This window comes from Dehalobacter sp. TeCB1 (assembly GCF_001707455.1).
In the GTDB taxonomy this organism is placed as follows: domain Bacteria; phylum Bacillota; class Desulfitobacteriia; order Desulfitobacteriales; family Syntrophobotulaceae; genus Dehalobacter; species Dehalobacter restrictus.
Genome location: NZ_MCHF01000002.1, coordinates 1 through 115,343 on the forward strand (window position 1 = coordinate 1; position 115,343 = coordinate 115,343).

At 45.9% G+C, this 115,343-nt stretch carries 111 protein-coding genes (1 of these 111 running past the window's edge); 89 read left to right on the forward strand and 22 right to left on the reverse strand.

What is annotated here, in order from left to right; translation table 11 throughout:
* Positions 1-98 precede the first annotated feature (98 nt).
* Together A7D23_RS00010 and A7D23_RS00015 are read right to left on the reverse strand one after the other, a co-directional pair.
* A complete protein-coding gene (locus A7D23_RS00010; protein WP_025205357.1) occupies positions 99-812 on the reverse strand; it encodes a hypothetical protein in 714 nt (237 codons plus the stop codon).
* A 118-nt stretch (positions 813-930) separates the two neighbouring features.
* The gene (locus A7D23_RS00015; protein ID WP_019226376.1) at positions 931-1,125 is read right to left on the reverse strand and encodes a hypothetical protein; all 195 of its coding nucleotides are present in this window, start codon (positions 1,123-1,125) and stop codon (positions 931-933) included.
* 660 nt (positions 1,126-1,785) lie between these two features.
* On the opposite strand from A7D23_RS00015, the gene aroF reads away from it, so the two are divergent.
* The 6 genes from aroF (at position 1,786) to A7D23_RS00050 (ending at position 7,746) form a co-directional block, all read left to right on the forward strand.
* Positions 1,786-2,799, forward strand: coding sequence for a 3-deoxy-7-phosphoheptulonate synthase (gene aroF, locus A7D23_RS00025; RefSeq protein WP_019226378.1), 1,014 nt, complete (start codon positions 1,786-1,788; stop codon positions 2,797-2,799).
* Positions 2,800-2,820: 21 nt separating this feature from the next.
* Positions 2,821-3,684 carry a prephenate dehydrogenase gene (locus A7D23_RS00030; protein WP_242837038.1) on the forward strand — a complete coding sequence of 288 codons (864 nt, stop codon included), beginning with the start codon at positions 2,821-2,823 and terminating at the stop codon, positions 3,682-3,684.
* Positions 3,685-3,696: 12 nt separating this feature from the next.
* Complete coding sequence (gene aroA / locus A7D23_RS00035; RefSeq protein ID WP_019226380.1) at positions 3,697-4,992, forward strand: 3-phosphoshikimate 1-carboxyvinyltransferase; 1,296 nt, start codon at positions 3,697-3,699, stop codon at positions 4,990-4,992.
* Positions 4,973-6,073 (forward strand): chorismate synthase, encoded by a 1,101-nt coding sequence (gene aroC, locus A7D23_RS00040; protein WP_019226381.1) that lies wholly within the window; start codon positions 4,973-4,975, stop codon positions 6,071-6,073. Before aroA ends, aroC begins: the two co-directional genes overlap by 20 nt.
* The gene (gene pheA / locus A7D23_RS00045) at positions 6,061-7,248 is read left to right on the forward strand and encodes a prephenate dehydratase (protein WP_019226382.1); all 1,188 of its coding nucleotides are present in this window, start codon (positions 6,061-6,063) and stop codon (positions 7,246-7,248) included. Before aroC ends, pheA begins: the two co-directional genes overlap by 13 nt.
* A gap of 150 nt (positions 7,249-7,398) precedes the next feature.
* Positions 7,399-7,746, forward strand: coding sequence for a cupin domain-containing protein (locus A7D23_RS00050; RefSeq protein ID WP_019226383.1), 348 nt, complete (start codon positions 7,399-7,401; stop codon positions 7,744-7,746).
* 273 nt (positions 7,747-8,019) lie between these two features.
* Here A7D23_RS00050 and A7D23_RS00055 read toward each other — a convergent pair whose 3' ends face one another.
* Positions 8,020-8,838: a lytic transglycosylase domain-containing protein gene (locus tag A7D23_RS00055; RefSeq protein WP_019226384.1), complete on the reverse strand. Its 819-nt coding sequence runs from the start codon at positions 8,836-8,838 to the stop codon at positions 8,020-8,022.
* 190 nt (positions 8,839-9,028) lie between these two features.
* On the opposite strand from A7D23_RS00055, the gene A7D23_RS00060 reads away from it, so the two are divergent.
* Positions 9,029-9,355: a hypothetical protein gene (locus A7D23_RS00060; RefSeq protein ID WP_019226385.1), complete on the forward strand. Its 327-nt coding sequence runs from the start codon at positions 9,029-9,031 to the stop codon at positions 9,353-9,355.
* Between the two features lie 53 nt (positions 9,356-9,408).
* Here the strand turns inward: A7D23_RS00060 and A7D23_RS00065 are convergent, their stop codons facing one another.
* Positions 9,409-11,568: a PepSY domain-containing protein gene (locus tag A7D23_RS00065; protein WP_019226386.1), complete on the reverse strand. Its 2,160-nt coding sequence runs from the start codon at positions 11,566-11,568 to the stop codon at positions 9,409-9,411.
* Between the two features lie 295 nt (positions 11,569-11,863).
* Between A7D23_RS00065 and A7D23_RS00070 the strand changes: the two genes are divergently transcribed.
* Positions 11,864-12,292, forward strand: coding sequence for a thioesterase family protein (locus A7D23_RS00070; protein ID WP_019226387.1), 429 nt, complete (start codon positions 11,864-11,866; stop codon positions 12,290-12,292).
* Positions 12,293-12,434: 142 nt separating this feature from the next.
* Entirely contained in the window at positions 12,435-13,145 is a 711-nt protein-coding gene (locus A7D23_RS00075; protein WP_025205359.1) for a 4Fe-4S binding protein, read from the forward strand.
* 34 nt (positions 13,146-13,179) lie between these two features.
* Here the strand turns inward: A7D23_RS00075 and A7D23_RS00080 are convergent, their stop codons facing one another.
* From A7D23_RS00080 to A7D23_RS00095, 4 genes are all read right to left on the reverse strand, one after another.
* Positions 13,180-14,580 carry a Sapep family Mn(2+)-dependent dipeptidase gene (locus A7D23_RS00080; protein ID WP_019226389.1) on the reverse strand — a complete coding sequence of 467 codons (1,401 nt, stop codon included), beginning with the start codon at positions 14,578-14,580 and terminating at the stop codon, positions 13,180-13,182.
* Positions 14,581-14,795: 215 nt separating this feature from the next.
* A complete protein-coding gene (locus tag A7D23_RS00085) occupies positions 14,796-16,178 on the reverse strand; it encodes a reductive dehalogenase (RefSeq protein WP_019226390.1) in 1,383 nt (460 codons plus the stop codon).
* Positions 16,179-16,192: 14 nt separating this feature from the next.
* Positions 16,193-16,501, reverse strand: a complete 309-nt coding sequence (locus A7D23_RS00090) for a hypothetical protein (protein WP_019226391.1) — start codon at positions 16,499-16,501, stop codon at positions 16,193-16,195.
* A 147-nt stretch (positions 16,502-16,648) separates the two neighbouring features.
* Entirely contained in the window at positions 16,649-17,341 is a 693-nt protein-coding gene (locus tag A7D23_RS00095; protein WP_019226392.1) for a Crp/Fnr family transcriptional regulator, read from the reverse strand.
* 327 nt (positions 17,342-17,668) lie between these two features.
* Between A7D23_RS00095 and A7D23_RS00100 the strand changes: the two genes are divergently transcribed.
* The 29 genes from A7D23_RS00100 to A7D23_RS00240 all read left to right on the forward strand — a co-directional run bounded on the left by A7D23_RS00100 (position 17,669) and on the right by A7D23_RS00240 (position 49,433).
* A complete protein-coding gene (locus A7D23_RS00100) occupies positions 17,669-18,037 on the forward strand; it encodes a GntR family transcriptional regulator (RefSeq protein WP_019226393.1) in 369 nt (122 codons plus the stop codon).
* The gene (locus A7D23_RS00105) at positions 18,034-18,732 is read left to right on the forward strand and encodes an ABC transporter ATP-binding protein (protein WP_019226394.1); all 699 of its coding nucleotides are present in this window, start codon (positions 18,034-18,036) and stop codon (positions 18,730-18,732) included. The genes A7D23_RS00100 and A7D23_RS00105 overlap by 4 nt, the downstream gene beginning before the upstream one ends.
* Positions 18,725-19,510: an ABC transporter ATP-binding protein gene (locus A7D23_RS00110; RefSeq protein ID WP_019226395.1), complete on the forward strand. Its 786-nt coding sequence runs from the start codon at positions 18,725-18,727 to the stop codon at positions 19,508-19,510. The genes A7D23_RS00105 and A7D23_RS00110 overlap by 8 nt, the downstream gene beginning before the upstream one ends.
* Before the next feature lie 304 nt (positions 19,511-19,814).
* Entirely contained in the window at positions 19,815-20,882 is a 1,068-nt protein-coding gene (locus A7D23_RS00115) for an HD-GYP domain-containing protein (RefSeq protein ID WP_019226396.1), read from the forward strand.
* Between the two features lie 294 nt (positions 20,883-21,176).
* Complete coding sequence (gene purE / locus A7D23_RS00120; protein WP_019226397.1) at positions 21,177-21,671, forward strand: 5-(carboxyamino)imidazole ribonucleotide mutase; 495 nt, start codon at positions 21,177-21,179, stop codon at positions 21,669-21,671.
* Between the two features lie 27 nt (positions 21,672-21,698).
* Positions 21,699-22,997 (forward strand): adenylosuccinate lyase, encoded by a 1,299-nt coding sequence (gene purB, locus A7D23_RS00125; protein ID WP_019226398.1) that lies wholly within the window; start codon positions 21,699-21,701, stop codon positions 22,995-22,997.
* 137 nt (positions 22,998-23,134) lie between these two features.
* Positions 23,135-23,854, forward strand: a complete 720-nt coding sequence (purC, locus tag A7D23_RS00130; protein WP_019226399.1) for a phosphoribosylaminoimidazolesuccinocarboxamide synthase — start codon at positions 23,135-23,137, stop codon at positions 23,852-23,854.
* Between the two features lie 85 nt (positions 23,855-23,939).
* Positions 23,940-25,340, forward strand: coding sequence for an amidophosphoribosyltransferase (gene purF, locus A7D23_RS00135; RefSeq protein ID WP_019226400.1), 1,401 nt, complete (start codon positions 23,940-23,942; stop codon positions 25,338-25,340).
* 23 nt (positions 25,341-25,363) lie between these two features.
* On the forward strand, positions 25,364-26,380 hold the full coding sequence (gene purM / locus A7D23_RS00140) for a phosphoribosylformylglycinamidine cyclo-ligase (RefSeq protein WP_019226401.1): 1,017 nt from the start codon (positions 25,364-25,366) through the stop codon (positions 26,378-26,380).
* Positions 26,377-26,985 carry a phosphoribosylglycinamide formyltransferase gene (purN, locus tag A7D23_RS00145; RefSeq protein WP_019226402.1) on the forward strand — a complete coding sequence of 203 codons (609 nt, stop codon included), beginning with the start codon at positions 26,377-26,379 and terminating at the stop codon, positions 26,983-26,985. Before purM ends, purN begins: the two co-directional genes overlap by 4 nt.
* A 194-nt stretch (positions 26,986-27,179) precedes the next feature.
* The gene (gene purH, locus A7D23_RS00150) at positions 27,180-28,721 is read left to right on the forward strand and encodes a bifunctional phosphoribosylaminoimidazolecarboxamide formyltransferase/IMP cyclohydrolase (RefSeq protein ID WP_025205360.1); all 1,542 of its coding nucleotides are present in this window, start codon (positions 27,180-27,182) and stop codon (positions 28,719-28,721) included.
* A gap of 32 nt (positions 28,722-28,753) precedes the next feature.
* Positions 28,754-30,040, forward strand: a complete 1,287-nt coding sequence (gene purD / locus A7D23_RS00155) for a phosphoribosylamine--glycine ligase (RefSeq protein WP_019226404.1) — start codon at positions 28,754-28,756, stop codon at positions 30,038-30,040.
* Positions 30,041-30,116: 76 nt separating this feature from the next.
* Positions 30,117-31,025: a methylenetetrahydrofolate reductase [NAD(P)H] gene (gene metF, locus A7D23_RS00160; protein WP_068882884.1), complete on the forward strand. Its 909-nt coding sequence runs from the start codon at positions 30,117-30,119 to the stop codon at positions 31,023-31,025.
* 23 nt (positions 31,026-31,048) lie between these two features.
* Positions 31,049-33,016 carry an N-6 DNA methylase gene (locus A7D23_RS00165; protein ID WP_025205361.1) on the forward strand — a complete coding sequence of 656 codons (1,968 nt, stop codon included), beginning with the start codon at positions 31,049-31,051 and terminating at the stop codon, positions 33,014-33,016.
* A 70-nt stretch (positions 33,017-33,086) separates the two neighbouring features.
* On the forward strand, positions 33,087-35,408 hold the full coding sequence (gene priA, locus A7D23_RS00170) for a primosomal protein N' (protein ID WP_019226407.1): 2,322 nt from the start codon (positions 33,087-33,089) through the stop codon (positions 35,406-35,408).
* Between the two features lie 181 nt (positions 35,409-35,589).
* Positions 35,590-36,042: a peptide deformylase gene (gene def / locus A7D23_RS00175; RefSeq protein WP_019226408.1), complete on the forward strand. Its 453-nt coding sequence runs from the start codon at positions 35,590-35,592 to the stop codon at positions 36,040-36,042.
* A 143-nt stretch (positions 36,043-36,185) separates the two neighbouring features.
* Complete coding sequence (gene fmt, locus A7D23_RS00180; protein WP_019226409.1) at positions 36,186-37,133, forward strand: methionyl-tRNA formyltransferase; 948 nt, start codon at positions 36,186-36,188, stop codon at positions 37,131-37,133.
* A 158-nt stretch (positions 37,134-37,291) separates the two neighbouring features.
* On the forward strand, positions 37,292-37,981 hold the full coding sequence (locus A7D23_RS00185; RefSeq protein ID WP_015044227.1) for a zinc metallopeptidase: 690 nt from the start codon (positions 37,292-37,294) through the stop codon (positions 37,979-37,981).
* A gap of 38 nt (positions 37,982-38,019) precedes the next feature.
* Positions 38,020-39,435 (forward strand): 16S rRNA (cytosine(967)-C(5))-methyltransferase RsmB, encoded by a 1,416-nt coding sequence (rsmB, locus tag A7D23_RS00190; RefSeq protein ID WP_015044226.1) that lies wholly within the window; start codon positions 38,020-38,022, stop codon positions 39,433-39,435.
* Positions 39,436-39,558: 123 nt separating this feature from the next.
* Entirely contained in the window at positions 39,559-40,650 is a 1,092-nt protein-coding gene (rlmN, locus tag A7D23_RS00195) for a 23S rRNA (adenine(2503)-C(2))-methyltransferase RlmN (protein ID WP_176714374.1), read from the forward strand.
* Entirely contained in the window at positions 40,628-41,413 is a 786-nt protein-coding gene (locus A7D23_RS00200) for an FhaA domain-containing protein (protein ID WP_015044224.1), read from the forward strand. Before rlmN ends, A7D23_RS00200 begins: the two co-directional genes overlap by 23 nt.
* 13 nt (positions 41,414-41,426) lie before the next feature.
* Complete coding sequence (locus A7D23_RS00205) at positions 41,427-41,870, forward strand: FHA domain-containing protein (protein WP_015044223.1); 444 nt, start codon at positions 41,427-41,429, stop codon at positions 41,868-41,870.
* Positions 41,857-42,579, forward strand: coding sequence for a Stp1/IreP family PP2C-type Ser/Thr phosphatase (locus tag A7D23_RS00210; RefSeq protein WP_015044222.1), 723 nt, complete (start codon positions 41,857-41,859; stop codon positions 42,577-42,579). The genes A7D23_RS00205 and A7D23_RS00210 overlap by 14 nt, the downstream gene beginning before the upstream one ends.
* A 4-nt stretch (positions 42,580-42,583) precedes the next feature.
* Positions 42,584-43,870: an FtsW/RodA/SpoVE family cell cycle protein gene (locus tag A7D23_RS00215; RefSeq protein WP_034378917.1), complete on the forward strand. Its 1,287-nt coding sequence runs from the start codon at positions 42,584-42,586 to the stop codon at positions 43,868-43,870.
* On the forward strand, positions 43,867-45,282 hold the full coding sequence (locus A7D23_RS00220; RefSeq protein ID WP_015044220.1) for a penicillin-binding transpeptidase domain-containing protein: 1,416 nt from the start codon (positions 43,867-43,869) through the stop codon (positions 45,280-45,282). Before A7D23_RS00215 ends, A7D23_RS00220 begins: the two co-directional genes overlap by 4 nt.
* Entirely contained in the window at positions 45,282-46,958 is a 1,677-nt protein-coding gene (gene pknB / locus A7D23_RS00225; protein ID WP_015044219.1) for a Stk1 family PASTA domain-containing Ser/Thr kinase, read from the forward strand. The genes A7D23_RS00220 and pknB overlap by 1 nt, the downstream gene beginning before the upstream one ends.
* A 90-nt stretch (positions 46,959-47,048) precedes the next feature.
* Positions 47,049-47,918 carry a ribosome small subunit-dependent GTPase A gene (rsgA, locus tag A7D23_RS00230; RefSeq protein WP_015044218.1) on the forward strand — a complete coding sequence of 290 codons (870 nt, stop codon included), beginning with the start codon at positions 47,049-47,051 and terminating at the stop codon, positions 47,916-47,918.
* 151 nt (positions 47,919-48,069) lie between these two features.
* Complete coding sequence (gene rpe, locus A7D23_RS00235) at positions 48,070-48,777, forward strand: ribulose-phosphate 3-epimerase (protein ID WP_015044217.1); 708 nt, start codon at positions 48,070-48,072, stop codon at positions 48,775-48,777.
* Positions 48,774-49,433 carry a thiamine diphosphokinase gene (locus tag A7D23_RS00240; protein WP_015044216.1) on the forward strand — a complete coding sequence of 220 codons (660 nt, stop codon included), beginning with the start codon at positions 48,774-48,776 and terminating at the stop codon, positions 49,431-49,433. Before rpe ends, A7D23_RS00240 begins: the two co-directional genes overlap by 4 nt.
* Before the next feature lie 96 nt (positions 49,434-49,529).
* Here A7D23_RS00240 and rpmB read toward each other — a convergent pair whose 3' ends face one another.
* Positions 49,530-49,721 carry a 50S ribosomal protein L28 gene (gene rpmB, locus A7D23_RS15410; protein ID WP_015044215.1) on the reverse strand — a complete coding sequence of 64 codons (192 nt, stop codon included), beginning with the start codon at positions 49,719-49,721 and terminating at the stop codon, positions 49,530-49,532.
* Between the two features lie 341 nt (positions 49,722-50,062).
* Here rpmB and A7D23_RS00245 point away from each other — a divergent pair, with 341 nt between their 5' ends.
* The 6 genes from A7D23_RS00245 to A7D23_RS15415 all read left to right on the forward strand — a co-directional run bounded on the left by A7D23_RS00245 (position 50,063) and on the right by A7D23_RS15415 (position 56,717).
* A complete protein-coding gene (locus A7D23_RS00245; protein ID WP_025205365.1) occupies positions 50,063-50,419 on the forward strand; it encodes an Asp23/Gls24 family envelope stress response protein in 357 nt (118 codons plus the stop codon).
* 97 nt (positions 50,420-50,516) lie between these two features.
* Positions 50,517-52,184 (forward strand): DAK2 domain-containing protein, encoded by a 1,668-nt coding sequence (locus tag A7D23_RS00250; protein WP_051014058.1) that lies wholly within the window; start codon positions 50,517-50,519, stop codon positions 52,182-52,184.
* A 324-nt stretch (positions 52,185-52,508) separates the two neighbouring features.
* Positions 52,509-53,186: an L-serine ammonia-lyase, iron-sulfur-dependent subunit beta gene (gene sdaAB / locus A7D23_RS00255; protein WP_034378606.1), complete on the forward strand. Its 678-nt coding sequence runs from the start codon at positions 52,509-52,511 to the stop codon at positions 53,184-53,186.
* A gap of 16 nt (positions 53,187-53,202) precedes the next feature.
* Positions 53,203-54,069, forward strand: a complete 867-nt coding sequence (sdaAA, locus tag A7D23_RS00260; RefSeq protein WP_015044208.1) for an L-serine ammonia-lyase, iron-sulfur-dependent, subunit alpha — start codon at positions 53,203-53,205, stop codon at positions 54,067-54,069.
* Positions 54,070-54,073: 4 nt separating this feature from the next.
* A complete protein-coding gene (gene recG / locus A7D23_RS00265) occupies positions 54,074-56,455 on the forward strand; it encodes an ATP-dependent DNA helicase RecG (protein WP_015044207.1) in 2,382 nt (793 codons plus the stop codon).
* Between the two features lie 127 nt (positions 56,456-56,582).
* The gene (locus tag A7D23_RS15415) at positions 56,583-56,717 is read left to right on the forward strand and encodes a small, acid-soluble spore protein, alpha/beta type (RefSeq protein ID WP_015044206.1); all 135 of its coding nucleotides are present in this window, start codon (positions 56,583-56,585) and stop codon (positions 56,715-56,717) included.
* Positions 56,718-56,855: 138 nt separating this feature from the next.
* Here A7D23_RS15415 and gpr read toward each other — a convergent pair whose 3' ends face one another.
* Positions 56,856-57,851, reverse strand: a complete 996-nt coding sequence (gene gpr, locus A7D23_RS00270) for a GPR endopeptidase (RefSeq protein ID WP_015044205.1) — start codon at positions 57,849-57,851, stop codon at positions 56,856-56,858.
* A gap of 311 nt (positions 57,852-58,162) precedes the next feature.
* Here gpr and rsmD point away from each other — a divergent pair, with 311 nt between their 5' ends.
* Together rsmD and A7D23_RS00280 are read left to right on the forward strand one after the other, a co-directional pair.
* Entirely contained in the window at positions 58,163-58,747 is a 585-nt protein-coding gene (rsmD, locus tag A7D23_RS00275; RefSeq protein WP_081580532.1) for a 16S rRNA (guanine(966)-N(2))-methyltransferase RsmD, read from the forward strand.
* A gap of 5 nt (positions 58,748-58,752) precedes the next feature.
* Positions 58,753-59,241: an ATPase gene (locus tag A7D23_RS00280; RefSeq protein WP_015044203.1), complete on the forward strand. Its 489-nt coding sequence runs from the start codon at positions 58,753-58,755 to the stop codon at positions 59,239-59,241.
* A gap of 11 nt (positions 59,242-59,252) precedes the next feature.
* Here the strand turns inward: A7D23_RS00280 and ylbJ are convergent, their stop codons facing one another.
* Complete coding sequence (gene ylbJ, locus A7D23_RS00285) at positions 59,253-60,431, reverse strand: sporulation integral membrane protein YlbJ (protein ID WP_015044202.1); 1,179 nt, start codon at positions 60,429-60,431, stop codon at positions 59,253-59,255.
* A gap of 230 nt (positions 60,432-60,661) precedes the next feature.
* Here ylbJ and A7D23_RS00290 point away from each other — a divergent pair, with 230 nt between their 5' ends.
* The 11 genes from A7D23_RS00290 to A7D23_RS00340 all read left to right on the forward strand — a co-directional run bounded on the left by A7D23_RS00290 (position 60,662) and on the right by A7D23_RS00340 (position 73,205).
* Entirely contained in the window at positions 60,662-61,864 is a 1,203-nt protein-coding gene (locus A7D23_RS00290) for an acetate kinase (RefSeq protein WP_015044201.1), read from the forward strand.
* A 66-nt stretch (positions 61,865-61,930) separates the two neighbouring features.
* The gene (locus A7D23_RS00295; RefSeq protein WP_015044200.1) at positions 61,931-62,443 is read left to right on the forward strand and encodes a DUF177 domain-containing protein; all 513 of its coding nucleotides are present in this window, start codon (positions 61,931-61,933) and stop codon (positions 62,441-62,443) included.
* Between the two features lie 5 nt (positions 62,444-62,448).
* Positions 62,449-62,628: a 50S ribosomal protein L32 gene (rpmF, locus tag A7D23_RS15420; RefSeq protein WP_015044199.1), complete on the forward strand. Its 180-nt coding sequence runs from the start codon at positions 62,449-62,451 to the stop codon at positions 62,626-62,628.
* Positions 62,629-62,714: 86 nt separating this feature from the next.
* A complete protein-coding gene (plsX, locus tag A7D23_RS00305; protein WP_015044198.1) occupies positions 62,715-63,710 on the forward strand; it encodes a phosphate acyltransferase PlsX in 996 nt (331 codons plus the stop codon).
* Between the two features lie 120 nt (positions 63,711-63,830).
* Positions 63,831-64,058 carry an acyl carrier protein gene (gene acpP, locus A7D23_RS00310; RefSeq protein ID WP_015044197.1) on the forward strand — a complete coding sequence of 76 codons (228 nt, stop codon included), beginning with the start codon at positions 63,831-63,833 and terminating at the stop codon, positions 64,056-64,058.
* A gap of 71 nt (positions 64,059-64,129) precedes the next feature.
* The gene (rnc, locus tag A7D23_RS00315) at positions 64,130-64,876 is read left to right on the forward strand and encodes a ribonuclease III (protein ID WP_015044196.1); all 747 of its coding nucleotides are present in this window, start codon (positions 64,130-64,132) and stop codon (positions 64,874-64,876) included.
* Positions 64,877-64,880: 4 nt separating this feature from the next.
* Positions 64,881-68,474, forward strand: coding sequence for a chromosome segregation protein SMC (gene smc / locus A7D23_RS00320; protein WP_015044195.1), 3,594 nt, complete (start codon positions 64,881-64,883; stop codon positions 68,472-68,474).
* Positions 68,475-69,002: 528 nt separating this feature from the next.
* Positions 69,003-69,929 carry a signal recognition particle-docking protein FtsY gene (gene ftsY / locus A7D23_RS00325; RefSeq protein WP_025205370.1) on the forward strand — a complete coding sequence of 309 codons (927 nt, stop codon included), beginning with the start codon at positions 69,003-69,005 and terminating at the stop codon, positions 69,927-69,929.
* 2 nt (positions 69,930-69,931) lie between these two features.
* Positions 69,932-70,714, forward strand: coding sequence for an S-methyl-5'-thioadenosine phosphorylase (gene mtnP, locus A7D23_RS00330; RefSeq protein ID WP_019225650.1), 783 nt, complete (start codon positions 69,932-69,934; stop codon positions 70,712-70,714).
* Between the two features lie 43 nt (positions 70,715-70,757).
* Positions 70,758-71,792 carry an S-methyl-5-thioribose-1-phosphate isomerase gene (gene mtnA / locus A7D23_RS00335; RefSeq protein WP_019225649.1) on the forward strand — a complete coding sequence of 345 codons (1,035 nt, stop codon included), beginning with the start codon at positions 70,758-70,760 and terminating at the stop codon, positions 71,790-71,792.
* A 114-nt stretch (positions 71,793-71,906) separates the two neighbouring features.
* On the forward strand, positions 71,907-73,205 hold the full coding sequence (locus A7D23_RS00340) for an amidohydrolase (RefSeq protein WP_019225648.1): 1,299 nt from the start codon (positions 71,907-71,909) through the stop codon (positions 73,203-73,205).
* A 51-nt stretch (positions 73,206-73,256) separates the two neighbouring features.
* Here A7D23_RS00340 and A7D23_RS00345 read toward each other — a convergent pair whose 3' ends face one another.
* The gene (locus A7D23_RS00345; protein ID WP_019225647.1) at positions 73,257-75,668 is read right to left on the reverse strand and encodes an EAL domain-containing protein; all 2,412 of its coding nucleotides are present in this window, start codon (positions 75,666-75,668) and stop codon (positions 73,257-73,259) included.
* Positions 75,669-76,027: 359 nt separating this feature from the next.
* On the opposite strand from A7D23_RS00345, the gene ylxM reads away from it, so the two are divergent.
* From ylxM to A7D23_RS00400, 11 genes are all read left to right on the forward strand, one after another.
* Positions 76,028-76,393: a YlxM family DNA-binding protein gene (gene ylxM, locus A7D23_RS00350; protein WP_019225646.1), complete on the forward strand. Its 366-nt coding sequence runs from the start codon at positions 76,028-76,030 to the stop codon at positions 76,391-76,393.
* A gap of 43 nt (positions 76,394-76,436) precedes the next feature.
* The gene (ffh, locus tag A7D23_RS00355; RefSeq protein WP_025205371.1) at positions 76,437-77,819 is read left to right on the forward strand and encodes a signal recognition particle protein; all 1,383 of its coding nucleotides are present in this window, start codon (positions 76,437-76,439) and stop codon (positions 77,817-77,819) included.
* A 117-nt stretch (positions 77,820-77,936) separates the two neighbouring features.
* Entirely contained in the window at positions 77,937-78,200 is a 264-nt protein-coding gene (rpsP, locus tag A7D23_RS00360) for a 30S ribosomal protein S16 (protein ID WP_015044187.1), read from the forward strand.
* A 17-nt stretch (positions 78,201-78,217) separates the two neighbouring features.
* Positions 78,218-78,448 carry a KH domain-containing protein gene (locus tag A7D23_RS00365; protein ID WP_015044186.1) on the forward strand — a complete coding sequence of 77 codons (231 nt, stop codon included), beginning with the start codon at positions 78,218-78,220 and terminating at the stop codon, positions 78,446-78,448.
* Positions 78,449-78,605: 157 nt separating this feature from the next.
* Positions 78,606-79,115, forward strand: a complete 510-nt coding sequence (gene rimM, locus A7D23_RS00370) for a ribosome maturation factor RimM (protein WP_019225644.1) — start codon at positions 78,606-78,608, stop codon at positions 79,113-79,115.
* A gap of 18 nt (positions 79,116-79,133) precedes the next feature.
* Positions 79,134-79,937 carry a tRNA (guanosine(37)-N1)-methyltransferase TrmD gene (gene trmD, locus A7D23_RS00375; protein ID WP_019225643.1) on the forward strand — a complete coding sequence of 268 codons (804 nt, stop codon included), beginning with the start codon at positions 79,134-79,136 and terminating at the stop codon, positions 79,935-79,937.
* 305 nt (positions 79,938-80,242) lie between these two features.
* On the forward strand, positions 80,243-80,803 hold the full coding sequence (locus tag A7D23_RS00380) for an RNA methyltransferase (RefSeq protein ID WP_019225642.1): 561 nt from the start codon (positions 80,243-80,245) through the stop codon (positions 80,801-80,803).
* 75 nt (positions 80,804-80,878) lie between these two features.
* Positions 80,879-81,874 carry an FAD-dependent oxidoreductase gene (locus A7D23_RS00385; RefSeq protein WP_019225641.1) on the forward strand — a complete coding sequence of 332 codons (996 nt, stop codon included), beginning with the start codon at positions 80,879-80,881 and terminating at the stop codon, positions 81,872-81,874.
* A gap of 412 nt (positions 81,875-82,286) precedes the next feature.
* On the forward strand, positions 82,287-82,628 hold the full coding sequence (gene rplS / locus A7D23_RS00390) for a 50S ribosomal protein L19 (RefSeq protein ID WP_015044180.1): 342 nt from the start codon (positions 82,287-82,289) through the stop codon (positions 82,626-82,628).
* Between the two features lie 60 nt (positions 82,629-82,688).
* Positions 82,689-83,510 carry a ribosome biogenesis GTPase YlqF gene (gene ylqF / locus A7D23_RS00395; protein WP_019225639.1) on the forward strand — a complete coding sequence of 274 codons (822 nt, stop codon included), beginning with the start codon at positions 82,689-82,691 and terminating at the stop codon, positions 83,508-83,510.
* A gap of 79 nt (positions 83,511-83,589) precedes the next feature.
* Entirely contained in the window at positions 83,590-84,237 is a 648-nt protein-coding gene (locus tag A7D23_RS00400) for a ribonuclease HII (protein ID WP_019225638.1), read from the forward strand.
* A 155-nt stretch (positions 84,238-84,392) separates the two neighbouring features.
* Here A7D23_RS00400 and A7D23_RS16510 read toward each other — a convergent pair whose 3' ends face one another.
* From A7D23_RS16510 to A7D23_RS00415, 4 genes are all read right to left on the reverse strand, one after another.
* Positions 84,393-84,548, reverse strand: a complete 156-nt coding sequence (locus A7D23_RS16510; protein WP_256364967.1) for a LysM domain-containing protein — start codon at positions 84,546-84,548, stop codon at positions 84,393-84,395.
* Positions 84,549-84,668: 120 nt separating this feature from the next.
* Positions 84,669-86,195: a YifB family Mg chelatase-like AAA ATPase gene (locus A7D23_RS00405; protein ID WP_025205374.1), complete on the reverse strand. Its 1,527-nt coding sequence runs from the start codon at positions 86,193-86,195 to the stop codon at positions 84,669-84,671.
* Between the two features lie 168 nt (positions 86,196-86,363).
* Positions 86,364-86,717, reverse strand: a complete 354-nt coding sequence (locus tag A7D23_RS00410) for a YraN family protein (protein ID WP_019225636.1) — start codon at positions 86,715-86,717, stop codon at positions 86,364-86,366.
* Positions 86,718-86,926: 209 nt separating this feature from the next.
* Positions 86,927-87,877: a M15 family metallopeptidase gene (locus tag A7D23_RS00415; protein WP_019225635.1), complete on the reverse strand. Its 951-nt coding sequence runs from the start codon at positions 87,875-87,877 to the stop codon at positions 86,927-86,929.
* Positions 87,878-88,063: 186 nt separating this feature from the next.
* On the opposite strand from A7D23_RS00415, the gene A7D23_RS00420 reads away from it, so the two are divergent.
* From A7D23_RS00420 to A7D23_RS00445, 6 genes are all read left to right on the forward strand, one after another.
* On the forward strand, positions 88,064-89,005 hold the full coding sequence (locus A7D23_RS00420) for a hydrogenase small subunit (protein ID WP_025205375.1): 942 nt from the start codon (positions 88,064-88,066) through the stop codon (positions 89,003-89,005).
* Positions 89,006-89,126: 121 nt separating this feature from the next.
* Positions 89,127-90,530, forward strand: coding sequence for a nickel-dependent hydrogenase large subunit (locus A7D23_RS00425; protein ID WP_019225634.1), 1,404 nt, complete (start codon positions 89,127-89,129; stop codon positions 90,528-90,530).
* Positions 90,527-91,099 (forward strand): cytochrome b/b6 domain-containing protein, encoded by a 573-nt coding sequence (locus tag A7D23_RS00430; RefSeq protein WP_019225633.1) that lies wholly within the window; start codon positions 90,527-90,529, stop codon positions 91,097-91,099. Before A7D23_RS00425 ends, A7D23_RS00430 begins: the two co-directional genes overlap by 4 nt.
* A gap of 275 nt (positions 91,100-91,374) precedes the next feature.
* Positions 91,375-91,740 carry a metalloregulator ArsR/SmtB family transcription factor gene (locus tag A7D23_RS00435; protein WP_019225632.1) on the forward strand — a complete coding sequence of 122 codons (366 nt, stop codon included), beginning with the start codon at positions 91,375-91,377 and terminating at the stop codon, positions 91,738-91,740.
* A gap of 23 nt (positions 91,741-91,763) precedes the next feature.
* Positions 91,764-94,010 (forward strand): heavy metal translocating P-type ATPase, encoded by a 2,247-nt coding sequence (locus tag A7D23_RS00440; protein ID WP_242837042.1) that lies wholly within the window; start codon positions 91,764-91,766, stop codon positions 94,008-94,010.
* 36 nt (positions 94,011-94,046) lie between these two features.
* The gene (locus A7D23_RS00445; RefSeq protein ID WP_019225630.1) at positions 94,047-95,633 is read left to right on the forward strand and encodes a peptide chain release factor 3; all 1,587 of its coding nucleotides are present in this window, start codon (positions 94,047-94,049) and stop codon (positions 95,631-95,633) included.
* 149 nt (positions 95,634-95,782) lie between these two features.
* On the opposite strand, the gene ligD (A7D23_RS00450) is transcribed toward A7D23_RS00445, so the two are convergent.
* The 3 genes from ligD (A7D23_RS00450) to A7D23_RS00460 all read right to left on the reverse strand — a co-directional run bounded on the left by ligD (A7D23_RS00450) (position 95,783) and on the right by A7D23_RS00460 (position 98,541).
* A complete protein-coding gene (gene ligD, locus A7D23_RS00450; protein WP_019225629.1) occupies positions 95,783-96,673 on the reverse strand; it encodes a non-homologous end-joining DNA ligase in 891 nt (296 codons plus the stop codon).
* On the reverse strand, positions 96,670-97,611 hold the full coding sequence (gene ligD, locus A7D23_RS00455; protein ID WP_019225628.1) for a non-homologous end-joining DNA ligase: 942 nt from the start codon (positions 97,609-97,611) through the stop codon (positions 96,670-96,672). Before ligD (A7D23_RS00455) ends, ligD (A7D23_RS00450) begins: the two co-directional genes overlap by 4 nt.
* 72 nt (positions 97,612-97,683) lie before the next feature.
* A complete protein-coding gene (locus A7D23_RS00460; RefSeq protein ID WP_019225627.1) occupies positions 97,684-98,541 on the reverse strand; it encodes a Ku protein in 858 nt (285 codons plus the stop codon).
* A gap of 283 nt (positions 98,542-98,824) precedes the next feature.
* Here A7D23_RS00460 and A7D23_RS00465 point away from each other — a divergent pair, with 283 nt between their 5' ends.
* On the forward strand, positions 98,825-99,778 hold the full coding sequence (locus A7D23_RS00465; protein WP_019225626.1) for a nitronate monooxygenase: 954 nt from the start codon (positions 98,825-98,827) through the stop codon (positions 99,776-99,778).
* Between the two features lie 41 nt (positions 99,779-99,819).
* Here A7D23_RS00465 and A7D23_RS00470 read toward each other — a convergent pair whose 3' ends face one another.
* Complete coding sequence (locus A7D23_RS00470; RefSeq protein ID WP_025205380.1) at positions 99,820-100,044, reverse strand: alpha/beta-type small acid-soluble spore protein; 225 nt, start codon at positions 100,042-100,044, stop codon at positions 99,820-99,822.
* 370 nt (positions 100,045-100,414) lie between these two features.
* Here A7D23_RS00470 and A7D23_RS00480 point away from each other — a divergent pair, with 370 nt between their 5' ends.
* The 7 genes from A7D23_RS00480 to A7D23_RS00510 all read left to right on the forward strand — a co-directional run bounded on the left by A7D23_RS00480 (position 100,415) and on the right by A7D23_RS00510 (position 106,638).
* Positions 100,415-101,077, forward strand: a complete 663-nt coding sequence (locus A7D23_RS00480; protein WP_019225623.1) for a C40 family peptidase — start codon at positions 100,415-100,417, stop codon at positions 101,075-101,077.
* Positions 101,078-101,260: 183 nt separating this feature from the next.
* On the forward strand, positions 101,261-102,853 hold the full coding sequence (gene serA / locus A7D23_RS00485; RefSeq protein ID WP_019225622.1) for a phosphoglycerate dehydrogenase: 1,593 nt from the start codon (positions 101,261-101,263) through the stop codon (positions 102,851-102,853).
* 12 nt (positions 102,854-102,865) lie between these two features.
* On the forward strand, positions 102,866-103,705 hold the full coding sequence (locus tag A7D23_RS00490; protein ID WP_019225621.1) for a TIM barrel protein: 840 nt from the start codon (positions 102,866-102,868) through the stop codon (positions 103,703-103,705).
* Positions 103,706-104,049: 344 nt separating this feature from the next.
* A complete protein-coding gene (locus A7D23_RS00495) occupies positions 104,050-104,799 on the forward strand; it encodes a hypothetical protein (protein WP_019225620.1) in 750 nt (249 codons plus the stop codon).
* A gap of 258 nt (positions 104,800-105,057) precedes the next feature.
* Complete coding sequence (locus A7D23_RS00500; RefSeq protein ID WP_019225619.1) at positions 105,058-105,474, forward strand: hypothetical protein; 417 nt, start codon at positions 105,058-105,060, stop codon at positions 105,472-105,474.
* Between the two features lie 485 nt (positions 105,475-105,959).
* On the forward strand, positions 105,960-106,169 hold the full coding sequence (locus A7D23_RS00505; protein ID WP_019225618.1) for a helix-turn-helix transcriptional regulator: 210 nt from the start codon (positions 105,960-105,962) through the stop codon (positions 106,167-106,169).
* Positions 106,162-106,638, forward strand: a complete 477-nt coding sequence (locus A7D23_RS00510) for a DUF6773 family protein (protein WP_019225617.1) — start codon at positions 106,162-106,164, stop codon at positions 106,636-106,638. Before A7D23_RS00505 ends, A7D23_RS00510 begins: the two co-directional genes overlap by 8 nt.
* Positions 106,639-106,665: 27 nt before the next feature.
* On the opposite strand, the gene A7D23_RS00515 is transcribed toward A7D23_RS00510, so the two are convergent.
* Together A7D23_RS00515 and A7D23_RS00520 are read right to left on the reverse strand one after the other, a co-directional pair.
* Complete coding sequence (locus A7D23_RS00515; RefSeq protein WP_025205388.1) at positions 106,666-107,130, reverse strand: HicB family protein; 465 nt, start codon at positions 107,128-107,130, stop codon at positions 106,666-106,668.
* A 13-nt stretch (positions 107,131-107,143) separates the two neighbouring features.
* Positions 107,144-108,085, reverse strand: coding sequence for a DUF3102 domain-containing protein (locus A7D23_RS00520; protein WP_019225615.1), 942 nt, complete (start codon positions 108,083-108,085; stop codon positions 107,144-107,146).
* A gap of 208 nt (positions 108,086-108,293) precedes the next feature.
* On the opposite strand from A7D23_RS00520, the gene A7D23_RS00525 reads away from it, so the two are divergent.
* The 7 genes from A7D23_RS00525 to hslV form a co-directional block, all read left to right on the forward strand.
* Positions 108,294-108,518, forward strand: coding sequence for a DUF1659 domain-containing protein (locus tag A7D23_RS00525; RefSeq protein ID WP_019225614.1), 225 nt, complete (start codon positions 108,294-108,296; stop codon positions 108,516-108,518).
* A 78-nt stretch (positions 108,519-108,596) separates the two neighbouring features.
* Positions 108,597-108,845: a DUF2922 domain-containing protein gene (locus A7D23_RS00530; RefSeq protein ID WP_019225613.1), complete on the forward strand. Its 249-nt coding sequence runs from the start codon at positions 108,597-108,599 to the stop codon at positions 108,843-108,845.
* A gap of 215 nt (positions 108,846-109,060) precedes the next feature.
* Positions 109,061-110,188: a DNA-processing protein DprA gene (dprA, locus tag A7D23_RS00535; protein WP_019225612.1), complete on the forward strand. Its 1,128-nt coding sequence runs from the start codon at positions 109,061-109,063 to the stop codon at positions 110,186-110,188.
* A 199-nt stretch (positions 110,189-110,387) separates the two neighbouring features.
* Positions 110,388-112,481: a type I DNA topoisomerase gene (gene topA / locus A7D23_RS00540; RefSeq protein ID WP_019225611.1), complete on the forward strand. Its 2,094-nt coding sequence runs from the start codon at positions 110,388-110,390 to the stop codon at positions 112,479-112,481.
* A 43-nt stretch (positions 112,482-112,524) separates the two neighbouring features.
* On the forward strand, positions 112,525-113,835 hold the full coding sequence (gene trmFO / locus A7D23_RS00545; protein WP_068882886.1) for a methylenetetrahydrofolate--tRNA-(uracil(54)-C(5))-methyltransferase (FADH(2)-oxidizing) TrmFO: 1,311 nt from the start codon (positions 112,525-112,527) through the stop codon (positions 113,833-113,835).
* Between the two features lie 237 nt (positions 113,836-114,072).
* The gene (gene xerC, locus A7D23_RS00550; protein ID WP_019225609.1) at positions 114,073-114,963 is read left to right on the forward strand and encodes a tyrosine recombinase XerC; all 891 of its coding nucleotides are present in this window, start codon (positions 114,073-114,075) and stop codon (positions 114,961-114,963) included.
* A 102-nt stretch (positions 114,964-115,065) separates the two neighbouring features.
* Positions 115,066-115,343, forward strand: partial view of an ATP-dependent protease subunit HslV gene (gene hslV / locus A7D23_RS00555; protein WP_019225608.1) — the 5' portion only. The gene runs 265 nt beyond the window's last position; only the first 278 of its 543 coding nucleotides appear in the window; it begins with the start codon at positions 115,066-115,068; the stop codon falls past the right edge of the window.

Here is a 115,343-nt window from a genome sequence, read left to right on the forward strand (position 1 = left end):
ACTGGTATTATTGGGTTTGTGGTTATTCTCATTATACCAGATTTGGTGGTTTCCTTGTTGTATTTAACCATACTTTCAAAGACTTTCAAGGTTTCAACCTACCCGACAGGGTGGGAAAGTTGAGTTAGTAATATAAAAAATACTGCGGCAAGAGCGGTTACAATTTGGCAGCTTACTTTATTGATTTTATTTTCTTTATCTAACGGGAAAATCGAGAAGAAATAAATTAAAGCCACTGCGGTTAGCAAAAAAGTTATGTACTCCAATTCTTTACCTAGAAACAAACCACGGCTGGAAGCTTGAGCCAGAAGTATTGCTAAACCAAGGAAATAATTTAACCAAAATAAAGCGCGGGCCTGTACTAAAGATGGACGTTTCAACCAGGCTATAAATCCCAGGAACCAGAAAATGAACCCAAGTAAGAAATATGGAAGTATAGCTAACATCCTTTGTAAAGCAGGTGGATTTTCTATAGTAATAGTCTGTTCTGTTGTATTTTCTTTAGCAGAAAAACTAATACTGTTAGCTCCTTCGGCCCGCCCCCATTTTCTTAAGATATGATAATTTCCTGCATCCTCCGAATTGATTTTGAAGATCTGATCACCGAACCGGATACCCGATTTATACCCTTCTCCGTTCTGATTGGCAGTAACCACATACCAGTGACCGTCAGAGTTATTAATATCTAAACCAATAAAAGGGCGCTGTGAACAGGAAAAGAAGTAGACTATCCCTATAAAAATAAATATTGCACTGGCTAAATAATAAACTTTTTTTTTATAAATCTTTCCAAATAAAATATTCATATTCACGAAACACTTCCCTTATTATGTATACTACCAGGCATTTCTTTACGGTCGTGCCTGGCAGTATAGTCTATGTTTATATGAAAGACAATTTGATTTAAGCTGAAAGTGATAAGTTTAAATTTTACATCCAACTCTCCATTGGAGATGCAGTGATAAGAGCAGCGCCTCCAGAAACTCTGTAACCGGATAAAACTTTTTGTACAGCAGTGAACTCATTTGACTTAACCTTGTTACCTTGTTGGCTGTTTTGTGCCAACAACATCTTGGGATTTCTAACACAATCATGAACCAAATTAGCAATACTCTCGTAGTTCATCGAGAAAACCCCCTTTTTAAACACAAGTCATCTGCGGTGTTCTTTGTTAAGATAGTTTGACATGGGAAACTTCCAGCTTAACCAATTTTATGTAAATTTCGCCACAAAATGTATATTTCCTCCTAAAACATGTTATATATTTGAAAAAATGGATGAATTGCGAAATGCCTATAGAGAGGCGTTATTTTCTGGCTCCCTAAATAAAAAAGCAAGTTTGGCGGACTTATTTTCAATGTCCTTATTTACAAGTAAAGCTAATGCAGAAAAAGAAAGGTATACAATAACTTTTGTTTGACAGCCAAAGAATCTATACGGTATAATGAACAAAACTCAAAAGTACCTTTTGGGAGAATGAAAATGCTTAACGGTAAGAGAATGCTAGAACAAATCAATAGCTTTACGTTTAGAAGCTTTAGCCAGTGCTATTATTACTTTTATTTTAGCACCGGTTATTTTTGGTTGTTCTACAATCGAATACTTTCTCTCTTCACTAATGAGCATCCGGAAAAATGCCTTGCGGCCTGATCCCGGTCGAGAGGAACCCGAATACGAATTGCGATACCGTTAAAGAAGGCTCATTAGAAATAATGAGCCTTCTGTTTTTATTCAAGCTTGCGTAGTATCATGTAAGTAAGTAGGACAGTTTAGGAGGTAGGGAAAATGATTATTGTAATGAGGCCAAAGACGCCACCAGAGGAGATCACGAAAATGAAACAGAAGATATTGGACCTGGGATGTGAGGTTCATGAGTCTTTAGGCGTGAACTACCATATTCTTGGATTGATCGGGAATACCAGCAGCATTGACCCGGACACGCTGCATGCAAATGATTATGTTGAAAAAGTCATTCATGTTCAGGAGCCTTTTAAAAAGGTTAACCGTTTATTCCACCCGGAAGATACGGTCATCAGTGTCGGGGACAGAAAAATCGGCGGCGACACCTTTGCTGTGATTGCCGGACCATGTTCGGTAGAAAGTGAAACGCAAATCGTCGGCATTGCCGAAGCGGTCAAAAAATCCGGGGCTGCTTTTTTAAGAGGTGGCGCTTTTAAGCCGCGTTCCTCACCGTACAGCTTTCAGGGTTTAAGAGAAGATGGTCTGGAACTTCTGAAAATAGCCAGAACCAAGACAGGACTGCCGATTGTATCGGAGTTAATGTCAACCGAATATCTGGAGAGATTCGTTGAAGACGTGGATATTATTCAGATCGGCGCCCGCAATATGCAGAACTTTGAACTCTTAAAAGAAGTCGGAAAAATCCAAAAACCGGTGATCCTAAAAAGAGGGTTATCCTCGACGATTGAGGAATTATTACTCGCTGCGGAGTATATTCTGGCGCATGGCAACGAGAATGTTATTTTCTGTGAAAGAGGCATCCGTACTTTTGAAAATTACACCCGGAATACGCTTGACCTGACTGCTGTGCCGGTGATCAAGAAACTGAGTCACCTTCCGGTCATTGTTGATCCAAGCCACGCGGCAGGGCTCTGGTGGCTTGTCGAACCGATGGCTAAAGCAGCGATGGTCGTAGGTGCCGACGGTGTCATGATCGAAGTGCACAACGACCCGGCCAATGCCAAATGCGACGGGCAGCAGTCTATTAAACCGGAGAAATTTCAGGCTTTAATGGACTCGCTGAGACAGCTGGCGGTTATACAGAACAAGATTATTTAATTAATGAGATGATCCCTGGAGGTGGATTTCTTGGAAGAACCGGACTTTGGTAGCATGGAAATTACGGTGGTAGGTCTGGGACTTATTGGCGGATCATTCGCCATGGCTTTGAATAAACTAAAACCAAAGAGAATCTGGGCAGTCGATGTTAACAGCAGCGTACTGGAACAGGTAGAAAAAACGGGTGTGATCAGCAAAGGATTCACGGAGGCAAGCATTCCGCTGCAAAGCTCGGATATTGTTGTGATCTGCATCTATCCGGAGCTTGCCGTTCAGTTTGTGAAAGACAATCTGGCCTATTTTAAAAACGGTGCCCTGATTACAGATACGGCAGGACTCAAAGAACAAGTCGTTCAGGAGATTAGTTCAGTCTTAAGGGAAGATTTGAGCTTCGTCGGGGGACATCCGCTGGCTGGCAAAGAATCCAGCGGATTTGCCTATGCTTCTGAAGAGATTTTCCGGGGGGCCAACTATCTGATTACCCCAATCGACGGGACGAAGAATGAAAGCTTGAGACTGGTGGAAAGGTTGATTCTTGGTCTCGGCTGCAGACAGCCAATCCGAATGGAACCGCATAAACATGACGAAATAATTGCGCTGACAAGCCAGCTTCCTCATGTCATTGCGGCCGCCCTGATGAACAGTTCCGGCTCCGAGGATACCGGCAGCTTTGTCGGAGGCAGCTTCCGCGATGCAACACGGGTGGCGAGAATGAATGCCGAGCTCTGGAGTGAACTTTTACTTGAGAATAAAGACAATATTTTAGAACAGATTGACGTGTTCACCGAAAACGTTCGGCTGATCAGGACAGCGATCGCGGAAAAAGACCAGAATTCGCTGAAAGAAATGCTTGAGAATGCCGGCCGGGGCAGAGAAAAGTTTTAAGGAGAGATTTTCTTGACGTGCTTACGCTTGCAACCTTCAACCTTAACAGGGGAGATCAGGATACCTCCTTCTAAAAGCATCAGTCACCGGGCAGTGATATGCGCCGCGCTGGCTGAAGGAATCAGCAGCATTGACAATCTTGTCTTCTCTGAAGATATTTCTGCAACCTTGGACGGGCTGGTGTCTCTGGGTACAACCGTCGGAGAAGTCTCGGTGAACCCTGGTGAACCAGGCGCGCTTTGGCTGGAAGGGAACCCGAAGCTTCAAATCGCGCAGGAAACAATCAACTGCCGGGAATCCGGATCTACGCTGAGATTTCTGATACCGCTGGCCACACTGACAGGAGGCCCGGTGACCTTTACCGGTGCCGGCAAGCTGGTGGAGCGCCCGCTGGACGCATATTATGAGCTGTTCCAACTGCACGGAATCGAATATCAGACCCGGAACGGTTATTTGCCCTTGACGATCAAAGGGAGGTTTTCACCGGGTGAGTATAAACTGAAAGGCAATGTCAGTTCTCAATTTATTACAGGACTTATGTTTTTACTGCCGCTCTTGGACGGAGATTCCAGAATTGTCATTACAACGGAACTGGAATCCCGCGGTTATGTTGACCTGACCATCGATGCGCTGGAAAAGTCGGGAATAACCGTACAAAACAACGCATACCGGGAATTTTTTATTCCAGGAAAGCAGCGGTATAAGGCAATTAATTGCCGCATTGAAGGAGACTACTCCCAGGCCGCGTTCTGGCTGGTGGCAGGGACACTGGGGTCCGGTCTGAAATGTCTAGATATCAACGCTCAATCCTTGCAGGGGGATAGGATGATCCTCGATATTATGTTGGCGATGGGTGCCCGAATTGTTTGGACGGATGATAGTTTGGGAGTCCTGAGCGCCCAGACTGTGGGAACAGTGATCGATGCCGGGCAGTGTCCGGATCTGGTCCCTGTACTTGCAGTCCTGGCTTCTTTAAGCAAAGGAACAACCAGAATCATTAATGCCGGAAGACTCCGGATCAAAGAATCGGACAGACTCAAAGCAACGGCATCAGAGCTGAACAAACTTGGGGCCAGGATTCAGGAGCTGCAGGAAGGGCTCCTCATCGAAGGGGTAGAAACCCTGCATGGCGGAACCGTCGACAGTTGGAACGATCACCGGATCGCGATGGCCATGGCTGTGGCCTCCATCAGGTGTACAGAACCTGTGTTTCTAACCGGAGCCGAAGCCGTAAAAAAATCATATCCGCATTTCTGGCAGGATTTTTGCAAATTGGGAGGTAGAGCTGATGAGTGGAACATGGGGTGAATACCTTAAACTATCGTTGTTTGGGGAATCACACGGAAAATGCATCGGGATCGTACTTGATGGTCTACCGGCGGGACTAAAGCTTGATTTGCCCTTCATCGGCCGGGAACTGGCCAGAAGGGCACCAGGGAAGAATCCGCTTTCAACCCCGCGAAAGGAAAAAGACGAATTTGAAATCCTGAGTGGTTTCTTTAAAGGAACTACGACTGGAGCCCCACTCTGCTGTGTGATCTGGAATAAAGACCAGCACTCCGGGGATTATTCCGAATTGAAAGACACGGTGCGGCCCGGCCATGCGGATTATACCGCGATGGTAAAACACAGAGGCTTCAACGACTACCGGGGCGGAGGGCATTTTTCAGGCAGACTTACAGCGCCGCTGGTATTGGCTGGCGCGATTGCCAAGCAAGTCCTGGAGAAGAAGGGTATTATGATCGGCAGCCATATTTTAAATATTGGCGGTATAAGAGAGGATCATTTTGATAGCCTCCGAATTGATTCAGGGTTGCTTTGGAAACTGACAGAGCAGGAATTCCCGATTCTATCGGAAGAAGCGGGTATTCGGATGAAACAGGAGATTCTCCAGGCCAAAGCTAAAGAGGACTCTGTCGGCGGTGTGATTGAAACTGCCGTAGTCGGTTTGCCCGCCGGTTTGGGGTCACCATTCTTTGACTCAGCTGAAAGTAAAATTGCCCATCTGCTGTTTGCTGTTCCGGCGGTGAAGGGAGTCGAATTCGGTACTGGGTTTGCAATTACGCAGATGAAAGGATCCGAAGCCAATGATCCGTATGCTCTCGCAGATGATAAAGTAGTGACGCTTTCCAATCACAATGGCGGAATTCTTGGAGGGATCACGAATGGAATGCCTTTGCTATTCCGGGCTGCCGTGAAACCGACACCTTCGATTGGCAAAGTGCAGCAGACGGTGAATATGGCCTCCAGGGAAGAGACGCAAATTACGGTTCAGGGGAGACACGACCCTTGCATCGTCCCCCGGGCGGTTCCTGTGGTAGAAAGCGCCGCTGCACTGGCCTTATTGGACTTGATGATAGAAAAGGATGGGGTAACGTGGATGAACTAGAAAATCGGAGACTGCAGGACCTCAGGTCTAAGATAGATGAAATCGATACCGAGCTGCTTCGCCTTTTTGAAGCAAGAATGGAGACCGTCATTGAGGTAGCCGAATATAAGATTTTGAACAGCATCAATATTTTGGATGAATCCAGGGAGAATAAAGTCCTGCAAAAAATTGAGCAGGTCAAAAACAAGGATCTGGCTAAGACAGCAGAAGAATTCCTCAAAGCCGTCATGAGTATTAGCAAAGGTGTTCAGGCCGAACGCTTTTTCAGGCCAGAAACAGGTTCCTGGCAGGTCATTCCGGAAATTGAAGAGGAGTCGAAAATTGAAGAACCGGGAAAATGTGTTTCCGGAAATGTGATCGGGTTTCAAGGAATTCCGGGTTCCTATAGTGAGCAGGCGCTTAAGGAATATTTCGGGGAAGGCAAGAATACCAAGAATTATGTGAACTTTGAAGATGTGTTTCAGGCGTTGGCTGCAGAAGAGATTGATTACGGGGTTCTTCCGCTGGAGAATTCTTTTACCGGCGGTATTGCCGACGTCTACGACCTGCTTTGCCGGTTCGGCTTTTATATCGTTGGTGAAAAATGTATCCAGATCGATCATAACCTGTTGGCGGTTAAAGGAACAAAACTCGAAGATATCAGGGAAGTATGCTCCCATACCCAGGGTTTTCAGCAGTCCAGTAATTTTTTAAGAAAACATCCCGAATGGAGCCAGGCGACCTGCAGCAATACCGCGGTAAGTGCCAAGAAAGTCGCCGATGCAGGTTCGAAAGCCCTGGCATCCATTGCAAGCAGGCGAGCGGCAGAGCTCTATGGTCTGGACATTCTGGCTGAAAAAATCAATAATAACCCGGCGAACTTTACCCGGTTTATCATTATCGGCAGAAAACCTGAGCTTAGAAGTGCGTGTAACAAGATCAGTCTCGTTGTCGCCATTTCCCATGAACCCGGTTCATTGTACAGGGTTCTCAGTCATTTTGCCCGCAATGGGCTGAATATGATGAAGATTGAATCTCGTCCGATGACGGATAAGACCTGGGAATATCTCTTCTATATTGATTTCGAGGGTAATCTGAATAATCGTGTGGTCAAGAAAGCCGTTGAGGGGATCGAGAAAGAAAGCGCTTACTTCCAGATGCTCGGAAACTATCCGTTGGATAAACAAGACAGGTAAAAATAATAAAATAAATAATAAAACTGAATATCAAGTTGTTTCAGGGATCCATTAATTCTTAATTACCCCAGACTAACCCGATAAGTCGATCACCGGAGTAAACTCGATATTCAGTTAATAAAACAGAGAAATCAGATCGGAGGCGAAACGATGATCGTCGGACATGTGAACGAATTGGCAGGGGTCCCTATGCAGGGAGCAGGAATACAGGGTGCCATCAAAAAAGTACTGGTATCTCCCAAAGAAGGCTGGGAGGGCTGGACGATGCGGCTCTTTACGCTTGAACCAGGGGGCTTTACACCCAGACATACGCATGATTGGCCCCATATTAATTATATTGCTTCAGGCGAAGGTACACTGCATTTAGACGGTCATGATTATGCCCTGAAGGAAGGCGCGTATGCCTATGTTCCCGGAGGTGCGCTCCATCAATTTCAGAATGACTCCGGGAAAGAATTTTCATTCCTATGCATTGTACCCGAAGAAGGAGATAAGTAACCTTTATCTTTGCCTTGGATACTATCAATTGAGAATGTCAAGATCGCTTCATTTTTCAATTTGTTTGAATAAAGATTTAGGGGCTGCCAGAATAAGTGGCAGCCTCTTTCAATACGTTCTTTTGGTATGTTTCTTTGTTCAAATAATTGTTACCTTACCCGGACGCCGGGTTCGATGCCCCACGGTCCTCGAAGCCGAACAGTTTGGCAGGAATTGATTCCACCAAAGGTAAAGCCTGCTGATATTAGAAAAAGCTGAGATGTCCCGCTTCTCTTAGGCGCTTCTACCTGTGTAGTAACTCATAACGTTTTGAACAAAATTTCTTGTTTCGGCAGGCATTTTCACAAGATCCTCCAGCCCCTGGACGCCTCTGGCCCGGATTGTTCCTGATCCAGCATTATAGGCAGCCAGAGCCATCTCCGTAGATCCGTAACGGTCGATCAGCTGCCGTAAATAACGCGTTCCACCGTCAACATTCTGTTCAATATTAAAGGGGTCGGTTACGCCCAGCCCTGAGGCTGTTGCCGGCATCATCTGCATGAGCCCGATTGCGCCTGCTGAAGAGACCGCGTTCGGGTTAAAGGATGATTCCTGACGAATGACGGCTGAGATCAAAGATTTTTCCACACCGTATTTTTCCGAAGCTCCCGTAATCGCAGCTTTAATTGAAGCATCAATCGAAGACGCGTCGAAAGAGCTGTCTGTATTATTCGTGTTGTTCATGTTATTCATGTTGTAAGCACTGTAAGCACTGTTGTATATCTGCCCGGATGAGGGCATGTTATTTGTTCCTAGGAAGTCCCCGGTTCTGGTCAGGCTTTCGGTTCCGTCTCCTGTGTTGAGCAGTGAATTCTGCAGATTGATAAGGTTATAGAGATAGAGCATTTGCATCTGGTCAGACGTGTTGGAAGGATCCGTTTGATCCATCTGACTTGACAGATCCGATGTGACATTGCTGTCTTGCTGCATGGTCTCCAACAGCATTTTATAAACCATCTGAAAAGCTTCGGAGTTTTCAGAAGTGCCTTCCAGGGCCTGGACCATATTTTGAAGCTGCAGCTGCAGCAGTTCATTTTGAGCATCAATTTTCATACGATCACCCCGGTAAGCTTGTTTTTAGAAAGATGGAAACGTACTGTTTGTCTTAACTATTATTATGCGATGAACAGACGCTGAAAGCAAGCATGGGATTGTCTTTATTTACCTGCACAATTTCCCGCGGACTTGTTTTATAATAGATGAGTACTTATACAATACAACTGCAGCAGGTGGGATAATAAAGGTGAAACCTCTTTTTGAAAGATCGACAACCCTATTTGAGAAAGTTTTCTTAACTTTGGTTATATTGAGTTTGATAGCATTCTTAGTTGGCTGCAATGTGGATCTGGACATCCTTGTCTATGCGGGATTCGGCGCGTATGTAATCCTTGGCTTCTTTGCTTTTATGCAGCCGAAAAAAATGATGGAAGTACTGAAAAAAGAAAATGAAGATTTTTTAGTCAGAAATCAAAAAAGAATCCCGCTAATTAAAACAGGATTCAGATTTGGTGGATTCACACTGGCCGTTCTTGGGATAGCGCTCGGCTACATTTTCACTGTTTATTATTAGTCTTAGTCTTGCCTGTGGGCCTTGTAGGGATTTCCTTACAATTTTGTACGAAATTAAGATTTGAACCCGGTTTCAAACGCTCTGATCAGGGCGTAAGCTGTATCAGCGCGGGTCATAGGCTGAAGCGGATAAAATTTGTTGTTGTCCGCTTTCAGAATGCCGAGACCCGTGGCGAGTGAAGCGTATCCGCGCTCTTCAACCGGGACATCATCGAAGGAAGTCTGGAACATTGGGTTCAGCGCGGCAATCTTTTCGAGCCCGAGGAAGCGGACGATGATTTGGCTGCACAGTTCTTTGGTAACGATTTGGGACGGGGCCAGGTTATCCTGAATCCATCCTTCTTCTTTAGCTTTTTTTATGACATCGGTATCGGGAAGATTGTTCTCCGAGCCGTTTTTTATTGTGTAAAGAGCCCGCAGGAAGGCACTGGCAGTGATATTTTCGGTCGGCCGGAACTGGCTTCCGTATTCACCGAATAATCCAGCCATCCCCAGCACGGTGATTTCTTTTTCCGCAGTGTTTCCGGCAATATCTGTGAAGATATGAGTCTGAGGCTGATCTTTTAAGGAATTTCCCTGGAAATCCAAAAATGATCCGGTTCTGGCATCTATCAGGCCGGAGGTTTGACTGCTTTCTGAGGAGGGCTGATAGACAAGCCGGACTTCCTTGGCTTCTCCTTGATCGTACAACAGAACATAGGTCAATTGCATAGGTCTAGCCTGGAAGAGTATTTCCTGGACTTTGGCTGGAGACATTGCTTCCGACAATTGCGGGAAATCGAGATTCCACCAATTCAGATAATAAGAAGTGATTTTCTTCGTCTGCAAGTCAACAGTAATGCTGATGTTATTGGAAGGGAACAGAATGCCGTTGACGATCCGTTCATAGTTGAACGTGATGCTGGTGAATTCTGCTGATTTGACGAAATCAGCTGTGTTGTCCGTATTGAGTTTAACCTGCTGAGATTTGGCCGGCTGGATTTTTCTGATAAAATCCAGCGCAATGGTCTGGGCCTGTTCGCTTGTAATCGCATTCAGGCTTCCGTCGGTGTTTGCGGAAGAGGAGTAAACAGAGAAAGAGATTAATTCGCCGCTGGCTGCATTGACCCTGGAATTAATCGTTTGGGCTCCGGACCCGCTTGGGGTTCCCCATTCAAAGGACCATACCTTTCCGCCGCGTAGACTGTAGTCCTGGTAAAGATTGATGCTTTTCAACGTAACGTTCGAAGGGATTTCTACCCACTGCTTGACGGCCTCAATCGCTTTTTCCCTGGTTAAAAGCTTCGCATTTTCGGCGATTTCCTTTTGTTCCTGCGGCGTTAAAGGAACGGATTTGGCTGCGCTTTCAGCCGAGCCAAGTCCACCCAGCGCCCGGTCATTCGTAAACAGCCATTGACCGGAGTTCAGGACCAAGGGTTTTCCGGTGAATGCATCGATTGTTCCACCGTTTTTCAGGGTATAAACCAGCTGGACTTTCTCACTATTTTGTGCTGTGGTCAATGGCTTATAAGCCGGTGCCAGAAAGTATTGCAGTTCCAAAAGTTTAGCGGTATTAAAGTATTCAGTTGCTTGCCCGGCATTGATGATATTATTCACTTCAGGGATCTTAAAATCATTCCAGATGATGTTATAAGCAGTGACCTTGCCGCTCGAAGCACTCACCTGTACACTGACCAGGTTGCCCTGAAACGGGATGCCGTTTTCAAACCGCTGCCAATTGTAGCTGTAAATGGTCTCGCCATAGAGATTGATCGGAACAATCGCCTTATTCTCGAGGAATTTCAATTTGGCATATTTCGTCCCGGTTAATTTTTGGACAGTAGCTTCCGCGACTTGTCTGGCCTGTTCCGGGGTTATCCGCGGAAGTGTATAGGCCTGATTGCCCTGGACAGACTGCCAGGAATATATGGACAGAATTTCTCCGCTGACAGCGTCGACCTGGGCTGAAAAATTACCGCCGGAGCTGCCGGAAGTGTTCCAGTCCAGCGACCAAACCTGACGGGACTGATAATTGCTGAAGCTTGAAGTGAACTCGGTCAGCTCTTTAGAAATTTCAAAATTTTGTTTGACAATCTGCAGGGCTTGTTCCAGGGAGATTTTTGTTTCCGCCGAACCTGTCTGAGGCGTTACGGTATCAGCGCCCAAAAGCGGTACCGGCAGCTGGAAGATCAAAACAAAAACCAGAGGAAGTATTAACCAGCGATGACGTTTCATTTTTCCAACCATCCTTTCACAACATTTTGATCTGTATGCGTTTTCTTGCTAAAATAGACTGTAATAAGGCAGCGATTATGACGCAGCCGAAAGAAAATATTTCCTGTTTTTCCGCAAACTGATTAATCAAAAATTTTAGAGATCACCAATGCCAAGAAACCAATGCCAAGAAAGTGGAAACTAGAAAGGAATCGGATTCAAGGCGGTTGAAATGCTGGAGGCTAAAAAGAAAAGTAAATAACAGATAGCTAATGATTAGCTGTCAAATATGAAAAATTGAGAATAGGAGTAAGAAATGGAACCATATTTGATCTCGACAAAAGAAATCCAGGTAAGTTATGCCGATACCGATATGATGGGCGTAATCTACCACGCCAATTATCTGAAATGGTTTGAACTCGGAAGATGCCAGCTGGTCGAAGATGCCGGATATCATTATCTGGATATGGAAGAAGCCGGGTATTATGCTCCGGTCTATCAAGTCGAAGTAACCTATAAAAAAGCGGTACACTACGGTGATCGTGTGTTCGTGAAAACCTGGGTCGAAGAAAATCAGGGTTTATGGACGGTATACGGCTACAAGGTTGTTAATGACAGCGGTGAAGTCTGCGCCGAAGGACACACGAAACATATTCTGGTCCGGAAAGACAATTTTAAGCCTGTCCAATTCAAAAAAGCATTTCCTGAATGGTTCCGCCGCTACGAAGAAATCAAGAAAAAATAGACACAAAACATATTGCTTATTTTTTGTTTGGTATTATCAATTTTGTTCCAATGCGTCGTAACGGAGGTTACCGATTTTTCCATGATCATTGCGCTATAGTAGAGATATCAAAATGACGAAGATCAAGGAAAAGGTGATAAATATGATCAGAAAGATTATAGAAATCGATCAGGAAAAATGCAACGGCTGCGGGTTATGTGTAAACGCCTGTCATGAAGGTGCGCTGCAGCTGATTAATGGCAAAGCCATTTTGGTCAGTGATGCATATTGTGACGGGCTTGGTGACTGCCTGCCGGGATGTCCGACAGGTGCAATTCAGATTATCGAAAGAGAAGCCACAGGCTATAACGAAGAGCTGGTCAAAGCCAAGCTCGCCCAGAAAAAAGAAAAACCGGGTTGCTCTTGCCCGGGCACCATAGCCGCAATGATCAAAAAAACGCCTGCAGGGGAAAAACAGGATTCCGGAGATATCGGGGCTGAACGCCCGTCGGAACTCAGGCAATGGCCGATTCAACTGAATTTGATTAACCCGCAGGCTTCTTACCTGCAAAATGCTGATCTGCTGGTTGCGGCAGACTGTACTGCCTATGCCTATGCTTCTTTCCATGAGAAGTTCATGAAGGACAGAATCACGCTGATCGGCTGTCCCAAACTCGATGACAATGATTATTACACGGAAAAGATCGCGGAGATCATCAGAATCAATCATCCGCAGAGTATCAAGGTGGTCCGAATGGATGTACCATGTTGTTCCGGGATTGTACGGGCTGTAAAAACAGCCATGGTCCAGGCTGGCATTTCGGTGCCGTACAGTGAAGTCATCATCGATTATCGGGGAACGCTATCCTGTTAAATCGAGCTAACGGCAACGAATAAGAAGGTAACGCTTATTCGTTTCTGACAAGTGATTGAAGTGCTAGGGCGTAGATCTCAGTGCACTTGATCAGATGTTCAATCTCCATATATTCATCAGGCTGGTGCTCAACTTTAGGCATCCCGGGAAAAGTCGGACCAAAGGCAACTGCGCGTTTGAAAGCTTTGGAAAAAGTGGTTCCGCCCATTCCCAGAGGTTTTGTTTCAGTGTCTCCGGTAAAATCCTGATAGACCTGTATGAGTCTGCGAATATTGGGATCATCTTCCGGGAAACTCAAAGATTCCAGTGAATCGATGATTGTAAGGTTTCCCTGGAAAACGCTAAAGGCTCTCTCGATTTTGGGTTTGATTATGTCAAGCCGCTCCTTGGCCGGGAAACGAATATCCACCTTCAGGATAATGTTCTTCTCGTCAATCAGGATATACCCGGGGTTAACAGTAAGTTTACCAGTCAGTTGATCTTCAAGACTGAGGCCCAGGGATTCACCATAATATTCCATTGCCATGCTTTGGGCATAGGCTTGGATGAACTCCTTTTGCCCGCCTTCAAGCTCCAGCAGACTTAAAAACATAATGAGCTGGGAAATGGCATTTCGTCCTTCATTGCAGATAAAGGCATGGGCGGATTTTCCCTTGGATATAAGTTTGCAAACAGAAGCATTTTTTTCAAGAGAGATATCATATCCTGTTTGTTCTTGGAATAGCCTGAGTTCCTTTTTGATCTGTATTTTTTGGTCATCATTCAATCTGAGTGTAGCTTCGCAGTAATCAGGAACAATATTAAGGGACTGTCCTCCCCCTTGCATGGTTTCAATCGTAATCCCACTATAGCCGGAGGATTCCAGACTTAATGTTTTCTTGATTTCCAGCCAGACCAGGCCCTTCTCGGCAATTACAACCGGGAATTTCGAATCGGGAACAAAAGAAAAATCAGGTTCTTTAATTTTTTTCAATAATTTGGGCGTTGTATGCCAGATACCCTCTTCATCAATCCCAATAATAATCTGAACCTTACATTCAGAGCTAATTCCTGATCCGGAATCCTTTAAGGCTTTTAAAGCATAGAGGGCTGAGAGCGCCGGCCCTTTGTCATCGATTGCGCCCCGACCATAAATTTTTCCTTCCTGAATCAGACCTCCGAAAGGGGGGGATTTCCAGCCGCTTCCCTCAGGGACAGTATCAAGATGAACAATCATCCCGTAGGTTTTTTCCCCTTCTCCATATTCGATTACTCCACCCAGATTTTCTACGTTATGTGCCGAGAATCCCATGCTATGAGCCAGGGCAAGGTAATATTCCAAGGCTCTTTGGGTACCATCCCGATCGCTAGAGACACTTTTAATCCGAATGCAGTCTTGCACAGACTGAATCAAATCTTCTTTAAAAGAATCTATGGCATCTTTTAACCCCTTCATAAAACCTCCGTATGCTTGCATTATTGTCTGTAGATATTACTAGTATTGTTATTGGAACTTTGAAATATGATTTTTATTCTGAACTTTCGGTTCTGATGGAAAATGTTCCAAGAAAATAATATTTTGGCCAAGGTATATGTTAATAAACAAAAATTATTGCGGCGTATGAAGGAATACGTCGCAATAATTTTTATTATGCAGTTAAACTATACTTTCTAGCTTGGTATATTAATTTTATGAAGCTCTGGCCATTCCAGCCACCATTTGTATTTATCAACAATTTCAGTCCCGTAGCCGAACATATCATCAATGGCTTTCAGCATTGTTGAAGCAGTTTCTCCTTTACTGCCTATCCACAGGCCTGCTTCATGGAACCAGGAGTTTTCTTTGGAATTCCATGGACAGACTTTCATACACCTGCCGCAGTTGACGCCTTCCTCATTACTGCAACGGAATACGGCACATTTTTTGTAGTCGCTGTTCCACCGCAGGTAGCCGTTCATTTCCACTGGCTCTTTATCTGGGCTGATAGCTTTAGAAGGACATTCAACAGCACATTTCATGCAAACCCTGCAAAAATCCAACATTCCAAAATCAATGGGTTTATCGGCAACCAAAGGCAAATCGGTGGTAACCGCAGCACATTTGTTGCGGAATCCCATTCTGGGATGAGCAACACAGTCTCCGGTACGGGTATGTTCACCCAGTCCGGAAGCTATAAGTGCCGGAGGAACGGCAAGACCATAATTGCCAAAATGATGGGCTCTCGCATTATAGCCTATATTTCGAATATATCGCGCCATAATGACGGCAATATTAGCTGTGGCATGATAACAACGCATTGACTGGCTTACAGATATTCCGTCATACCCAGTCGATGCCAAATAGGTTTCCAAATGCTGTTCAACCGCGACAGTAATGACATAGGGGTACTCCGGTTCTGTATTTGGTACTTCTGCGATCGGCGTTTGTGGCGGAAGGATACCGGCAGCTATTACAGTTATGGGAGGCATACACTTCGTGCCGTAATAACCGTATGAAGGCATTTGGCCTATACCAACATCATCTGCCCTGAGATAATAAGCGAGATCTTTGATATGCTGGGACATTTGTTCGGGGTCGGGAATAGGAAGTTTATCTTTTCTCGGCGTGCCCATGACAGTCTCATCTCCACTAATCATCCCAAGAGCCTGCATTATGCCACCCGTTAAAGGACTTCTTTCGCCCTGACTAAGGAGTCCGAATCTCGCCTTATCACCCAGTAGACCTCTGGTAGCAAGCCCGAAACCCGAATTAAATTCTCCCGATTTTTTGATCGGCCCAACAATTTTGCTTGTTCCCAACCACTGATCGTTATTTTCTACAAAGTGAACCGTGGCACCACCATAATGGTTTACAGGGCGTAATTTCGACCATTGTCCTTTGGCAGGTGTATAGCTTAGGTCATGAATAGCCGCGTTTGCCACCTTGGACGGGGCTGCGATTGCCCCCATGACACTCATGGCGGCAGCAGCTGCCCCCGTTTTAAGAAAACCGCGGCGGCTCACTTGATATTGCGGCTTGGTTTCTTTTTCCCCATTTTTTGAAATCTCCGACATCAGTTCTCCTCCTTTTAAGCCTGAATTGACTCTTTTGCCTTGCTTTTTGCGCCGATAAAACCTAATATGCGGGCCAAAACAACGGCCAATATCACTGAGATTCCTCCGAACAGGAAAATCGCTGTGCTTGTTGCCTTGACATGTCCTACGCTGGCATTAATGTAAACAAATGAAATCCCCATGCATGTGATTAAAAACCAAATTACATATAATGCCCAAACCAGCGCGGTCTGCCAATTTTTCTCTTTTTTGGCACGCGGCTTGATAAAAAGGATACCGGCCAAAAAAAGAATCCCCGCTAAAAAAATTAAGAATGTACTCATCATTCTCACCTCCTTAAATTTTGCTGCCTGTTTTATAAGATTATTGTATTGGTCATTACATTATCGGTTATAAGTCCCGGATTACATTGCGTATTGGGTGGAACATTTTTTTTATGAAGAAAAAAATAAACCGCCTTTCGGCGGTATTTAATGATTCATCCAATCCTCAATCAAAGCTTTTAGTTGTGGTAAGTCATATATAATAATCTTATTCCTTGTTTTATTTAAAATGTTTTCTTTTTTTAGATATCTTAAGATTTTATTGACCGTTATAAAGTGAACCCCTGTTATTTCGGAAATTGCCCTTTGAGATATTTTCACATCGATTTCATAAACATTATCAACCAGTTTCCCTTGTGTATTGCAGAGTAAATAAAAGAATCGTAAAATCCTGACGGATGGCTTATAAAGAACCGCCTCACTAGCCTCATGCATGAAATAACAACGTTTGGATGAAAAACACGTAATATATTCTAAAAGCAATTCTTTGTTCTCATGAAGGAGCATAAGAAATTGAAATTTTTCAAAAAAACAGACGCTGCTATCTTCCTCCGAAACAACATGAACATAAGAGCTTGTAAATATGCCAAGGGCTTCATCTATGAAAGTGTACGGATCCGCATGATACATAAATTTTTGCTTTCCATTCTCATGCATGAAGCTGATACCCAATTTTCCCGAAAGTACTAAGATGATACTATCAATGGTTTCTCCAAGGAAGACGATGGATTCCCCTTTGCGATAATGACGGATGATTCCCAAATGAAGGTAATCACGCAATTTCAACATCGGATAAAAATTTTGGGGCAAAATATAATGATCATTCATCATTTTTCCCATGTTTATCTCCTCCCGAAAGAGTCTTCCAATAAGATTTTAATAAGATAGCAACTATTTATTATTATCCTAGACTTATTTTGGATCGAGGGCAAGAAATATATTTTAGTAATTACTAATTCCTCCTGTGTTTAGCTTAAATGCCTCCTGGCTGTAACCGGCAAAGTTTACTCTGTTCCCATCATGTATGGGTCGCTAGAAGTTCTGAGGAGGTTCTGGTTTGGGCAAAAACTTTGCTTTGAAAAGGGTAAATCTGATTTACTTGACTTCAACACTGTACTAGTGTACTATTTATATAGTTAACTAGTACGATGTTAAAGGGGTGACATAATGAATTTTGATAATACTGCGCCGATTTACATTCAGATTATGAATTTGATTAAGAAAGACATAATTCTAGGAAAAATGAATTTAGGCGAAAAACTGCTGTCATCAAGGGAGTATGCCCAAAACCTGAAGGTGAATCCCAATACCATGGTAAGGGTCTTCAATGAACTGGAACGGGAAGGAGTGACCTTTACCAAACGAGGAGTAGGAACTTTTATTACAGAATCGGAGGAGAAGGTGGAGATTATGAAGAAAGAAATGGCAGAGGATATCGTCAGAAACTTTATTGAAGGAATGATGGAATTGGGATTTAATTTTAACGACATGATTGCGCTGATAAAAAGCAGGCTGGATAAGGAGGCTGTTCAATGACATCTGTATTAGTTGCTGAAAATGTCAGCAAAGGATTTTTCCGGAACAAGGCACTGCACGACCTGGATCTGCAGATTGAAGAGGGCAAAGTGTACGGGCTGCTCGGTCCTAACGGCAGTGGGAAAACCACCTTTTTCAAGATTGCCGCAGGGCTTTTTAAGCCAACTTCCGGCAGAATGACGGTTATGGGTTATCCCATCGGGGCAGAAACCAAAAAACTCACGGCTTTTATGCCAACGGATGATTTTCTGTTCGGCTGGATGAAAATTGACGGGATCCTCAGTTTTTACACAGACATGTATGAGGACTTTGATCAAAATAAAGCACTGGAATATTTAACGTTCATGGAATTACAGGAAAATATGAAAGTCAGCAGTTTATCCACGGGCATGAAAGCCAGGCTCAAACTGGCCGTAACGATGGCCCGGAAGGCCAGGCTTTATCTTCTGGACGAACCGCTGAATGGGATTGACCCGATTTCCAGGGAAAAAATTGTAAAGATGATTATGGGTGCTTTCCGCGATGACTGTGCAGTGATTATTTCGAGCCATCTGGTCAGTGAATTGGAAACGATTCTGGATGAAGTAATTTTCCTGGATCGCGGAACGGTCGTCCTGGCTGGTGATGCGGAAAAATTCAGACTGGAGAAATCCTGCTCGATTGAGGCACTGTATAAGGAGGTTTACCATGGCTAATCTGATAAAATATGAATTTATCCGAAAATGGAGGGGCCTGGGCATTTTTATGGCCATCGTCCTGATCCTGAATGCATTTGTTTTGGTGAAGCTACAAATTGGTATGCATACAACCGAAGAACAGATGATCGTGCTGGGGGCATTTTTTTCGGGAATACTTGGTATCTTTTTTGTGCTGTATATTATTGATGTGATTATGATGTACAGCCGCGATCTAGATCATAAGACAGGATATATGTTTATGCTGACACCGAACAGTGGTTACAAAATCCTTGGGAGCAAGGTTATTACTGCAATATTGGAAGGATTACTGTTTCTACTGGTCTATATTCTGCTGCTTGCAGGCAATTTTATGGGGTTTTACGGAGAACCTCTTCGGGCTTTGGTCGGAAGTGATCTCTTTTCTAACATCATCAGTCAAGTCCATCTGGAAGGGATTAATCTGACTTCTTATTTTGCAGTGAGTCTGTTGATGATGTTTGTATCGATTGTGGGCTTGTTTTTAATGGTCTATGCCGCCATATCCATTCGCAAGAGTATCCTTGCTGAGAAAAAATTCGGCGGTTTGATCAGCTTCATCATCTTTATGCTGTTAGCCTGGGTTGACAGTGCCATAACAAATACGCTGACAACGGATATATTTAGTGCCAATTCGATGATCAGTCCAGGGGTGCCAAGCTATACGTTTCTTTTAATTCAAATTTTAATTCAGGTGGTGCTGGGTGCCATTTTCTTCTGTGTTTCCGCCTATTTGCTTGAGAATAAAATGGATATGTGATCAAAAAAATATCTGAATAACAAAAAAAGCTGCTGCAGACAAGGATCCGATGTCTGCAGCAGCTTTTTTCTAGGTATAGGCATTTCTTCGGCAAGTGTTGATACTACTTCCGGAGGGGACGCAACAATTAAAGAACAATTCGGATCAGAAGAGTCTGAGGACATCAGTGTCTTATATTTCTTTATAAAATTGAGGAAATGATAAAAATCGTTATAAACCGCTTAAATGCAATATAAATTATGGCATTTTAATGGTATAATTACACCAGTCAAAGTACCTTTAATCTTGATAACAAGGAGTTCACATGAGGTTAGTCAATATCAAATACGTTCAGGAAGGATCTGTGCTGGCCAGACCGATAAGAAACTCCTACGGCAGGATACTTCTCGGTAAAGGAGTCGAGCTCAATAAGAACTATTTAGCAAAGCTTAAAGATATCGGCTACGATATGGTATTCATTCAAGATGAACGGTTTCAAGATGTTGAAATCGGTTATGCCATTATGGACAAGACCAAAGAGATTGCATATAATGCGGTTCGGGGAGTTACCGATGAACTGGAGAAACATCCGGAGGCAGAGATAGATGCGGATTCAGTCCGTTTTGCGGTTCTGAATCTAGTTCAGGATTTGTTGCACAGTTTTGATATCCTTAGTAATCTGACTGATATTAACGGCTACGACGAATATACGTATCATCATTCGATCAACACCACAGTCCTGGCTTTGATGCTCGGAATCGGCAAAGGTTTTACACAAAACCAGCTTTTGGAGCTTGGGATGGGAGTTCTGATGCATGACATCGGAAAAACAAAAATATCGAAAGAAATTCTAAACAAAAAAGGTAAATTGGAAAAAGAAGAATTTGAGCAGATTAAGACCCATCCGTTGCATGGTTATGAATATATCCGCGGCAATCGCGATTTCAGCATCCTGTCTGCCCATGCTGCGCTGCAGCATCATGAGAAATGGAAGGGCGGGGGCTACCCCAGGGAACTAAGAGAGAATGAAATTCATGAATACGCTAGGATCGCCTCTGTCGCCGACGTGTATGAGGCCTTGACCAGCAAGCGCCCTTATCGCGATGCAATGCCGCCTTATCTGGCATACGAATATATCATTGTTCATTCAGGGCTGCAGTTTGACCCTGAAATTGTCCGCATTTTTGCTCAGTCTGTGGCGCCGTATCCGACAGGAACAGGTATAGAGCTTAGCAATGGTTTGCGCGGTGTTGTTATCAAACAAAACCCTATTTTGCCAACAAGACCGGTGGTCAGGGTAATCACTCAAGGCAATCAAGCCCTGGACAATCCGGACGACCTGGATTTATCCAAGCATTTATCTACGATGATCACCAGCATTGTGGATCATTGATGAAGTATTATTCCTCTACGAAAATTGGAACGAAGGCGGCAAGAATATGGATATCCAAGGCCTAAATGTATGAACCGATAAGGAGACCTTTCGTAGCTTTGCTGTGGGAGGTCTCCTTATTATTGGTCATATTCCGAACATTAGAACAAAAAAACAAAATAATGTTCGGATTCTGATTGACCCTGTATTTGTTGTCGGGTAAAATATGTTTAGAATTTATTGCAGATAATATGGTGAATTTGTGATTATTTCTGCTCACAAATAAGGAAAAGCATTTAAAGGAGGAAATAACGAATGATCTCTGTTGGTGTAATCATGGGTAGTGATTCTGATTTTTCCATCATGGAAGAAGCAGCAAAAATCCTGCAGCAATTCTCAGTACCCTTTGAAATGAAAATATCTTCTGCTCACCGTACGCTGAAAAGAACCGTGGAATGGGTGGAAAGTTTTGAGAAACAGGGAGGAAAAGTGATCATCGCCGGGGCCGGTATGGCTGCGCATCTTCCAGGTGTGATCGCCGGAGCCACGACGCTCCCTGTTATTGGTATCCCGATCAAGAGTGGTGCTTTGGAGGGTGTAGATGCGCTTTATGCGATTGTGCAAATGCCTCCCGGTATCCCGGTCGCCACGGTCGGGATCAACGGTGCCCGCAACGCAGCGCTCTTGGCTGTAGAAATGCTGGCGATCGCTGATCTGGAACTGCAGAACCAGCTGAAAGCTTTTAGACAAAAAATGGCGGCAGATGTTGAAGCCAAGGACAGTGCACTTCAGGATAAACTGAAAGCTTAGAAAATATTTAAATAAAGGAGAATTTCTGTGATAGAAAGGTACACGCTTCCCGCTATGGGGAGACTATGGCAAGATGAATACCGTCTAACGCTCTGGCTGAAGATAGAAATTGCAGCCTGCGAAGGATGGGCGAAAAAAGGAAAGATCCCGCAAGAGGCTGTCGAAGTAATCCGTCAGAAGGCCGCTTTTTCCTGGGACAGGGTCAAGGAAATTGAAGAAGTCACCCAGCACGACGTATTGGCCTTTTTGACCAATGTCGCTGAGAACGTCGGCGATGAAGCCAAATATATACATCTCGGACTGACCTCTTCCGATGTACTGGATACATCGCTCTCGCTGCAGCTGGTTGAGGCTTCCGATATCCTGCTCGAGAAGATGGATAAGCTGATTGATGTTTTGGGCAGAAAAGCCCTCGAATACAAAGATACGCTGCAAATGGGAAGATCGCACGGGATTCATGCCGAACCGATTACATTCGGCCTGAAATTCGCACTCTGGTATGACGAAATGAAACGGCAGAGGGAGCGGCTGAAATATGCGCGCGAAGAGATTCGGGTAGGCCAGATTTCGGGTGCAGTCGGCACGTTTGCGAACGTTGATCCTGCCGTGGAAGAATGGGTCTGTGAGAGCCTGGGCTTAAAGCCGGCTCCAGTGTCAACCCAGATTATCCAGAGGGACAGGCATGCATTCTATGTAGGCGTGTTGGCCGGAATCGCTTCTTCACTTGATAAGATTGCCACGGAAATTCGTAATCTGCAGCGGACGGACGTCCATGAGGTCGAAGAACCTTTTGGTAAGGGACAAAAAGGCTCTTCAGCGATGCCGCATAAGAAAAATCCGGTTATTTCGGAAAGAATTTGCGGAATGGCCCGCCTAATCCGCGGGAATGCCCAGGTCGCTTTTGAAAATGTCGCACTCTGGCATGAAAGAGATATATCCCATTCCTCAGCTGAACGCGTGATCCTTCCTGACAGCACCATTGCGCTGGATTATATGCTGCATAAGATGATTCAGACTTTGGAAGGATTAAGAGTGTCCCCGGAACAGATGATGACAAATATTGAAAAGGTCTATGGTCTGATCTTCTCCCAAAGGGTTATGCTGTCGCTGGTCGATAAGGGCATGAGCAGGGAAACATCCTACGCGCTGGTACAGAAAAATGCAATGAGAGCCTGGGATACCAAGGTGCCGTTTAAGGATTATGTGCTTCAGGATGCTGAGATCATGCAGTTCCTAACCAAAGAAGAAGTTGATGCGCTGTTTGATTATGAGTATCATACGAAAAACATTGACTATATTTTCCGCAGAGTCGGACTACTGAAATAATAAACATAATATCAACTTTTTGGAAATTACCTATTTAAATCACATTGTTATAGGTAGCCTTAAACTCGAACGGTTTATTAAACGATGAAAATTGAATATGGATGTAAATTTAGACATTATTACTGGAGGGTTATGATATGGAAAAGCTCGCAATGCTGTATGAAGGCAAAGCCAAAAAAATCTATGATACGAATGACAAAAATGTTTTCTGGGTCGAGTACAAAGATGATGCAACTGCCTTTAACGGGATAAAAAAGGGTACCATTGTTGACAAAGGGATTATCAACAACAAGATGTCCGCGATGATGTTTTCCTATCTTCAAAAGAATGGCGTCGATACACATTTTGTTGAGCTTTTAAGTGACAGGGAACAAATTGTCCGGCGCCTGCAGATGGTTCCGCTGGAAATTGTTGTCCGCAATATTGTTGCCGGCAGTCTCGTAAAGAAGGTTGGCAAAGAAGAGGGCTATTCCCTGGCTTCGCCTGTGCTTGAGCTTTATTATAAGGACGACGCGCTCGGTGATCCGATGGTCAATGAAACCCATGCGCTTGCGATGGGATGGGCAACGATCGAACAAATCAACAAAATGAAGGAAATTGCTTTGAAGGTCAATGAGCTTATGACCAAAATTGTTGCCAAGGCCGGGATTGACCTGGTTGACTATAAGCTGGAGTTCGGTCTGATTGACGGCAAAGTCATGCTCGGAGATGAGATTTCTCCGGACACTTGCCGCTTCTGGGACAAAGATACCGGAGAAAAGCTGGACAAGGACCGTTTCCGCCGGGATCTTGGCAAGATTGAAGAAGCGTATGCCGAAGTCTATACCCGTCTGAAGGACGCTCTAGAAAATGCTTAAAGCGATTGCTAAAAATACAATGCTGGAAACATAACTGCTAGAGGACAGAGACAGTATATACAGTAGATGAAAGGAGTTCTTGACTGTGGATTTGCTCTGGGATGACAAGCCCAAAGAGGAGTGTGGTCTCTTCGGAATCTTTGCTCCTGAAAAGGAAATTGCCCGTCTGACTTATTATGGCCTTTATGCGTTGCAGCACAGGGGACAGGAAAGTGCGGGGATTGCTGTTTCCGATGGAAGAAAAATCGTTGTAGAAAAAGGAATGGGCTTGGTATCTGAGGTATTCTCGCCTGATTTACTCGCAGGACTGCAAGGGAAGATGGCGATTGGACATGTCCGGTATTCAACGACGGGTTCAAGCCTGTTATCGAATGCACAGCCGCTGGTTGTTCATTTCCAGAACGGAATGATGGCGCTGGCGCATAACGGAAATCTGACGAACGCCGTAGAAATCAGACAGGAGCTTGGCAGTCAGGGAACAGTCTTTCAGACAACCATTGACAGCGAAGTGATTCTAAATATGATTGCGCGTTACCGCAGGCATAGCCTGGAAGATGCGATTATCAAAACGATGATTGATATCAAGGGAGCCTACGCACTGCTGATCATGGCTGAAGACAAAATTGTCGGGGCGAGAGATCCCCATGGCCTGAGGCCCTTGTGCATCGGACGGCTGGGAGAGCGGTACTGTTTCGCTTCCGAAAGCTGTGCGCTCGATACGATCGGTGCGGAATTTGTCAGGGACGTTAAACCAGGAGAAGTCGTGACGATCGACGACGCAGGGCTTCATACCCGTTTCGGTACGCCGCAGGAACGGATTGCCCCCTGCTCTTTTGAATATATTTATTTCGCGCGGCCTGACAGTACACTGGATAATCTGAATGTCTGGGAAAGCAGGAGGCAAATGGGTGTTCAGCTGGCGAAAGAATGCCCGATTGAGGCTGATGTGATTATTCCGGTTCCGGACTCCGGGACACCGGCCGCCCTGGGCTATGCCCAAACGCTGGGTATCCCTTTTGAGGAGGGGCTGCTCAAAAACAGGTATGTTGGACGGACGTTCATTCAGCCCACGCAGGAGTTAAGAGAAGTTGCTGTCCGGATTAAGCTGAATGCCAACAAGCAGGTCATCCATGGACGCAGGGTTGTGATGATCGATGATTCGATTGTCAGGGGGACAACAAGCTCCAAGCTTGTCGAGATGGTCAAAGGATGCGGCGCCAAGGAGGTTCATCTTCTGATCAGCTCACCTCCGGTGAAGTATTCCTGCTATTATGGCATCGATACGGCCGAAAGGGAAAAATTGATTGCTAATCAAATGAACATCGATGAAATTCGCAGGTTTGTCGGGGCGGACACCCTGTACTATCTGTCGGAGGAAGGGCTGAAAAAGGCTTTGGGTAGTGATTCAGTTTGTCTGGCCTGTTTTAACGGTGATTATCCGACCACTGTCCCGAAGAAGTTTTCCAAAGAAGACATGGAGTGTTAAACTAGCCGTTAGGAGGAGTAATCATGGGAATTACCTATAAAGATGCCGGTGTGGATATCCAGGCCGGAAATGAAGCTGTAGAGAAAATTAAGCCTGCGGTAGCTGCAACCTGGCGGCCCGGAGTTTTAGGGGGACTCGGCGGATTCGGCGGATTGTTCAGTCTGGATCTGCAAAAATATTCTGATCCCGTGCTGGTTTCCGGTACGGATGGTGTCGGAACAAAATTGCGGCTGGCTTTTCAGTTGGATAAGCATGATACCATCGGCCAGGACGCTGTTGCGATGTGCGTGAATGATGTTCTGGTCCAGGGCGCCGAGCCATTGTTTTTTCTGGATTATCTTGCGGTAGGGAAACTGGTTCCGGAAAGAATTGCTTCCATTGTAGGCGGCGTGGCCGAAGGCTGCCGTCTGGCAGGCTGTGCACTGATTGGCGGAGAGACTGCTGAGATGCCCGGTTTCTACGCTGAAGAAGAATATGATATTGCTGGCTTCGCTGTCGGTGCGGTGAACAGGGACAAGCTGATTGACGGCTCGGACATCCGCGAAGGGGATATCCTTCTGGGATTGAAGTCCAGCGGACTGCACAGCAACGGCTTTTCTTTGGTCCGTAAGATTTTTGCGGAATACCCCCTTGACAAGGTATTCCCCGAACTCGGGAGACCGCTCGGGGAAGTATTGATCACCCCGACCAGAATCTATGTAAAGTCAGTGCTGGCGCTTCTGGACAAGATTGCTGTTCCGGGTATGGTACATATTACCGGTGGCGGTCTGACTGAAAATATTCCAAGGGTTCTGTCGTCCGGACTCGGAACGGAGATCGTCACTTCCACGTGGCAAGTTCCGCCGGTATTTGAATTAATGCAGAAGCTTGGCAATGTTGAAGATGAGGAAATGTTAAGGACGTTTAATATGGGAATCGGGTTTGTTCTGATCATTCATCCTGAAGATGAAAAGCAGGCCATGGATATTCTGGCTGCAAACGGCGAAGAGCCGATCAGGATAGGCAGTGTGATTTCCGGTCAAGGAGTGAGCTATCGATGAAAGCAGCCGTACTCGCTTCAGGGCGTGGCAGCAACCTGCAAGCCTTGCTGGACGAATGGCAGGATGGCCAGCTCCCTGTAGAATTTGTCGGCGTAGGTTCGAATAAAATAGACGCAGAGGCCCTGACTAGGGCAGAAAGATTCGGTATTCAGGTCCGGACTTTTCCGAGGGAAAGCTATGCAGACAATAGCTCTCAGGAAACGGATATCTTAAACTGGCTTGAAGTCATCGGTACGGAACTGCTGATTCTGGCCGGTTACATGCAGGTGTTAAGCTCGGATTTTATCCGCAGGGCCGAATATCCGATTCTGAACATCCATCCTTCGCTGCTGCCGTCTTTTCCGGGCTTACATCCCCAAAAACAGGCAGTGGAATATGGTGTTAAAGTCAGCGGCTGCACGGTGCATTTTGTGGACGAGGGAATGGATTCCGGACCGATTATCCTGCAGGAGACGGTGCCGGTTTTTGCTGAGGATGATGCCGACCAGCTGGCTGCAAGAATTCTGAAAGTTGAGCACACGATATATCCAGAGGCAGTCAGACTGATTGCGAATGGGAAGATAAAACGAGAGGGAAGAAGAGTGATCGTCCTCAGAGACTCATAATCGCGCGTAAAATTATCATATAACGAACGCAGTATTAGGAAAAATATGCCGTTAGGATATATAAGATTTAGGGCTGACATGGCACTAATGTATTGGCGATATCAAGGATTATTCCGGGATATTATTCTATAGGATAATTCTGAGTATTGTTCTGAGGAGTTATTTTGAGAAATGATGATAGGGGGTTGGACATGATGGCGAAAAAGGCAGTGATCAGTGTTTCGGACAAAACGGGTATTGTGGAATTTGCCGAAGGCCTTGTTGCCGAGGGGTTTGAACTGATTTCAACAGGCGGTACGTATAAGACATTGAAAGAAGCGGATATTCCTGTTCGTTATGTCAGTGAAATTACAGGGTTTCCGGAAATTCTTGATGGCAGGGTAAAAACCTTGCATCCGAAGATTCACGGCGGAATCCTGGCAATGGATACTGAGAAACACCGGGCGCAGTGCGCGGAAAACGGAATTGATTTTATTGATTTGGTTTGCGTAAATCTTTACCCTTTCAGAGAAACGATTGCCAAAGAAGGGGTTACCTTCGAAGAAGCGATCGAGAATATTGATATCGGCGGACCGACCATGGTCCGTTCAGCTGCGAAAAATCACAATAGAGTAACCATTATCGTCAATCCGGAAAACTACGGCAGGGTGATTGAGAGCCTCAGGGAGAACGGTCTAATCCCATTGGCCTTGCGGAAGGAACTTGCAGCCGAAGCGTTTGCGCATACGGCGGAATATGACCGTCTGATTGCTGGATATCTGGAAGGTCAAATCGGTACAAAAGCCTCTTTTCCCCAGCATCTTCGTCTCGTGGCGGCGAAGGTGCAGGATCTTCGCTATGGAGAAAATCCCGGGCAGCTGGCGGCCTTTTATGCAGACCCGGAGGCCGGAAAAGGGACACTTGCTTATGGCCAGCAGCTCCAGGGCAAGGAGCTGTCCTATAATAACTGGATGGACATGGACGCGGCCTGGAAAATCGCTATGGAATATGACAAGACAGTCTGTGTAATCATTAAACATACCAATCCATGTGGTGTTGCGCTTGGGAACTCACTGCTGGAAGCTTATCAAAGAGCGCTGGAAGCGGATCCGGTCTCGGCGTACGGCGGAATTATTGCACTTAACCGCGTGGTAGATGAGGCCACAGCTGAAGCGATTAAAGAGAAATTCTACGAAGTGGTCATTGCTCCGGATTTCAGCCCGCGGGCGAAGGAAATTTTGGCTGTGAAAGTTAACCTTCGTCTGTTCGCAGTTGGCAGGGAAGCATGCGGTAAGACCCGGGGTTGGAAAATCCGTACAGTAAACGGCGGTTTTCTGGTTCAGGATGAGGATGAAGGGACGACACCGTCTGTCGAATGGGAAGTCGTTACAGAAGCCAAGCCGACTGAAGATGATTTGGCGGAACTGGAGTTTGCCTGGAAAGCCTGCAAGCATGTCAAATCCAATGCGATCGTCATTTCGGCGAAGAGACAGGTCATCGGTGTTGGAGCCGGCCAGATGAACAGAGTCGGCTCGGCGAAAATTGCGCTTGAGCAGGCTGCAGAAAAAGCACAGGGTGCCTATATGGCTTCGGATGCTTACCTCCCGTTCCCGGATACGGTCGAACTGGCCCATTCCCATGGGATCAAAGCCATTGTTCATCCCGGTGGTTCTATCCGGGACAAAGAAGTGATTGAAACAGCCAACAGGCTTGGGATGATTATTCTCCATACCGGAAGAAGGCATTTTGAGCACTAAGAATAAATATTACTTATTGAGGTGGGAAAACGATGGCTGACTTGTCTGGTTGTCAAAAAGACGGGAAGAAAATTTTGATTGTAGGCTCAGGAGGAAGGGAGCATGCTCTTGCCTGGAAAATCAATCAGAGCACTTCTTGTCAGAAACTCTTTGTAGCTCCGGGTAACGCAGGAACAGAGCAATGGAATGTCCCGATCAAGGCCAATGAACTTGACGCTTTGGTTGACTTTGCCAAGGATGAAGGGATTGATCTTACGGTTGTTGGTCCTGAGGAACCGCTTAGTCTGGGAATTGTCAACGCTTTTCAGGCTGCAGGTCTCAGAGTATTTGGCCCGTCCGGAGCGGCGGCGACACTTGAAAGCAGCAAAGCTTTTGCCAAGGAAATTATGGTACAGGCGAAGGTCCCGACAGCAGACTACCGGACTTTTACCGAGAAGAGCGAAGCAGAAAGATACATCAGACAAACCGGCGCTCCGATTGTCATTAAAGCGGATGGTCTGGCAGCAGGTAAAGGGGTTATTGTGGCAGCTACACTGGAAGAGGCGTTTGAAGGTATCGAGACCATTATGGGTGGGGCCTTTGGTGCTGCCGGAGACAAGGTCGTGGTAGAAGAATTTCTGGAGGGGCAGGAGGTCAGTCTGCTGTGCTTTTGCGACGGTGAAAAGGCTCTCCCGATGACCCCCGTTCAGGATCACAAGAGAGCACTCGACGGGGATATGGGGTTAAATACAGGCGGAATGGGGACTTATTCTCCGCCTCCTTTCTGGACCAAAGCATTGGAACAGGAAGTTATCGATACGATCGCTCAGCCGACGCTTTCTGTTATGCGCCAAAGAGGAACCCCATTTACCGGCGTACTGTTTTTAGGCTTAATGATTACGGCCAAAGGCCCAAAACTCCTGGAATACAATGTCCGGTTCGGTGATCCTGAGACACAGGTTGTGATGACCCTGCTCAAGTCGGACTTGATCCCAATCTTCGAAGCATGTATCGACGGGAAACTGTCCGAAGTCAAAGTCGAATGGCACGATGGCACCGCGCTGTGTGTGGTCATGGCAGCTCCAGGTTATCCGGGTGAATACAGGAAGGGGATTCCGATCAGTCTTACGGTGACCCAAGAAAACCAGGTAGTTTTCCATGCCGGCACGGAGATGGAAGACGGAAAACTGGTCAGCTCAGGCGGCCGGGTACTTGGAGTTACCGTCCGTGATGCATCCATCGCGGCAGCCAGGGAGAATGTCTATGCACTAGTGGACAGCATCGATTTTCCTGATGCCCATTTCCGCACCGACATAGGGATTAAAGGACTCAACATGTGATGATCCAATTCCGGAGCTTATTCCAACCGGAATTGAATGAGTTTGGGATTGTATTAAAGATGAAGGAGGTTTTAGAATGTTTATCAGCGAATTGTTCCAACAGAAAAAGGTCGTATCTTTTGAGATTTTCCCACCAAAGCTTACTTTATCTATAGAGGTCATTTACGATACGATTGATGCTCTGGCACCGCTCCGTCCTGATTTTATCAGTGTTACCTACGGTGCCGGAGGAAGTACCAGCAAAACGACCGCAGAAATTGCATCCATTGTTGAGAATAAATACAACATTAATTCTTTGGCCCATCTGACCTGTATTACCTCTTCCAAAGAACAAATTGAGGGAACACTGACGCAGCTGGCAGACAGCAATGTCTCCAATATTCTCGCGTTACGGGGAGATATTCCAAAGGGTTCGGAAGAGACCGGCAGGGTAAGGGATTTTCAATATGCTTCCGATCTTGTCGCGTATATCCAGAACAAACATTCTTTCTGTCTGGGCGGCGCTTGTTATCCGGAAGGCCATCCCGAGTGCCCCGATAAAGACCAGGATATTGAAAACCTTCGGCGGAAAGTGGATGCCGGAGTCGGGTTTCTTGTTACACAGTTGTTCTATGACAATGACGCCTTTTTTCGTTTCCAGGAAAAAGTTGCTAAGCTAAACATCAATGTTCCGATTCTGGCAGGGATCATGCCAATCACTAATCGGGTTCAGATTGAAAGAATATTAGCACTGTCGAATGCACGGATGCCGCAAAAACTGATTAAAATACTTGACAAATTTGAGCATAACATGGAAGCTTTAAAAGATGCCGGTATTGCTTACGCGACCAAACAAATTGTGGAATTGCTTGCGAATGATATTGACGGTGTCCATATCTATACAATGAACAAACCGCAGATTGCGAAGGACTTAGTCCGCAACCTCGATTCTCTTTTCTATGCGGTGAACAGCCAGGAAACCAGGAAGGTAGGCAACCTGGATTAATCTAAAGCGACAGGACTGCAGAAATGGATAATCATCGAATTGATTCAAAGTTAATCGCTGAAATTCTGGGGGTATCTGTGCCAAGTATCCGCAACTGGGTCCGGCATGGCTATCTCCATCCTTCTGATCCTGACGGAAAGGTCTTTGATCTTGATGAGGTGCTCCTACTTCGGGAACGGATTGCGCAGGGAGAGCTTGACCGCTTAAGAAAAAGAGCAAACAAAGCCGGTGCTGATAAACGATTTGTCCCGACAGAATACATCCCAAACGAAAGAACACGTAAGCAGATCATGGATCTATTGGCTTATCTGCTCCGGCACAACATAGACCGGGGATGGGCAGTCTTCATTCTGGCTTTGAATTTTTTTCGGAGATCGGGAGACATATTGTCCGACGACCTGAAACAAATTATTGATTTCCCGGAAGCTATTTTCCAGCGACAGCATGTCCGCATAGAGCTGAAGAATTTTTATCAGGATATACTCAGGACATCTAAAAAATCTTCTTTAGAATCTTCTTTGAAGTTTTCGTACGGCAGGCCGGATTCACAGCACCTTGAATATCTTTTTAACATCCGTTTTTCTTTAGAAGAAGATATACTCGGTGTCATCTATCAATCACTGACCATGGAGGGAAATAAAGCTCGCCTTGGTTCTTACTTTACCCCACCAGGCATTGCGTATGACGCTGTCCGGGCTTATATCCGCAGCGGACAGAAGGTGCTTGATCCTTGCTGCGGCACGGGACAGTATCTTTTATCCTTTGCCCGGAATATGGACGAACCCGAAAACATCTACGGGATGGACCTCGATCTGACATCGGTAAGGATTGCCAGACTCAATCTTCTGTTGACATGTTCCCGGGATTTTCAGCCTAACGTTATTCACTGCAATACTTTAACCGATATGCGACGGGAATCTTCTGCTTTCGGGAAATTTGATTTTGTCGCCACGAACCCTCCGTGGGGAGCGGAGATTGATCTGGGTGTCCGCCAGAAAATGGCTGTGGAGTTTCCAGAAATAACTTCTGGGGAGTCCTTTTCTTATTTTCTCAGGGCGAGTCTTGATCTGCTGAAAGACGGAGGGGTTATCTCATTTATTCTGCCAGAATCCATTCTGAACATCCGTGCTCATGCCGATATCAGAGGATATTTGCTTGAGAATTGCCAGATCATCAGGATCGAATATCTGGGCAGGAGATTTAAAAATGTCTTCTCAGCCGTGGTCCGCCTCGATCTCAGAAAAGCCTTGCCATCGGTGCAGGACCAAGTTCTGGTGAAATTCCCGGAACAGGAATACCTGGTTTCTCAGGAAAGGTTTCGGAGTAATGACTGGCACATTTTCGATATTTACCTGAGCAGCCAGGAGGAAGTTATTTTCAGCAAGGTCTATTCGACCAGACATACTTACCTGAAAGATAAGGCCGGCTGGGCCTTGGGAATCGTCACCGGAGATAATCGGAGATACCTGCTTCAGATGAACGGGCCGGGTGCTGAGCCGGTCTACAAGGGCTCGGATGTGGACAGGTTCGTTCTGAAGAAGCCGTCTTCTTTTTTACGGTTTCAGCCGGACAAGTTCCAGCAAACAGCACCGGAGCAAAAATATAGGGCGGCGGAGAAACTGATTTACCGTTTCATTTCTGAAAGACTTGTTTTTGCCTATGATGATCAGGGCAGTCTTACCCTGAACAGTGCCAATATCCTGATCCCCGAACCAGGAAACTATCCGGTGAAATTAATTCTTGCTTTATTTAACAGCAGCCTTTATCAATTCCTTTTCCGCAAGAAATTTCATACCCTGAAAGTGCTCCGGGGAGATCTGGAACTACTTCCGCTGCCCTTATGGGAACAGGCAGTGATTGACCATATCCTGCAATTAACAGACCGAATCATCGTTGGGGAAGATCAGTTTGAAATCCTAGATGAATTCATTATGGAACAGTTTAGGCTGACGCCCGAGGAACGCCGTCATATCAGAGATTTTTCCGCATGAATAGATGACGGGTTATCTGCTATAATTGATACATCCAATTTTTTGACATCAGCAGGGAGGAGCCTTGAAATTGAGCGGATACGCAGAGGTGCTGATCGATGTCGCCAACAGGCGTCTTGATCAGAGTTTTCATTATTACATTCCGGACAATCTCGTAATTCATTTGGGGATGATGGTGGTTGTCCCGCTTAAGTACAGAAAAGTCCGGGGCCTCGTTGTCAGTATCAGTTCCGACCCGCCTGAACTCGACGGTGAGCCCAAATTCCGCAGCATAGAAGCGGTCTTGGAGGAAAACTATCTAATTCCACTGGAGCTCATAGAATTGGCCTGCTGGCTTTCGGAGACGACGATCTGCCCAAAAGCGCAAGCCCTTCATTCAGTGTGGCCTTTTTTAAAGGGAAAGGGAGAAACCTGGATGACTTCCATGGCCAGCATGGACGATGAGGACGTTAAAGTTTTGGAGCTTCTCGATCCGGATACATTTCAGGTCTTAAAAACCCTTAACAGGTCGCGCCGGGGAGGTCTGCCGGAAAATGTCCTGCTAAAAAGAAGCGGAGCGAAGAAAGAACTGCTTGAGGATATGCTTAAGCAGGGATGGATCAAAAAAGAAATCCGGTTTTCCGCAAAAGCAGGCAGTCCCGACATGAATGAAAGAAAAAAAAATAACATAGAGAATAAAATTGATATAGACACAGATAAAGACATAGACGCCGATACAAGAAACAATATTGAGCAGATAACAGCTGGTTCCGTTTGGCACATTACAGGCACATTAAGTCCTGCCCAGGAAAAAGCTTTCCAGGATATTCTGGCGTTTCGCAATAAAAATGATGGCGGGACGGTTTTGATCCATGGGATAACCGGCAGTGGCAAGACAGAGATTTATAAAGAGCTGGTGGCAAAGGTACTGGCTGAAGGCGGCGATGTTATTCTGCTTGTACCTGAGATTTCACTTACTTCTCAGATCTCTAGAATATTTCTGGAACAGTTCGGAGATATTGTCGGAATTATTCATTCAGGCATCAGCTCCGGCGATAAACTAGCAATTTGGGAGCAAATTCTGCAACGGAATAAGCGCGTTATTATCGGAGCGCGCTCCGCTGTTTTTGCGCCTCTGTCAAACCTTAAACTGATCATACTGGATGAGGAACACGATAACGCTTATAAACAGGATGAAAACCCAAAATATCATGCGCGGGACGTCGCACGGAAAAGGATGGAAGACAGAGGCGGGCTTGTACTTCTGGGCAGCGCTACCCCATCCCTGGAAGCGTATGCGGCGGCCCAAAGGGATAAGATTGGTCTTGTGTCACTGGAAGAACGCTTCAATCAACGGGCTTTACCCGCTGTCGATATTGTGGATATGAAACAGGAACTGGCCAGCGGCAATAAAACAATGTTTTCCATGGTACTCAGAAACAAGCTTCAGGAGAGAATCGACAACGGAGAACAAAGTATCCTTTTTCTGAACCGCAGAGGTTATTCCACTTTTGTATTTTGCCGTGAATGCGGGTATGTCGCACGCTGCCCACATTGTGATGTTTCCCTGACATATCACAGTCATAATCAGCAGCTGTGTTGTCACTACTGCAATTATCAACAGGATGTTTTTCACCGCTGCCCGGAATGCAACAGCCGATTTATCCGTTTCTTCGGCCAGGGAACTCAAAAAGTTGAAGAAGAGGTTTCCGCTTTGTTCCCAGGAGTTGAAGTCTTACGGCTGGATACCGATACGACCTCCGGTTCTCGGGAGTACAATAGAATTCTAGAACGGTTTCGCAGCGGAGAGGTTCCGATTCTTGTCGGGACCCAAATGCTGGCTAAAGGGCTGGATTTCCCGAACGTTACCCTTGTCGGTGTAATCTCTGCCGACCAGCTTTTCAATATGCCCGACTTTCGATCCAGAGAACGAGCTTTCCAGCTGCTGACTCAGGTTGCTGGCAGGGCAGGACGTGGGGCTAAAGGCGGCGAAGTGGTGATCCAGACCTATTCACCTGAAGAAAGATCGATCCAGCGGGCAGCCAAACAGGATTATGCAGCCTTTTTTTGGGAAGAGATCACTTACCGCAAACAGCAAAGTTATCCGCCGTTTGCTCATATCATCAGGATCATGATTTTTCATGAAAAAGAAGATCGGGTAATCAAAGCGGCTCAGGACCTGGCCAACAGCATCCGTCTGGTGCTTGCTGATCTGAATCAGGAATATGTGATTCTGGGCCCGGCACCGGCTGTTTTGACCAGGCTGAAGAATGAATTTCGCTGGCAGGTATCGGTCAAAGGAAAGAACCCGGCGGTCCTCCGCAGGATCGTCCACCAAGGAGTCCGGGCTTTCTATCTTGGAACGGCCAGCTCAGGGATCAATATCAGTATTGAGGTGAATCCGCTATCTTAAATACAACATATTTGAGGTAGGTCAGCGTGCCACAGTAGCGCTTTCGGCCATTGTGTCATCCCTGACACGTGCTCTTAAGGTGTTAATTGCTTTCAGGCTTTCAGAAATGTATAATTCTATTATATGGTTTTATTATGGGATATTATTTTAGAAATTGCGTGAGAAGGGAGCGGATCCAGTAATGGCCGTTTACCAGATAGTAAAAATTGGAGAAGACATCCTGCGGGAAAAAGCAATAGAAGTCAAGAAAATTACCCCGAATATCATTAAATTGCTCGATAATATGGCTGAGACCATGTATGAGGCGAAAGGGGTAGGGCTGGCAGCTCCTCAGGTCGGCGTATCCAAAAGAGTTGTGGTGATCGACGTGGGAGACGGTCTTTTGGAACTGATCAATCCGATGGTTATCAAAAAAACCGGTTCGGAAGTAGATGAGGAAGGATGTTTAAGTGTCCCAAATAAGACTGGCCGGGTGAAACGGGCGGCCGAAGTGGTGCTTCAGGCCATGGACCGCAATGGAGAGATGAAGGAATATCATGCCGATGGTTTCCTGGCCAGAGCGATGCAGCACGAAACAGACCATCTTGACGGGATACTTTTCGTCGATATTGCAGACAAGATTTATAATGTGTAGTACCTTAGTCCGCTTGACGCTGAAATTGTAGCACGCAGACAAAATATGGGGTATAAGATATAAGATTTATGGCTAAGATTTGCTAAAGGCGCGAAGAGAAAGTCTTTGCATTTAGAATACGGAACGGGAAGTGACAGTGTCAGATGCGGCTTGTTTTTATGGGAACACCGGATTTTGCGGTGCCTGTCCTGGAGGCGCTCTATGCATCAGGACATCAAATCGGCGGCGTTTTTACCCAGCCCGACAAACCTGCGGGAAGAGGGAACAAATTGAAAGCGAGTCCGGTCAAAGTACTGGCTGAAAAGTATGGACTTGCTGTATTTCAGCCTGCCAGGATTAAAGCACCCGAAGCGGTCGACCAGATCAGGGATTTGCAGCCGGACTGCATTGTGGTGGTCGCTTTCGGACAAATCCTGTCCAAAGAGATTCTGGAAATACCACCTTTTGGATGCATTAACGTGCATGCCTCACTGCTTCCGGCTTATCGCGGAGCAGCTCCGGTCCACTGGGCCGTGATGAACGGAGAGTCTAAAACCGGTGTTACAACCATGCTGATGGATGAAGGTCTGGATACGGGCGCAATGCTTATCAGCAAAGAATATGCAATCGTACCGGAGGCCACAACGGGTGAAGTTTACGATGCGCTGGCCCAAATCGGCGCAAAGGTGTTGATTAATACACTCGAAGGATTGCAGAATGGGACCGTTCGGCCGGTACCGCAGCCTAAAGTATTTTCGTATGCACCGCTTCTGAAAAGAGAACATGAGCAGGTGGACTGGTCCTGGGACGTAGCCAAAATCCATAACAGGATTCGCGGACTGAATCCCTGGCCCGGTGCTTTTACCCTTTTCCGGGGAGAACAGGTTAAAATATGGCTAAGTGAGCTGTCCGGAAAACCTGCCTTATCCGGACAGACTGCGCAAAACGCTTTGCCGGGAAGCATTTTGTCCCTTGCTAAGGGAGGACTGCTGGTTCAGACCGGGGAAGGTATTATAAAAATTTTAGAGCTTCAGCCTGCTGGGAAAAAGAAAATGCGTGCCCAGGACTTTTATAATGGATACAGACCTAAAGCAAATGATCGTTTTGAGTAAACGATCGCACTCATCTTTCCTTCTTTTAAGCAAAATCTAAGAATAAATGGATATACTTCTAATAGTTAAACAATGATTGTTTTAGTGCCTTGAATTATACATAAGAAGCATGACTCCTATGCTATTTGAGCAGGTCTAGCTTTTTAAGGAGGAAGATTATGTTTTTATTTGATTACACGATTATACTGCTAATTCCAGCGATTATTCTTACTGTCTATGCTCAGGCCAAGATCAGTGGTGCTTACGGCAGATATTCCAAAATGAGGAGCAGTTCGGGAGCGACGGGCGCAGACGTGGCCAGAGCGCTGCTGAATGAGAATGGCCTTTATGATGTTCAGGTAGAGCAGGTTGCCGGAAACCTTACGGATCACTACGACCCGAGGACTCATGTTGTGAGGCTCAGCAGCGGTGTATATAACAGTACGTCCATTGCAGCGCTGGCTGTCGCGGCTCACGAAACAGGTCACGCTGTGCAGCATGCTGACAGCTATGTTCCGTTGAAACTCAGGTCGGCCTTTGTGCCAGTGGCTTCATTCGGCAGTCAGGCAGGACCCATCTTGATCCTTCTTGGGCTGTTCCTGCCGTCGATATCCTTCTTGTTGGATATTGGGATTTATGTTTTTGCGTTTGCAGTTCTGTTCCAGATCGTTACGCTTCCTGTTGAATACAATGCCAGTAACAGAGCCTTAGCTTTTCTGGGAGACAGCGGCATTATTAAAGATACAGAAGAGATGACAGGTGCAAGAAAGATGCTCAGTGCAGCAGCCCTGACCTATGTCGCCGCAGCACTGACTGCGATCCTGACCTTGCTGCGTTTTGTGTGGATTGCACAAGGCCGGGATGATTAATACCGAATCAAGAGAATAAAAAAGATTGGGATAGAAAAATGACGGAGAAGAATAACCCTATTACTGAAGAAAAAACCAAACGTAGGCGGAAACGCATAAACGATCAAAACGCACGGCTGATAGCCGTGCGTATTCTTACGCGGGTCGAAAAAGAAGGGGCCTATGCCAATCTTCTTTTACGTTCCCAGCTTTCAGGACTGACTCAGAGCCGGGACAGGAATCTGGCTACTGCTTTGGTCAACGGGGTATTAAAAAACAAATTGACGCTGGATTATGCGTTGAGAAAACATCTGAATAAGCCGATGTCCGCATTACCGCAGGAAGTCAGGGCTGTTTTAAGGACCGGTGTTTTTCAGATACTACTCATGGACAGAGTGCCGGTGCCCGCCGCGGTCAATGAGAGTGTTGACCTGATGAATCAACTGAACCGAACCTATTCCCCCCTTGTCAACAGTGTCCTGCGCAAGGCGGCTGAAACAGGCTGGAATTTTGAATGGCCAGACCAAAAGAAGGAAACGGTCCGCTATCTTTCGGTCAGATATTCTCATCCTGAATGGATGATCAAGCGCTGGCTGGCAAGGTGGGGGCAGGAAGAAACAGAAGCTTTGCTCAAAGCCAACAACGAACCTTCCCTTACTTCTATCCGTGTAAACACCCTAAAGACAACAAGGCAGGAACTAAAAACCTTATTGGAAAGTCAGGAAATTGAGGTCGCGGACGGAGAATACACACCGGAAAGCTTAATTCTGAAAGATTTTGGCGGATTGGACCAACTTTGGGAATTCCAAAACGGATATTTCGCGGTTCAGGATCAGAGTTCTCAGTTGGCTGCTCATCTATTGGGAGCGCGGGAAGGGGACAGCGTATTGGATGTCTGCAGTGCCCCGGGAGGGAAGACAACCCATCTGGCGCAATTGATGAAAAACAAGGGAACCATTGTTGCTGTTGATATGTATCCCCAAAAGCTTGATTTGATCAAGGAATCAGCCGAGCGGCTCGGAATTACAATGATAAAAACTGTTGAGGGCGACGCCCGGATTTTGGAAGGAATCGGAGAGAAGTTTGACCGGGTCCTGGTTGATGCGCCCTGTTCGGGCTTGGGTGTGCTTAGGAAAAGAGCTGATCTGCGCTGGCAGAAGAGAGAAGACGAGATCAGCAAACTGCCAGAACTCCAGCTGGCAATCCTGCTGAAAGCTGCCGATCATGTGCGGGAAGGCGGAGAGCTTGTTTATTCGACCTGTACCATGGAGCCGGAAGAAAACTTTGAAGTGGTTAAAGCTTTCCGGCAGCTTAAGCCCGAGTTTGTTTCCGTTGACTTGTCGGGAAGTTTGCCTTTTGCAGCAGAGGAGAGAGATCTGAAACAACTCCGGAAAGGGGTATGGCAGATCCTGCCTCATCATCACAATATGGATGGATTCTTTATCGCTAAGTTTCGAAGGCCACGGATGGCCTAGTGACGCGATGCTACGGATGGCAAGGAGCGGCAAGAAGATTTTATAGCAAGTCTATGTGCTCTAATTGACAAAGCTTTACGTCTGGCGGAAAAACATGTTTAAGATTATGAAATTGGGAGAATAATACTAATTATGGAAAAGCTGGATTGCCGCGGTTGTCTTGAAGGAGAAATGCGTGCAGTATGCCTCGAAAACGGCTTGAAAAAGTTTAGGGCCAATCAGGTTTTCAACTGGGTTAATGCCAGAGGAGTTCATCATTGGGATGAAATGATGAATATCGGGAAACAGGACAGCGAACGGCTTGACAGGGTTTTCTTTATCCAGCCGCTGACTGTTTTAAAAGCGCAGCGTTCTGCCGATGGGACCCGGAAGTTTTTATTTCGCCTGGCTGATGGAGAAAGCATTGAAACGGTGCTGATGGACTATGATCATCTGACAAGCCGGGACAGACACACTCTATGTGTCTCGACTCAGGTAGGATGCCCTGTGGGATGCCCTTTCTGTGCAACCGGAATGGATGGATTCCGCCGAAACTTGACTGCAGGAGAGATCACCGGCCAGGTGCTCGAAATCAGTCGGCTGCTTCAGCAGGAGGACCCGAAATTCACGGTAACCAATATTGTTTTCATGGGGATGGGCGAACCTTTTCTTAATTATGATGCGGTGATGAAAGCGATTCGAATCCTGAACAGCGAGAACGGTCAGAATATCGGCATGCGGAGAATGACCATCTCGACGAGCGGTGTTGCCCCCAAGATCATTCAACTGGCACAGGACAACCCGCAAGTCGGTTTGGCTGTATCGCTTCATTCAGTCAGAAATGAAGTCAGGGATACGCTGGTTCCTATCAACAGGAGATATCCATTGCAGGAACTGCTGGAAGCCTGCCGGTATTATTCCGATCAGACGAACAGAAGAGTTACATTTGAGTTTGCTTTACACCAACAGAATGTCTCCAAAGAGGAAGCAGAGAAACTGGTCGTTCTCCTTAAGGGCATGCTGGCCCATGTCAATTTGATCCCCATTAATCCGGTAATCGGCAGCGACGTTCAAAGAGCGGGCAAAGAGCGGTTAACGATGTTCAAAAGGGTTCTCGAGGCGGGCAAGATTCCTGTTTCGATCAGAGAAGAAAAAGGCCTGGACATTGACGCAGCCTGTGGTCAGCTTAGACAGCGTTTGGAGTGTGAGGAGTATGCGTCTCTTAAACAAAGTTGAATCGATCGCCGAACAGATGGCTACATTTTTGTTCAGCAAGTCGGTGGGCACGATTCAGCCTGTTCAGGTTGCCAGGGAACTCAATAAAATAATGCTGAAAAATAAGCAGGTCAGCATATCCCATGTCTATGTCCCGAATGTTTACACTGTAAGTTTAAACCCTGAGGATTATGCGGTCTTGGAAAGTTTTGGAGAGACACTGCTGGTGGAGCTGGCCAAACATCTCTATGACGAAGGGACCAGGCAGGGCTACACTTTTCTGGCGCTTCCGGTTGTGCGGATGCAGCCTTCGGAGAAGATTGATGCTGGCTTAATGAAAACCCAGGTTGAGTTTAAAGATTCTGTTGTCGCCAATTGGCGGATTAACGAAGAAAAACTGCCTGCGGAAGATGAAGAAATGGAAAAAACAACAGTTCTGGCGGATGCTGCAAGATTAATCATGGCATCATCCAAAACAGTCAGCAGGAAAACTCATCCTTATCTCGAAGTTATAAAAGGGACAAATGAAGGTGAGATTTACGATCTTAATAAGGACGAGTATATCGTCGGACGCCAGGAAGATTGTGATATCGAAGTCAGAGACCTGGAGATCTCCCGTCACCATTTGAAGCTTTATACAGAGAATAGAAGGTGGTTTGTTCAGGATCTAGGCAGTACCAACGGTACCTATCTGAACAAATTAAGGGTTGACCGCTATATGGTAAATCCTGGGGACAGGATAAAGGCCGGACAAACGCATTTTCAATTTCAGGTAGATAAGTAAAGTCGGTGATTGAATGCAAATGCTTACGGTAGTTGGAAGGATTGTATTTGTTGGTTTTATCTATCTCTTTCTCTTACGGATATTGACGGTTATGCTGGCCGATTTAAGGTCGAGGGGAATCATGAGCAAAACCGAATCTGATCTTGGCTGTATCGAGGTCTTAGGCGGAGCTGAAAAGCTACCCAAAGGACGCAAGATTAAGATTGATTCCCGGGGGCTTTCCATCGGAAGAGGAAAGCACAACGATATCGTCGTTCCGGACCATTATTGTTCGCTGGATCATGCTGAATTCAAGCATAACAGAGGGATGACAACGCTGGAGGATGTTGGGAGCACGAATGGTACCTGGGTGAACGGAGAACGGATCAACTCCCAGGTCCAGCTTGTTTCCGGTGACTTCATCAAGATAGGCAGCATTACTTTTCTATATTCGAGGTGGGGAAATGAAAGCAGTTAGGATTTATGAGACCGGTTGTGTTAGAAAAAACAATGAAGATTATTTTCTTATATTGCCGGAGGAGTCATTTTTTGCGGTGGCCGATGGAATGGGCGGACATAATGCCGGGGAAATAGCTTCGAGGATCGCGGTCGAACAATTAGAGGAAAAAGCAGCTGAATTAAAATCTTCGGATATTCAGGATATGCAGGACTGGATCGTTCAGGCTGTGAATCAGGCCAACCGTGAAGTATACGAGGTATCGCTTCGGACTGAAGGGACGGAAGGCATGGGAACAACCCTGACTGCTCTGATGATCTATGACAATAAAGCCGTTGTTGGCCATGTGGGCGACAGCAGGATTTATTTATGGCGAAATCAGACCCTCACGCTCCTGTCGGAGGATCATTCCATGGTAAACGAACTTGTCCGCCTCGGAGAGCTGACGGAGGAGAAAGCCAAAAATCATCCGCACAAGCATGTTTTGTCCAGAGCGCTGGGTGTGGAGCTCAACATTGATGTAGATTGTTTCCAACTTAAAGTACAGGACGGAGATGTTTTTCTTCTGTGCACGGATGGCTTTTCGAATGAAATTAGTGATCAGGAGATTGCTGCGGAGTTTTCCGAGGCTAAATCATGGGATGACCATCTCGAAACCTTGAAGAATGTTGTGATCGAACGGGGGGCTCCGGATAATTTTACGGCAATATGCTGTATTGTGGAGCGGTGAGAACATGCTACATCGTCTATCTTTGAGAGTTCTGACTTTAGTAATTCTATGGATGGGACTCGGTGTACTGAAACTGGATGATATGAGTGAAAGCGGTTTTTTCCTGCAAGGAGCTGTATTTTCTTTTTTGATCCTAGCAGGTGCCTTGTTTGAAATATTTTTTTGCTATCAGGGAGATCCGTATCTCCTGCCGGTAGTTCAGACCATCCTCGCGATTGGCTTGGTTTTTCTAGCAAGGATCAATCCTGCCCAGGCGGCGGACCAATTTATCTGGGCGAATCTGGGCTTGATCATTTACTATGCTGTCTTTTTTATTTTACGAGATTACCGCAAGCTTGGTGAGTATCAGTATCTCTGGGGAATGCTGGCCTTGCTTATGCTTCTGCTGACGCTGATATTTGGGACCACCATCAATGGTGCGACAAGCTGGTTTAGGTTTGCCGGGGTGGGTTTCCAGCCCGAGGAGCTCGTCAAAGTGGCCCTGCTTCTTTTCCTGGCATCCTATTTAAGTGATAATAAAGAGCTTTTGCGTTTTGGAACGATTCAGGTTGGGAGACTTTCTCTGCCTGATGCCAAAACAATGGGCCCGTTTGTTTTTATCGGCGTATTTGTTCTCGGATTGCTGGGTGCCCAGAAAAGCCTTGGAACGGCGCTGGTATTCTTCCTTCTTATGGTGTTTATCTTGTATGTCGCAACCGAAAGACTGCTTTATCTCGTGGTTTCCGTTCCGTTGGTCATGGCGACAGGGGCAGCTGGTTATTTCCTGTTTGATCATGTCCGCGTAAGGGTTGCTACCTGGATTAACCCGTGGCTGGATGCCAGCGGCGGGGCTTATCAGATCTCCCAGTCGATCTTCGCCATAAGTGGGGGAAGGCTTCTGGGGACAGGTCTCGGAAATGGGATAGGTGCTTACCAGATTCCGAATGCGGACACTGATTTTATCTTTTCGGTGATTGCTGAGGAAATTGGTTTTATTGGCGCAATGGCAATCATCAGTCTGTTTATTATTGTCGTAATGCGCTGTTTCTGCGTCAGCACCAGAGCTGTGGATCGGTTTGGCCAGATCCTGGCGGCGGGAATAGGCATTCTGATCGGTGTGGAAGCGCTGATCATCCTGGCCGGGGTGACCAAAATGCTTCCGCTTACAGGTCTGCCTTTGCCTTGGATGAGCTACGGGGGAAGTTCCATGGTCGGACACTTTTTACTCCTTGGGATTCTGGCCGGCATTTCTCATAGCTCAGCTTTCTCCGTGAGTCAGATACCAATCGGAAAGCAGGCAGATGCCTTATGAACAATGGAATCCGCAAAATTGCACTGATCATGGTTTTTAGCTTTGTTTTTCTAAGCCTGGGTCTGGTATACTGGCAAGTGGTTAAGGCCGATGAGATGCTGGATAATCCAGCTAACCGGCGCGCGGTTTATTTAGAGGAAAGAATTACCCGGGGCGGCATTTTTGACCGCAACGGCGTTGTTCTGGCAAAGACGGAGCAAACCGCTGACGGAAAAGTCAGAACGTATCCGCAGGGTGAGATGTTTGAGCCTTTACTGGGGTATGCCACAGTAAAATACGGTTCTGCCGGCCTTGAAGCAACGGAGGCGGAAACACTTCTCGGAATGAAGAATCCTTCCATTCTCAGACGGATTCAGAATGCATTTGAATTGCAGAGAACAGGTAATGACCTGATACTGACACTTGATTCCCGTCTACAGGAGACTGCTTATCAGAGTTTGCAGGGCAAGACCGGAGCAGTGGTGGCAATCGATCCGCAAAACGGGGATGTTCTGGCGCTGGTCAGTCAGCCAAGCTATGATGCTGGAGCAATTGAACAGGACTGGGACAAGATTATTGCTGAGGAGGACAGTCCGCTGGTGAACCACGCTTTCTCGTTGTTTCCTCCAGGATCAATTATGAAAGTTATTACTTCAGCAGCCATTTTTCAGGCAGGACTCGACACAACGGAGCTTTATGATTGTGAAGGTTCTACTGTGATTAACGGGCAGACGATCCAGGAACAAAATGATAAAGCGCATGGCTGGGTCAATTATGATCTTGCTTTGGCCTACTCCTGCAATACTTATTTTGCTCAGTATGGGATCAAAGCTGGTGTGAATCATTTTTTGGAGGCTGTGTCCAATTTCGGATTTGGCAGGGATATCCCGTTTGATCAGTATGTTCCGATCAGTTCAATTACCAGGGATGACCCTTTGCCGGAGAACTTAAGCCTCAATTTGTTTGCCGAGAGTACCTTCGGTCAGGGTCAGGTAATGGTTAGTCCTTTCCATATGGCCTTGATCACAGCCGGAGTTGCCAATGACGGCAAAATAATGGTTCCACATTTGATTGACAGTGTGCTCGATTCCAAGCAAAATAGTATCTATCGAAGGACACCTGAAGTTTGGCTGACGCCTCTCAGTAAGGAAGAAGCAGAAAAAATAACAAGCGGCATGGTTTTGGCTGTCAATAAAGGAACAGCATCTCCCGGAGCCATATCTGGGGCCCAAATAGCAGCAAAAACTGGCTCGGCTGAACCGGGAGGAGACGGGGATACCCACGCCTGGTATATTGCTTTCGCTCCTGCGGAGAATCCGGAAATAGCTGTAGCGGTCCTGGTGGAACATGGCGGAACCGGCGGCGGAGCGGCAGCGCCGATTGCTAAAGCAGTCATAGAGAAAGCACTTGAATTGAAAGAAGGTGAAAACTAATGGAAAAGATGTTCGGAGGAAGATATGAAATAGAAGAAAAAATTGGGGCCGGAGGGATGGCAATCGTCTACCGGGCCAAGGATACATTACTGAACAGAACCGTTGCTATCAAGGTCCTGCGGGAACAGTACGCTTCCGATGAGGGTTTTATCCGTCGTTTTCGCCGGGAAGCGCAGTCTGCAGCCAGCCTGTCTCACCAGAACATCGTTTCGATCTATGATGTGGGCAGAGACGGGAACGAAGATTATATTGTCATGGAGTATGTCAAAGGCCAGACGTTAAAGGATATTATCCGTACGCAAGCGCCTCTTTCCCAGGATAAGGCGATTCATATTGTCCGTCAGATTGCTGAAGCACTGGTTCATGCACATGCCAACAATATTATTCATCGGGATATCAAACCGCAGAATATTTTAATTGCACCGGATGGAAGGGCCAAAGTTACTGATTTTGGGATAGCCAGAGCCGCCTCTTCGGCAACCGTCACCCATACCGGGGATATCGTCGGCTCAGTGCATTACCTGTCACCGGAACAGGCCAAGGGTTCCCAAACCACGGAACAGTCCGATATCTATTCGCTTGGAATCATCCTTTATGAACTGATTGCGGGAAGGCTTCCGTATGATGGAGATACCGCGATTACCATTGCCTTGAAGCATATCCAGGAGGAAGTCGAGCTGCCCGGGAAGCTTGTTGCCGGAGTCAGCCCGGAACTGGAAACCGTGATCATGAAAGCACTGGCCAAATCACTTCAAGACCGCTATAAAAGTGCAGCGGAATTTCTCGAGGATCTCGACAGGATCGAAGCCGGAGAGATCATTGTTTGGGAAAAAAGACAGGCCAGAGACCATGAAGATACCATGCAGACCCAGGTTCATAGGGGCTTGAAGGATAAAGTAATCCCGAATGAGGCCAAGAATGATGCGCTTCTGCGTACCAAAAAGCGCAAGAAAAAAATTCCGATGCTGGTTATGATTGCTATTGCCGCACTGATTGTAGTTGTCGGGACATCCTCAGGAGTTTGGGTTTTCACCCATACACAGGTGGTTAACGTTCCGGATCTTACGGGTAAGACTGTAGAAGAAGCTAAAATCGAATTGACCAAAGCCCGTCTAGTTCTCGGCAACCGGACCGAAACCTACAGCGATGAAATTAAGCAGGGTGGGATTGTTTCTCAAAGCATTAAGCCGAAGAGTGAAGTTAAGGCTGGAAGGTCAGTGGACATTGAGATCAGCAAAGGGGTAGAATACATTAAAGTACCGAATGTAACAACCGGGTATCCACTTCAGGAAAACGCTGAGAGTACGCTTAAGGAAGCCGGTTTTACGAATATTACGGTCAAAACAATGCTGAGCGCTTCCGTTTCGAAAGGACATGTTTTCGGACAATCGGTTGCGCCCGGTTCGACCTGGACAAAGAACGGAGAGATCGAACTGTTTGTCAGCGAAGGGATTCAACCAACGATTACCGCTATGCCTGATTTTACAGGCATGTCACTGGAGTTTACCACGGATTACCTAGAAAAATACGATATGAAAGTAATGCCGATCATGGAAGAATCGGATTTATTTCCGGAGAAAGCCGTGATTACAACTGAACCCAAACCGGGCAAACCAATCCAGCAGGGTTCGGAAGTGACCATCGTTGTGTCTCAGGGACCGGGACCCCCGGCCTAAAATGACCCAAATATCTGATGCTATCATTTTTTTGACATGATAAGAGGTACAGGAGTTATTTGAATTAGAGCGGAGGAAAGAACAGGATATATGCTGATTCAGGGAACATTGATGAAAGGATATGCCGGCTTTTATTACGTATACGCCGATGACCGGGTATGGGAATGCTCCCTGCGCGGTCGTTTTCGTGTAAAAAAGCAGGAATTTATCCCCGGCGACAAGGTGATGGTTCTTCCAGGAACAGGGGATAAGGCCACGATTGAAAAGGTACTCGAACGTCAAAATTCTCTGGTCAGGCCGTATATTGCAAATGTGGATCAGGTTCTCTTGGTCTTCTCCTTGAAGACCCCTGATCCGGATTACAATTTGCTGGACAGGCTGCTCATTCAGGCCGGGGAAGCAGGAATCAGCATTTTGATCGTATTCACCAAGGAAGATCTGGATGTTGGAAATAAAACCCCATCTGTCGATTACCGCAGGATCGGCTATGAAGTCGTCCAGGTGTCGAATCGGACTCTGACAGGGATTGATGAAATTGCTGAAAGGCTCAAGGGCAATGTGTCTGTGTTAGCAGGACCTTCCGGATCTGGCAAATCCAGCCTGATCAATGCTCTGAATCCCGGGAAGACACTTAAAACAGGTAACGTCAGCGACAAAATCGGCCGGGGAAGGCATACAACCAGGCATGTCGAGCTTCTTTCCGTAGCAGGAGGACTTGTTGCAGATACGCCGGGATTTTCATCCCTGTACCTGCCCGAAATGAAGAGAGAGGAACTGCAATCCTACTTTCCTGAGTTTGTCCGGATTAAACATGAATGCCGCTTTTCAAGCTGCCTTCATGACAAGGAACCTGACTGTGCTGTAAAAGAAGCCCTGAGCGAGAGCCTTATTAATTCTTCCAGATATGAGCACTATCTGCAGTTTTTAAAAGAAGTCATCGAACATGAAAAAAAATATTAGATGTATCAGAACTTAACTTAGAATTTTTTTGATACCCTAATAAAGGGTTTCAGGGCTGAACGAAGAATAATTACAGAAAACCGTACAATTAATGATAAGAAACTGCACGCAGCCAAAGAAACAGCACCATAGGTTTGGAAGGAGGATCTTTATGGCTTTGACGATTGCCCCATCGATACTGTCTGCCAATTTTGCCAGATTGGGAGAGGACGTCAGTCTTGTTGAAAATGCGGGGATTGATATGCTGCATATAGATATTATGGATGGACATTTTGTTCCGAATATCTCGATAGGGCCTGCCGTTGTTGGATCGCTCCGCAAGGTCTCCGCGCTGGAGTTTGATGTTCATCTGATGATTGAACATCCTGAAAAGTATGTTGAAGATTTTGTGAAGGCAGGTGCCGACTCGATCACGATTCATGCTGAGGCGACCAGGCACCTTCACCGGGTCATCCAGCTGATCAAATCTCTGGGGGCGAATGTGGGCGTTGCACTGAACCCTGCAACCCCGCTGGAAATGCTGACATATGTTTTGCAGGAACTTGATGTTGTGTTGCTGATGACTGTGAACCCTGGTTTTGGCGGCCAAAAGTTTATTCAGGAAGTCTTGCCGAAAATCGTAGCGCTGTCGGAGATTCTGAAGGAAGTGAACCCGCTTTGCCGTATTGAGGTGGATGGCGGAATCAATGTTGAGACAGCCCGTCTGGTAAGCAAAGCCGGGGCCGAGATATTAGTAGCTGGTGCAGCTGTATTTAGTTCTCCGGATCCGCAACAGGCGATTTGTGATATCCTTGAAGCAGCCAAAGAGGAACAGCGTGATAACAAAAATAAAAGATTCCGGGGGAAGATCAAGCAATGAAGGTTGCAGTCGTGGCAAACGGAGAATGGGATGCTGCGTGGGGCCGCGGCGAACTCGCCGGGAATCATATCGAGATGTTGATCTGCGCGGACGGAGGCGGCAACAAGGCCATCGCTTCGGACAGAATCCCTGATGTATTGATCGGGGACCTCGATTCCATTACAAAAGAAAATCTGGAAAAATGTATAGCGGCCAAAACAACCGTCAAACAATATCCCTGCGAAAAAAATGAGACGGATTTAGAGCTCGCTGTGGCCTATGCAGATACATATTTAGATTCTCAGGGATGTTTTCAGGACGAAATCGTCCTTTATGCCGCCGGCGGTAAAAGGCTGGATCACCTGATGGGGAATATCTCAATCATGATTGCGTATGCTGAGAAAGGCAGACGGCTGAAGATGAAAGACCCGAGATCCGATGCTTGGGTGATGCTTCAGGGTAAAGAGAACATCAAGGGCAGCATTGGTCAGCAGTTGTCGATCGTCGCCTTATCCGATGATGCCCGGGTATCTGCCGAAGGGCTGTACTATCAGCTGGATATGCTAAATCTTGCGCATAATTCCCCGCGTGGAATCAGCAATGTGTTTACGGATAAAGATATTTCGATTGAAATTCATGAAGGCAAAGTTCTGATCTATGTTCAGATGCCTTGTTAATCTTAAAACTTACTCCTCAAAATTGGTTGAAAAGCAAAAACCCCGGCTTTAAAGTCGGGGTTGTTTTAATCCAATCACAGTCGTTTCACGATGAAGTTAGATTGCTCGTTTCACTTTACCTGAACGAAGGCATCTTGTGCAGACTTTGACATGGGTGGGAGTACCGTTCACTACAGCACGGACACGCTGGAGGTTTGGTTTCCAGGTACGCTTGGAGCGAATATGGGAGTGACTGACACTCATCCCGGAAGAAACTCCTTTTCCGCAAACATCACAAATACTAGCCATGATTTCTTCTACCTCCTTTTCACCCAAAAATGACACTATTATAGTTTAGCAGAACTTAAAAGAATTGGCAAGGGCAGGTTTTTATTATCCGACGAGGTTTATATAGGTCTTATACATCCTGCAAATGCAAATATTTTATTCATATATTATACTACATTTACCGGGTACTGATAAGAAAAAATAAGGAGTTGTTCCCTGAGGTATTCACATAGTATTTGACGAAAGCTACCGCGTATATTATCCTAATTATATTAAAGGAAACGGTGAATCTTTCAAAATGGAATTTTATCATGCAAAAGATTAAATTGATGCTGGATTATAGGGAAAGCGAGGTTGAAAAGATGGCAAAGCTGATGGAAACAAAACTGGGAAATGTAGAAATATCAGAAGATGTTATAGCTACGATCTCAGGTGCGGCGGCAATCGAGTGCTATGGATTGGTGGGTATGGCTTCGAGAAAGATTTCGGACGGCGTTTCAGGTTTGCTTAAAAGGGAAAACTTATCCAAAGGGGTGAGTGTCACCCTTCAGGAAGAGGACTTGATCATAGACCTTAACATCATTGTGGGATACGGAATTAAAATATCGGAGGTTGCCTCCAATGTAATGGACCGGGTCCGATACACTGTCGAGACAATGACAGGTCTAAAAGTGGCTGAAGTAAACGTAAATGTTCAAGGGGTAAGATTTTTAGAATAGTTGAGAATACACTCAGATGATCTTAGGATGAGTAGGAGGATAAATTTTGAAAGCCGTGTCGGACGCTCAAAAAATTGACGGAAACGTATTAAAAGATATGATAAGGTCGGGGTCTCGTCTGCTGGAGCAAAGGAAGAAGGAAATTGATGCTTTGAATGTATTTCCGGTCCCGGACGGGGATACGGGTACAAATATGAATTTGACATTCAAAGCAGCATCATTAGCAGCAGACAAGGTAACGGGCAATTCTGTGCATGAAGTCGCAAGTGCCGCTTCTACAGGTTCCCTGATGGGTGCCAGGGGGAATTCAGGTGTTATTTTGTCTCAGATCATGAGAGGGATTGCCAGGGGCTTGGAAGGTCTTAACGAAGCAAATGCTCTCCAGATGGCTCATGCGCTGCAAACGGGCGTTGAAAGCGCGTACAAGGCAGTAATGAAACCGGTCGAAGGAACAATTCTTACTGTATCCAGGGAGACTGCCCGGGGTGCATATCTTAAAGCAAAAAGCGGAACGACTGATATTTTGGAAGTTTTGAGGGCTGGTTGTGAAAAAGGTGAAGAGGCGCTGGCCAGGACGCCTGAGATGCTGCCTGTTCTGAAACAGGCAGGTGTGGTTGATGCCGGCGGTCAGGGCTTCCTGACTATTCTATACGGCTGGATCTCGGCTTTGGAAGGCAAGGAAATTGGTTACGCTGAGGTACAGCAGGAGGAGGTCCAGATTCCTGCGGTTTCAGGTATTATTGCCGTTGGAAGCCTGGAATTTCCATATTGTACTGAGTTTCTGATGAAAGGAAATGGCCTTGATCCCGATGTTATAAGACAGGCACTCCTGGACAAAGGTGACTGCTTGTTGGTCGTGGGCACGGAGGATGTGGTCAAGATCCATATTCACACCCGGAACCCCGGACTTATTTTGGATTATGCCATCAAATATGGTTCTCTGCATGAAGTTCAGATTCACAATATGCTTGCCCAGAATGAGCTGGCTGCCCATCAGGCTAAAAATGTGCCTGAAAGCAGTGAAGCTGCTTATACCGGCGGGCTCGCGGATACTTCATCAGGGGCTCCTGCAGACCAGGCGGCTTCGGCCGGGACAACAGAGGTCAAGGACTATGGGATCGTTGCCGTCGCCATGGGAGAAGGTATTGCCCAAATCTTCACCAGTCTGGGTGTCGATGAGGTTGTTTTCGGCGGTCAGACTATGAATCCGAGTACCAGTGATCTTGCCGAAGCGATTAGGAAAGTTCCCGCCCGCCATATTTTCCTTCTGCCGAACAACAGTAACATCATCATGGCGGCCGGTCAGGTCAACGAACTGATTGAAGACAAAGAAATCTACGTTATTCCGACTAAGACAATACCGCAGGCGATCGCTTCTTTACTTGCTTTCAATTCTGACAGCCTTCCGGAGGAAAACGTTCAAAATATGACAACGGCATTCAGACAGGTAAGTTCGGGAGAAGTAACTTATGCAGTCAGAAATTCGCAGTATGGCGAGCTGGAGATTGCCGAAGGGGATATTCTTGGCCTGATTGAGGGAACAATAAAGACGACAGGCAGAGATATTCTCGACGTTGCCAAAAATGTTCTGGAGGAAATGAATTGGCGCGAAAAGGATCTTGTCACCATTTTTTACGGTAAAGACATGGCTGAAGAAGATGTAAGCCTGCTTACGGACTGGCTTAGCGAGGAGAAACCGGAGATTGAAGTCGAGGTTTATTCCGGGAAACAGCCATTATATTATTATATTCTCGGGGTTGAATAAACAAAAAACTTCGGCTTCGGCCGAAGTTTTTTTTATCAAGCCGGTTTCTCGATGTAGGTCTTCGAACGTGTCTTGTTAGGGCAGATCTCCTGAGCCAATCTGCTAGGGTAAGTCTGCATGCCACAATACCGCTTTCGGCTATTGCGTCTTCCTTGACGCAAAAAGCCGCGCTACGCCATCCAGGCTTCGCTTGTCGCGGAACTGTGGCCCCCAGACTTACCCTAGCATAATGGTTATGTAAGTAAGCCATCCATAGTAAATGTATGAATGTATGAATGGATGAAAACGGATTACCCCAAATTATTACTGAAGGAAGGTGAGCCGGTGAAGGTCGGAAGCGTTTTTGATTTGCTGGGGCCGGTGATGGTCGGGCCCTCAAGTTCCCATACGGCGGGGGCGGTCAGGCTTGGTCTGATGGCTGCAAAAATACTTGGCGCCAAAGTGAAGCAGGCCCGTATCCAGCTGCACGGTTCTTTCGCGGAGACGGGGAAGGGACATGGAACTCATCTTGCCTTGACAGCAGGGCTGCTCGGGATGAAGCCGGATGATAGCCGGATCAGGGAGGCTTCGAGGATTGCACTAGAGGCTGGGATGGAAACGGTATTTGAAAATGTCAATCTGGGTGATGTACACCCGAATTCGGTTCGTTTCCTGCTAACCGGCTGGGGCGGTGAAAAAGCTGAAATCAGTGGTTCATCGTTGGGCGGCGGGAAAATACTGATCACCGAGGTAAACGGTTTTGAAGTTGAGTTCACCGGGGAATATCCGGCTTTGATTGCAATTTATATGGATTATCCGGGAATGATAGCTGAAATAACCAAACTGCTTGCGGGCAAAGGAATCAATATTGCCCAGATGAAAGTATCCAGAGAAGGCAAAGGGCAAAATGCGCTGGCGGTTATTGAGACGGATGAGCCGATCACGGATATTCTTAGCAGCGAAATGAAAAAGATGCCGATGATCGAGCAGGTGATGTTTATTGAACCTATCATAGACATTTGACGCGGGGGGCTGACAGATGCGTTCTTATGGTGAATTAGTGGAAAAAACTGAAAAGCTTAATAAAAAAATCAGTGATATGGTTCTTCAGGAGGAATGTCTGAGGACAGGTATACCGGCTGAACAGCTGTTAAAAAAAATGAAGAACCATTATGCAGTGATGCGGGAATCAGTTGAAAGCGGAATGACTGGAGAGTGGAAATCATTGTCAGGCCTTGTAGGAGGAGAAGCTGCTCTTTTGGAGAAATATAGAGAAAGCGGCAAGTCGATTCTGGGTAATCCGGTGAACAAGGCGGCGGCCAGAGCAATGGCCGTAGCTGAGGTAAACGCCGGCATGGGAAGGATCGTTGCAGCACCGACAGCAGGATCGTGCGGCGTGTTGCCTGCTGTACTGCTGACAGTTCAAGAGATGTCGGATGCAACGGAAGAAGATGCCGTTCGGACTCTTTTTACATCTGCCGGCCTTGGGATGGTCATTGCGGAAAGAGCTAGTGTCTCAGGTGCAGAAGGCGGGTGTCAGGCTGAGATAGGTTCAGCGGCTGCCATGGCTGCAGCGGCGGCAGTGGAATTGTGCGGCGGATCGCCCGATCAAACAGCGCAGGCAGCAGCATTGGCTTTGAAAAGTTTTCTTGGTCTGGTCTGTGACCCTGTAGCCGGGCTGGTTGAGGTGCCCTGTGTAAAAAGGAATGCCATGGCAGCAGTTATAGCATTAACCGCAGCAGAAATGGCTTTGGCTGGAATCAAAAGTGCGATCCCATTGGATGAGGTCATTGATGCAATGGCTTCAATCGGCAGGGAAATGTCCTGCAGCCTCAAGGAAACGTCCCGGGGGGGACTCGCCGTCACTCCTGCGGCTCAGAAATATAAAGATCATTTGGCAAGGTGAGAATGTGCTGCAATCAGATCATTGGCGAAACAGCGTGAATAGGGCGATGAAAGCCGAGGAAAAACAGGGATTTATTAATACAGGCGCTGTCGGCGGCTTCAGCAGCTTTTTACTGGACTTGCTTGCTGAACTGGACGGTGTTTTTTCCGCGGAAAACCTCGCCTTAATGCAGTGTATTGCAGAGGAATATCAAGAAGTTAGCCCGTATAAACGACGGGCTTTATGGCGTGAACTCCAGGAACTACTGGACAAAACAACATCTTCAGATGCTCCTGGAATAGCTTCTGGAGCAATCTGCGGAACAACATCCGAAGAAGCATCAGGAACCTTTCGTACCACAGAGAAAGTCTTAACCAGCCTTGAAGTTCAGACAGGAAGCATCTGTCAGCCCCAAAATCTGCAGTATATCAAAGGTGTCGGACCGCAAAGAGCCAAACAGTTCGAAATTATGGGGATTTATACTGTTGAGGATCTTCTGCGGTATTACCCGCGCAAATATGAAATCCGATCGAAACGGCGGATTCAGGATATTCAGGACGGGGAGTATGTTACGATTGACGGGATTGTAACTGGAAGCCTGGTTACCAAAGGCAGAGTCAAGGTCGTCAAATTAAATATTGAACAGGACGGCAGAAGCATTCATGCCGTCTGGTTCAATCAAATACATATTCCAAAACAATATCCGGACGGAACAAAGGTCACTGTGACAGGAAAAGCACAATGGCGCACCAGAGTCCCGGAATTGCTCGCGTCCGAAATCAGGAAAGGACTTTACGAGGGTCCTGCTCAAAAAATGGTTCCAGTATATTCGGAAACAGCCCGTCTCAATTCGAAAACTATCCGGGAGATCATCCAGGTTATTTTGCCGCAGGCTGACCGAATCTTTGACGAGTTCTTTCCGTATGAGGAAAACAATTTGATGGAACGGCGGCAAGCCATCAAAGAAATTCATTTTCCGCACTCCGCGGAAACCTTGAAAAAGGCACGTGAAAGACTGGTCGTTGAGGAAATCCTTCTGCTCCAGCTGGCGTTGGCTAGGCTTCGTTCCCCCGGGCCTCAGAAAGCAGGTCTCGTTTTAAACCAGGGTGGAGCTTTGGCCCAAAAATTTGTTTCCGGGCTTCCTTTTCGGCTGACGGGTGCCCAGCAAAGAGTCATCCAGGAAATATTCCGAGATATGGGGAGCATCGAAAAGCCGATGGCCCGTTTGCTTCAGGGCGATGTTGGATCAGGTAAAACCGTGGTAGCAATGGCTGCCCTGCTGCAGGCTGTGGGCTCGGGTTTTCAGGCCGCTATGATGGCGCCGACTGAGGTGCTTGCCCAGCAGCACTATGAATCGCTGCAGGCCGCGTTTGAACCTTTGGGGGTAAAAGTTGTATTCCTTGTCGGGAACCAAAGTAAGCCTGAAAGGGAACAAATCTTAGGACAGATTTTGAGCGGAAAAGCCCAGGTTGTCGTCGGAACCCAGACCCTCATTCAGGAATCCGTCCGATTTAACGCCCTCGGTCTTGCCATCACCGATGAACAGCACCGGTTTGGCGTCAGACAGCGGACCCTATTGCAGGACAAAGGCGAGAACCCACATGTCCTGGTGATGACCGCTACTCCGATCCCGAGGACGCTTGCGCTGACTTTATACGGCGATCTTCAGCTTTCGGTGCTAGATGAGCTTCCTGCTGGCAGGAAGCCGATTATCACCAGGAAAATTTCAGACCGCAGCCGCTCCAGCATGGAAAAATTTCTGAAGCAGCATGTCGCTGCGGGTCGGCAAATCTTTGTCGTTTGTCCGCTTGTCGAGGAAACAGAAAAATCGGATTTTGTTTCAGCAACTCAAAAGGCTGATGAATTGAGCCGCATTTTTGAAGGAAGCAGTGTTGCGCTTCTGCACGGAAGAATGAAAGGACAGGAGAAAGAGGAGATCATGCAGCGCTTCCGACGCGGGGAGATTGATATCCTGGTTACGACAACTGTCGTCGAAGTCGGAGTCAATGTACCGAATGCGTCTGTGATGGTGATCGAGGATGCTGAAAGATTCGGGCTTGCCCAGCTGCACCAACTTCGCGGAAGAGTCGGACGCGGACAAGAACAGTCGTATTGTCTTCTGATCAGCAATACCCGGGACAGTGCCCGGCTGAATGTTCTTTGTGAGACAGAGGACGGCTTCCGGATTGCCGAGGAGGATTTGAAGATCCGGGGCCCGGGAGAGCTGCTTGGGCTTCGCCAGCATGGCGTACCGGAGTTAAAGCTTACAGACCTGGGAACTGACGGAAGACTGGTTGAAAAAGCCTATCAACTGCTTCAAAAGGTTCTGAAAGATCCTCAAAAATACGAAAAAGCCTATCAGGAAGTCAGCCGCCTTTATCCCAAAGAAAAAATCGGAGTGAATTAGTGCTGAGAGCAATTTTATACGATGAACAAGTCACAGTACGTATGATTTTTTTACACAGGCTCATACTATTTCTTGTCGGCACATTCCAGTCATGGATTGATGCAGAACTTTCAAGGAGGCAGAGGGCATGACAGAGACGAAAAAAGATACGACAAGTGAATTGGAAAATCTTAAATATGAAATTGCGCAAGAGATGGGTCTTACCCAGAAAAAAACAAAAAGAAAAAGTAAAAACAGAGAAGACGTAACGAATAACGAATGACGAGATACGGAATAAAAAACCTTCTGTTGAAGCATTGATTGATAGGCTTCAACAAAAGGTTTTTTAGTTACGGTTAAAGGATATTCTTCCTCTTATAATCATTATAGTTATTCGGGTCGATGTAAAAAAGTAGATTGTTTAATGGAGGTAGGTCTCAAAATTATGGCCGTCAATTCCGGGATGAATGCTCTGGTTGATTGCTGCAGCAATAATTTTAGCGCTTCTTTCAATTAATTCATCGACTTCCTTGGGTGTAACCATCAGGCTGCCCTCGTAAGGCGACAAGGCTTTCTGCATGACATTCATCAAGACCTGTTCATTTTCCTGTTGATAAATTTTGGCCAGGGAAGGTTCGGATTCCATTTGTTCAAAAAGCTCTTCGATAGTCTTATGCGCAATGATTGCAGCATTGACAACAGTCGGAACGCCGATAGCAATGACTTTGCAGCCAAGGGTTTCTTCGTTGAGCCCTTTGCGGTGATTGCCAATTCCGGAACCAGGATTGATCCCGGTATCCGCTAATTGAATGGTTGTGCCGATTCTATCCAGTGCACCTGCGGCCAGGGCATCGATTGCGATCACATAATCCGGACGGACATGTTCAACCAGTCCGCGGATTACCTCCGCCGTCTCGATTCCGGTCAGGCCAAGCACACCAGGTGATATCGCTGACACTTGGCGCACTTTCCCCTCAATTTCTTCGGGGGTATAATGAAAAAGGTGACGGGTGACCATGATTTTCTCGACAACTTTGGGCCCAAGCGCGTCTGGAGTTGCCTGCCAGTTGCCAAGACCAACGATCAAAAAACTGGTATCTTCCTTAAAATTAAACAATCCGGCGAGATGCCTTGCTAATACTGCAACGATTTTATTGTGCTGCTGGTAGTTGTTTTCTTTGATATCCGGAGCATCAATTGTAATATAATTTCCTTTAGGCCTGCCCAATTCTTTTTCACCTTTGGCATTTATGATTTGAATTGCGGTGACAGTTGCCTCTTGAAGTTCTTCTTTTTTCATGATGACGCCCGCTATCTCCTGGCCGCTTTCTCCCCGCAGCAAGTCATGGGCTTCCACCGCCAGGTCGAGAGAAATATTCATTTTTTTTAGAAAGCTTGATTTGTTCGATAATTTCATATCGGCAGCAGCTCCTTTTTAAATCTGTTTTAGTATGTTGGATTTCTAACACAGATATTCAAATCAGGAAGATTAATGAGTTAAAGATAAATGAGTAAAAGGTAAAATGGCAAATTCAAATTGCGCATCAAATGAAATATTAATTGGAGATTCAAGAGATTCAAGTCGGAGATTCATTAGATACTGGAATGGAATAATATGTTTTTCGTTTGGAATCAGATATGATATACTAAAAAAATGGAAGTATCCTGTAAAAAAATATTTAAATCAGGTTAGATCATTGTATAATAAAAGGATATAGTGAAGACATCATACTCAGAGGATTAAACATCGTGCGAATTATTTCAGGGCAATGGAAAGGCCGCAATTTAAAAACTGTTAAAGGCATGGATACCCGTCCGACTTCCGATAAAGTCAAAGGGGCGATTTTCAATATTCTTGCCGGCAAGGTAATGAACGCCAGAGTGCTGGATCTTTTTGCGGGAACCGGAAACCTTTCCTTTGAAGCTTTGTCCAGGGGGGCCCGTCATGCTGTTCTGGTTGAGAAAGATACTTCAGCCCTGGAGACAATCAGAAAGAATGCCGAAATTCTAGGGGCAGCACCAAGGACCAGCATACTCCGGATGGACGCAATGAATTTTTTTAAACAAGCAGTTCAGGAACGCTTTGACTTAATTTTTCTTGATCCGCCTTATCGGCGGGGACTGGCCAACATGGCCCTTGCCTATTTGCAGACGCATCCTGTGTTAAATCCCAGTGGAGTCATTATCATTGAAACTTCTTCAGACGAAACCATTGATGATGCGATAGATCCTCTGGAGATAAGGTTAACAAGAGAATATGGAGATACCAGGTTATGGTTTATTCAGAACAAAGAAGAGCATGAGGAGGGATAATTCCTTTGGAAAATCATTTGATTGATCTCATTGAACAGTTGGAAGAAGTGCTTGACCATGGAACCAAGGTGCCTTTAACCGGCAAGATCATGGTTGATGAAGAAACAGTATTAGAAATATTGGATGGAATTCGTTCCGTTCTGCCCGAGGAAATCAAACAGGCGAATTATGTTTTGGCTGAAAGAGACCGCTATATGGAAGAAGCTCGCAGCGATGGGCAGAGAATTGTAGACCGGGCGCAAAAGCAGGCTGACCAGCTGCTTCAGGAAAATGAGATTGTTGCTCAATCCCGGGCTTATGCCGAAGAAATTGTCTTAAAGGCGCAGCAGTATTCCCGCGAAGTAAAATTAGGCGCTTTGAAATATTCCGATGATCTGCTTCAGGATATTGAATCAAAAATGGGAGAGGCTTTTCAATCCATCAAAGCCAGCCGGGAAGAATTAAATGCCATGGCCCGCTGGGATGAACGGGTTCAGACCATGGAGCAGGAATAAACAAATTTATCTTAATGGCGGTGCACTTTTTTCCATATTCCAATCATGAAGACAATGAAAAGCAGAGCCAAAATGCATAGGCCAAAATACAGGCTGCTCCATCTTAAGGACAACAGCCAGGAAGCATCACCTCCAGTTAGCTGTACAGGGAGGCCGGAGGTTGGAATATCGCTGAATTTTAGCAGCAGCTGACTGATCAGAAGCGCCAAAATGGAATGGATGGTTCTGCCGGCTACAAATGGAAGGAGCCGAAGGTCTGTCGACACTGTAAAGCTGGATACCTGTGCAAAAACAGAAATCCCCCCCCATCCAAGCAGCAAGGCCAGAACCCCAATCTTGCTGTTCAGGGATGAAAAGGCCTGGACGGCTGCATTACAGCCCAAGGTGGTTTCCAGGAATCCCTGGATGATGGCATTTGCTTCCAGAACAGAAATGGATCCGGCCGAGAGGAAATGGAATGTGTCGGCTAGAACGGAGCTCAGATGCGTTACTGTTAGAAGATGGGTTATTACAGAGAAAAAAATGATATATCCTCCAACCAGGATAATCGTTGACGTACTTTCCCTGACTGCATCAGCCAATAATGCGCCAATGGTTTTATTGTTTTGTTGGAGGTTTTTTAATTCACGCAAAGCCTTTCTCCAGGAAGAATTCGTTCTTGGAATAGGCTTTTCGGATGAAACACCATAATTACGAAAAATTAAACCGACCAGCAGGTTGGCCAGATAAACAGATCCTGCAATAATAATACCCAGAGCAGGGTTTCCAAGCATCCCCGACGCCACTGCCCCGAACATAAAACCTGGACTGGGATTGCTAGTAAAAGCAAGAAGTCTTTCCCCTTCGATCCGTGTAATATCTCCGTTTTTCCTGAGTTTGCATGTCAGTATCGCTCCAATCGGAATCCCCGAAGTATGTGTCATGGCCAAAACAAAAGAGGCTTTGCCCGGCAGACGGAAAACAGGACGCATCAGTGGTTCGAGCAAGACTCCTAGAAAGTTGACCAGGCCAAGCTGCAGAAGAAGTTCAGAGACAATGAAGAATGGAAATAAGGCCGGCAAGATATAATTTACCCAAAGCGTTAAGCCTTTGGAGGCAGAACTCAATACTTCCTGAGGATAAATGAACATACAGGCGGCAAGTATTAAAAAGAGCAGGATTCTCAGGAATGGCAAGGCAGTCGTCACCATCCTTTAGCGTATTTAGAATGGAACACCAAAATGGGGTTGACAGGGCACAAAGATATGATAGACTCTTTATAATCAGTTCATATATTGTTTATTTTATTTCACTCATATTTAGGGTATTCCTATATGTGATTTATATAACCGGAGTATACAAAGATAAGAAAGAGAAAAAAATACAATATTATATAGGCAATGTATCTTGATTGGTGGAAGAGAGTAAAGGAGTGTAATTTGTGAAGATTCTCGTGCTAAATTGCGGCAGCTCATCGCTCAAATACCAGATGATGGATATGGAAACGAAGAGTGCGATGGCAAAAGGCCTGGTGGAAAGAATCGGGCTTCCCGGAGCGATGCTTACTCATCGTCCGAAAGGTGGAGAAAAAGAGGTCATTGTTGCTGATTTGCCGGATCATACAGCTGCGATCAAATTGGTTTTACAGGCTGTGATCGATCCGAATTTTGGTGTTTTAACGTCACTGGAAGAAATTGATGCTGTAGGGCACAGAGTGCTCCATGGTGGAGAAAAAGTGTCCGGCTCCGTGCTTGTGAATGAAGAGGTCAAACAGGCGGTTGAAGAGTGTTTTGAACTTGGACCGCTTCATAATCCAGCTAACCTGGCAGGAATTATTGCTTGCGAACAGATGATGCCCAAGACACCACAGGTTGCCGTGTTTGATACGGCTTTCCATCAAACGATGCCTCCGGAGGCTTATATCTACGGGATACCTTACGAGCTGTATGAAAAGTACAAGATCCGCAGATATGGTTTCCATGGAACCTCCCATAAGTATGTCAGCCAGCGGGCCGCAGTAATCATGGACAAACCGCTGGAAAAGTTAAAGCTGATCAGCTGTCATCTGGGTAACGGATCTTCGCTTACGGCCATAAAAAACGGAAAATCAGTCGAAAATTCCATGGGGTTCACACCGCTGGAGGGGCTGATGATGGGCACCCGGTCGGGGGATCTTGATCCGGCCATTGTTCCGTTTATCATGAAAAAAGAAAAGATCTCCGGGGACGCAGTCAATGCGCTGTTAAACAAGAAAAGCGGCGTACTTGGCCTTTCGGGAGTCAGCAGTGATTTTCGCGATTTACAGAAAGCTGCTGACGAAGGCAATTACCGTGCCCAGCTTGCCCTGGATGTTTTTGTTCATGACGTTAAAAAATACATTGGTGCCTATACTGCAATTCTAGACGGCGTCGACGGGATCATATTTACAGCCGGACTGGGAGAAAACTCTCCTTTAATTCGCCGGTCGATCTGTGATACGCTGGGCTGCATCGGTGTCAGTATTGACGATGAGAAAAATGAAGCGGCCGGAGGGCAAGAAGTGGACATTTCCAAGTGGGGAGCCAGATGCAAGGTGATGGTCATCCCGACAAACGAAGAACTTATGATTGCCTTGGATACTGAGGAAATCATCCAGAAGATGTAATCCTTTCTTGACAAAGAAAAAAGTGATAACTATAATTACAGTTGTTGCATATCGAGGTGATTGCTGGTGATCGTCAATGTTTTTCAATTAAGGCGGGCCGAGGGTGGGTCAAAAACTTTTAGTTTTAATGAAGAAAATTTTCCACCTTTGCAGCTCGGAAATGAGTCTTATCGTTTCTTATCCCCGCTTGAAGTGGAATTAAAAGCTGAAAATGTTGGTAAATCACTCTTGGTGAATGGGAAAATATCGTCTGTGATTGCTGTTAGTTGTTCCAGATGTCTGAAAGAATTTCCGTATAATCTGAAGATTGTTTTTGAAGACGAATGGGTCCCGGCAGAATTTGCTTCTGAAGCCAAAGACGACAGCATACTGGTTTTTGAAAAGGACGAATTCCCGATTGACGACAGGATTGTAGAGCATATGCTGCTGCAGCTTCCTTTAAAGTTCTTATGTTCTGAAGACTGCAGGGGGCTCTGTCTGAAATGCGGTGCTGACCGCAATGTGAATCCTTGTTCGTGCTCCACTGAGGATATTGATCCTCGCTTAGAAATATTATCCAAATGGAATAAGGGGGTGTAATATCAATGGGTGTTCATCAAAATAAACAATCCAAATCTAGAGTCCGCAGGCGCAGAGCAATGGATAAGCTGTCCGTTCCTAATCTTGTGGAATGCCCCCAGTGCCATCAACAGAAGCTTCAGCATCATATTTGTGCGAACTGCGGCTATTACAATGGCAAAGAAGTCATCTCTATGGGTGAATAATAAGTTAGAGTACTCGAAAAAACAGATCAAAGCTTGGCGTCAGCCAAGTTTTCTGTATATAATGAGAGAAAGGAGGTATGTCGTGGATGAAAATCGCCGTTGATGCCATGGGCGGAGATCATGCGCCCGGAGAGATTGTCAAAGGCGCCTTAAAAGCGGCCAAGATTCTTCCGGATATCCAGATCATCCTTGTCGGACAGAAAGATAAGATAGACTTACATATACCTGAAGACTTAAAAAGCACTATTGAGATTTATGAATGTTCCGAAGTCATTGAGATGGATGAACATCCGGCCGCTGCGATTAAGAAGAAAAAAGATGCCTCTATTGTTGTCGCCACGAGACTCGTGAAGGAAGGATATGCGGATGCTCTGGTGTCAGCAGGCAGCACCGGAGCACAGATGGCTTCAGCTTTGCTGGGCTTAGGCAGAATTAAAGGAATTAACCGGCCTGCAATCTGCACGGTCCTACCGACGCTTCAAGGCGGAAAGCTGCTGCTCGATGTCGGTGCCAATCCGGATGCCAAACCGGAAAATCTTCTGCAGTATGCGATGATGGGAAGTATCTACGCCGAAAAGATTCTGGGGCTTAAAAGTCCCAAGGTCGCCTTGCTGAATATCGGCAGTGAAGAGGGCAAAGGGAACGAACTTGTTCAGGCTGCTTATGACCTGCTAAAACAATCTTCCCTGAATTTTGCCGGAAATATTGAAGGCAGGGACATTCCCTATGGGACTGCAGATGTCATTGTCTGTGATGCTTTTGTCGGCAACATTGTACTAAAAACCATTGAAGGAATGTCATCATCGCTTTTCCAGCTGATTAAGCAAAAAATTACAGCTAGCACTATCAGGAAAATAGGAGCAATACTGGTTAAACCCGGATTGAAAGAAATTGCACACATGCTGGATTATTCTGAGTACGGTGGGGCCCCGCTTCTCGGAGTGGACGGTACGAGTATTATCTGTCACGGAAGTTCCAAAGAAAATGCTATTTTTAATGCTGTTCGTGTAGCCAAAGAATGTATTGAAGGACAAATTATTGAAAAAATCGCCGATGGTTTAGAAAAAAGTACGCAAAAATAGACTGCTGTCATGAAAAAGTTGCTTGCATTATTGATAAATACTGGTACAATTCTGAATAAAAGACTTTACTGCTCAGAATAATAGGGTAAGAAATAAACTATCTGAGAGGGGGTGGCATAAATGGATGTATACGAAAAGGTAAAAGCAATCGTTATTGATCAACTGGGAGTAGGCGAAGATGAAATTACTCCTACCACGACTTTCCAGGCTTTAAACGCAGATTCTCTGGACATTGTTGAGCTTGTCATGGCACTTGAAGAGGAATTCAACCTTGATATTGCCGATGAAGAGGTGGAAAATATTCAGTCCATTGCTGATGTTGTGAAGTATGTGCAAGAGAACCAATAAGCCTAGTTCCGAGGCCCCGTAGTTAGGCTACTACGGGGCTTTTAACTCATTTAGGATGAAAGGAGCAATACATGGCCAAAAGAAACCGCCGCGCGTATTTCCATAAGAGCTCCCGGAATAAATACCTTGAACAAACGGGAGAAGTTGAATCCTTTATCAGCCAGTTAGGGTTGGAAAACCTGCAAAGCGAACTGATTTTTACAGCGCTGACGCATCCTTCTTTTACTTTTGAAAATCCCAACAGCGGGTTGGAGAATAATCAGCGGCTGGAGTTTCTAGGCGATGCCGTTTTGGATTTTATCATTGGCGAGTATCTCTATCAGAACTATCCGGATAAGCCTGAAGGTGAACTTACCAAAATGAGGGCTGCAGTCGTCAATGAAACGACGCTGGCTAGAAAAGCCCGCAGTATTAACTTGGGCCAGGCGCTCTTTCTGGGTAAAGGGGAACAATCCTCTGGTGGCAGGGACAGGCCGTCCATCATTGCCGATGCGCTGGAGGCAGTCATTGGAGCGATTTATTTGCAGTATGGCTTTGAAAAAGTTCGTAAATTCATACTCGACATGCTTGTTCCGGAGATTCTGGAACTTAACGAAGGAAATTATGGAGATTTCAAAACCATGCTTCAGGAAAAAGCGCAAAAGAAGGAATATGAGGTTTGCTACAGGATCATTGAAGAGACAGGACCCGACCACGATAAGCGGTTTACTGCAGGGGTCTATCTTCATGGTGAACTGCAGGGAAAAGGAATCGGTAAGACCAAAAAAGAAGCAGAGCAGCAGGCAGCCCATTTTGCGCTGAAAGCATGGGAGGTATAAATTGGTGATACCTGGAATGGACGCGGAATTATTTCTCAAATCGATTCATATTCAGGGATTTAAGTCTTTTGCAGATAAAACAAAAATTGACCTGCAGCCGGGCATGAGCGTCATTATCGGACCAAACGGCAGCGGCAAGAGCAACGTCGCCGATGCTGTACGCTGGGTGCTTGGTGAACAAAGTGCCAAGAGTCTCCGCGGAAGCAAAATGGAAGATGTCATCTTTGCCGGAAGTTTGTCCCGCAGGCCTGTAGGGATGGCGGAAGTATCTCTGCTCTTTGATAATGCTTCAGGTCTCTTTCCGCTGGATTATGAGGAAGTTGTCATTACCCGCCGGGTTTACCGGGATGGAGAAGGGCAGTATTTTATCAACCGGACGCCTTGCAGGTTAAAAGATATTCAGGAACTTTTCCTTGATACCGGCTCGGGAAAAGAAGGATTTTCAATTATCGGACAGGGCAGGATTGAAGAGATTCTGAATCTGAAATCTGATGAAAGGCGTCTCCTGATCGAAGAAGTCGCCGGCATCAGTAAGTTCCGCCTGCGCAAGAGAGAAGCTTTGAGAAAACTTGAGGATACCCGGCAAAATGTCGATCGTCTCAGCGATATTATTGCCGAAGTCGAAGCTAGAATCGAGCCGTTAGCCGAACAGGCCGACACAGCCAGAACAAGCAAGGAATTAATCTCAGGGCTGGAAAAGCTCGAGATTAATTTAATCGTTAATGAACTTTCTGATATACACAGTAAGCTGACCAATGCCCAGACCTCCGAAGAGACGCTGCGTCAGGAATTTACGGCGCTGACAACGAGGGTCAATGAAGAAGAAAACCTAAGCGTACGCGGCAGGTACGAACTGAACCAATTGGAGCAGCGTGTTCAAGACCTGCAGGGGGAAATATACGCTCTCGAAAATAAAATGAACGAAGCAGAACACGAATTGTCCCTGCTTTCCGAGAGAAGCGGCTATATCCAGGAACAATTTGGGCGCCTGCAAAAAGAACTGGCGGCCACACAGGAAACGCTGGCCGCATCCGTTGAAAAAAAAGAAAACCTTGCTGCAAAGCAAACACTTCTGCAGGAGATTCTCCAAAATGCAGCTAGGGATTTAAAAGAGAAAGAACAACAGCTGGAAGAGCTTCGGAAATTAAGCGGGGAAGCGCGTCTGGAAGAGCTGAAAACGGAAATCTTTGAAGAACTCTCCAACAAGAGCAAACTGGCTAGTGAAATTGCTGAAATTAATCAAAAGAAAGAAGCTCTTCTTCAGCAAGAGAAACAATATACCCGAAACATCAAAGCCAAAGAAGCAGAGAAGGAATCTGTGCTTCAGGAGGTTACTGCCCAAATCGAGGAAAAACAAAAACTGGAAGCCAGAGAGATCGAACTTCTGGGAAAAATAGAAAATATCAGGAAGACGATCCAAAACAACAGGCTGGAACAACAAAATGCTGAGACTGCGTACTCGGAGCTTCAACGTAAAATTGACCAGACCGGGGCGAGACTTCATGCCCTCCATACACTCCAGGACAGTCTGGAGGGGTATAACAGGGGCGTCAAGGAGACGGTTCTGGCTTACCGGAAAGGCCAAATTACCTGTGAGACTATATTCGGTACAGTGGCCGACAATATCGAAGTAGAGGCCAAATATGAGCTTGCAGTGGAAACCGCTTTGGGGAGTTCCCTGCAGAACATTATTGTGGAAAAGACCGAGGACGGGAAAAAATGTATTGAATACTTGAAAAAGACGAACAGTGGCCGGGCCACTTTCCTGCCTTTGGATGCAATCCGCGGAACGAGGCAGTCACTTGATGACAAAACAAGACGGCATCACGGTTTTCAGGGTCTGGCAGTTGATCTGGTCAAGTTTGAGCCGCGTTTTAAAGATATTATGGAGTCGCTGCTTGGAAGAATTCTGGTTGCAGACGATCTGGATTCTGCGATTGAGCTGGCTAAAGCTAACCAATACCGGGTCAGGGTAGTGACGCTCTTGGGTGACCAGGTCAACATCGGTGGGTCGCTTACCGGCGGAAGCACGAGATCTCAAAGCAGCGGCCTCTTAAGCAGAGCAAGAGAAATTGAAGAACTGTCTTTGAAGACTAAGGACATGCAGGCCGAACTGGAAGAAAAGAAGCAGCGATACACTGCCATAAAGAAAGAAATGGAAGGCCTCGGGGAAGCGAAAGAAACCATTGATATGGAATTGCTGAAAATTAATGGGGCTAAAGATATCATCGATGTGGACAGCAAACACCACGAGGAAAGAATGAACCGACTGGAACAGGATTTCCGGGTCATCCGGTATGAACTGGATGAAGTCCGCAGTGAGCTGACAGCATTTGCTGTCAAATATGAAGAAACCAGACACTTACTGAACGAAACAGAACAGAAGATTCTGGCTCTGCAGTCAGAGCAGACCGAACAGGAACAACTGCTGAAAGAAAAAACTTCAGAGGCGCAGGAAATCTCGGAAAAAATTACTGCGGCCAAAGTTGAGGCTGCCAGATCGGAGCAGGAGTTTAACCAGATCATTCAGCAGATCACTGAGGAAAATGAGCGGATTCTGGTTAATAAGGACCTGATCGCAGAAAAAAACAAGGAGATCGTGGGGCTTCAACAGGCTGAGCAGGAACTGTATTCCGGCAAGGAACAACAGGAAGATAGTGTTCGGGAATACACAGTTCAAATAAATGCCCAGAAATTCAAGCTTATCGAACTGCGCAGGGAAAAAGAATCTTTCTCAGCGAATAATCTCAAGCAGGAACAGGATATTCAGATGCTGCGGAGTCAGGCCAGGGACATGGAACAGCAGATTCATCAAAATGAGCTCCGAATTGCCCGCTGGCAGGGTGAATGGGAATCCGGAAATGACCGCCTTCAGGAAGAATACCACTTGGCTTGGAAAGACGCGTTAGGCTATCTTTCGCCTGAAAAGAAAGACTCTTTACAGGAGAAGATTGCTTTTTACAAACAAAAAATCGAAGAACTTGGGCCCGTAAATTATACAGCCCTTGAGGAATACCCGGAAACGCTGAAAAGATTTGAATTCCTGTCCACCCAGAAAAATGATCTGGATGAGGCTGGAAGGACACTTCAGGAGTTGATCGGGGAACTAGACAAGAGCATGATCGAACGTTTTCAGGAAGGCTTTACGGCCGTCAATGAAGCGTTCAAAGAAGTATTTAAACAGCTTTTCAACGGCGGACAAGCTGAACTGTTACTGGATGATCCGGACAATCTTCTGGAGACCGGAGTCAGGATCATGGCCCAGCCCCCGGGCAAAAGGGCACAGCTCCTGTCGCTTCTGTCAGGCGGGGAGAGGTCCTTTACGGCGATTGCCTTGCTGTTTGCGTTCCTGAAAGTCAAACCGAGTCCGTTTTGCCTCCTGGATGAGATTGAGGCGGCCCTGGATGAAGTCAACGTCAAAAGATTTGTGCAGTATCTGCGCAAACTATCCAAACATACGCAGTTTATTATTATTTCGCACCGCAGGGGAACCATGGAATCCGCGGACAGGCTGTATGGAATCACTATGGAAGAATCAGGCGTATCGAAGCTGCTGACTGTTGAGCTTGAAGACAGACTGGAAGCACCGGCGATTTAAAATTAGCTTTGTACAATTAGCTTTGCTTGGGTTAGTCTCCATGATGGATAGCCGCTTTCGGCAGATTGCGCCCTCCGTGGCGCAAACAGCCGCGCTCCGCACTCCATGCTCCGCTTGACGCTGGCTATCCATCACGGAGACTTAATTTGGAGTAAGTCAAAGTTTTTTATGCTAGTGTTATTCGGAGTCGTGGGACTAGTAAAACATAGGGAAATACCATACAAAACATGATCTGCATTCTGGCATGCAGATCTGCTTAAATGACCCTATGATCAGTCTGGGGGCCACAGTTCCGCTGTGAGCGGAGCAGGATAGCGCAGCGCGGCCTTTTGTGCCATGGATGGCACAACGGCCGGAAAGCGGTATTGTGGCCACCAGACTTACCCAAGATTAATTTAATAGTTTGTAAATAAATTTCAGAATGTATGTTCCAGCCTCAGGGTTGGTCGAATGGACCGAGTTGTTAGAATTAACCGAGTGTGCTAAAATTTCAGTTGTGCCAATATTGCTTTGATAGGAGAAGATGAAGTGGCAGGAATATTTTCCAGACTTAAAGAGCGCCTGACCAAAACCAGAGAAGGTTTTGTCGGCAAAGTTGAACAGCTTTTTACCGGCTCAGGCAAAATTGATGAAGATCTTTATGAAGAATTGGAAGAGATTCTACTTCAATCAGATGTGGGTGTCAATACAACGCTGAAATTGGTTGGAATGCTGCGTGCATCCGTCAAAGAACAAAAAATTAACGACCGCTCCGGGCTGAGGGATGTACTGCAGGAACATATTACTGCGCTATTGGGTGAAGAGATTCCCTTGTCTTTTGCAGATTCCAAGCCCACCGTCTATCTGATCGTTGGTGTCAACGGTGTAGGAAAAACGACCACGATCGGCAAGCTGGCCAAAAATCTGCAGGGCCAGGGTAAAAATGTTTTGCTGGCGGCAGGGGATACTTTCCGAGCAGCAGCGATCGAGCAATTGGAAGTATGGGGAGAACGGTCCGGGACAGAGGTCATCAAACAGTCGGAGGGGGCTGATCCTGCTGCGGTGGCTTTCGATGCACTTCATGCGGCAAGATCCCGGAATACAGATGTCCTATTGATCGATACTGCCGGAAGACTGCACAATAAAGTGAATCTGATGAAAGAATTGACCAAGATCAAAAAGGTGGTCGAGCGCGAAGTTCCGGATGCCCCGCACGAGGTGCTGCTGGTACTCGATGCGACGACCGGACAGAACGCCATCCAGCAGGTGAAACTGTTCAAGGAAGCAGTCGATGTGACAGGAATCATACTCACCAAGTTGGACGGCACAGCTAAAGGCGGTGTAATCCTGGGGATCCGGAATGAAGCGGATATCCCGGTAAAATTGATTGGAATCGGTGAAGGGGCAGAAGATTTAAGGCCTTTTGAACCGAGAGAATTTGCCAGGGCCTTGTTTGACCGTTCTGAGGAGGAATAGTCTTGGATTTTGCACTGATTGGCGGTACCGGAATTGAAAATCTGGCGCTTGACGATAGGACCGAGGAGACAGTTGAAACGCCGTATGGTTTTGTTCCGCTGGCTGAAGGGTTCATCGGCGGGATTGGAATGGTGTTTTTAAAAAGACATGGTGCAAAGCATACCTACCCGCCTCACCTGATTAATTACCGGGCCAATATCTGGGCCCTCAAAAAAATAGGCGTGAAAAAGATTCTGTCGACAGGTGCAGTAGGCTCCCTGTCTGAAGCTTATCGAATCGGTGATATTGTCTTGCCGGACCAGTTCCTCGATTTTACGAAAAGCCGCGCGGCGACTTTTTTTGAGGATGGGGAACAGGGGGTTTTGCATGTCGATGTTTCGGAACCTTACTGTCCCGATGTGCGTAATCATATCATAGAAGGTGCAGCAAGATCTGGCCTAAACGTGAAAAACGGCGGGGTCTATGTCTGTACCGAAGGTCCCCGTTTTGAAACTCCGGCGGAAATAAACATGTTCCGGATGCTGGGCGGGCACCTGGTAGGAATGACCGGAGTTCCGGAAGTGGTATTGGCCAGGGAACTTGGAATGTGCTATGCGACCATGGCCCTCGTAACCAATCAGGCTGCGGGCATTAAAAAAGACCCATTGACACATGCCGAAGTAATCGCTACTATGGACTTGTTGAGCAAAACTGTGGCAGCATTGGTGGAAAGCACCTGTAAGATCATGGATCATGACCAGCGGTGTTACTGTACTACCGGAAGCAAAGAAGCAGGCTTATTTTAAAGGTTGACACCAGCCAAGTTTTCTTAAGAAAGGCGGAAATCGTGTGAAAGCGCTTCAATGGCAGGGAGATCATTTGTTGATACTCGATCAGACGAAATTGCCGTTTGTCGAACAATACCGCGAAATACATTCTTACAAAGAAATGGCAGAGGCAATAAAAAATATGGAAGTTCGCGGAGCTCCGGCAATCGGGGCGGCTGCAGCCTACGGCTTTGCGCTGGGGGCTGCCGAATACCGCGGAAGCGGTGAAGACTTTAAAGATTATATGGATGAGGTTCGAGCCGTTTTGGAAGGAACACGTCCAACTGCTGTAAACCTTTTTTGGGCACTTAGAAAAATGGAAGATAAATTCAGAGAATTTCTGAATATGAATGATATCGGAAATATTCGGGCAGCTTTAATCAATGAAGCGAATGAAATTGCCGAAGATGACCGCAGAATGAATAAACGTATTGGGGAATATGGCAACACGCTGATTCCGGAAAAAGCAAATATCCTGACGCACTGCAATACAGGCAGTCTTGCTACGGTTGAATTTGGGACAGCTCTGGGGATTATTAGGACTGCACATGAATCCGGGAAAAAAATTCATGTCTTTGCAGGCGAAACGAGACCCCTTTTACAGGGAGCTAGATTAACGGCCTGGGAGCTCCTTCAGGATCAGATCCCGTTGACGTTGATTACGGATAATATGGCCGGCTATCTGATGCAGCAGGGGAAAGTCGATATGGTTATCGTAGGGGCGGACCGTATCGCCGCCAACGGCGATACGGCCAACAAGATCGGAACCTATTCGCTGGCCGTGCTGGCTGCTGCTCATCAAATTCCGTTTTATGTGGCGGCACCGACAACGACCATTGATTTGAAAATATCTGGAGGGGACGAGATCCCTGTGGAAGAGCGGGACGATCAGGAAGTTCGAAAAATCATGGATGTACGGATTGTTCCCGATGAAGTCAGTGTGTACAATCCTGCTTTTGATATTACGTTGGCAAAATATATTACCGGGATTATTACGGAAAAAGGGATCATATCCCCGCCCTACTCTGTAAATATGGTGAAGATGCTGGTAAGATAATACAAAATAGAAAAAAACATTCGGCTCAAATGGATTTCTGTACAGGTTCATTTAAGCCGTTTTTTTCTGCAAACAGGGGTCAAATAATATAGAAGAGAAAGAAGGTAACAAACAATGTCCAGGTATCTAATCAGAGCGATGATTTTGCCGATGACCGATGCGCAGGATTTCTACCCGCAGGGAGAAATTGCGATAGACGGGGACCGGATTGTTTCTGTCGGGGAGAGAGGAACAGCCCCGGCGGGTTTTAATCCGGACAGAGTCCTGGATTTAACCAACCATGTCGTGATGCCCGGACTTATTAACACGCACACGCATGCTGCAATGACACTGCTGCGCGGCTATGCCGATGATATGCCGCTTATGCCTTGGCTGCAGGAAAAGGTCTGGCCTTTTGAAGATAAAATGACACCGGAAGATATCTACTGGGGGAGTTCGCTTGCTCTTTGTGAGATGCTCCGTTCCGGTACGACGACCATGACGGATATGTATATTAGTGAAGAAGAAACGGCCAGGGCAGTTTTGGAATCAGGGACCAGAGCACTGCTGTCCCGCGGCATGATTGATCATAATAAAGAAGCCGGCAACAGATCGCTGCAGGAAAATATTGAATTATTCCGGAAATATCATAATGCCGGGGACGGACGAATTAAGATTATGTTTGGCCCGCATGCCCCGTATACTTGTTCCGGAGAATTTCTGCTGACTGTAAAACAGGAGGCCGATAAGTTAGGAGCCGGCATCCATATCCATCTCGCGGAGACAGAATCCGAAATCGCTACAATCAGGGAGAGATATGGAACAACGCCGCTCTGCTGGCTGGAACAACAGGGTATACTGGGAGGACAGATTATTGCTGCCCATTGTGTTTACCTGAATGATGCCGAACTTGATATCCTTAAAAGGTATAACGTAGGGGTTGCCCATAACCCGGAAAGCAACATGAAGCTGAGCAGCGGAACAGCGCGGATTCCGGAAATGCTTAAGCGGGGGATTGCTGTCGGACTCGGAACAGATGGTGCTTCCAGCAATAATGATCTTGATATGTTTGGGGAAATGCGTTCGGCTTCCTTCCAGCAAAAATTGCTTGGCTCCCCTGAAGACCTCAAAGCCTATGAAGTTCTGAAAATGGCGACGGACGGAGGGGCAACCGTGGCAGGATTGAAGGATCTAGGCAAACTTCAGCCCGGCTATAAAGCGGATATGATTTCGATTGACTTTGATCAGCCGCATTTCTATCCGAGGTTCTCAATACCTTCGCATCTGGTTTACTGTGCCAGGGGCGGGGATGTCAGAACGGTGATCGTCGACGGAAAGATCCTGATGGAAGACGGGAGACTGCTGACACTTGATGAGCAGAAAATCTGCCGCGAAGCAGAAAAAAGAGCCAGGAGAATAGCGTCTGAAGTCTGAGCTTTTCGCTATCCTGCCGACTCAGTAAAACAAGGGAAATCCTGTAAAATTTCATAAAGAAATGATTGAAGAATTTACTGAAGAATTTTCTAAAATAAGTTGCTGGGGCAGGCTGAAAAATACTTTTTCGAACTCTTTAGCCGGCATAGGCTTGGCCAGATAGTAGCCTTGAATCTGATCACAACCCAATTCTTTGAGCACGTCGTATTGGGCTGCAGTTTCAACGCCTTCGGCGATGGTTTTAATTTTCATAAAATTCGCCAGCACAATAATCGAACGCACAATTTCTTTGTCAAACTCATCATTGACAATATGATCAATTGAGAGCTTGGAAAATTTTATGCGGTCGAATGGGAACATCTTCAAATGATTTAAAGAGGAATAACCGGTCCCAAAGTCATCAATTGAGACAGAGATTCCGATATCCCTGATCGTTTTGGTAATCTCGTGAATATCGTAGGCATCTTCGATTGCTATGCTTTCAGTGATCTCCATATCAATCCATTCCGGAGGAACAGCATAGAACTTGATTGCTGATTTGATCATTTCCCCAAATTCTTTATGATTTAGCTGTTTGATCGAAACGTTGATGCCCATTTTCAGAGTGGTCTGATAACGGTTGTTCCATTCGGCAATTTGGCGGATCGCCCTGTTCATCACCCATTCTCCAAGCGGAATAATCAGGTCTGTCTCTTCTGCAATCGAAATGAATTCGCTCGGAGGAATTGAACCTTCAGCTGGACTATTCCAGCGGAGCAGTGCTTCAATCCCGATAAGACTGTTATCCGGTATGCTGAACTGGGGCTGGTAATGAAGTGAAAATTCTTTATCATAGATCGCTTTTCGCAATAAAATTTCAAGCTTTAGATTCCTTTGGAGGATCGCATTGATTTGCTCATTGAAAAAGACGTATTTATTGAACCCTATTTTTTTGGCCTCATACATCGCTATATCGGAATTCTGGATCAGGGCGTCAAGACTTGAAGCATCATGCGGGTAAATGGAGATCCCGACACTGATCGTTATGTGGAATGTATATTTACTGAGTTGGATTGGTTCTGCACAGATGGCGATGATACTTTGAGCCAGGTTCTCAATATCTCCGTTGTGATATTTGCCATGGAACGCCAGCACAAATTCATCACCGCCGAAGCGGGCCAGCAGGTCATGTTCAGGATCGATAAATTTCTGGAGACGCTTGGAAAGTGCAATGATCAGTTTATCTCCGATAATATGGCCATAAACATCATTAATTGTTTTAAACCGGTCAATATCGAGAAATAACAGGACGAGAATATGATCGTCCTGGCAGCTTTTGATTTTTTCCTGCACAGCTTCCAGAAAGAAGCGGCGGTTATAAAGCTTGGTTACGATATCTTGACTGGAAAGATAATGTAGCTGGCGGTTTTTCTTCTCGAGTTCTCTGGCTTTTTCCGAAAGCTCCCGTGTGCGTTCATCAATACGCTTTTCAAGTTCAGCGTTCAGCTCCTTTTCTCTTCTTAAGAGATGCTGGTCTCTGATGGAATTCTGAATATGATTGCTCAGTATTCCATGAAGAAAGATAATGATGAGATAAATCAATAAGCTCTGAATATCGAATCCAACGAAAAACAGAATGATAATTGGACCTACCAATAAGAGCAGCCCCTGATTCCGGTAACCTTCGTTGGAATAATCCCCATAAAGCTCAGTATCATCAGCCCCTGCTTTTATATCCTCGGGTGTTATAAGCGCACTGAGCGCAATGCCTAGCAATGTCGCCATATAAACCGAATCAATCACTGAATTCGGAATATAAAGATCATGCAGATAGAGATAATAATAGACCAGATCGATCAAAGCAAAGGCCAAAACGGCACCTGTTGCAAGCCGGACGGAGGGTGCGATATTACCGGCCCGGATTGAGAAGAACCAGATGGCTATACCGGTCATCATGCCAATATCAAGAAGAATGCTCATAGCTGAAGTCCAGCCGCCTCTGGAAACGAGATAAAGGTTCTCGTAGTTCGCATCAAAGTAAATGATCCAAATCAACAGCAGAATGGAAACAGACATCGCCAGACTGTCAATCAGTAGCTGCAGGACATTCCATCTTCTGAAACGGTTTAGGGCAAAGATGACAGAACCGATCGAAAGAAAAAGATTGGTGCCAAAATACAGGGCTGCAACAAACAAATCATCTATTGGATCAATTCCAAGTATCCAAACAGAATAGTCCCACATAAAGTCACCGACTGCCCAAAAAAGGGAAGCAAAAGAAAAAAACAGCCAGATGGTACGAACATACTTTGGCTGGCTTGATTTATAATAGGCCTGCAAAAGCAGAAAAAATGAAATCAGTGCACCAACCGGCGAGAGAATATTTCCCCAAAAATCGGATTGGCTAATGGTCGCAGTAAGGTAAAAAAGATAATAAACAGCAATGAAAACAAAAATCAGTGTCTTATTCTTTGTTACTTTCATATTTATTTCTCCGTACAGTATTTATCAATCATATTATCGGAATTTTCTTTGATTTTCTGAAATATATGTAATATATTACCACGAAAAAATAGCAATTTATACATTAAAATGTAAATACATTGATCATAAAGTCAATTATACGCATAAATAATAAAAGATAATAAATAAAGTGAACCAGTTCTAAAAATGCTAAAACCAGACAATGATTTACAAATTTCTTATTATTTTGACTTGCTAATCCCAATCCAACAGTAAGTGAAAAACACACGCAAGTAAAAAACTTGACACCGAAGGTATTTTTGGATAAGATACAGATGGTGTAAAGCAAAAATACTTTACAGTGAGGCCGGAATATCAAAATGAAAGAAATCGCTGAAAAAGCCTTGTTATTTGATTTTTATGGCCCCTTGCTGACAGAAAAGCAAGGAAAAATATGGGATCTGTACTATCAGCAGGATTACTCACTGTCTGAGATTGCTGCCGAAGAAGGCATCAGCCGCCAGGCAGTTTATGATTTACTCAAAAGAACTGAAAAGATTCTGGAGGGATATGAGCACAAGCTTGGACTCATTTTCCGATTTATCCAGGAAAGAGATAAATTCCACCGCATAGAGTCTTTGCTGGAAGAAGCAAAACAAGAAGATTTCTCCAGCGGATCTGCCTGGAAACGTCAGTTGGATATAAATATGCGGATCAAAGAGATTATCGCAGATACACTCGAATAGCGAATAAAAATACGATGGGGAAAGAAGGGACGCCGGGATGGCAATGTTTGAGGGTCTAAGCGAAAAACTCCAGGCTACTTTCAAAAGACTTAGAGGAAAAGGTAAATTAACCGAAGCCGATGTTACAGAGGCCCTGCGTGAAGTTAGAATTGCGCTGCTTGAAGCAGATGTCAATTTCAAGGTCGTCAAAGAACTGATTGCCCGGATCAAGGAGAGGTCTGTAGGTCAGGAAGTACTGGAATCCCTTACTCCCGGGCAGCATGTGATAAAAATTGTCCACGAAGAGATTATCCGTCTGATGGGTGGGAGTGAAAGCAAAATATCGATTTCCTCCAAACCGCCGACAATTATTATGCTGGTGGGACTGCAGGGAGCCGGAAAAACCACTCATGGCGCCAAGCTCGCCAATATGCTGAAAAAGCAGGGGAAGCACCCGCTGCTGGTCGCCTGTGACATCTATCGTCCTGCTGCAATTAAACAGCTGGAAGTTTTGGGGGAACAGATCAAGGTTCCGGTTTTTTCTCTTGGTCAGGAAAATCCCGTGAAGATCGCTTCCGAGAGTCTGGTATTCTCGAGAAAAAATGGCAATGATGTCGTCATCATCGATACTGCCGGACGGCTGCATATTAATGAAGAACTCATGGATGAACTGTCCAGAATCAAAGGAAATGTCAAACCGCATGAAATATTGTTGGTTGTCGACGCCATGACAGGTCAGGATGCAGTGAATGCTGCCGATGCTTTCCACCAACAGCTCGGACTTGACGGTGTCATTCTTTCCAAGCTTGACGGGGATACCCGCGGCGGTGCGGCGCTTTCCGTCAAAGCAGTGACCGGCTGCCCGATCAAATTTGCCGGAACCGGTGAAAAAATGGATGCTTTGGAAGTTTTTCACCCTGACCGGATCGCGTCCAGGATTTTAGGTATGGGCGATGTGCTTACTCTGATCGAGAGAGCCCAGCAGAATGTCGACGAGAAAAAAGCCAGGGAACTGGAAGAGAAAATCCGTAAACAAGAGCTTACGCTGGATGACTATCTTGATCAGATCAAACAGCTGCGCTCGATGGGTCCTTTGTCGTCTGTGCTGGAAATGCTGCCTGGAATCGGCAAGCAGCTGAAAGGCGTCGAGATCGATGAGAAAGAGTTCTACAAGGCGGAAGCCATCATCTGTTCGATGACAGCGGATGAAAGAAGAAAACCGATCCTGATCAAGGACTCCCGTAAAAAAAGGATAGCGAAAGGGAGCGGAACAACGGTTGTCGATGTTGGAAGGCTTCTTAAGCAATATGAACAAACCAAGAAAATGATGAAACAGCTTTCCGGACTCCCAGGGATGGGAGGAGCCGTCAAAGGCGGTACGAAGAAAGGGAAAAAAGGGAAAAAACAGGGCAAGAAATCTTTCCCAAAATTCCCTTTCCAGATATAGTGCCGATTTAAACACAATTTAAACAATCAGATATTCCTTTTAAATCATTGCGGACTCCCAAATATCATTGATGTTGTTGAATATATGGGTTTAGAGTTTGTTGGAGGAGGTGAAATTATGGCAACAACGATTCGTTTGCGCCGCATGGGTGCAAAGAAAAATCCTTTCTACCGTCTTGTAGTATGCGACTCAGCATCCCGCCGTGATGGCAGGGCAATTGAGGAAATTGGTTATTATGATCCTACCAAAAATCCTCATGAAATCAAGATAGATGAGATCAAAGCGCTGGAATGGCTGACTCAGGGAGCTCAACCTTCGGATACCGCAAAATCTCTGCTCAGTCAGGCCGGAATTATGGAGAAATTTCATAAATCCAAGTAAGCATGGAGGTGACTCCTGTGAAAGAAGTCGTAGAGGTACTAGCTAAGGCATTGGTGGATCATCCTGAAGAAGTTATTGTGGTTCAGAATGCTACAGAGAGAACTGTGCACCTTCAATTGACAGTTGCTCAGGAAGATATGGGCAAAGTGATCGGTAAACAGGGTAAGATCGCTAACGCTATCCGGACAATTGTCAAGGCTGCGGCCGTGAAAGACGGACGCAGGGTTATTGTTGATATTGACCAGTAAGGTTGGAAAGGGCTCAGGCCCTTTTTGACTTTACTGGTTTAGAAAAACGCTAAGTGCTTTCTGAACCATCTAAGGGCAGCTAAAACTGACGACGGCCAAGTTTTCTTTAAATGGGATGATGGATCGCGGAACTCTATAAAGGAAAGGGCGTAACGCCTTGGAAAGTGTATTAATTGGAGAGGTCCTAAAACCGCAGGGTGTCAAAGGAGAAATCAAGGTATATCCGATTACGGATAATACGGAGCGGTTCAGGGATCTGAAAGAAATTTATCTGTCTGATGGAAGGACTGAAAAAAAATTTCATGTCCAGGGGGTAAGGATTGATCCGAAAGGTATCGTGTTCTTGACTTTGGAAGGCATTGCTACTAGGGAGGATGCTGAAAAGATCCGTGGATTTGAGGTCAGACTAGACCGATCGGAGATTCCTCCGCTGCAAGACCGCTGGTATTACTTTGAGCTTGAGGGAATGCAGGTTTACGAGAATGATATTCTGCTGGGGACTTTGATAAGAGTTCAGGAAACTGGTTCGAACGATATCTATATTGTCCGCGGCGAAAAAACCGAATTCTGTGTTCCGGCTTTAAAAACCGTTGTCAAAAAGGTGGATGTCCCGGCGAAAAGAATGGATGTCATTTTGCCTCCGGGGTTACTCGATGATGAGTCTTAGCATAAAGAGAGGCTGCGTATGAAGTTTACGGTACTGACGATTTTTCCGGAAATGTTTGCGCCATTAAAAGAAAGCATTCTGAAAAGGGCTCAGGAAGCGGGCCTGCTTGAGATAGCGCTTGTTAATTTCCGCGATTATGCCGAGAGCAAACATAAAAATGTGGATGATATCCCGTATGGCGGGGGCTCGGGAATGGTTCTAAAGCCGGAGCCTCTGTTCAAGGCTGTCCGGAATTTGCCGGAGCCTGCAGGAAGCCGCCGAATTATTTTGCTCTCGCCTCAGGGAAAAAAATTTGAGCAGCGGGAAGCTTTGAGACTGGCTGGATATGATGAGTTAGTTCTTTTGTGCGGCCATTATGAAGGATTTGACGAGAGAATACGCGTCCTGGTCGATGAGGAGATGTCCATCGGAGATTATGTTTTAACGGGAGGAGAACTTGCTGCGATGGTGATGATTGATTCGGTGGCAAGGCTCTTGCCGGGCGTTCTCGGGAACAGTGTTTCTCAGGAGGATGATTCCCACAGTCAGGGTCTGCTCGAGTATCCTCAGTATACACGTCCTCCCGACTTTGAAGGAATGCAGGTGCCCGAGGTTCTGCTTTCAGGACATCACGCCAATATTGAGCGCTGGCGTAGAAAAGAGTCTCTGAGAAGGACTCTCCTGAAAAGAAGTGATTTAATCCCGCAGATAGAGTTTCAGCAAACAGATTATCCGCTTTTAGAGGAACTTACGCTCGATCATCCGGAGATTAAGATTTATCGCGAGAAATGGGAGCATTTAAAGCCTGCTCTGAAGCGGAGACAACGAATTAAGAGCGAGTAGTATAAAGACCTATTGTGGCAGGTCTGCTTGCCAAAACTACCGCTATCGGCTATTGTGCCCTCCGTGGCGTTTCTAGTGCCGTCTTACGAAGTGAATGCTTATGCGTCTGAAGAAAGATCTGCATTCTGGCATGCAGATCTGCGTAAATAATCCTACGATCAGTCTGGGGGCCACAGTTCCGCTGTGAGCGGAGCAGGATTGCGTAGCGCGGCCTTTTGTGTCAAGGATGACACAACGGCCGAAAAGCGGTATTGTGACCCACAGACTAACCCTAGATTACTATTTAATAAGATCTGGAGGAAATAATGGGAGAACTATATGTAGCCCTTATTCACGCACCTGTCTACAACAAAAATATGGAGCAGATCGCAACGTCGATAACCAACCTTGACTTGCACGATATTGCCCGAAGCTCAACTACTTATGGAGTGAATACCTATTATGTTGTCCATCCCGGTCCGGCTCAGCAGGATCTAGCCCGGCGGATCATGGGCTTTTGGCGGGAAGGGTATGGCGCTGAATATAATCCCAATAGATATGAAGCTTTTGAGAAAGTGAAGCTTGCCTCGACGCTGGAAGAAGCTGTCCAGGAAATCAAAATCAAGAATCCCGGCAAGAAATTATTCACGGTTGCAACGGATGCGAGACTGTACCGGAATACGATTGAATATTCCGACCTGCGCCGGAAGCTCGAGGAAACTGATGAGGACTTTCTGCTGCTTTTCGGAACAGGTTGGGGCATCATAAAGGAAGAAATGGAAAAAGCAGATTATATTCTGAAGCCGGTTTACGGTTTCGGAGACTATAATCATCTGTCTGTCCGTTCAGCTGCGGCAATTATTTTGGACAGGCTCAGAGGCCATTAATTGGTTATTTTTTGAATTGACAAGGCACAAGAATAAAGTGTTTTTTTTCGGAGAAAATAGTGCTGGGGTGAGCTTATGAAAAACACTTTAATTCTGGGTGGGGGAATCGGCGGTATTGTTGCCTCCAATATTCTTAAAAATGTGGCGGGGGATTCCATGCAGGTAACGGTCGTGGACCGGGAACTCAATCATCACTTTGCAGCCTCTTATCCACTCCTTATGATCGGTCAGCGAAAACCAGCGGATATAACAAGGAAGTTAACCAATTTAAAAAAGAAGAATATCCATGTTTTGCATCAGGAAGTACAAAAAATTGATTTAACCGGACATCAGGTCTCAACAAATCAGGGAGTCTTGCCTTTTGACTATTTGATTATTTCTTTGGGAGTGGAGTATCACACGGAGACCGTACCCGGATTCACAGAATATGCTTTAAATGCTTATGATTTTGATGGGGTAAGAAAGATAAATCAGCAATTAAACAATTTCTCCTCCGGACGAATTGTTTTTTTTATATCCAGCTTGCCATACAAATGTCCATCTGCTCCTTATGAAATAATGTTTCTTTTGGACCAGTTTTTTCGGAAAAGGGGAATTCAAAATAAAATTGAGCTTACCTTGGTGACGCCAGATTACTCCCCGGAGCCATTAGCCAAGCCCAAGGTTGGGCAAAGTGTAAGGAAAATGCTTGCTGAAAAAGGGATAAAATTGATCACGGAAGCGAAAGTGCTCAGGATTGAGGAAAAAGCTTTGATCCTGGATCATGACACGAAAATTGCTGCGGATCTTTTGTTAGGTATTGCGCCTCACTGGACCCCGGAGGTATTACGAAAGTCAAATTTGGTGGATAGCAGCGGATTTGTTCAAGTAGACCTTCACACTTTGGAAACAAATTACCCGACAATCTATGCCATTGGTGATGCTGCAGCGGTAAAGCTTCCGGTAATGGGGGCCTACGCACCGAAAGCCGGTGCGTTTGCGCATTACCAGGCGGATGTTGTGGCAAGAAATATCTATCTTCTGTCCAGGGGGGCAAAGCCGGAATATACCTATAAAGGAAAGGGTACCTGAATCATGAATACCGGGTTCGGTCGGGCCCGATATTCATCGGTTCAGTATTATAAAAAACCAAGCCCATCGATCTCTCTATGGAAGCCAACGCGGACAGCCTATTTGGCAAAACTTGGATTTGGAAAATACTGGTTTGGCCGTTTTATATAATCCTGGAATCAGAAAGATCAGAAAAACAGAAATGAAAAGCAGATATGAAGGACAAGCAAAAATTGACGCTGTATCGAAAACTTGAAGAAATTAACTAGAGGAAATTAACTAGAGGAAATTAACTAGAGATTTAGTAAAAAAGATATAGCATATTGCGCATTTTTGGTGTGTGTGGTAATATGATACAGTGTAAAAAACGGATGGTCCTCTGGCTTGATGTAAGAAGTTAAGAACATCTAGGCAAGGAAGGGGGTAATTTATTATGGATTATATTCGTATGATTGAAGAGCAGCAGCTTAAAGATAATATTCCTTCATTCCGTCCTGGAGATACAGTCAAAGTACATGTACGTATTATCGAGGGTACTCGTGAGCGTATTCAGGTCTTTGAAGGGCTTGTGATTAAAAGGAAGGGCGATGGCTTAAGGGAGACTTTCACCGTGCGCCGTGTTTCCAACGGAGTAGGTGTAGAAAGAACATTCCCCCTTCATTCTCCGCGTATTGACAAGATTGAAGTTGTACGTAAAGGTATTGTCCGCAGAGCGAAACTTTACTATCTGCGTGACCGTTACGGCAAATCGGCCAGAATCAGAGAACGCCGCTAATAACAGAGAAGATGGAAAAGAGCTGGAGAAATTCAGCTCTTTTGTTTTCTATGGAGGATTATGAACATTCAATGGTATCCTGGTCATATGACCAGAGCGAAAAGAAAGCTCGAAGAACAACTGGCTTGGGTTGATATTGTCATGGAACTGGGAGACGCTCGTTTGCCACTGAGCAGCAGGAATCCTCTGCTGAAGCAGCTGCTTGGGAACAAGCTCCGCTTGCTTTTGCTCAACAAATCGGACCTTGCTGACAAAAAGAGGATTGACCAGTGGCTTGTGAAACTTGGCAAGGAAGGACCTGTTTTAGCGATTAGTTCCATGACCAATGTTGGCGTCAAAAAAATTGTCCCGCTGCTCGAGGAACTGATGACGGATAAAAGAGAACGGCTGGCCGCCAGGGGAGTGCGGGGAAGACCTATTCGCGTCATGGTTGTTGGTATACCCAATATTGGCAAGTCTACGCTGATTAATCAGCTGACCGGCGGTTCACAAGCCAAGACGGGCAACAAACCAGGTGTTACGCGCGGCAACCAGTGGATCAGGATACATGATAAAGTCGAGCTGCTTGATACTCCGGGTATGCTTTGGCCCAAATTTGATGATCCTGAAGTAGGCAGGAAACTCGCTGTGACCGGTGCGGTAAGAGATGAAGTGTTCGATCAGGAAGAACTTGCTCAGTGGCTGCTCGCCTGGCTTAAACAGAATTATCCTCTGGAACTGCAAAGCTTTTACAAACTTGGGGAAAACGAGACCGATCTTGAAGGGATTGGCCGCAGAAGGGGCTGTCTAGTCAGCGGTGGCAGAATTGATACCTTCAAAGCCGCCCAGATCTTTCTTCGTGAATTCCGCAGCGGTAAGATTGCCAAAGTGACTATGGACTAAAAATTTGACGCTTCTATACATTACGGAGACTGGTCTCTAGAGTATGTGCCACATTTTATTCAGCTGGGGAGATGAAGGAATGGATGAAATCGAAAGGATAGGGAAACTCCTGGAGATAGAAAAAGGTTTGTTTGCTGAAGGATATTCACGGATTGCCGGTATAGATGAAGCAGGAAGAGGTCCGCTTGCCGGTCCTGTCATTGCCGCTGCTTGTATCTTGCCAAGGGAGTTTGAGCTTCCCGGCCTGAATGACTCGAAGAAATTATCGGAAAAGAAAAGAAGGAACTTAGCTGAAGAAATCAAAAAGCAGGCTGTTGCTTTTGCACTGGGAAGTGCGACGCCCGGCGAAATTGACCTGTTAAACATATTAAGGGCCACAAAGCTGGCGATGATAAGGGCCCTGGAAAACCTGAAAATCAACCCTGATTACGTCATTATTGACGGCAGGGACATGCTGAATATGGATACGGCTCAGAAAGCCATTATTGGTGGAGACGCTCTTAGTGCGAGTATTGCCGCAGCTTCAATTCTGGCCAAGGTTACCAGGGATGCGCTGATGGATGAGATGCATCAGATTTATCCGGAATATCATTTTGATCAACACAAGGGTTATGGAACCAAGCTGCACATGGAGGTAATAAACCGCTTTGGTCCTTGTCCAATCCACAGGCAGAGTTTCTCGCCGATCAAAGAGATAATCGCCGGGACACAGTATAAACTCGGGTAATATCTGAGATTGGGACCGGCATACAGTGTACATAAAAAAGATTTGAGACTTAAGGATTACAATAGAATTTATTTCAGTAACAGATAAGGAATAGCTGCATTGTACGCGGCTATTCCTTTTTGATTTTTATTCAATGACGTATCCAATATTTCCAACTATTTTACTCTGATTCTTTCACCAACATAAATACGATGTCTGCGCTTTCTTAAATGGGGATTCAAATTTAATAAGATGATGACAGTCACGCCGTGCTGGCGTGCAATCTTAGATAAATTGTCTCCCTTGTGAACCTGATGATGCAAACGGATCACTCCTTTAACTGAACTATATATCCATATTATGGAGTGACCCAGATTGTTCGTGTATGTACATATGGATTATCTTTTGTAATTAAATTTATGATTATACTTTGCTGAACTTATTTGATTACTTCATTGATTCGTCTTCGTTCTGTCCAAAGCCCTGTACTGCAATGATTCGGCTAGATGTTCCGCCTGTATATTATCAGATTCGGCCATATCGGCGATCGTTCTGGCTACACGCAGGATACGGTCGTGGGCCCGGGCACTGAAGAGGTTTTTATCAAAAACTTTTTGCAGGAGGGATTCACCGGCGCTGTCCAATTGGCACAGCACTTTTGTTTCGCGACCGGTCATCTCGGAATTTGTCCGGCTTCCTTTTAATCTTTTTTGCTGGAGTTCTCTGACTTTGATCACCCGTTCCTGAACCATAACGGAGGTTTCCCGGTTATCCCCGCGCTTTAGCTCGCCATAGCTTAAACGAGGGACTTCCAGCTGGATGTCAAACCGGTCCAGTAGGGGTCCGGAAACCTTTCCGCGGTAGTGGCTGATTTGAAGTGGCGTGCAGGAACATTCCCGGCCATTCTCTCCAAAATAGCCGCACGGACACGGATTCATCGAAGCGATGACACAAATGCGTGTCGGAAACTCCATTCTGCCTCTCAGACGGATTAACGTCAGTTTTCGGTCCTCGAGCGGCTGACGGAGTGCTTCGAGGACTTCCCGGGAAAACTCAGGCAGCTCATCCAGAAAGAGAACACCGTGATTGGCCAGGGCAAGTTCCCCGGGCTTAATTTTCTGTCCCCCGCCGATGATTCCGGCAACTGTAGCCGTATGGTGAGGGCTGCGGAAAGGCCTTTGCGTAATCAGCTGCCCATTTCCCCGGATAATACCAGTCAGGCTGTGAAGCTGAGTCACATCAAGACTCTCCTCAACCGTGAGCGGCGGCAGAACCCCGGCAAATGCTCTGGCCAGCAGCGTTTTCCCAGAGCCGGGCGGACCAACCATCAACAGGTTGTGCCCCCCGCAGGCGGCAATTTCCAGTCCGCGTTTGACCTGCATCTGCCCGTGAATATCCGACCAGTCCACAGATACCTTTTCAAAGATTTCAGCAGAGGGCGGGGAAGGAATAACGGAAAAATGATCTTCTCCGTTCAGAATCCCCACTAACTCAGCAAGACTGATTACGCTTGCACTTTCTATTTCGGTTACAAGCCTTGCTTCGGCCAGATTCGCAGGCGGTATAATCAGGACTTGTTTTTCCGGCCCGCTTTTTAAAGCCAGCGCCATGGTCAGAACACCTGGTATCGGACGTAAAAGGCCTTCCAGGGAAAGTTCACCGGCAAAAACATAGCGGTTCAATACGGAGTTATTCAGTTCTTCCATGGCAGCCAATATACCCAAAGCGATCGGTAAATCCAGACCGGAGCCTTCTTTGCGCAGGTCTGCAGGAGCAAGATTAACTGTAATTTTTTTCAAAGGGAAATCGAAGCCTGAGTTTTTCAACGCTGACCGGACTCTGTCTCTGGCCTCTTTCACAGCAGTGGCCGCAAGGCCTACAATTTCCAGACAGGGAAGACCATTGGCAATATCCACTTCGACACTGACCGGCTGGGCTGAGAGATTGTCGACAGACATTCCGCTGACAGAAGCAAACATTTTTTTCACCTCAAAAACAAAATTCGCTTCTGACAGCAAATATCCTTCTATAAAGTTACATTAATGGATTAATATAGTTGAATTTTGGCGATATTTATGGAATCAGACAGAATGTCAGACAAAAACATTAGACAGAACATTAGACAGAAACGGAAAGAAAATAAGCATTTATAGTGCCCCTTGGATCCAGTTGAACTCGGGAACGCCTTCAGCCATGTTAATGGCGAAAATATCAAACCTGATTTGCGGCCATTGATGATAGTGTTGTTCCAGAAGATAATACGAGGCAATACTTTTAAGCCTTTGGATTTTCCAGAGGCCGATGCTTTCTTCTGCGGATCCCCGGATATTGGAGCTCCTCAGTCTGACTTCGATAAATACAATTGTTTTCCCATCCCTGGCGATAATGTCGATCTCTCCCTTGGGACAGCGATAATTGCGCTGGATAATGTTCAATCCGGCTTCCTTAATATGTTCCAAAGCCATATCTTCGCCCCGCTGCCCCAACTGTCTTTTATTCAATGTTTCAGGACCTCCTAAGAGTAAAAACTCCCGTACATATTCAACGTAACAGATCAACTTGTATATAATGATTAATATTACCAAAAATGGGATGAAATAGTAATGTATTATTTGTGAATAATTGTATCATGAAAGAAAAAATACCGCCAGGATGTTCACGATTCAGTGTTGTTCGCAATTCAGGTTGACTGAACGATAAGCATATAAAGCTACAGGCTTTCTTCAATCAGCCAGATATATTCCCAGGCTTCCTGGCTGCTTTGCAAACCGTCATACCATGGAATCCCCGAGACGGGTCTTTCGGAAAAATAACGCGCTTTCAGAATGATTTCCGGACGGTATTCGTAATGCATAATATCGAAATTTCCCCATTTGCCGCCCCAGATAAAACCATATTTTTCAAAGATAGCAGAGACCTCCTGGGGATAGGCATTAAGCCTTTTCTGACCTTCTTCACGGGTGGACCAGCGCCAATAATCGTATTTATTACTGTTAAGATCGATTGCGATACCGTAGGCATGGGAACTCAGCCTGTTTGTACCGCCGATCAGCCGGTAATTGAAAGCCCCGCTGCTTGGAAAAGAAGCAGCGTACACCTTATGGCTTTGGCGGGACAACGGAAGCAGTTCTTTCATAACCGCCTTTAAGGATTCTGCAGCTTTATTGTTCCCGTTAAACTCTACATACTTGTAGCCAATGCTGACTTTGATCAGATTGGACAGGATTGATTTCTTGCTCATTCCGTAGACTTCTTTCAGAAGCGGATAAACTCTTGCACAGCCAGGGTTGTAGTAATTAGGCAAAACTTCGGTAATCTTGGACAATGAGTAGAGCTGATCCATCATATCCTGGAGATCGGGGTTTCCCGATTTCTGCCAGGCGTTTTTTTCTTTTCTGTCATCATATAAGATTTTTTTCCCGGATTTTAAAAGGACATAGACCTCATTTCCGGATACTTTATCCACACCGGTAATGGTTTCGGGATAGGCCAGCATCAGACATAGAATATCCCTTTTCATTACGGCCTCATATTCCCAATCGGAAACTGGGGATACTGCGGCTGCGTTTACGGTTATTAAATGTCTATTCCAGATGATTTTGCAGCCTGTAATTAACAAGACAATCACAATCAGACTTAAGATAAATCGTTTAAAGTTCATGGCTCGTTCATCCTTCCGGGGAACCTTGAGAAAGGCTAATCATAATTATTTATGCCTGAACAAAACAGGATAGACCTGCAAATCTCGTATAGTGCAATAGCATGCGGTAATAATATTCTTTGAACTGAAAAAATCGCAAAGTATAAGATAACAGGGTACGAAAGACCGCAGAAGGGATGTAAGGGTATGGTGAATAAAGATGTTCCAGCAAAACCTCTCATTATCTGGCTCGGGACGAATACCTGTGCCGGCGACATGCTTTCCCTTCTTAATGCCAAGGATCCGGGCTACCAGGAGTTGATCAGCAGCATTGCAGAGCTTCGTTTTGATTATCTTTTGGGGGCGTCCGAAGGCAGTGATGCCATCAATGTTCTTGATGATCTCCAGAAAAATCATAAAGCGGCATACATCCTGGTGGTTGAAGGGAGCATCCCAACGAGATCCAATGGCCTGTATTCTGTGATCGGTTATCGGAACGGCAAGGCTTGGACGGCTTTGCAGGCAGTGCGGGAACTGGGTGCTGAAGCTCGTTACGTGGTTGCTGCCGGTACCTGCGCAGCGTTCGGAGGGATCTATGCTGCAGCTCCGAACCCTTCTAAATGTGTATCATTACAGGCTGCTCTAGACAGAAAAGTTATCAATGTGCCTGGATGCCCAATCAACCCCGAATGGATGATGGGCACTTTGAACCATTTAATTCAGTACGGTGAGCCAGCACTTGATGATTATAGCCGGCCCAAACTTTTCTATGGAGAAACAATCCATAACCTTTGCCAGCGGCGGGATTATTTTGACAACAGCATCTTTGCCGCTAAGCCGGGAGAACCGTGGTGCATGTATAAGATTGGCTGTAAAGGGCCGGTCACCTATGCAGATTGCCCTGTCCGCCAGTGGAACGGAGAGCATCTAAGCTGGCCGGTAAAAGCCAATACCCCTTGTATCGGCTGTGCCAGCCCGGAGTTTCCCGATGGAGACGTTCCATTCTTTGAACACTTACCAGATGTAAAGCTTCCTGGGATCAAAGTAACGGCAAATAGGGTGGGCCTATTGACAGGGGTTGTGACCGCGCTTGGTATTGGCGCTCATCTGTTAGGAAGCATCCTGACCGGCAGATTGCGGAAACACTGAAAAAGGATCTTCCAGGCGGAAGCAAGCCAAAAATCAAGGCTCAACTTAAAAAGGTCATAAGTAAGAAAACGGCAGGTAAAAGATTGTATGAAAACGCGAATAAAGGAAAAGGACTGACTTCATGAAAAAGATTGTCATAGGGCCGCTTACCAGGGCTAACAACTCCTGCGCCGTAGAGGTCACAGTTGAAGACAAAAAGGTGGTAGATGCCCGCTGCAGCGGGATCTTTTTCAGAGGATTCGAATTGATACTGCAAGGAAAAGATCCGCAGGACGCCGCGTACCTTACGGAAAGAATCTGCGGGATCTGTTCATCTCTGCATGGAGCAGCTGCCTCCTACGCCTTGGAAGACGCTGCCGGGATCAGACCGCCCCGCAATGCCAACATTTTGCGAAACCTGATCATCGGGGCAGATATGCTTCAGAATCATATCCGTCATCAGTATTTGTTTTCCCTGGTGGATTATTTGACTTTGCCAGAGAGGGCCCCTTTTGTTCCAGGTTATACCAAAGATAAGCGACTGAAAAAAAAGAAAAACGACGCGATGGTGCAGAATATGTATTTAGCGCTGGAAATAAGCCGCCTGGCTCACGAAATGGTGGCCCTGCTAGGCGGAAAAGCTCCGTTTCCTCATGGGATATTGGCTGGAGGGGCTACAGTTCCGCCTTCTGCCGATGTGGTCATGAATTTCCGGTCGAAGCTCCAAAAAATCAATCGGTTTATCCAGAGTCAGATGGTACCCGATGTATACATCCTTGCAGAAGCTTACAGTGATTACTTTGAACTCGGCCAAAGAACCCCAAATATGCTTGAGTACGGACTGTTTCCATGCACTGAGCAAGATCGGGGGAGATATTTTCCCGGTGGAGCAATGCTGAACGGCCAAATCCAGAAGCTTGATCTGGCGTTGATTAAAGAACATACGGCAAGGTCCTGGTATGCAGCAGAGTCCGGACCGCGAAACCCATCTGGAGGCCAGACAGTCCCTGAACGGGAAAAAGAAGACGCCTACTCTTGGATAAAGGCGCCCCGTTATTCCGGTGTGCCACTGGAAGGGGGACCGCTGGCCAGGCTCTGGATCAAAGGAGATTACCGAAAGGGCATATCGACGATGGACCGGATGATCGCCAGGGCACTTGAGGCCCAAAAAATAGGGGCCTTGATGGAATCCTGGCTCGATGAGCTTGAGCCGGAGGGACGCATATTCGTACCCTTTGAAGTGCCGAAAAATGCCGAGGGTATTGGCCTCACCGGAGCAATGCGCGGTCCGCTCGGACACTGGCTGCGGATTGAAAACGGCAGGATTGCCCAATACCAGATCATTACACCCAGTGCCTGGAATTTTTCGCCTCGGGATAATCAGAATTGCAGAGGACCGGTCGAGGAAGCGCTGATCGGAATTCCAATTGCGGATGAAAAACAGCCCATTGAAATCGGCCGGGTGATCAGGGCATTTGACATCTGCTCCTCTTGTTCGACGCATTTAATAACCACCAGAACATCGATCGGGGAGATCATGATATGAACTGGAAAAAGCAACGTCATTCAGGAACAGCCAGACTGCTTCACTGGGTTTATGCGCCAGCTGTATTGGCTTTAATTCTTAGCGGGCTTTACATTCACAGCCCATCGCGCGCTTTTGGTTTCAAACGGATGGACTCAGCCCGGAAGACACACGCCGTCGCCCAGTTTTTACTGTTGAATTCGTATCTGGCACGGATTTGCTACGGGATGAAAGACAAAAACTATAAAGAGATCATTCCGAACCGCAAGACCTTAAAGGCAATGCCCGGATTTTTAAAATACGAATTCTTCCTATCCGGAAAAAAGAAGAAGTATCCCAAATACAATCCAGGTCAGAAAATATTGATCACCTCGCTCGCAGGATTGATCCCGGTCCAAATTATTACCGGGATGGCCCTCTACTTTAAGCCCCTGCAGAGAGCGGTCAAACCGACAGGAGGATTAAACCCTGTACGCTGGCGGCATTATCTGGCGGCATTAATGACGGCCTCATCTGTATCCGTTCATCTTTATTTTGCTCTGACGAATGGCCTTAAAAAACTTAAATCAATATTTACAGGCTATGCGTAGATTCCGATTCAAAGAGCGTGGCGTTTGAACCCAAGGCAGAAAAGGCTAAAAAAGAATCATGCAGAGAATCGTACAAGGAAAAAATTAGAAAAGTAGAAAATAGAGAAGTAGAAAAATAGAAAAATAAATTGACCATAAAAAATATAAGGTATATGATAATATATGAACAAGTATTCAAGTATTCAAGTATTCAAGTATTCAAGTATTCAAGTATTCAAGTATTCAAGTATTCAAGTATTCAAATAAGCGTAATTGCAAAGGAGCGGTTTGTTTTGATGGAGGGGAAAGCGGAGAATTTGCGGTGTGACTGCCTGGTTATTCATGAAGAAATTGTCGGTAAGGTTAAAGAAGCGATGCCGCAGGAAGAAAATCTGTATGATCTTGCCGAACTGTTTAAAGTATTCGGTGATACGACAAGGATAAAAATTCTCTGGGCGCTTTCCGAAGCAGAAATGTGTGTCTGCGACCTGGCCTTTCTATTGGATATGACCCAGTCGGCAATTTCCCATCAGCTGCGGATTCTTAAGCAATGCAGGCTGGTAAAAAACAGAAAAGAAGGAAAAATCGTATTCTATGCGCTGGATGACGAGCATATCAAAGGCATTTTCAGCCAGGGAATGCTCCATGTCAAAGAAGGATAAGGATGCGTGAGGAGAAAAAAGATATGGCTATAAAAAGTCAGGAAGCAGTCATCCTGCTTGCCGGTCTTGGCTGTGCAAACTGCTCGGTTAAAATCGAACAGGAAGTAAGGAAGCTGGATGGCATAATAACTGCAAATATTGATTTTGCAGGCAGTAAACTCTATCTAGAGGTAAATGATTCTGAAAAAATCACAGATATTGCCGTCCAAATTGAAAAAATCGCTTCCGGGATTGAGGCCGGGGTAAGCATTACTGGGATCAGGTCCAAAGATATGGGTGCAGCCAGTAAAGAAGAGAAAACCACGGAACAAGAAAAACAAAAAGAACAAAAAGAACAGAAGGAACAAAGAGAACAAAGAGAACAAAAAAAACAGAAAGTTAATGCCGAGCTGTTTTGCTTTGTCATTGGAGCCGTTATTTTTGCTGCTGCGTTTCTGCTAAAATTGAAACCTGCCGTTGAAATTGTATTGTTTCTGATCAGCTATTTATTGGTTGGCAGTCAGATTATCTGGGCGGCGCTTCGGAATTTTGTCCGCGGCAAGTTTCTCGATGAAAACTTTCTGATGCTGATTGCTACAGTTGGGGCGCTGGCTATTCAGGAATATCCCGAGGCGGTAGCTGTGATGCTGTTCTACCGGGTCGGTGAATTTTTCCAGGACAGTGCTGTCAACCGTTCCCGCCGCTCGATCAGTGAACTGATGGATATTCGTCCGGACTATGCGAATTTAATGAAGGGAGATTCCATAAGCAAAGTGCCGCCGGAGGAAGTCAGGGAAGGCCAGATGATTCTGATCAAACCAGGAGAGAAAGTTCCCCTCGATGGCACAGTGCTTGTGGGCAGGTCTGTTTTGGATACCTCGGCGCTCACCGGAGAATTTATTCCGAGGGAGGTCGAAGCCGGCAGCAGCATTCTGGCTGGTTTTATTAATAAGACCGGGGTCTTAACCGTAAAAGTTACGAAGGTTTATGAGCAGAGCACGGTTGCACGGGTTCTGGATCTGGTGGAAAAGGCCACCTCTAAAAAAGCTAAGACAGAAAATTTCATGACAACATTTGCGCGTGTCTATACACCGGTTATTGTGCTCGGAGCTGCACTTTTAGCTTTTCTGCCCCCGCTGTTTATTGAGGGGGCCACGTTCAGCGAATGGCTGAACCGGGCTTTGGTCTTTCTCGTGGTGTCATGTCCCTGCGCACTGGTGATCTCCATTCCGTTAAGCTTTTTTGGGGGTATCGGAGGCGCTTCCCGAAACGGCATCCTGATCAAGGGAAGCAACTACCTGGAAGGCCTGAATCAAGTGCGTACGGTTGTCTTCGATAAGACTGGTACGCTAACTGAAGGTGTATTTGAAGTTACCGGAATACAAGTTGCTCAGGGGTTTGATGAAGATACTTTGCTGGAATATGCTGCCGCGGCTGAATATTTTTCAGGTCATCCCATTGCGGCCTCGATTTTGAAACGATACACCGAAGATGATACAAAAAAACTGAACACGAAGGGCATTGATCAGAAGGATATCCATCAGTACCAAGAAATACCAGGTTATGGCGTAAAAACAGTATATCAGGGAAAAGAAGTCATGGCCGGCAGCGCTAGGCTCCTGACTGAGGAAGGAATCTCCCTGACGCAAATACCCGAGGTTGGAACGATTGCCTATATCGCGATTGACCGTCAATATGCCGGCTATATCCTGATTACGGACAGAGTCAAAAAAGATGTTCAGGAGGCTTTGCGGGGCTTGAGACAGGCAGGGGTCAAGAAATTGGTTATGCTGACCGGAGACACGAAGGCGATCAGTGAACAGGTTGGACAGCAGTTGGGGTTTGACCAAGTTTACGCTGAATTGCTTCCCGATCAAAAGGTTGCTGTTCTGGAAGAACTGGAGGAGCAGAAGGAAAACGGCAGTAAACTCGTTTTTGTCGGAGATGGGGTCAATGATGCGCCGGTCCTGGCCAGGGCCGATATCGGGGTTGCCATGGGCGGACTCGGGTCGGATGCAGCGATTGAGGCCGCGGATATTGTCCTGATGACGGACGAACCTGCCAAACTGCTCGAGGCAATCCGGATTGCCCGGAAAACGAAAGGAATTGTCTGGCAAAATATTGGTTTTGCGCTCGGAATAAAGATAGGTGTCCTCATCCTTGGAGCGATGGGTGCCGCGACAATGTGGGAAGCTGTATTTGCTGATGTAGGCGTGGCTGTGATTGCGATCCTGAATGCAATGCGGGTGTTAAAGAAGAAAAAAGTTAAGGAATATGATATAGTAATATAGGCAAAAACACGCACGTAAAAAAGGAAAGGGAACTTGATGGAAAAGACGACGAACCAGAATCAGATTAAACCCAGAAGGACATTTGCAATTATTTCTCACCCGGATGCTGGGAAAACGACCTTAACAGAAAAGCTGCTGTTTTTTGGCGGGGCTATCCGGCTGGCTGGTACGGTAAAAGGAAGAAAAGCAGCCAAGTATGCAACTTCCGACTGGATGCAGATTGAAAAAGAACGTGGCATTTCCGTAACTTCGAGCGCCATGCAGTTTTCATATAACGGAATTCATATCAATATTTTAGATACACCCGGGCACGAAGATTTTAGTGAAGATACCTATCGCACGCTGATGGCAGCCGACAGCGCCGTCATGCTAATCGATCTGGTCAAAGGTGTCGAAGCCCAGACCATCAAGCTGTTTAAAGTCTGCCGGATGAGAGGCATACCGATTTTTACGTTTATTAACAAGCTGGACCGTTTTGGCAAAGACCCGCTGGATGTCCTTCAAGAGATTGAGGATGTTTTAGGCATTAATACGGTTCCTTTGAATTGGCCGGTCGGAATGGGAAAAGATTTCAGTGCAATCTACGACCGGCGGCATCAATGTCTGGAGCTTTACCGGGACGGCGAACGGAAACGGATTGAGGCGGGCGAACGCGGACTTGAAGATCCCGCTCTCAAAGACTGTCTCGAACCTGCCTTATATGATAAGCTTCGCGAAGATCTGGAATTATTGGATATTGCAGGGGATCCGTTTGACGAGGAAATGATTCAGGAGGGGATGCTGTCTCCGGTCTTCTTCGGCAGCGCGCTGAGCAGTATTGGCGTCCAAACTTTTCTGGAGCAGTTCCTGGAAATGGCGCCTGAGCCAAGACCGCAAAAAAGTTCGGTTGGCTACATTCAGCCGACCGATCCTCAATTTTCAGGTTTCATTTTTAAGATTCAGGCCAATATGAACCCGGCCCACAGGGACCGGATTGCGTTTATGCGGGTCTGTTCGGGCAGGTTCGAACGCGGAATGGCAGCCAATCATGTCCGAAGCGGCAAGAAGATCAAGCTTCCACAACCACAGCAGTTCTTGGCACAGGAACGCGATATCCTGGAAGAGGCATATCCCGGAGATGTGGTGGGTTTGTTTGATCCGGGCATTTTTCGGATCGGCGATACCCTGAGTGAGGAAGGGACCTTTGAATTCGAAAAGCTGCCGCAGTTTGCGCCGGAGTATTTTGCCAAGATTATCAATCTGGATTTTTCCAAGTACAAACAGTTTCAGAAGGGAATCAAGCAGCTGACGGAAGAAGGGACAGTGCAGGTCTTCCGGACCTTTATGGATGGGCCGGAGGAACTGATTGTCGGCGTTGTGGGAAAGCTTCAGTTTGAAGTCCTGGAATACCGCCTCGAAAATGAATATGGAACAAGAATTCAGCTTCATCATCTTCTGCATCATATGGCCCGCTGGGTCAGAAGCGACAAACTTGTTGATCCGGCCAATTTGCGCGGACTCCGTAATCTGTGCGTCAAAGATCAGGATGACCAGATGGTCGTTCTTCTTGAGGACGAATACTACCTGGACAGACTGAAGGATAAGTACCCGGAGATTACGTTCCATACATCCTCTAACGACTAGTATACCGTTCTCTAAATAACCAGACATTTAAACCTTCATAGCTGGGTCTGTGTGCCACAGTTCCAGCGTAAGCGGAGCATGAATGCGGAGCGCGGCTGTCTGTCATGATACATCCAAATTTTTACAATCTGCGAAATAAAGGTAAATGATTAAATTTTTTCAAGGATAAAGTCGAGATCTTGGCAGCTCCTGCTGTTCTGTCCATTTTTCAGCGGAGCAAAGAGATCTCCTTTATCTTTCAGCCTGCTGCTGATATTCAGCAGATTAAGATCCTGGGGTTTGACCCCGTGCCGCAGCTCCCCCCATTCCAGCGGAGCGGCAACGGAGGCGTAGGCCGTTGCCCTTGGAGAATAAGGACTGATGATGGTTTTACCCTGCCACATCTGCAGATAGTCAAAATAGAGCTTATGGCCTCTTTTGGCGACACTGCGCTCCAGGGTAATTTGCCGGGGGTATTTCTGGCTGAAATAAACCGCAAAAAATTCGTTGATTTTTCTGGCGGTATCGTAATCATACTTCCCGCCTGTCGGAATATGGATCTGAAGTCCGCTTGCCCCGGAAGTTTTGATATAGCTTGTAATCTGAAGCGCTTGAAGCTCTTCAAAAATCAGCAGGGCCGCTTCCGTGACATCCTCAAAGGTCTGACCTTCGGAAGGGTCCAGATCGAAAACCAGTGCAGAAGGATACTGATCCCTGTCATAGGGGTTAAATGGAATGTGGAATTCCAGACAGGCCTGGTTTCCGAGCCAAATGAGGATTGCTTCTGATGCTAAAATGATATACTGATTATCCCGCCATTCGATCGTCGGAATCCACCCAGGGGCATAATCAGGGATGTTTTTCTGAAAGAAGGACTTGCCCTGGAAACCATCAGGATAACGGATCGTCGTCAGTAGACGGTCTTTGACGTGAGGCAGAAGGTACGGGGCTAATTCCAGCAGGATTTTCAAATAATCAAGCTTGCGGATACCGAGGTCAGGCCATAATAATTTTTCAGGATTGGTTATAGTGAGCGTTTTGCCGTCAACTTCCAGGTTCATTCCGTGATGAATTCCTTTCCTTGGGCTTCAGAGGCAGGATCTTTGCTGAAACCAATAATTTTAGGGTGGCGGAGACTCCTGCTGTCTGTCCATTCCAGGAAACTTACCCAGCAGGTCAAGACCGGTTTGAGCCAGGTCGTATCCTTCATTTTTTTAAGGTTGTCGAACGGGCTGCTTTCCTGGGTATAATCCGAAGCGTAAGCCTTGAGAAGCTGGAAGTCTTTCTGGGCCAGTCCAAGACTCGCATTCCCGATGTAGAGGTACTGGTCTCCCTGGAAGATACCAAGCAGCAGTGAGTTTGGAAATTGCTCTTTCCAGGATAATCCGCCGACAATGGCCAGGATTTTTTTGCTGATTTTGGTTTTGAACCAGTCATTATGTTTTTTGCCAGCTTGGTAACGGCTGTTCTTTCTCTTGCTAACGATTCCCTCGTAATTTCTTTCTTTCATTAGCTTAAACAGAGCTGAACCGTCCGTAAAATCATCGGTAACCGTGATGTTGGAAGAAGATGACACCTTGGTCCGAAGAAGATCTTGTCTCTCTTCTAGAGGACGGTTACGCAAGTCTGTGCCATTAAAGAACAAAAGATCAAACAAGATGTAGCAGACCGGGTATTTTTGCTGATAGACGGGCAGATTAGAACTGTTTCTGAGGCGTTCCCGATTCATGATCAGATGAAAGGATGGTCTGTTCCCGGTATTGAAAACAACCAGTTCACCATCCAGTACGGCCTGATGGCCGTTCAGCAGTTTTGGAGCTATCTGGATTTCAGGATAGAAAGAAGTTCGCTCCCTGCCACTTTTGGTGTAGATCTGGACGCTGCCGTCTTCAATATAGGATAACCCTCTGATACCGTCCCATTTAATCTGGTGGATCCACGCATCACCTGTCCTGATTTCAGATGACAGCACAGGCTCCATTACTTCCAGCAGTTTCATAAAAATCTCCAGGCACATTAAGTTTGACGTCTATGGATAGATTAATATGTTTATTTTAGAGTTGACAAGGTACTAGCTTGCGGTTGTCTTTTTCTCTTCCTGGGCATCAGTATCCGGGTTGGTTTTTTCTGCAGTCTTTGTTTTGCCCCTGGAAGGTTTCTTCTTGGTTTCTTTTAAACTGGCCTGAAGGGCTTCCATCAAGTCAATGACATTACGGTGGGGCGCTTCAGGTGCGACTTCTATTTCCCTGCCTTCAATCTTTTTGTTGATCAGCTCTCTCAGTGCTTCCCGGTAATTATCCTTATATTTTTCCGGCTCGAATGGTGCAGTTAAGTTGGTAATCAGCTGGGTCGCGATATCAAGCTCTTTTTCGTTGACACCCTGCTGCTCGCTGATTCCCGGTACCTCGCTGACGGGTCTTATTTCATCTGGATAGAAAATGGTTTCCAGGACCAGGACCTTATTGTAAACCCTTAAGGCAGCCAGCGTCTGTTTATTGCGGATAGTCATTTTAGCCAGGGCAATTTTGCCGGTATCATTCATGGACTGTCGCAGGAGATGATAGGCTTTGCCGCCGGTATCCTGCGGTGCTAGGTAATAGGATTTGTCGTAATAAATCGGATCAATTTCTGCAAGATTAATAAAATCAAGGATTTCAATTGACTTCTCTTCCACTTCAGATTTTAAGGCAATAAGATCTGTCTCATTGATAATAATAAAATGACCGGTTTCATATTCGTACCCACGAACGATTTCCTCTTCTTTTACTTCTTTGTTACATGTCGGACAATGCTTTTCATACTTAAGAGGGGTACTGCACTCCTTATGGATGTATCTGAAATGGATGTCCTTCTCTTCGGTAGCAGCAAACATTTTGATGGGAATATTGACCAAACCAAAACTTATGGAACCTTTCCACATTGTATGCATCCTGTTCAGCCCTCCATTTTTCAGATATAGGTAGTATGAACATTACGCGGTAAAAATATGAAAAAGCCTGATGTTGGTGGAACAGACAGAAAGAGCATGTATAGCGCTGAGTAATGAACTTGAATAGTGGCTCAAAAAGAGGTAGAATCAAAGAGAAAATTACTTTGAATATCAAAATAATTTGAAATTTGAAAATTAATTAATGAAGAAAACTGTTAGAAAGAATTAATGTTTGCAAAAATTATTCAAGAAATTGTTGAAGAAATTATTGGAGGGCTGTATTTTGAAGTTACCTGTGTTAAGAGTAGGAGGTCTGATCCCGAAGTATCCGATCATCCAGGGCGGGATGGCTATTAGAATTTCCACTTTTCAGCTGGCTGCGGCTGTGGCCAACGCTGGTGGAATAGGGATTATTGCTGCGACGTCTTTGGATGAAACTGAGTTAAAAGGTGAAATCAGGAAGGCCAGGGAGAAATCCAAAGGAATCATCGGAATAAATATTATGTTTGCAGCAACGCGTTTCAAAGAACTTGTCTGCGCTGCGTTGGAAGAAGGCATTGACCTGATTATCCAGGGAGCCGGTTTTTCCAGGGATATTTTTCGCTGGTGCGCTGAGGCAAAAACCCCTTTAGTCCCGATTGTATCGACGGCCAAGCTTGCCAGGATTTCTGAAAGCTTGGGAGCGGCAGCGGTCGTAGTAGAAGGGAAAGAAGCGGGAGGACATCTCGGAACAGATCAGTCCATGAGAATTCTTGTTCCTGAGGTCAAGGCGGCTATTTCTATCCCGGTCATTGCGGCAGGAGGCATTGTGGATACGGGAGATTTACAGGAGGCGTTTAGCCTTGGTGCTGACGGCGTGCAAATGGGGATCCGTTTTGCAGCCAGTGAAGAGGCGAACGGAGCACCGGCCCTCAAAGAAGCTTATCTGAGAGCAACGGCAGAAGATATTGTCATCATTCAAAGTCCCGTCGGGCTGCCCGGGAGAGCAATCCGAAATAAATTTACAGATGAAATCCTTTCGGGGAAAGTAAAATCCCCACAAATATGTGAGGGCTGTTTAAAAAAATGCACAGCAACTTTTTGCATAAAGGAGGCCTTGATCAATGCTCAACAGGGTAATTTGGATCAGGGACTGATTTTTTCAGGACAATATATTGAAAAGATAACTGAAATCCTACCTGCAGGGAAAATGATCAGTGATTTGGTTAAAGAATATGAGGAAATTGAGGAAATGTGATCATTTAAAGAAGAGGATGGAAACCATCCTCTTGATCAGTACTAGAGTCTTCCACCGTTGTTCACCATGTTACTTTCGGCAAATTCAATCATCTTTTTAACCATATTTCCACCGATTTTTCCGCCAATTTGACCGCCAATCCGGCCGGCATCCCTTGATGTGATGTCTCCGTTATATCCCTTGTTTAACTGGATGCCCAATTCATTGGCTACTTCATATTTGGCGTTGTTCAGATACTGCGCATATTCCTGCGGTCCGCTGTTCATGATACCCAACTCCTTGGAAACTTCATATTTTAGTTGATTCAAATCAGAATTTGATTTTCTCCCCAAACTAAATCACCTCTTTATATTTTTCTTATTTTAGTTTGTTCAATTCTACAACACAAATACGATGAAATGTTTTGCTATTCAGGCAAAAAAATGACAAATCTTTTTATGAGGAAGAATTACAGAAGAAGATAAAACAATGAAGAAAATAAAACAAAGGAAAAAAATGCAAAAAATATAAGAATGATATGAATGTGCAGACAACCTTTTTCTTTGCCTGGCCGGATAAAAAGCATAATCCATCTCCTTACTGCATAAAAAAATGATATAGACTGTCTGGATTTTATTTGGAAAGGAGTTTCGAATCATGCAAGTTGCGCTCCCTTTGGCAGAATCCAATCAGCCCACCTTCGTTCCAAAACAGGTGATTGGCCTAACAGCACTTCTACTGGCCGGAACTGCCGTAGTCCCCTCAAATCCTTATGCCCTGCAGGAAATTGCCTCCTTGCGTACTAAGATTACGGCAGCTCCTGCTAAAACGGTTGACGAAAGCCCTATGCAGACCGACAATATTAGAATCATGGAGGAAAAAGCTGGCGAGAGCAGCTTTTCTTGTGTAAATGTCAGTACCCTTTCCCTCATAGAAGCAAGCAAAGAAAAAGCAGAAATTCAGGCCGGTATCGTAGCTTCGGTACTAAACTGGAATGGGACTGCCTATAAATGGGGCGGCCGGTCGAGATCCGGTGTCGACTGTTCAGGGCTGGTTCAAAGAGTATTTCTTGAGAATGGAATTCAACTTCCAAGGACATCGTATGAACAATTCAGAGAGGGGGTCGGAATACCCAAAACAAGATTAGAACCTGGTGATCTGATCTTTTTTCATACCAACGGAGCCGGAGCAAGTCATGTTGGAATCTATCTCGGTGATAACAAGTTTATTTCTGCGGCCAAGCATTGCGTTCAGGTTTCTTCACTGGATGAACGTTACTGGGCGGAGCATTACCGGGGCAGCAGAAGAGTGATCGCATGACACTGAGGACAGTCAGCTGCCAAGTATGTTGATTCAAAAGACGGATTCTTGACAGAAGAATCAATAAACTCTATAATCAAAATAACCTAAAATTTAGGCAAATCGCTGCAAGGGAAGGTATTACCTCTCGTCTCCATGGGGATGGGAGGTTTAGTTTATTTCAGATACTGGGGGTAGAGTCAGATGAAGATTTTGGTGAATAACAAAGTGGCAGAGGCTGGAATTCAACTGCTGCGTGAAGAACATGACGTGGATACATATTGTACATTATCTCAGGAAGAACTGATCAAAATGATTCCGAAATATGATGCTCTGGTCATCAGAGGCGATACGATTGTCAGCAGTGAAGTCATTGAAGCCGGCAGGAATTTGAAAGTAATCGGAAGGGCTGGTCTGGAAGTTGAGCATATCGATATTCAGGCAGCCACAAAGCAGGGGATTGTTGTCCTGAATGCCCCTCAGGGCAACAGTGCTTCTTCCATTGAATATACCATCGGGATGATCCTGGCTCTGGCCAGAAGGATTCCTCAGGCTTATTCCTCTGTCAAGCGCGGAGAGTGGCAAAGACAGAAGTTCCTAGGAATGGAGCTGAAAGAAAAGGTCTTGGGCATCATCGGCCTGGGGCGGGTCGGCATGGGCGTGGCCAAGCGGGCCAAAGCGTTCGATATGAAAGTGATTGCCTATGACCCGTTTTTAAGTGATGATAAAGGCAGAGAGCTGGGGATTGAGCTGGTGGATCTGGATGAGATCTTAAGTAAAGCAGATTACCTGACACTGCATATTCCGGCGACAGTTGACACGCGCAATCTGCTGAATAAAGATGCGTTTTCCAAAATGAAAAAGGGCATCAAGATTATTAACTGTGCCAGAGGCGGAATCATTGATGAGGAAGCTTTGATCTGGGCACTGCAGGAAGAGATTGTGTCCGGGGCAGCTTTGGATGCGTTTGCTGAAGAACCTCTTCAGCCAGATCATCCGCTGGTGAAGATGGAGAATGTGGTCTGCACTCCCAGGATTGCCTCCCGGACGCAGGAAGCTGAAAACGAGGTTGCGGTTTGCGCAGCCCGCGGCGTGCTCGCTGCGCTGAGATCCGAACCGGTTTCAACTTCACTGAATATTCCGCCTGTATCAAGAGATGTCATGAATATGATCAAGCCTTACCTTCACTTGATGCAAAAAATGTGTGTTCTGGCTGTCAAACTGACTGAAGGAAGAATAAAAAACATTGAAGTCCGCTATAATGGAGATATCAGCACTGCGGATACCAAAATGCTGACGTTGGCAGCCATAAAAGAGGTCTTAAATCCAATCCTTCAGGAAGAGGTCAATATTGTCAACGCGCCTGAAGTTGCGAAAGAACGCGGCATAACCGTCAAGGAGATCAAAAGCAAAGAGGCACAAAGCTTTGTTGATCTGATCAGCATTACCGTTAAAACTGATTTGACTGAGCATAAGGTAGCAAGTACGCTTTTCGGCAAAAGTGAACAGCGGATTGTGGAGATCGACGATTTCAGGGTTGAAATAGATCCTTCGGGATGGTTCCTGCTTATCTCACATGAGGATTATCCGGGAATGATCGGCAAAGTCGGGACTGTATTGGGTGAGCATAACATCAACATTACCAGTATGCAGGTTGGCAAAATCAGTTCCATGAGCAGAAACATTATGATTGTTGGTATTCAAACCGAAGCCGATTCGGAAGTCATCGGCAAATTGAAAGAGATTAAGGGAACCGAAAATGTTGAAGAGATTTTCTTCAATAAATATCTGTCCTAAGGGGAGATCGGCATGAGCATCAAGTTTGGCACGGCCGGAGTGCCTTTGTCTTCCGCGGAAACATCCACCGAGGCCGGAATCCTAAGAATCAGGGAACTTGGAATGGATGCGATGGAAGTCGAGTTCGTTCACGGGGTCAGAATGAAGGAAGATAAAGCGTTAAAGACCGGGGGAACTGCGAAAAAAGAACGCGTATCCCTGTCTTGTCATGCGCCTTACTATATCAACCTGAACTCCAGTGAAACGGAAAAAATTGAGGCAAGCAAAACAAGGATTATTCATACTGCCAGGATTGGCAGGATACTTGGGGCCGGAAGCATCGTCTTTCATCCGGCATTTTATTCCGGGGATACTTCGGCTACCGTCTTAGCCAGAGTAGTCAAAGAACTCAGCGATGTCCGGCAGGAACTTGATCAGGAAGGCAATCAAGTCATCCTGAGGCCTGAAACGACAGGCAAACCCTCCCAGTTTGGCGATCTCGGTGAAACGATCAAAATAGCGCAGGAGGTTCCGGGTGTATTGCCCTGTATTGATTTCAGCCATCTGCATGCCAGAGCCAATGGTCAATTCAATAGCTATGACGAGTTCTGCGCGATTCTTGAGCAGACAGCCGAAGGGCTTGGTGAGAAGTGGACAAGCAATGCGCATTTCCATATTTCCGGGATTGAATATGGTCCGAAAGGCGAAAAGAGACATCTCGTTTTGCAGGAAGCTGACCTGAAATACCGGGAAATCCTTAAAGCCTGCCTGAGCTTTGGCATCCAGGGAACCGTGATTTGTGAAAGTCCGAAGCTTGAGGAGGATGCTCTGATCCTGCAAAAGACCTATCAGGAGCTAAAGGCGGAGCATTAACGAAGAATTTATTTGACCGTTTTGATAGGCTTAATTGCTTATAGGCAGACATATTGAAGAACAGAACTTAGGACGCTTACAGCCGTTTAGGGTATCCCCTGGACGGCTGTATTGTTTTGTTCACCTGCATATTGTTTTTTGAATCCAGGTTAATGTATTCTTTTGGACTTATGCAGAATACCACTATGATGATCAAATTTTGTTGAAAATAGATAAATAAGCGCAATAGCATTTACATATATTTGATAATATGGCAATATATGAGATATTGATATTTATTGGAGGTGATATATGTAATATTAAAGAATTTAATCAAAAAGCAATTTTTTAAGGAGGAGAATAAAATGTTTAAAGCAAAAAGGATGTTATGTCTTGTTCTGAGCTTATTAATGTTGATTTGTTTTACTATACCGGTTTATGCAATCGAGTCAACAAATAAAGTTATTCAACTTTCGCCAGATGCACAAACAGAAAAAATACTGGATAATGTTGAATTAATTATTAACACAGACAGTGCAACGTTAACTGTAAAGGATCATAAAGAGAAAGATGCAGGGCTAGAATCTTATACCGTTACCATTGACAAAGAAAATAATACGTATAAAGCTAGGAAAGCAACAGGTAAAGAATTAGAAAAAATTACAAGCACAATTGAAAGGAACAGTCCTTCTTCTAAGTCTTGTTTATCCAGTCGAGGATCATATTCTTTAAGAGTTGCTGCAACAACATTTGATCCTCCTGGGTATGTTCTATGCCAAACTTATAATGAGTTATATTGGTATAATGAAGGGACTACTAGTTATTTACAAAGCAGATATGAAGACTATTATGCGGCTAATCCATCACCTCCTGGTACACATTGGTACTGTAATGGTCTTTATTGGACAGGCTTAAGTCAGGGGGTGCCTTCAGTAACTAGCTCAAATACTGCTGATTTTTATAACTGGGACTTCATGTTACCTAATTATGCAACATATGTAAACCATAGCATAACTTGTCAAGGTGGTTGGAATGGGAGTGCTTATTATACGGCTTCAACTACAAGGAGTGGAGAGGATTATTTTTTATTAAGCTTTAATTACACGACATATTAACTTTGGGTTTAATTGATGTATCTAAATATTTTACCAAAAACCTTCATTTATTGGAGGTTTTTGAATATAAACAATTGTTTAATTAATATTTCTTTCGGATTCAGCATTGAGTAAACTGATCGTAACAGAGTTGTTAAAACCGTGGTCTTGAATCATAAGAAAATTATTTGATTCAATGTCGGCTATTCACGACAATATTGGAGTATAATCAATTAACATTTTTTTATTTTTCTTTTCAATTTACGAGGAGGTAAGTCTATGAAGTTTCCCTCTTATCGAATACAAAGTAATTATTATCAGAAAGTTGGAGCTTTATTTGGAATTTGTGGCTCGGTAATATCTATTACATTATGGGTATTTATTATCTTTTTTGCGAAAGGACAACATACTTCGAAGCTATACATAATAACCCAAATTCTACCTGGGATTGTAGGGATAGTATCTTCTGTTTTGAAAAAAGTATGGCCTTTAATCATAGTATTCTTAATCTTATTGCCATTAGGTTTATACATGACAATGACCCCTAGTATTTTTAGGTATTTTGGATTAGCTCTAGCTTTTTATCTGTTCTCGATTATATTACTATTGGCTGGAAATAGGATAAGAAAGAAAAAGTTACCTGAATTTGAAGATCAAGATATCGTAATAGAACAAAATAACGATGATATTCATTAGAAATCTTGACTTAGGGAAATAATGTAATTCCGACTATACCGCACCCCGTTGTCAAGACACATTTTGAAAATCTAAGGGAACACTGATTTAATCGACTGTGTCGCAGAAGAATAGTAAATTCAGGCGGAGGTGTTAGCAAATAATTTAATAAACCTAATTATCAAAATCAACTAACCGATGAAAGCATACACTATAGATCAGTACCAGATGTTTCATTTTTTGGTGATGCCTCTAAAGGTGTAACTATATATTGCAGTAAATACGTAACAGTGAAAGTTATGCAGCGTCCCCTTTGGCGTTTACGGATGGCCTAATGCTGCGGCCATGGATGCTTTTGCAATGTTTTGCTCCTTACAGCGTCTTACATGGAATGAGTCCACTAGGACCAGTTTGAATACAGCCGATGTCATACTGCACATTAATAATTGTAATGTATATTTGACATTTATTAATATATATATTATTCTTATCTTGGAGGCGATGACATGGGTAGAAACATTAAAATCAAGGTTGCCCGCGCGGAGCTGGATATGACACAAAAGGCTCTGGCAGAGCAAGTTGGAATATCAAGGCAAACGATGAACGCCATCGAACAGGGCGAATATAATCCGACGATCAAGCTGTGCCGCGCCATCTGCAAAGCGCTGGGGAAAAGCCTGGATGAACTGTTTGGAGAGGAGAATGAAAATGCCTAAAAACCTTCTGGATGAAATGCAGGAACAAAGATTACTGAAAATAGAGCATTACGGTGTATGGTTTTGCTTTTGGGCGCTGGGGGTGGCAATCATTGTTCAACAATTGTTGGGTTTGCCGTTTGTCCAATATGCTGGGGAGATGATCATTTTCACGATCCTTGCTGTGTATCTGCTGGTTAGCTGCCTGAAAGCGGGGATATGGGACCGTCATTTGCGGCCCACGCTCAAAACGAACCTGATCATCAGCACGATTACGGCGATCGTGTTCAGCTCGGTAGTGACAGTCATGAAATATATCAGATATGAGGCTTGTCGCGAAAACCTATTTCTAACGTTGGGGATATTTGTCATTATAGCTGTTCAACTCTTTATTTTATGCTTTATCGCCTTGTGGCTGACCAGCCGCATTTATAAGAAAAGAAGAAATTGCTTGGAGGATAACTGCGAAATAGAGAAAAATGATCGATGAAATTACAGCCCGTAGATAGATTGTAAATTAAAACGACCCGTCTTCATTCCCGAACACTTCAGATAAATCATGAGCGTTTTCAGGCAGCATGTCAATCCCCAGCTTTTCCCTCAATACCTCCCGCATGTTCTGCACAGACATCGGCTCGTCTTTTTTCCCTAATTGGAAAAGCCAGCTGGGAAACCCGATGACTTTTCTGGCGAATTTTGGGCCGAACATTCTCCGGTACTCCGGCAGACCGGCCGCTACCTGAACAACGACAGCGTCCGCCGCGATTTCCCAGCCTGAAGTATCTGAAGCTTCTGGGATGTGCTCATACGCTTTGTCCATCCTATATAAATGATACTCCAGCCTGGGACCGGCCCAGTAATAGGCCTGGATAAAATCCTCTGCTTCGAAGCCGCAACCCGGCAAGTCCGGGAAAATAACCATATATTTGCCACTTATTTTATCTGGCTCAATAATGGCCGGGAAAACATATTTGCTCTTCATCTTCCACCATTCTTTACTGCGCATCTCCGCCGGGGTGAGCTTGCCTGCTCCACGTCTCGTCTTTAAGCCATACATTTAGAAGATCGTGAACTTTATTCTTATAAATGATGTACGCCTCCTTGTCACTAGGGGCGATCTGGAGCAGCTTATGCTTTACTTCCTTCATGGTTTGATCCAAGTTTTCACAGAGGAAGGCGATATGGTTGGCCCTGACTTTGAGCGACGTATTAATAAAGTTTGTTTTCATTCGCTCGTAGCCCTTGGCGGCTGAGCTTTTTTGGAGCGATTCCAGCGAATCATTCAGCTGTCTGGCCGTTTTAGCGAGTTCTTCTTTGGACGTCTTGACGTTCTCCAATTGGACCTTTAGATTGGCGAGTTCCGCTGTCAGCCCGGTGATGATACCGCTTTGGTCTTCCAATGCTTTCTGGAGATCTGTGTTCTCCTGCAGGGCTAGGTCTTTTTCCTGTAAGGCCTGGTCTTTTTCTTGCCGGGCCTGCGTCCGTTCCTTGACCGCTTTTCTGAGTTCCTGATTCGTCATGCCTTCGACATCCAGATCGACGATGAATTGCGCCCGTTCCTCCTTCGGGATACCTAAAAGAAGCACCGCCTGGCTGTAGTTCAAATTCGGATCCGGATCCGAATTTGAGGAGGTAAGCTGTCCGGCTCCGTACTCTGTGAAGATACGCATCAGTTTATTGGCCCGGCTCTGGGAGAAATCGACCGACTCCTCCAGCCACTTGCCCCATTCTCCATGCTTAAGCAGGCCCTTGGCCTCCGTCAGCCGCCTTCCAATCTCGACAGCGGCGGCAAGGTAGATCCTCTCCGTCTGGTATTTGATCATGTTAATTTCAGCCGCAATGACATGCGGCGTGCGTTCGCTGATGATATCTGTTGCTGTATTAGATACTGGATTAGTTACTGAATTAGTTATTGGATTAGTTACTGGATCAGTCATGATATCCACACTCCTTGGGGCTGATTTCACTCATAGGATACGTGGCCAGGCTTAAAAGTGTGACAAGCTCAGTCGTCAGACTTTTTATTTTAGGAAAGTACCTTTTTTATTTCCCCAAATCTTTAACATTGGACAATCTTTCTCATAGTATATAAGGTCGGGAACGAACAAGCCCGGCTTATCATACTGTTGAAGGGAGGGATGAACCATGGCAGTGACAGAAATAACGTTGGATTCGATCGTGTCAACAAAATACCAAACCGGGACTTTGCCGGCAGGCGGCCCGGTGACCCAGAAGAAAAGCCTGAATTATGTGAAGCCTACTGCCACGAGTCAAGACATCTATGATGTTGTAGCGGCTCTATCCAGTCTGAGCCAGTATCCGCTGCTGAATGTTGTGCTCAGCAAAAACTGGGAGCTTACGAATGAATAAGCAGCGGGAAATCTATCTGAAAGACTAGCTAGCTAAAGTGTGAATGCCAAGGCGATTGTCAAGGCAAATCTTTAGGAGGTGATTGAAATCGCGATTATTACAAGCAAGGTGTTAAAGCTAACGTTTCTTACCACCGGCGGCAAATCCTTCATTATTTCCGTCCCCCAGCCGAGGGAGAACCTGACGCTGGCTGAGGCCCAAACCGTGATGGAAACGGTTATAGCTAAAAATATAATTAACAGCTCCAGCGGTGAACTGGCCGCGATACGGGATATACGGGTGATTGACATGACTACTAACGATCTATACGATCCACCGGTAGCGTAAGCAATTTACCCATAGAAAAGGAGGCGCCTTTTGAACTGTACCCAGTTCTTAAGGCGCTGCCCCTTTCTTCGTTCTCTTCATTCCCAAACATCCCAGATAAATCATGAGCGGCCAACTTACCCTCGTTGATATCCTGGATGGACAAAATGATACAAAATGAATGCTTTAGGCAGGAAAAATATGGAATATGTAGAATCGCTGTTGTTGGAGGGATCATGATGAGGATAATTCAGGAAAAAATCTTTCGAGCAAGTATTTTGACCATTTCAGGGATAGGTAGTCAAAGACTGCGTCAGCTGATAGCCTATTTTGGGAGTGCTGCTGAAGCTCTGGAAGCGCCTGCCGGTGCTTTTTCCGAGTTAGTCCATCTCGTTTGGGTGCAAGAATTTCTGCAGCACAGAGCAGAACTTGATCCTGGAGCGTTTCAGGAAAGACTTCGGAGGGAAGGTATATCCTTGGTTATGCCGGGAGAGTCAGCGTACCCATATTTACTGGCCGAGTGTCCGGATGCGCCTGCCGTGTTGTTTTACAAAGGTGTGCTTCAGGCTCAGCAGGAGGGAATAGCGGTAGTGGGTGCGAGAAAGGCTTCATCCTATGGCAAAGCGGCGGCATCTTTTTTAGCCGGCGGGATTGCCGGAGAAGGTTATGCTGTGGTCAGTGGTCTGGCCCGAGGCATTGACACGGCGGCGCATCAAGGGGCGCTTGAAGCTGGTGGAATCACGTGGGCCTTTATGGCCGGAGGACTCGATACGATCTATCCACACGAAAATACGAAGCTCGCAAATTCCATCATTGAAAAAGGCGCACTATTAAGTGAGTATCCACCGGGTATTCCGCCCGAGCCAGGACAGTTTCCGGCCAGGAACAGGCTGATCAGCGGTTCGTCCCGCGGCGTCATTGTGGTCGAAGCAGCTGAAAAAAGTGGCGCGCTGATTACAGCTGACTGTGCCCTGGAACAGGGACGGGAGGTGTACGCTGTTCCAGGTCCGATCTTCAGCGAGCTAAGCCGGGGAACACATCAGCTGCTGCGGATGGGCGCAAAAGTAACGGAGGACATGAGGGATGTACTGAGCGAACTGGCTCCGTTCACACCCGAAAGCAGGCTAGCAGAAGTTCCAGCATGTCTAGAAGGAATGACTCGGGTAAGGTCTAAGGGAATGATGCAAACAGAATCGAAATGGGCTGAAATCCTGGGGTGCTTAAGCGATGTCCCGCTGCATATTGACCGGTTGGCTGTCTTATGCCGGCTTCCGGCTCAGGACATTGCACTGGGACTGCTGGAGCTCCAGCTTGCCGGAGAGATTTTGCAGCTGCCAGGCCAGCATTATGTCCTTCAACGTTAAAAATGCTATTCATTTTTATAATATTTTGTTTTACCATTGTGGTTTTGAAAATAAATGGTATAATTTGTGTTGCTATTTTTTTTAAGGGTTAAATCAGAAACGATGCATAGGATTAAGGAAGATAAATTCGTAATATTAATCAAATTTTAAACAATATAGATACAATAGAATTACATTGAGAGAAATCATGAGGTGAAGCATGTCGAAAACTTTGGTTATCGTTGAATCCCCGGCCAAGGCAAAATCTATCAGCAAATTCTTGTCTAAGAATTATACGGTCAAAGCTTCCATGGGGCATTTGCGGGATTTGCCAAAGAGCCAGATCGGGGTTGATGTCGATCATAATTATGAGCCGAAATACATTGCAATCAGAGGACGCGGCGATTTGGTCAAAGAGCTTAAAGCTGCAGCTAAAACTGCCGATCGTGTTTTGCTGGCGTCCGACCCCGACAGGGAAGGTGAAGCGATTGCCTGGCACTTGACGCACTTGCTCGGTCTGAATCCCGAAGAGTTGAGCAGGATCGAATTTCATGAAATAACAAAACCAACGATTCAAAATGCCGTAAAGAATCCCCGTAAACTGGATATACATCTCGTAGATGCCCAGCAGGCGCGCAGGGTTTTGGACAGACTGGTGGGCTACAAATTAAGCCCGCTTCTGTGGCGGAAAGTTAAAAAAGGTTTAAGTGCCGGACGTGTTCAATCTGTTGCGGTCAGAATGATCTGTGACAGAGAAGAAGAAATCCGCAACTTTGAACCGGAAGAGTACTGGACTCTGGATGCGGATTTTTTGTGTCGGGGCGGCAGTTTTGTTGCCAAACTGCTTCATAAGCAGGGCAAAAAGATGACAATTTCGAGCCGCGAGCAGATGGAAGAAGTATTGCAGGAACTCCGGGCGGCCGCATTCACGGTCGGAGAGGTGAAAACGAAGGAAAAACGAAAACAGCCGGCACCTCCTTTTACGACCAGCAGTCTTCAGCAGGAGGCCTACCGCAAATTAAACTTTACACCTAAAAAGACGATGATGCTGGCCCAGCAGCTCTATGAAGGACTTGATCTCGGGAAGACCGGTACGGTCGGATTAATTTCGTATATGCGTACGGACTCTGTCCGGATCGCCGACACTGCACAGGAAGAGGCCAAAGGTTTTATCATCGAGACTTACGGCGAAACCTATTATCCCGAGGAGCCGAGGAAATTTGCCAGCAAAGGCCGGACCCAGGAAGCGCACGAGGCAATCAGACCGACATCCGCTCTCAGAACGCCTGAATCCGTCAAAGGCTTTCTCGGACGAGAGCAGTTCAAGCTTTACCGGCTGATCTGGGACCGTTTTGTCGCCAGTCAGATGAGTGCGGCGGTTTATGATACGATTACCGTAGACGTTCTGGCCGGTGATTACCTTTTAAGAGCCAATGCTTCAGCCGTGAAGTTTCCGGGATATCTCACTGTCTATGAAGAAAGCACCGATGAACCGGAAAAACTGGATAATGAGGAAAACTGCTTGAAAGGAGATCTCGCCATCGGGCAGAAGCTGCAGTTAAGGCAGCTTCAGGAGAAGCAGCATTTCACCGAACCCCCGGCGCGTTTTACTGAGGCAACCTTGGTCCGAAAAATGGAGGAAGAGGGGATCGGGCGTCCGAGTACGTATGCGCCGACGATTGAAACGATTCAAACGAGGGGCTATGTAGCAAAGGAAGACAAGAAACTTGTTCCAACCGAACTAGGTGAAATTGTGATTAACTTGCTGAAAGAGCATTTTCCGGATATTGTCGACCAGGAGTTTACAGCCAACATGGAGGAGAAACTTGACGATATCGAAGACGGAAAATCGGATTGGAAGAAAATTGTCGGAGAATTTTACGGCCCGTTTGCCGAGACACTTGATAAAGCTGAGCAGAAGATCGGCAAAATCAAAGTTGAGGATGAAGTTTCAGATGAGGTCTGTGAACTTTGCGGCAGGAATATGGTCATCAAGATGGGACGGTTCGGAAAGTTTTTGGCTTGCCCTGGTTTTCCTGACTGCCGGAATGCGCGACCTTTACTCGAGGAAATCGGCGTGAACTGCCCGAAATGCGGAGAAAAACTTGTCGTCAGGAGATCGAAAAAAGGACGTAAGTTTTACGGCTGCAGCAAATACCCGGACTGTGATTTTATTTCCTGGGAGAAACCGGCACCTCACCCTTGTCCGGAGTGCGGCGGGGTAATGACCGAGAAAAGTACCAGAAAAAACAAAAAATATGTCTGCACCAATCATGACTGCAGGTTTACCGAAGAAATCAAGGAAACAGAATAAAAATAGAATCTAAGAACGATACTACACGACTAGGATGGGTACTATGGCAAAAGCGACAATCATTGGCGCGGGCCTTGCGGGGCCCGAAGCTGCCTGGCAGATGGCCCAGCGCGGGATTGACGTCGATCTTTATGAAATGCGTCCGCTGAAAAACACACCGGTTCATCAAACGGAACAATTTGCCGAGCTGGTCTGCAGCAATTCGCTGAGGGCTGCCGGCCTTGAAAATGCTGTCGGGCTGCTCAAGGAAGAAATGAGGCGTCTGAATTCGCTGATCATGGCGGCAGCAGACCAGACTTCTGTACCGGCCGGAGGGGCTTTAGCTGTTGACAGGAATCTTTTTGCGCAAATGGTTACCGATAAGATCTCCGGTCATCCGAATATTAATATCATCCGCGAGGAAGTGAAAGCGATTCCGGCGGACGAAAAAGTGATCATTGCCACAGGGCCGCTGACAACGGATGAACTTGCTGCGGATATTCTGCGACTGACCGGGAAAGAGGCGTTGTCTTTCTTTGATGCGGCGGCACCGATTGTCGATCTTGGGACCGTTGATCTGTCCAAAGCTTTTTGGGCATCCCGCTATGACAAAGGCGAGGCGGATTATCTGAATTGCCCGCTCAGCAAAGAAGCGTATGAAACTTTTTATGAGGCCCTGATTCAAGCCGAAGCTGCCGAGGTTCAGGGTTTTGAAAAAAATCTGGTGTTTGAAGGTTGTATGCCGATCGAGGTCATGGCTCAGCGCGGGCCCATGACGATGGCGTTCGGGCCGTTAAAACCTGTCGGGATTATGAACCCGCATACCGGTAAAAAACCGTTTGCTGTTGTTCAGCTGCGGAAAGAAAATATCCAGGGAAGCCTTTTGAATTTAGTTGGCTTCCAGACGCATTTAAAGTGGAGCGAACAAAAACGCGTGTTCAGGCTGATACCAGGCTTAGAACACGCTGAGTTCGTACGTTACGGCGTCATGCACAGGAATTCGTTCCTGAATGCGCCTGAAGTCCTAAATGCTGATTTTAGCTGCCGGGTGAAACCGGATCTGTTTTTTGCCGGTCAGATTACAGGTGTGGAAGGCTATGTCGAATCAGCAGCCAGCGGGCTTTTAGCCGGATTGAATATGGCCCGCCTGCTGAATGGACAGGATACGCTTGTCTTCCCGCCTGAAACAGCGCTTGGCGGACTCGCCCGCCATTTAGAAGGCTCACCCAGTGTTCATTTTCAGCCGATGAATATGAACTTTGGTCTAATCACTCCTCTTGGAGAACGAATCAAAGGAAAACGGGAAAAAAACGCAAGGTTATCGGCAAGGGCGCTGCACGAGCTGGAAAGATTCATCGAAGAAAAACAACTCTAGAATAGGGTTTCAGAATAACGCTAACTCCAAAAAAGCTTATACTACTCCAGACAAGTCTCCGTAATGGATGTCCAGCGTCAAGCGGAGCATGGATTGCGCAGCGCGGCTTTTTGTGCCATGGATGGCACAACAGCCGAAAGCGGTCATCCATTACGGAGACTAACCCGAACCATAGGCTTTACGGTCTACTACATTATAAAACGGTCTACTACATTATAAATACGGGTGGTGAAACAGGTGCTGGCAGATAAGGCCCTTGATTTGTTCTCCGCTTACCTCAAAACCAGAAATTCCTCCGAACTGACGCTTGCCGCTTATCAGAGTGATATCATTCAGTTCATGGAATTCTCTGCCCATGAACTCGGAATTGAAACCGAAAGTCTTGAAGTTAACCAGATTGATAAATATATTGTCCGCAGTTACATTGGTCAGATGACGGAAAGGGAACTGAAAAGAAAAAGCATTGCTCGAAAAATCGCTGCAATGCGTTCTTTTTTTAAATTTCTCTGCCGTGAAGAAATTGTCAGCCAGAACCCTGTACAGAAAATTGCAACGCCCAAAGTCGGCAAAAATCTCCCGCGTTTTCTTTTCCAGGAGCATATGGAAAAGCTTCTGGAAGCTTCAAATCAGGATGAAAAGAACGGACTGCGCGACCAGGTGATTGTCGAACTGCTTTATGGTTCAGGACTTAGAGTAAGCGAGCTTGTCAACTTGAATAAACCGGATGTGGATCTTGATGGCAGCCTGATCAGGGTGTTCGGGAAAGGGAAAAAGGAGCGGATCGTTCCTTTGACGGAACCGGCGGAAGAGGCAATCAAAAGATACCTACTGCAGCGGGATGATCAACAGGAAGCGCTGATTTTAAACTACAAAGATATGCGGCTAAGTTCGCGCTCAGTGCGCCGGATCCTGGACAAACTGGAGAAAACCGCTAAGCTTAATCAGCATGTTCATCCGCATATGCTCCGTCATACATTTGCAACGCACCTGCTGGAGGGCGGCGCGGATTTAAGAAGTGTTCAGGAGCTGCTGGGGCATAAAAAATTGTCTTCAACCCAGATTTACACGCACCTGTCCAGGGAAAAACTTCGGAGCGTCTACCTGAAAGCTCATCCGAGAGCAAAATGAAGTAATATTTAGAATATTCATAAAAGCTACTGCATTTTTGAAAATTACCCTTGACTCTTCAGAAAATAATAAGTACACTGCAAATTGAGGGGGAACATATTCATGTTTCATGCAACGACGATTATCGCAATCAAAAAGGAATCAAAAGTGGCTATTGCAGGTGACGGCCAGGTTACCATGGGACAAGCGACAGTGATGAAGCATACGGCCCGTAAGATTCGCCGTTTGTATCAAGGAAAAGTCTTGGCGGGATTTGCTGGTTCTGTGGCCGATGCTTTTACGCTTTTCGAAAAATTCGAAGGAAAGCTCGAGGAATATCACGGCAATTTGCAGAGAGCGTCTGTGGAGTTGGCCAAAGAATGGCGGACGGACAGGATGCT

Excerpts from the sequence above, each read along its gene's own strand:
- A7D23_RS00165 (WP_025205361.1), top strand. The coding sequence starts at position 31,049 with ATGGATAATCATCGAATTGATTCAAAGTTAATCGCTGAAATTCTGGGG.
- def (WP_019226408.1), top strand. The coding sequence starts at position 35,590 with ATGGCCGTTTACCAGATAGTAAAAATTGGAGAAGACATCCTGCGGGAA.
- A7D23_RS00065 (WP_019226386.1), bottom strand. The coding sequence starts at position 11,568 with ATGAAACGTCATCGCTGGTTAATACTTCCTCTGGTTTTTGTTTTGATC.
- A7D23_RS00070 (WP_019226387.1), top strand. The coding sequence starts at position 11,864 with ATGGAACCATATTTGATCTCGACAAAAGAAATCCAGGTAAGTTATGCC.
- A7D23_RS00345 (WP_019225647.1), bottom strand. The coding sequence starts at position 75,668 with ATGAAAGTAACAAAGAATAAGACACTGATTTTTGTTTTCATTGCTGTT.
- pknB (WP_015044219.1), top strand. The coding sequence starts at position 45,282 with ATGGAAAAGATGTTCGGAGGAAGATATGAAATAGAAGAAAAAATTGGG.
- trmFO (WP_068882886.1), top strand. The coding sequence starts at position 112,525 with ATGGCAAAAGCGACAATCATTGGCGCGGGCCTTGCGGGGCCCGAAGCT.
- purD (WP_019226404.1), top strand. The coding sequence starts at position 28,754 with ATGGCTGACTTGTCTGGTTGTCAAAAAGACGGGAAGAAAATTTTGATT.
- A7D23_RS00095 (WP_019226392.1), bottom strand. The coding sequence starts at position 17,341 with ATGGGAAAAATGATGAATGATCATTATATTTTGCCCCAAAATTTTTAT.
- metF (WP_068882884.1), top strand. The coding sequence starts at position 30,117 with ATGTTTATCAGCGAATTGTTCCAACAGAAAAAGGTCGTATCTTTTGAG.
- A7D23_RS00430 (WP_019225633.1), top strand. The coding sequence starts at position 90,527 with ATGAACTGGAAAAAGCAACGTCATTCAGGAACAGCCAGACTGCTTCAC.
- A7D23_RS00340 (WP_019225648.1), top strand. The coding sequence starts at position 71,907 with ATGTCCAGGTATCTAATCAGAGCGATGATTTTGCCGATGACCGATGCG.
- rsgA (WP_015044218.1), top strand. The coding sequence starts at position 47,049 with ATGCTGATTCAGGGAACATTGATGAAAGGATATGCCGGCTTTTATTAC.
- ffh (WP_025205371.1), top strand. The coding sequence starts at position 76,437 with ATGTTTGAGGGTCTAAGCGAAAAACTCCAGGCTACTTTCAAAAGACTT.
- serA (WP_019225622.1), top strand. The coding sequence starts at position 101,261 with ATGAAGATTTTGGTGAATAACAAAGTGGCAGAGGCTGGAATTCAACTG.
- A7D23_RS00440 (WP_242837042.1), top strand. The coding sequence starts at position 91,764 with ATGGCTATAAAAAGTCAGGAAGCAGTCATCCTGCTTGCCGGTCTTGGC.
- A7D23_RS00245 (WP_025205365.1), top strand. The coding sequence starts at position 50,063 with ATGGCAAAGCTGATGGAAACAAAACTGGGAAATGTAGAAATATCAGAA.
- A7D23_RS00105 (WP_019226394.1), top strand. The coding sequence starts at position 18,034 with ATGACATCTGTATTAGTTGCTGAAAATGTCAGCAAAGGATTTTTCCGG.
- A7D23_RS00240 (WP_015044216.1), top strand. The coding sequence starts at position 48,774 with ATGAAGGTTGCAGTCGTGGCAAACGGAGAATGGGATGCTGCGTGGGGC.
- A7D23_RS00480 (WP_019225623.1), top strand. The coding sequence starts at position 100,415 with ATGCAAGTTGCGCTCCCTTTGGCAGAATCCAATCAGCCCACCTTCGTT.
- A7D23_RS00445 (WP_019225630.1), top strand. The coding sequence starts at position 94,047 with ATGGAAAAGACGACGAACCAGAATCAGATTAAACCCAGAAGGACATTT.
- A7D23_RS00415 (WP_019225635.1), bottom strand. The coding sequence starts at position 87,877 with ATGAACTTTAAACGATTTATCTTAAGTCTGATTGTGATTGTCTTGTTA.
- A7D23_RS00075 (WP_025205359.1), top strand. The coding sequence starts at position 12,435 with ATGATCAGAAAGATTATAGAAATCGATCAGGAAAAATGCAACGGCTGC.
- A7D23_RS00460 (WP_019225627.1), bottom strand. The coding sequence starts at position 98,541 with ATGCATACAATGTGGAAAGGTTCCATAAGTTTTGGTTTGGTCAATATT.
- A7D23_RS00185 (WP_015044227.1), top strand. The coding sequence starts at position 37,292 with ATGTTTTTATTTGATTACACGATTATACTGCTAATTCCAGCGATTATT.
- A7D23_RS00205 (WP_015044223.1), top strand. The coding sequence starts at position 41,427 with ATGCAAATGCTTACGGTAGTTGGAAGGATTGTATTTGTTGGTTTTATC.
- A7D23_RS00215 (WP_034378917.1), top strand. The coding sequence starts at position 42,584 with ATGCTACATCGTCTATCTTTGAGAGTTCTGACTTTAGTAATTCTATGG.
- dprA (WP_019225612.1), top strand. The coding sequence starts at position 109,061 with ATGATGAGGATAATTCAGGAAAAAATCTTTCGAGCAAGTATTTTGACC.
- A7D23_RS00090 (WP_019226391.1), bottom strand. The coding sequence starts at position 16,501 with ATGAGTACATTCTTAATTTTTTTAGCGGGGATTCTTTTTTTGGCCGGT.
- A7D23_RS00425 (WP_019225634.1), top strand. The coding sequence starts at position 89,127 with ATGAAAAAGATTGTCATAGGGCCGCTTACCAGGGCTAACAACTCCTGC.
- A7D23_RS00470 (WP_025205380.1), bottom strand. The coding sequence starts at position 100,044 with ATGAACAGCGGACCGCAGGAATATGCGCAGTATCTGAACAACGCCAAA.
- rplS (WP_015044180.1), top strand. The coding sequence starts at position 82,287 with ATGGATTATATTCGTATGATTGAAGAGCAGCAGCTTAAAGATAATATT.
- A7D23_RS00220 (WP_015044220.1), top strand. The coding sequence starts at position 43,867 with ATGAACAATGGAATCCGCAAAATTGCACTGATCATGGTTTTTAGCTTT.
- aroC (WP_019226381.1), top strand. The coding sequence starts at position 4,973 with ATGAGTGGAACATGGGGTGAATACCTTAAACTATCGTTGTTTGGGGAA.
- ligD (WP_019225628.1), bottom strand. The coding sequence starts at position 97,611 with ATGAAACTGCTGGAAGTAATGGAGCCTGTGCTGTCATCTGAAATCAGG.
- A7D23_RS00490 (WP_019225621.1), top strand. The coding sequence starts at position 102,866 with ATGAGCATCAAGTTTGGCACGGCCGGAGTGCCTTTGTCTTCCGCGGAA.
- A7D23_RS00525 (WP_019225614.1), top strand. The coding sequence starts at position 108,294 with ATGGCAGTGACAGAAATAACGTTGGATTCGATCGTGTCAACAAAATAC.
- fmt (WP_019226409.1), top strand. The coding sequence starts at position 36,186 with ATGCGGCTTGTTTTTATGGGAACACCGGATTTTGCGGTGCCTGTCCTG.
- sdaAA (WP_015044208.1), top strand. The coding sequence starts at position 53,203 with ATGCGTTCTTATGGTGAATTAGTGGAAAAAACTGAAAAGCTTAATAAA.
- acpP (WP_015044197.1), top strand. The coding sequence starts at position 63,831 with ATGGATGTATACGAAAAGGTAAAAGCAATCGTTATTGATCAACTGGGA.
- A7D23_RS00210 (WP_015044222.1), top strand. The coding sequence starts at position 41,857 with ATGAAAGCAGTTAGGATTTATGAGACCGGTTGTGTTAGAAAAAACAAT.
- ylxM (WP_019225646.1), top strand. The coding sequence starts at position 76,028 with ATGAAAGAAATCGCTGAAAAAGCCTTGTTATTTGATTTTTATGGCCCC.
- A7D23_RS00510 (WP_019225617.1), top strand. The coding sequence starts at position 106,162 with ATGCCTAAAAACCTTCTGGATGAAATGCAGGAACAAAGATTACTGAAA.
- ylqF (WP_019225639.1), top strand. The coding sequence starts at position 82,689 with ATGAACATTCAATGGTATCCTGGTCATATGACCAGAGCGAAAAGAAAG.
- A7D23_RS00200 (WP_015044224.1), top strand. The coding sequence starts at position 40,628 with ATGCGTCTCTTAAACAAAGTTGAATCGATCGCCGAACAGATGGCTACA.
- A7D23_RS15415 (WP_015044206.1), top strand. The coding sequence starts at position 56,583 with ATGACAGAGACGAAAAAAGATACGACAAGTGAATTGGAAAATCTTAAA.
- aroF (WP_019226378.1), top strand. The coding sequence starts at position 1,786 with ATGATTATTGTAATGAGGCCAAAGACGCCACCAGAGGAGATCACGAAA.
- A7D23_RS00080 (WP_019226389.1), bottom strand. The coding sequence starts at position 14,580 with ATGAAGGGGTTAAAAGATGCCATAGATTCTTTTAAAGAAGATTTGATT.
- A7D23_RS00110 (WP_019226395.1), top strand. The coding sequence starts at position 18,725 with ATGGCTAATCTGATAAAATATGAATTTATCCGAAAATGGAGGGGCCTG.
- A7D23_RS00055 (WP_019226384.1), bottom strand. The coding sequence starts at position 8,838 with ATGAAAATTGATGCTCAAAATGAACTGCTGCAGCTGCAGCTTCAAAAT.
- A7D23_RS00250 (WP_051014058.1), top strand. The coding sequence starts at position 50,517 with ATGATAAGGTCGGGGTCTCGTCTGCTGGAGCAAAGGAAGAAGGAAATT.
- A7D23_RS00405 (WP_025205374.1), bottom strand. The coding sequence starts at position 86,195 with ATGTTTGCTTCTGTCAGCGGAATGTCTGTCGACAATCTCTCAGCCCAG.
- A7D23_RS00115 (WP_019226396.1), top strand. The coding sequence starts at position 19,815 with ATGAGGTTAGTCAATATCAAATACGTTCAGGAAGGATCTGTGCTGGCC.
- gpr (WP_015044205.1), bottom strand. The coding sequence starts at position 57,851 with ATGAAATTATCGAACAAATCAAGCTTTCTAAAAAAAATGAATATTTCT.
- A7D23_RS00400 (WP_019225638.1), top strand. The coding sequence starts at position 83,590 with ATGGATGAAATCGAAAGGATAGGGAAACTCCTGGAGATAGAAAAAGGT.
- ylbJ (WP_015044202.1), bottom strand. The coding sequence starts at position 60,431 with ATGGTGACGACTGCCTTGCCATTCCTGAGAATCCTGCTCTTTTTAATA.
- A7D23_RS00085 (WP_019226390.1), bottom strand. The coding sequence starts at position 16,178 with ATGTCGGAGATTTCAAAAAATGGGGAAAAAGAAACCAAGCCGCAATAT.
- A7D23_RS00050 (WP_019226383.1), top strand. The coding sequence starts at position 7,399 with ATGATCGTCGGACATGTGAACGAATTGGCAGGGGTCCCTATGCAGGGA.
- purE (WP_019226397.1), top strand. The coding sequence starts at position 21,177 with ATGATCTCTGTTGGTGTAATCATGGGTAGTGATTCTGATTTTTCCATC.
- rpsP (WP_015044187.1), top strand. The coding sequence starts at position 77,937 with ATGGCAACAACGATTCGTTTGCGCCGCATGGGTGCAAAGAAAAATCCT.
- rpe (WP_015044217.1), top strand. The coding sequence starts at position 48,070 with ATGGCTTTGACGATTGCCCCATCGATACTGTCTGCCAATTTTGCCAGA.
- purH (WP_025205360.1), top strand. The coding sequence starts at position 27,180 with ATGGCGAAAAAGGCAGTGATCAGTGTTTCGGACAAAACGGGTATTGTG.
- A7D23_RS00015 (WP_019226376.1), bottom strand. The coding sequence starts at position 1,125 with ATGAACTACGAGAGTATTGCTAATTTGGTTCATGATTGTGTTAGAAAT.
- A7D23_RS00515 (WP_025205388.1), bottom strand. The coding sequence starts at position 107,130 with ATGAAGAGCAAATATGTTTTCCCGGCCATTATTGAGCCAGATAAAATA.
- topA (WP_019225611.1), top strand. The coding sequence starts at position 110,388 with ATGTCGAAAACTTTGGTTATCGTTGAATCCCCGGCCAAGGCAAAATCT.
- rnc (WP_015044196.1), top strand. The coding sequence starts at position 64,130 with ATGGCCAAAAGAAACCGCCGCGCGTATTTCCATAAGAGCTCCCGGAAT.
- A7D23_RS00420 (WP_025205375.1), top strand. The coding sequence starts at position 88,064 with ATGGTGAATAAAGATGTTCCAGCAAAACCTCTCATTATCTGGCTCGGG.
- rpmF (WP_015044199.1), top strand. The coding sequence starts at position 62,449 with ATGGGTGTTCATCAAAATAAACAATCCAAATCTAGAGTCCGCAGGCGC.
- purC (WP_019226399.1), top strand. The coding sequence starts at position 23,135 with ATGGAAAAGCTCGCAATGCTGTATGAAGGCAAAGCCAAAAAAATCTAT.
- A7D23_RS00495 (WP_019225620.1), top strand. The coding sequence starts at position 104,050 with ATGTTTAAAGCAAAAAGGATGTTATGTCTTGTTCTGAGCTTATTAATG.
- A7D23_RS00385 (WP_019225641.1), top strand. The coding sequence starts at position 80,879 with ATGAAAAACACTTTAATTCTGGGTGGGGGAATCGGCGGTATTGTTGCC.
- purN (WP_019226402.1), top strand. The coding sequence starts at position 26,377 with ATGAAAGCAGCCGTACTCGCTTCAGGGCGTGGCAGCAACCTGCAAGCC.
- A7D23_RS00435 (WP_019225632.1), top strand. The coding sequence starts at position 91,375 with ATGGAGGGGAAAGCGGAGAATTTGCGGTGTGACTGCCTGGTTATTCAT.
- ligD (WP_019225629.1), bottom strand. The coding sequence starts at position 96,673 with ATGAACCTGGAAGTTGACGGCAAAACGCTCACTATAACCAATCCTGAA.
- rpmB (WP_015044215.1), bottom strand. The coding sequence starts at position 49,721 with ATGGCTAGTATTTGTGATGTTTGCGGAAAAGGAGTTTCTTCCGGGATG.
- purM (WP_019226401.1), top strand. The coding sequence starts at position 25,364 with ATGGGAATTACCTATAAAGATGCCGGTGTGGATATCCAGGCCGGAAAT.
- A7D23_RS00520 (WP_019225615.1), bottom strand. The coding sequence starts at position 108,085 with ATGACTGATCCAGTAACTAATCCAATAACTAATTCAGTAACTAATCCA.
- A7D23_RS00100 (WP_019226393.1), top strand. The coding sequence starts at position 17,669 with ATGAATTTTGATAATACTGCGCCGATTTACATTCAGATTATGAATTTG.
- plsX (WP_015044198.1), top strand. The coding sequence starts at position 62,715 with ATGAAAATCGCCGTTGATGCCATGGGCGGAGATCATGCGCCCGGAGAG.
- A7D23_RS00500 (WP_019225619.1), top strand. The coding sequence starts at position 105,058 with ATGAAGTTTCCCTCTTATCGAATACAAAGTAATTATTATCAGAAAGTT.
- A7D23_RS00505 (WP_019225618.1), top strand. The coding sequence starts at position 105,960 with ATGGGTAGAAACATTAAAATCAAGGTTGCCCGCGCGGAGCTGGATATG.
- A7D23_RS00380 (WP_019225642.1), top strand. The coding sequence starts at position 80,243 with ATGGGAGAACTATATGTAGCCCTTATTCACGCACCTGTCTACAACAAA.
- rsmB (WP_015044226.1), top strand. The coding sequence starts at position 38,020 with ATGACGGAGAAGAATAACCCTATTACTGAAGAAAAAACCAAACGTAGG.
- trmD (WP_019225643.1), top strand. The coding sequence starts at position 79,134 with ATGAAGTTTACGGTACTGACGATTTTTCCGGAAATGTTTGCGCCATTA.